Below are 111,952 nucleotides of genomic sequence, written 5' to 3'. Positions count from 1 at the left end.
CTCTTCCACGCCCGGCTTCTCACACGGGACGTCCAGCGGCCGCAGCGTGATGCGCTGATAACGTCGCCACGCCAGCCATCCGATCAGTGTCAAAGTGCTCGCCCCGAGGGCCAGCCATAACATGCGCCCGGACAACAGCGGCGAGAGCACGCCCGCCACCAGGCTGCACAAAATCAGGCTGGCGAATGCCTGCACCGACGACGCACCGCCGCGCTGGTGCGGAAAACGATCCAGCAACTGCAGCGTGAGCGTGGGGAACGCCAGCTGGATGCCGACGCCGTGGATGATCAAAGGCAACATCGACCACGGCACCCGGGGCTCGGGCAGGAACAACGCCAGGCCCATGTGGAGCACGCAGGCCGTCATCATCGACGCGTAGCCGAGATTCACCGTGTAGACCACGCTGCGCCGGCTGGCCAGCCGACCGGACATCCAGGCGCCACTGACCAGGCCGATCACCACGGGCATGAAGAGCCAGGGAAAGCCCTGCTCGGTCAGGTGCAGCAGGTCGCGGACGATATGCGGCGCCGAGGCGATATACAGAAACAGACCGGCGAAGTTCACCGAACACGAGACCAGCAACGGCCAGAACGGCTTATCGCGTCCGAACACCATGTATCCGGCCACCAGGGCCCGCGGCGCAAACCGCGTGCGCGCTTCCGGTGGATGGGTTTCGTCCAGCTTGGTGACCAGGGCGAACGCAATGAACAGCGTGAAGCCCATCAGCACCCAGAAGATCCCGTGCCAGCCGCCGAGGAACAGCAGCTGTGCGCCGACCATGGGCGCGATCACCGGCGCGATGCCAAAGATCATCATCACGCGGGACATCATCTGCTGTGCCGCTGCGCCTTCCAGGCTGTCGCGCACGATGGCGCGCCCCACGACCAGGCCAGCACCGGCGCACGCCCCCTGGATGGCGCGACAGGTCAGCAGCATCGTATAGGAGGTGGACATCGCCGCACCCGCCGACGCGAGCGCATAAACCAGCATGCCCGTCACGATCACCGGCTTGCGGCCGATGGCGTCGGAGATCGCGCCATGGAACAAGCTCATCACGGCATAAGTGAGCAGATACACGCTGATCATCTGCTGCAGGCCGGCCGCATCCACGCCAAAGGCCGCACCGATCAACGGGAACGCGGGGAATACGGCGTCGATCGAAAACGGACCGATCATGGATAGCCCCGCGAGCAGCCAGGGCAGGCTGCGCCGCACCGGACGGGGTTGGCTGGGCATAGGGACGCTGCGCTTGGGAGGGCGAGGGAACGCGAGTATAGCGGCGGTCACCGGCCCAAACCCGCCCCGCAAGTCACGGGAGCACGTTCCGCTCGCACGCCGACAGCCAACCCGCTAGCATCGGCCTGCGCGTCACCGACGCCAGGAGATGGCATACCTCCCGCCACCACGGCAAACCGCCTTCGGGCTGATGATGCCTGCACCACCGGCCTGGCCGGGGCGCAGGCGTGTGCCTGAATCCCACGGGCCCTTCCTTCTTCGATGGAGATTTCGCTCGTGGGCTATACCGGATTCATCCTCATTGGCATTGGCGGCGCCATGGGATGCTGGCTGCGCTGGGTGCTCGGCCTGCTCTTCAACCCGCTCTTTCCCACCCTGCCCCTGGGCACGCTCGCCGCCAACCTCGTCGGCGGCTTCCTGATGGGCTGCGTGCTGGGCATTTTCGATCACTACCAGACGCTCCCGGCCGAGCTTCGGCTGTTCATGGCGACAGGATTCCTGGGCGGCCTGACGACGTTCTCCACCTTCTCCGCCGAGGCCACGACGCTGCTGTTGCGCCAGCAGTACCTGTGGTTCGGCGGTCACGTCGCCGTCCACCTGATCGGATCGATTGCCTTGACCATCGCCGGCATCGCGTTGACGCGTGCCTTGCTGCACGCCTGAGGAAACCGCCATGACCCCACAACACGGTCAGCTGCTCAGCATCTATTGCCACGTACGCGCGCGCCACGACGGCGTCCTCGTCTACGAATGGTTGCTGGAACTTGCACGTCGCATGCACATCGGCGGCGGCTCCGCGTTCCGCGCCATCGCAGGATTCGGGCGACACCAGAAGCTGCGCGAAGAGCAGTTCTTTGACCTCGCCGACGACTTGCCGGTCAAGGTTGAATTCCTGGTCACCGACGAACTGGCGTCAGCCTTGCTCGACGCGATTCGCGCCGCGGGCGTCGACGTCGTGTATGCATCTGCAACGGCAAGCTTCGGGAGCACCAGTCAGAAAACTTGAGTTCTCTCCGGGTGATCCACGAGGGGCAAGCATGAGCCGGGATTCTCTGAAGCAACGCGCCACCGCACTGCTCGAACACGCCGGCATCCACATCGACGGCCATGCCGCCACCGACATGCGCGTACACGATGATCGCCTGTACGCGCGCGTCTTTGCCCATGGCTCGCTCGGCCTGGGCGAGGGCTACATGGAAGGCTGGTGGGATGCGGATGACCTGCCGGGCCTGTTTACCCTGCTGCTGTCATCGCATATCGATCGGGAACTGAAGACGCTCGACACCCTGCTGGCACATCTGAAGGCTCGCTTCGTCAATCTTCAGCGTGGCGACAACGCGTTCGAGATCGGCCGCACGCATTACGACCTGGGCAACGATCTGTTCCAGGCCATGCTGGGCAAGCGCCTCGTGTACTCCTGCGGTTACTGGGCCAACGCCGATAATGTGGATGACGCCCAGGTCGCCAAGCTCGATCTGATCTGCCGCAAACTTCGCCTGCTCCCCGGCCAGCGCGTGCTCGACATCGGTTGTGGCTGGGGCGAGGCGCTCAAGTACGCCGCAGAGAAATACGGCATCGAAGGTGTCGGCGTGACTGTCTCCCAGGAGCAGGCTGAGTACGCGCGGACGCTTTGCGCCGGCCTTCCCATCGAGATACGCCTGCAGGATTATCGCGACATCGATGACACCTTCGATGCCATTTTATCGATCGGCATGTTCGAACACGTCGGCGCACTCAACTACCGCACCTACTTCGAAACCGCCCGTCGCTGCCTTACCGACGATGGCCTGTTCGTTCTGCATTCGATCGGCAGCAACAGCGCCCCCTCGCGGCCGGACCCCTGGATCGAGAAGTACATCTTCCCCAACTCGATGATTCCTTCCGGCCAACAGGTCGCCGAGGCGATCCAGGACCTGTTCGTGATGGAGGACTGGCATAACTTCGGTGCCGACTACGACCGTACGCTGTTGGCGTGGCGAGCTAACTTTGACGCGGCGTGGCCGCAGTTGTCGGCCCGGTACGACGATGCCTTCCGGCGCATGTGGCAGTTCTATCTGTCGGTGTCCTCCGCGGTATTCCGCAGCCGCCGTGACCAGCTGTGGCAGCTGACGCTTAGCCCCCACGGCGTACCGGGTGGTTACCGCGTACCGCGCTAGCGGCGCCCTTGCCCGTTCGTTCGCGGCGCGTGATAGTGGAGCCTTGTCCTGGAGAGGGGAGCTCCCGTCATGAAGCGCTGGCTTGGTTGGTGTGCGGCAGTGGCCGCATTGGCTTTCGGCATGACGACAAGTGCCCAGGATGCCGCGCACGCGCCGGCATCGTCCTACTTTGACAACCAGGGCCGCGACGACGTCCTGAGCGGCGGCGTCAAGATGATCACCCTCGATACGCCCAAGGGAAAGTTCCGCGTCTGGACGAAACGCGTCGGCAACAACCCCAAACTCAAGTTGCTCCTGCTTCACGGCGGCCCGGGCGCGACGCACGAGTATTTCGAGGCATTCGACAGCTTCATGCCGGCGGCGGGCGTCGAGTACTACTACTACGACCAGCTCGGCTCGGCCTACAGCGACCAGCCCAAGGACACGTCCTTGTGGACGACGGAGCGCTACGTCGAGGAAGTCGAACAGGTGCGCAAGGCGCTCCACCTGGACAAGGACAATTTCTGCCTGCTTGGCCATTCCTGGGGCGGCATCCTCGCCATGGAGTACGCGCTCAAGTACCAGCAGAACCTGAAGTGCCTGATCATCTCCAACATGGTCGATTCGATTCCGGCTTACAACGCATACGCAACCAAGGTGCTGATCCCTTCGATGGATCCCAAACAGGTTGCCGAAGTGAAAAAGCTTGAAGCCACCGGCCATACGAGTGATCCCCGCTACATGGAAATCCTCGGCCCCATGCACTACGAAAAGCACGTATTGCGCATGCCCGAGGCGCAGTGGCCAGAGCCGGTGCAGCGTTCATTTGCCCATATCAACGAGCAGATCTACGTGCTCATGCAGGGGCCGAGCGAACTGGGCGCCAGCGGTCGCCTGGTGCAGTGGGACCGCAGCAAGGACCTTCACAAGATCACCGTCCCCACGCTGGTGATCGGCGCGCAGTTCGACACCATGGACCCGGCTTACATGGCGTCGATGGCGAAGAAACTGCCAAAGGGCCAGTTCCTGCTTTGTCCCAAGGGCAGTCACATGGCGATGTACGACGACCAGCAGACGTACTTCACCGGTCTGGTGAAGTTCCTGCATGGCGTCGAGGCCGGTACGCCGCCGGCACACTGATCAGCTGGAGCAGCGGGCAAGCCCGCACGCTGCGTATTCATGGAGAGCATTACGTTGAACGGTTTTCGTCGTGTCGTCGCAGCGGTCCTGCTGCTTGGCCTGCTGGTTTGCACGCCCGCCATCGCCCGCCCCGCCCTTTGGGTGGTTCGGGGTGACCTGGGGACGGTCTACCTGTTCGGCACCGTGCACCTGATGCCCAGCGATGCCAACTGGTCGTCACCGGAACTGGACAAGGCGCTGGAGGCGAGCCAGCGCCTGAGTATCGAGTTGATCGACGACGACGCGGCCAACATGCAGGCGCAAGTGCTGAAGTACGGTTTTAGCGCCGACGGAACCTTGTCGAGCAAGCTCAGCCTGCGTGACCGCGATCGCCTGGCCAAAGCCGCCGATGCCGCACGGGTCCCGGGTGGGATCGCTACGCTCGACCACATGCGCCCCTGGCTGGCTGCCGTGACACTGAGCATCGCTCCGCTGGTTCAGGCGGGCATGGATCCGGCTTTGGGCGTCGACCGAACCTTGCGCAAACGCATGGAGGCCGCAGGCAAGCCGGTCGACGGACTGGAAAGCGCAGAGCAACAGTTGAGCATGTTTGCGAATCTCTCCGAAACGCTTCAACTGGACTTCCTGCGACAGACCTTCGACGAAGTCGACCAGGGCCCGAAGAAACTGCGCGAACTCATCGATGCGTGGCGTCGCGGCGACGTGGATACCATCGCGAAGATTGAAGACGAGGACATTCGCGCCCTCAGCCCCGAGCTCTATGAGGCGCTGCTGGTCAACCGCAACAAGGCCTGGGCAAAGACGCTGGCCACCCGCCTGCACGAACCCGGCGTGTCGTTTGTTGCGGTAGGTGCAGGCCATCTCGCCGGCCCGGAAAGCGTGCAGAAGCAACTGGAGAAGCTCGGTTTCACTGTCCAGCGGCTTTGATCGGGTTGCCGGCGCACTGGCAGCCGCCCAACGCGGGCGACCGCCAGTGGGTGATGCCTACTCCGCCAGGCGCCAGGCCCGCTGATCCTCGGCCGGCGGCACATCCTTGCCACCGGGCGTATACGCCCACGCGTTGATGTTGCACCACGCGCCATGCGGGAAGGGCTTGCACTGCCACAACTTTCCGTCAACGCCTTCCACGATGTCGCCTGACTGATACTGGCCGATGCCTGCGGGCCACTTCGGATAGTCGCCGGGCGGCGTCACCGGGGGCTCGGGTTTCACCGGCGGCACGTCGTCGGAAAGGATCGACATGGACACGCTGCTGTCCTTGTCCTTCAGGAACACCTGGTTGGCCTGCACGTTGCGCGTGTCCAGATGGATGTCATCGCCGTGGCGTACGCCGACGCGAACCTGCTCGCCATGGATGCCGTTCAGTCGCGCACCGAGTTCGAGCGCCCAGCGATGGCTGGCTGCATTGTCCGGCGTCACGGCGATGCTTTCGGTTACCAGCTCCTTGCCGGACAGGCTGGGTCCGAGCACGCGGAACTGCACCGTCTCACCCGCTTTGGGTGCAAAGCCCTGGCCAAGGAAGTAGCCCCACTCGTGCCAGGGAAACGTCGGCACGGTACCGCCGCCTTCAAAGGTCACGTCGCTGCAGTTGTAGAACCCTTCGCCGGCCGGATCCTCGCGCTGCCAGCGGGTGTAGACCACGGCATCCCCCCTGCGCCCTGCCGGCACCGGCACGTCATAGACGTAGTACTTCTTGCCACCAATGGTTTCAGGCATCGGTGCCGATGCCTGATGGATCAGGTCCAGATCGTCCCAGCGCAAAGCACTTCGTGCGGCGGAGTAACCGGGGCGGCTCAGGTAGATCTCGACATACGACGGGTTGTGCGGGGCCGTGGCGAGCAACAGCATGCGGAACTTGCCGTTCTCCAGCGTGATCGGCGTCTTGTGCCACGCCGAACTGACGGCGTCGAGACCGGCTTTCTTCGCGTCTCCGGCCGAACACAACGCACCGTCCGGCACCTGGCGTCGCACCGCGAGCGGATTGCGATAGTCCTGGGTAAGGGCGGCCACTTCGTGATACTGCGTGAACGGGTAATTGCCCGAGCGCTGGAATGCTGCGCGGCAGGCGGCATTGGGCACGCCCGAACCGTCGGCGGGCCACCAGAAGCCGCCATCATTGAGGCATTGCAACTGGCGGGCGATGGGAAACTCGACCGCACCGTGGGCCTGGGCAGTACCTGCCACGGCAGCGAACAAACCCGCTGCCAATGCGGCGGACCCTGCGTGTTGGATTTTCACTTGATTGCCTTCCTGGGAAAGTGGCGGAAGCGACGTCAGTCGCGACAGGACAGACAGGTCGTCAGCGGCTTAGCCGACCGTTTTCCAGCAGCGCGGCGCCCAAAGCTTGCGGCGCACCCGTCCGTCTTTTCCATGTTCGCCAGCACGACTGCGCCGCAGGAATCGGAGCGATCTCAAAAGCGGGCAAGAACGCCACCCGTCCTGAATGGGTGGTCTGCGCATCCGGGTAACTCTCTCCCTTTCCAAACAAGTCTCGCGTCCGGCACGTCTTCCGTGAGACCGACCGCTGTCCCCCACCGCCCCAATCTGGCACCATCGTCCGGTTAAGCGCCCCTCCGGCGCCCGCCAAACTGACGTAACCGCATGAATCTGCAAGCCAATTACGAACAGATCCCGCTCAAGGAGTACGCCGAACGGGCGTACCTCGACTACTCCATGTACGTCGTGCTGGACCGTGCCCTGCCCTTCGTGGGCGACGGTCTCAAGCCCGTCCAGCGCCGCATCATCTACGCGATGAGCGAGCTGGGGCTGGCTGCCACGTCCAAGCCCAAGAAGTCCGCGCGCACCATCGGTGACGTGATCGGCAAATTCCATCCGCATGGCGATACCTCGTGCTACGAGGCCATGGTGCTGATGGCGCAGCCGTTTTCGTATCGCTATCCGCTGGTCGATGGCCAGGGCAACTTCGGTTCGCCGGACGACCCCAAGAGCTTCGCGGCGATGCGTTACACCGAGTCCAAGCTCAGCCCTATCGCCGAAGCGCTGCTGGGTGAGCTGGGCCAGGGCACGGTCGACTGGGTCGCCAACTTCGACGGCACGCTGGAAGAACCCAGCTGGCTGCCGGCGCGCGTGCCGCATGTGCTGCTCAATGGTTCGATGGGCATTGCCGTGGGCATGGCCACCGACATTCCGCCGCACAATCTTCGCGAAGTCAGCAGTGCCTGCATTCGCCTCCTCGACGACCCGGATGCCACCGTCGCCGACCTGTGCGAACACATCCAGGGTCCGGACTATCCGACCGAAGCGGAAATCATCACGCCACGCAAGGAGCTGCTGGCGATCTACCAGACCGGCAATGGTTCGCTGCGTGCCCGCGCCGTGTATCACGTCGACGACGGCAACATCGTCATCACCGCGCTGCCGCACCAGGTAAGCCCGTCGAAGATCCTCGAGCAGATCGCCGCGCAGATGCGCGCGAAGAAGCTGCCGATGGTCGAAGACCTGCGCGACGAGTCCGATCACGAAAACCCGATCCGCCTGGTGGTGGTGCCGCGTTCCAACCGCGTCGATGCGGCTGAAGTGATGCAGCACCTGTTCGCGACGACGGATCTCGAGAAGAGCTTCCGCGTCAACCTCAACATGATCGGCCTGGACGGTCGCCCGCAGGTCAAGGACCTCAAGCGCATCCTCTCCGAGTGGCTGAGCTTCCGTACCGCCACGGTCACGCGTCGCCTTGAACATCGTCTGGCCAAGGTCGAACGTCGCCTGCACCTGTTGGAAGGTCTGCGCATTGCCTACCTCAATCTCGATGAGGTGATCCGCATCGTCCGTACCGAAGACGAGCCCAGGCAAGTGCTGATGGCGCGCTTCAGGCTCAGCGAAGAGCAGACTGACTACATCCTCGAAACCAAGCTGCGCCAGTTGGCTCGCCTGGAAGAGATGAAGATCAATGCCGAGCGCGATCAGCTGGAAGAAGAGCGCGCACGCATCAATGTCCTGCTCAAGTCGCCGGCCAAGCTCAAGGGGCTGATCAAGGAAGAACTGCGCGCCGACGCCGCCAAGTACGGCGACGATCGCCGCTCGCCGCTGGTGCAGCGCGATGCCGCGCAGGCGCTCGACGAAAGCGCGCTGGTCGCCAGCGAGCCGGTCACCGTGGTGCTGAGCCAGAAGGGCTGGATCCGTGCTGCCAAGGGCCACGACGTCGATGCCGAAGGCCTCAACTATCGCGAAGGCGACAGCCTCCTCGCGGCGGTCAAGGCGCGTACGACGCAACAGGTCGCGGTCATCGACTCGACCGGCCGCAGTTACTCGACGCCCGCACACACGCTTCCGTCGGCCCGTGGCAACGGCGAGCCGCTCACCGGTCGCTTCAGCCCGCCGAGCGGCGCCAGCTTCGATGCACTGACCGCCGGCGACAACGACACGCGCCTGATCCTCGCCACCGACTTCGGCTACGGCTTCGTCACCCGCTTCGAAGCGCTGACGGGTCGCAACAAGGCCGGCAAGCAGATCATCAGCCTCTCCGACGGTGCACGCGTGCTCACGCCTCAGGTCAGCGCCGATCCGGCACGCGACCGCATCGTGGTCGTCACAACGGAAGGCCACCTGCTGATGTTCTCGGTCGCCGAATTGCCCGAACTCGACAAGGGCAAGGGCAACAAGCTGATCGAAATTCCGAAGGCCAAGCTTGGCTCCGGCGATGAGCGCGTCGCTGGCGTCGCCGTCGTCACCGAAGGCAAGGGTGAAGTGACGCTCTATGCCGGCCAGCGCAAGCTGACCCTGCGCTGGTCCGACCTGGTTGAATTCGGGGGCAATCGCGCCACGCGCGGTGGGGTGCTGCCGCGTGGCCTGCGCCGCGTTGAACGGATCGAAACGACAGCGTGACAACGCGCATCGAGCGGTGAACCCGGGGGCGTGGTTGCGACAAGCGATCACGCCCTTTCCTTATGCGGTTTCACCGGCGAATAACCTCCCGAATCACAAACCGTGAAATCATACGTGGAGCTCTCTTCGAGGCACCGCGATGCACGGCGAATACAAAATGCCCGGCGGAAAATTGGTGGTGGTGGACCTTGAGGTTCACGTCGGTCGCCTGCAGCAGGTGCAGGTGAGCGGTGACTTTTTCCTCGAGCCCGACACCGCCCTGGATGCCATCAATGCAGCGCTCGAAGGGCAACCGGCGAGCGCGGGCGAACAGGCATTGGCCATGACGATCCAGCAAGCCCTGGCGGCCGACGTGCTGATGTACGGCATCTCGCCCGAGGCCATCGCGGTCGCGGTGCGACGGGCCCTGCATCCGGAGGCCGCCGCATGATTCGCACGCACTGGAGCGATCACGACTGGCACCTGATCCACACCGAACCCCAAGCGCCATCGCTTCACATGGCACTGGATGAAGTGCTGACCGACGAGGTCGCATCGGGTCAGCGCCCACCCACGATCCGGGTGTGGGAATGGGCAACGTCAGCCGTAGTGATCGGTCGATTTCAATCCTTGCGCAATGAAGTGGACAGCCTCGCTGCCGAGCGTCACGGCATCACCGTCGTGCGGCGCATCAGCGGTGGCGGCGCCATGTTCATCGAGCCGGGCAACACCATTACCTATTCGATTTATGCACCGCTTTCGCTGGTCGAGGGGATGTCATTCCAGCAATCCTATGAGTTGATGGATGCCTGGGTCATCGACGCGCTGGGTGAGCTGGGCATACGCGCGTGGTATCAGCCGCTGAACGACATCACCTCCGCCGGCGGCAAGATCGCCGGCGCGGCGCAAGCGCGACGGGGCAATGCCGTCCTGCATCATGTGACGATGGCTTACGACATCGATGCCGGGAAAATGCTAGACGTGCTGCGCATTGGTCGCGAGAAGCTTTCGGACAAGGGCACCGCGAGCGCGGCCAAGCGCGTTGATCCCTTGCGCAGCCAGACCGGGCTTCCGCGCGATGCAATCATCCAGCGCATGATCGACGTCTTTCGTCGCCGCTATGGACTGAAGGACGATGCGCTGCGCTCTACCGAACTCGATCGTGCCGGTGAATTGGCACGGGCAAAATTCGCTACGGCCGCGTGGACGGGCGAAGTCGCATGAACGCGCAGGGAACTTGCAGTGCGCCATTGCGTCGAACCAGCATCACGTTGTGCACGTCCGCTGGCGCCAGCCGTTTCCGGACATGCTGCCCCGGAGTTTTCATGAACACCCTGCAACGCCTCGCCTTTCCCGCCCTGCTTCTCGTCATGGCGAGCACCCACGCGCAATCGACGACACCACTGAACCTTAAACTGCCGCCTGGCAGCGTGCCGGCGTCCACGAGTACCAGTGCCCCTGCCGTTACTGCGGTCGATGTGAAACCGGCCAACCCATCGACGACGACCCGCCCCAGTGCCGCGGCCGCCGCTCCCGTCCGGCCGGCCCCGGGCGTCTATTACGGCGACACAAGCGGCCGCACCCGCGCCGATTACGAGGCAGCGGCGCGCCAGGGTTGCGATGACGCCACTTACAACCAGCCCCAGATCCACGGCAGCGTTGGCATGGGCGTGCAGTCCGGCAGCCATTGGAACTCAGGCACGTACGGCATGGGCGAGGTCAACCTGAGCCAGCGGTTCGGAAGCTGCACCCATCCCACCGGCGGCGTGGGCATTTCGATCGGGACGACCCAGTTCCACGGCCGCTGAAGCCAGCTTCAGCCCACCGAAAGTTTTTGGAAAGCGACGCCCGCCAGACTTGGGTCACTGTCTCAAGATGCGCGTGACCCCATGTTTTCTGTCGTATTGTCTGCCGCCAAATCCTGCGTGAGTGCCCCATTGTGATCCAGAACGTCGAGTTCCGCTTCGAAGGCGGCCGTAGCGGCGTCCTGCTGATCCACGGCCTCACCGGCACGCCTGCCGAAATGCGCCTGGTCGGCAAGGGTCTCAACCGCGCAGGATTCAGCGTCTACGGCATGCAGCTGGCCGGCCACTGCGGCGACGCCGCCGACCTGCTCGCCACCCACTGGCAGGACTGGTACGCCAGCGTCGAGGCCGCTGCGCGCGAGTTCCGCAAGGAAGTCGACCAGCTGTTCGTTGCCGGTCTCTCGATGGGTGCGGTGCTGGCGCTGAAGCTGGCCGCCGATCACCCGGACTGGGTGCAGGGCGTGGGCGTTTACGGCGCCACGTTCAAGTACGACGGCTGGGCCACGCCCTGGTACGGCAAGTTCTCATTCCTGCTGCCGCTGATCGACAAGCTGGGCATCGGCAAAAAATGGATGGTCCACGAGGCAGAGCCTTATGGCCTGCGCGACGAGCGCATCCGCGCGCAGATCAGCTCGCTCATGCTTGGCGGCGATAGCGCCGCAGCTGGCCTGCCCGGCAATCCGTGGCCGTCGCTGGCGGAGATGTACAAGATGGCTGCCGTGGTTCGCCGCGACCTGCCCAAGGTCACCGCGCCCTGCCTGATCGCGCATGCCACCGAAGACGATATCGCCAGCATGGCCAACGCGCGCCTGGTCGAAAGCACGGTGTCCGGTCCCGTAGAAATGCTGTTGCTCGAAGACAGCTACCACATGATCACCATCGACCGTGAACGCCGCACCCTGATCGATCGCTCCGCCGATTTCTTCGGCCGGATCGCCCAGGCCTGCGAACCTGCTGCGCGCGAAGCGGCCTGAGGAGGCTCGGTGGGTCCGCTCGCGGTTTTCCTCTGGTTGCTCAACGTCACCCTCGACACCATCGGCCAGCTGGCCTTCAAGGCTGCGGCGGGCGACCCCGAGGCAGGTGACGGTATCGCACGCTGGAAATACATGGCCTCGCGTCCGTGGCTGTGGGTCGGCGTCATCTCGTATGCCGCCGAATTTCTGGTGTGGATCGCGTTCCTTTCGTTGGTCGATCTGTCCGAAGGCGTGCTGCTGGGCTCGATCAACATCGTGGTGATCATGATCGGCGGACGCATCCTGTTCCGCGAAAAGCTCACGCCCATGCGTGTCACAGGCATCCTGCTGGTGACGCTGGGCGTGGCGATTGTTGGCGTGGCAGGAGGAGGCTGATCGCATGAAGCGCTTTTACTTCTTCGGCTTCCTGATCCTCGTCGCCTTCGACACCGCCGTGCAGCTGGCCTTCAAATACGCCGGCAACCACGCCTTTCCGCCGGAGGCCAACTGGGCCTGGATCGTGCGCGTGTTCGGCCATCCGTGGATCTACATCGCGGTGATTGGCTATATCGGCAACTTTTTCACATGGATGACGCTACTCAAGCATGCACCGATCGGGCCCGCATTCGCGGTCACGCACCTGGAGGTGGTCAGCGTCATGTTGTTCTCCGTATGGCTGTTCAACGAACCGCTGACCTGGCCGCGCGTGGCCGGTGCGCTGGTGATCGTCGCCGGCATCGTCTGCCTGGCCTTCGCCGAGAGCGGCTCGCATCCGGAGCACGACGCCCCGACCGAAGCCAAGGGCGCCCTGGGTGTAGCCGCGGGAGACTGACGCCATGTCACGCGAGCTGCCGCCCACTGCCGGACTGCCGCTGCGCCTGAGTGACTGGCTTCCCGGCGCGAGCGGTTTCGACCGCGCACTGGCGACTTGGCTTGGCGTGGAGAGCGTGCAGCTCGAGTGCTCCGGGACGTCGGCGATGGTGATCGCCCTGCAGGCCATGCACCAACTGCGCCCGGATCGCGATGAAGTCATCGTGCCGGCATGGACGTGTCCGTTGGTGGCGCTGGCCATCCATCGCGCCGGCCTCACGATTCGCTTATGTGACCTGGCCCCCGATCATTTCGATATGGACGCCCAGCAGATCGCCTCGCTCGCCGGCGCCCAGACCCTGGCGATCGTGCCGACGCACCTGGGCGGCCGCCTCGCCGATGTCGATGCGGCACTGCATGTCGCCCGCGCCTGCGGCGCCTATGTCCTGGAAGATGCCGCGCAGGCACTGGGCGCCAGGCAATTCGGCCAGAGCGTCGGCCTTCGCGGCGATGCTGGCTTTTTCAGCCTCGCGGTCGGCAAGGGCCTGACCACCTTCGAAGGCGGCATCCTGGTGACGCGGGACGCGACGCTACGCCGGGCCTTCGCTGAAAACAGCCGCAAGCTGGCCCGGCCGAGCGCGCGCTGGACGCTGCAACGCGCGCTGGAACTCTTCGGCTACACGCTCGCCTATCGCCCGTCGCTGCTGTCGTGGTTCTACGGACGCCCCTTGCGCAAGGCGCTTGCCGCCGGCGATCCGGTCGCGGCTGTCGGTGACGATTTCGATATCGATATTCCCATGCACCCCCTGGGCCGCTGGCGGCAATCCGTCGGCGCGCATGCCCTCGCGCGCCTGTCTCCGTTCATGGAGACGACGCGCCAGCAAGCCTGGCGTCGACTTGCGTCCTTGCGCCCCCTGCCCGGCCTGACGGTTTTCAGCGACGCGCGTGGTAACGAAGGTGTCTGGCCGTTCCTGATGTTGCTGATGCCCAGCCAGGAGAAGCGCGACGCGGCGCTCAGGGATTTGTGGACCGCAGGCCTCGGTGTCAGCCGCCTCTTCATCCATGCCCTTCCAGACTATGGCTATCTGCGCGACATCGTTCCGTCGGCGGCACTCCCTCAGGCCCGCGACTTTGCTGCGCGCTCGCTGACGATTACTAACTCGCCCTGGCTGACAGACGAGGAGTTTGACCACATCCTCGCCACCTTGCAGCGCGTTCTGCGCGACGCCTGACCGCGCTCAGACGCTGCTTTGCGCAATGGCAGCGAGCAGCCGAGTGTTCAAGGCACGCTGTTGCGCCTGCCACGCATCCAGCTCAGCCTGCGGCACCGGTTCCTGCCCGTCCATGCCGCTGAGCAGGCGCTTCCACCAGGTGCGATAGTGATAGGCCGACACTTCACCATTGATGTCGCTGGCGATGATCTGTCCGCGCAGGGCGGCGATGATCGCCATGCCGTGACGCTCCTCGATACGCCCCTGGTCCCAGTTCGTGCGGGCGGTCGTTACGCTGAACGCGTCCTTGTCGATCGACAGGTAGGTCGGCTGCGGTGCCAGCTCGAGCTGGTCGACCATGGCACGGGTAAGCGAGTCAGGATCGTCGAAGCGCCTGAAGGCATGGGCAAGCCCGAGCTTGCGGGCCCAGCCCACATCGACATCCATCGACCAGTAGCTGAGCTTGCCGGCGCGCAAGGGTCGCAGGTAGTTCTCCCACGCATGCGCCGCCCCGATGTCGCCTGAAGTGATACCCACGACGTGCACATGCGTCACGTAAGGCAGCAAGGCCACCTTGCGCACCCAGGATCCGCAATGGATACCCAAGGGGAACCGCATGTTGTCGGGGTGATTGTCGAACACCACCAGCTGGAACGGCCCGCGCAGGCGCTGCCGCTTCACCAGCGGCCAGGTGAGATGGTGGTAGTCGCCCGAGCCCATCAGCACGGTGCCGTAATCGTCCTCGATCGACGCATCGAGATGGCGCTCCAGCCTCGCGAACGTGCGCAGCGTGCAGCCGAACCGGATGTCTTCCTGCCAGTCCGACAGGGGCAGGACGGTGGCGCCGGGAATGTCGCCGACCGAACCGTCGAAATCCAGAACCAGGGGATTACGCTTGATCATCGACGTTCGTCCCCCATTGGCTGTCGCTTTCGAACAGGTGGCCCAGTCGCCGCGCTACCGCACGCAGCAAGGGGTTGCGCAGATAAATGGCGTGGCGGGTCAAGGTGAATTTCGCACCCAGGTACGACTTGACCTGCGGATCGGTCCAGCCGGCGACGTAGTGCGTCAAGCCGCGCTCGCGCGCGTATTCAAGATTGCGGAACCAGCTGGTGAAGTACAGGTTCTGCTCGCGAGCCTGCGGGTAAGCGAAGCCAACGTATTTGTCGATCAGTTTTCCATCGACCACGAAACACAGGTTCCAGCCGATCATCTTGCTGTCGACGCGGTATACGAACACCACGCCGCCATGGCTCCCGTCGCGAAGGATCCTGACAAAGAATTCGCGACTGAGCTTGTCGAAATGGATCTCGCTCTGCGCGTAGACGTTTTCGTAGAGCGCGTAGTACGCATCGATGACCGCGTCGTCGGCGAAACGCGGATCACCGCAGTGGACCGTCTCCACCGTGACATCGTCGCGCTTGCGCAGCTTGCGGCGAATATCCTTGCGACGACCGGAGGAAAGCCGGGCCAGGTATTCATCTTCGCTGGCGAAATCGATCGGCACATAAGCCAGGGCCTGCCCTTCCAGCAGTACGTACCCCGCTTCCTGACAGGCATCGGCAAAGCGCGTCGACCAGGACCGTTCGGCCGGCGAAAGCAGGGGCGAGTCCTGCGGAATATCCTTGACGATCAACATGCGCTGTTCGCGCCCCAGTGCCTGGGCCAGGCGCCCCGGAAGCGCGGTGGCATCGGCATCGGCTGGAAACAGGGCGTACTCCGACACCGTGGTGCCGACGAAGGCCGTACGCCAGCGCAGCAGGCGCCCCCACCAGCGATAGCCGGGCGCACCCGTCACCTTCTGGCGGACCGCGGGCTCAGCCGTTGTCAGCAGGTCGAACGGCGCCACGAACGCCGGCGTCTGCGCGGCCTCCCGCACGCCGAACCCCACGGGAGGGTGCTCGACAAAGCCGGCGACGAGCGCATCGGGCTCGAGCTGATTCAAATACCGCACGCAGTGATTCCATCCAGCGCGAACGCGCCCGTCGGCCAAGGATACGACCCTCCGGGCCACTTCCACCTTTCGCGGTCGAATAAGGTTGGTGAAAGGCTCCCCGGTCAGGATGCGCTCCGACGCACCAGGCTTTCTGGACAACGCCCCCGCACTTCGTCAGGCTTTGCTCCATTCGGCCACGCGGCCGGCCCAGCCAGATGCCCTGGCGTCACCCACCGGGAACCAGCATGAGCAACGAACAGGTACAGCAGGCCACCTTCGACATCATCGCCAAGCAGGCGAAGATCGACATCGCCACCATCACGCCTGAGTCCACTCTCAAGGACCTCGGTGTTGCCTCGCTTGACGCCATCGAAGTCGTGTTCGACCTGGAAGAACATTTCGATATCCAGCTGCCGAATGAAGATGCCGACTTTGAAAACGGCACCATCGGCGATCTCATCAAGGCCATCGAGCGCCAGCTCGCGGCAAAGAACACTACCGGCTGAATTCATGCGTCGACTCGTCATTACCGGCATGGGCGCCATCAGCGCGCTCGGCCACGATGCGGCCTCTACCTGGAAGGGTATGGCCGAAGGCCGCAGCGGCATCGGCCCGATCCACCACATCCTGCCCGGGCAGCTGCGCAACGGCGGTATTGCGGCGGAAGTCGTGGATTTTGATCCGACCCAGCATTTCGACGAGTCGCGACTGAACCAGCTGGACGTGGTCAGCCAGTACGCGCTGGTCGCAGCGCGCGAAGCCATCGAACAATCCGGCATCACGTTCGAAGGTGAAACCGCCGCTCGCACAGCCGTGGTCGTGGGCACCGGCGTCGGTGGCGAGACCACCCGCGACGAGCAGTACGAAAAGCTCTACGGCGAACATGCCGGACGATTCCACCCGCTGGGCATCATCCGCATGATGATGAACGCCCCGGCCAGCCAGATCAGCATGGTCCACGGCATCACCGGGCCGGCCTTCGCCCTCGCCAGCGCCTGTTCGTCCTCCAACCATGCCTTCGCCCAGGCCGCGATGATGATTCGCAGCGGCCTGGTCGATGCCGCCGTGGTGGGCGGCACCGAGGCCTGCATCACCCTTGGCACGCTGCGCTCGTGGGAAGCGATGCGCGTCCTGGCACCGGACACCTGCCGCCCCTTCAGCAGCGGGCGTCGCGGCATCGTGCTTGGCGAAGGCGCCGGCATGTTCGTGGTGGAGGCGCTGGAGCACGCACAGGCGCGCGGCGCCACCATCCTCGCCGAACTGGCCGGCACCGGCATGAGTTCGGACGCGGGCGACATCGCGGCGCCTTCTGAAATCGGCGCCTCGGCAGCCGTTACCGCCGCGCTGCGCGACGCACGCATGGCACCGGAAGACGTCGACTACATTAACGCGCACGGCACGGGCACCGTCGCAAACGACAGCACCGAAACACGCACGATCCATCGCGTGTTCGGTGCGCATGCACGTGAGCTGGTGATCTCCTCCACCAAGCCGATGCACGGCCATGCGCTGGGCGCGGCCGGTGCACTGGAGCTGATCGCCGTGCTTGGCGCCATGCGCGAAGGCATCGTGCCGCCGACGCTGGGATATCTCGGCCCCGATCCGGCCTGCGATCTCGACTATGTCCCGAACGAGCCGCGCCGTGTGAAGGTGGATGCAGCGATCAGCAACTCGTTTGCGTTTGGCGGCCTGAATGCCGTGGTCGCGCTGCGCAAGTTCTGATGACACCTCCTGGCCCTCCTCCCGCCAGGAGGGTTAGTGCATGAGCGGCAGTAACTGTTCGCGACTCAACCGGGCGATCGGCGTATCGCCCGGAGCCGCCGGATCGACCCAGACCAGGCTCTCGATTTCCGCTTGCACGACGAAGGGGCCTTCGGCACGCACTTCGTAGACGTGTGCCGACACCGTCCATCCCGGCTCATTGGCTGCGGGTGCGCTGAACGTTCCCAGGCAGATCGCGCTGGATTCATCCATCGTGCAACCCAGTTCCTCGTGCAGCTCCCGCCGGAGCGTGTGCAGATCATCGCGATCGCCCGGATCCCGCTTGCCCCCGGGCTGCTGGTAAACCTGCGCACCACGCTTGCGCACGAGCAGCACATGCCCGCGCTCGTCACGGATCATCGCAGCGACGATATGGATCGTGCGATCGGTCACAGGCGGGTAAACGACCACGACTGCATGCGCCCATCCTTGTACGGCATCACGCCGTGGAACGGGCGCGGATCGCCGTCGAACACGAGCGGAAGGAAATGGCGATCACCCTCCCACATGGGTAGCTCCATCAGACGCGAGACATCCACCCATTCCAGCGTGCCTTCGTGGTTGGACTCCATCGGCGTGCCGCTGTAGCGATCGATGATGAAGATGAAACCCAGCCAGTCCTCGCCATGCTTGCCGAAACCGGGCCAGTTGAGCGTACCGCGCAGCTGCATCGACTCGCAGGTGATGCCGGCTTCCTCGAGGATTTCGCGTTGCATGCAGCTGGCAATGTCCTCGCCGGGCTCCATCTTGCCGCCCAGGCCGTTGTACTTGCCCAGGTGCAGATCATCGGGACGCGAGTTGCGATGGATCATGAGTACGCGCTGGCGATCGGGCGACAGCACGTAACCGAGGGTGGCGGTAATGGGGGTATAGGGCATGGTCGGCAAGGATACCAAAGCCGAGCATCGCCCCTCCCTGAACCGTCACGTCAGACAGGCTTGCACCCGGCCCTGAGCCCGGCGACCATCTAGCGATGCCTGCTCCTGCGCTCCCTCGCCCGCTTTCGCGCGGACTGTCTCTCTGCTGGCCCCTTCTGCTCGCCTTGCTGACCACCCTGGCCGGGTGTTCGCGCCAGGCGCAGGCCGTGGACAGCGACGAGCGCGTGTTCGAAGGCCAGACCTTCCGCGTGGTAAGCGTGGACCTCAAGCGCGAGCCGCTGTCGCTGCATTGGAAGGATCCCGAAGACGGCCAGCCCTACAACGACATCGAAACGCTCCGCCAATGGGGCCTGTCCCACGATCGCCGGCTGCTGTTTGCTGCCAATGCAGGCATCTATGATCGCCAGTTCGCGCCACTTGGCCTGTACGTTGAGGAAGGCAAGACCCTGGTGCCGCTGAACCTGTTCCGCGGCAACCCTGCCGCCGGCAACTTCTCCATCCAGCCCAACGGCGTCTTCGCGGTTTACGCGGACGGGCACGCCGCCGTGCGCACCAGCACCGACTACAAGGCTGATGCCAGGCCAGCCCAATGGGCCACGCAGTCGGGCCCCATGCTGGTGATCGACGGCAAGCTCAATGACTCCTTCGTCGATGACTCCGCCAGCCTGAAATGGCGCAGCGGCGTGTGTGCCGTGACGCCACACAAAGTGGTCTTCGCCGTCAGTGAGGCTCCGGTCAATTTCCATACCTTTGCACGCCTGTTCCGCGACGAACTGCACTGCCAGGATGCGCTGTACCTGGACGGTACGATTTCGCAGTTCTACGTCGACGGCCAGGGGTATGCCGGCGCCCCGACCTTCATGGTCAAACCCTACGCCGGCATGTTCGCGGTTTTCACCCAAAGCCGCCCCTGACCGCCACTTTGGCGACGGCCGTAACGGCGACGTGACTGCCGCCTCCGCTACACTGGGGCCTTTCCTACGCCAGAGGCCTACGGTTGATGACCACGCCCCGTCGCATACGCTGGCTGCGCTATCTGTTGTCAACCGTGTTGATCCTTCTGCTCGTCGCCTTCGGGGCGGTCTGGTACCTGGTCGCCGGTAGTCGCGCAAAGCTTGATGGCACGGTCACGGCCAAGGGTCTGAGCGACAGCGTCAGCGTGTCGCGCGATGCGCTCGGCACCGTCACCCTCCAGGGCAAGAACCGCGACGATCTCAGCTATGCGTTGGGCTATGTCCATGCGCAGGAACGTTTCTTCGGCATGGACCTGATGCGCCGTCTGCCAGCGGGCGAACTGTCGGAGCTGGTGGGTCCCAAGGCGCTGGATGTCGACATCAACCATCGCCGCCACCGCATGCGCGCAACCGCGGAAGCCGCCTTTGCGCAGCTCTCGGTGGAAGACAAGCGCTTGCTTGAACGCTATGCCGAGGGCGTCAACCAGGGGCTGGCGGATCTGCACGCCAAACCCTGGGAATACTTCCTGCTCCATACGCAGCCACGCCCGTGGAAACCGGAAGACACCTTCCTCGTGATCGCTGCGATGTATCTGGATCTCAACGGCGACGGCCAGAACCAGCGCGAACTGGCCATCAGCCAGCTGCGCTCCGTCCTGCCGCGCCAGGTGGCTGACTTCCTGCTATCCCCGGACCCCGACTGGGAGGCCCCCCTGAAGGGCGATCTCTCGCGACCGTCGGTCACGCCTTCGCAGGACGTACTCGACCTGCGCGAACATCCGAGCGCCCCGAGTGAACCGGAAAGCGCCAGTGCACTGGCACTCGCCATCCTCCCGGCCCTCGAAGAAGCGCGCCCGGGCAGCAACAACTTCGCCGTCGCCGGCAACCTGACCGAATCAGGCGCGGCCATCCTCGCCAACGACATGCACCTGAGCCTGCGCGTGCCGAACATCTGGTTCCGCACGCGCCTGCGCTATGAAGACCCCACTGCGCCGAACAACCAGCGCGACGCCAACGGCGTTACGCTGCCCGGCACGCCGGCGCTGGTGGTCGGCTCCAATGGCCAGGTGGCCTGGGGATTCACCAACAGCTACGGCGACTGGCTGGACTGGGTGCGCGTGCTGCGCGACCCGAACGATCCCGGCAAGTACAAGGTGCCCGAAGGCTGGGCAACGATGGAAAGCCACGACGAAGTCATCGCCATCAAAGACCGGCCGGCGCGCGTGCTGAAAGTGGAAACCACCCGCTGGGGTCCGATCATGGGCGCCGATGTCGACGGCACGCCGCTGGCCCTGTCCTGGATCGCTGATTCGCCCCGTGCATACAACCTTGGCGTGATGAAGCTTGAGCACGCACGCGACGTCTCCGGTGCTCTCGATCTTGCGCCGCAGATGGGCATGCCGCCGCAGAACCTGCTCGCCGCCGACATCGCCGGCCACATTGGCTGGACCGTCACCGGCAACAGCATCCCCTTGCGCTCCGGTTTCGATCCGCAGTTGCCCGCGGACTGGTCCCAAGCTGGCCAAGGCTGGATCGGCTGGGCGACACCCGATCAGTACCCGCGCATCGAAAATCCGGGCGACGGTCGACTGTGGACCGCAAACAACCGCACGGTCGATGGGGCTGAGCTCGCGCTTCTTGGCAACGGCGGATTCGATCTGGGTGCACGCGCGCAACAGATCCGCGATGGCCTGCGCACGCGCAATAGTTTCGGGCCAGGAAACCTCCTTGATATCCAGCTCGACAATCGCGCCCTTTTCCTGGGTCGCTGGCAGCGCCTGCTGCAGGACACGCTGGCCGGCACGCGCGATCCGGCGCTGGTCGAACTGCGACAACTCACCGATGCCTGGCGCAACCGCGCGGCCATCGACAGCGTTGACTACCGCCTCGTCCGCGCCTTCCGCAAGAAGGTCACTGCCGCCGTATTAGCGCCGTTCGTTGCACAGGTGCGCGTGACGCACAAAGACTTCCAGTGGCCGGCCATGAACAGCTCCGAGTCTGCCGTGTGGACGTTGGTGCGCGATCGACCGATGCATCTGCTGGACGCCCGCTATGCCGACTGGAACGCCCTGCTGGTCGATGCCGCGCGCCAGGTCGCGCAGGAGCTGGGCAAGGAACCCGGCGGCCTCGCCGCGCGGACCTGGGGCGAGGTGAATACAACGGGCATTCGCCACCCACTTTCAGGCGCCCTGCCCGGCCTGCTCGCGCGGGTGCTCGACATGCCTGACGAACCGATCCCGGGTGACCAGGACATGCCGCGCGTCGACAAACCGGGTTTCGGTGCCTCCGAACGCATGGACGTGATGCCCGGCCATGAAGCACAGAGCATCCTGCACATGCCCGGCGGCCAGAGTGACAATCCGCTATCGCCTTATTACGGCGCGGGCCACGAAGACTGGGTCAATGGTCGCCCAACCCCGCTGCTCCCCGGTCCGGATCAACACGTGATGACGCTGGAACCGGCGCGCCACTGACGGGCGCCGGCCATCAGGCGAGCAATCGCTCGCAGATCGCGTAGTAAAGCGCGGGCAGCTTTTCCAGGTCGGCGACGGCCACGCACTCGTCGACCTTGTGGATCGTCGCGTTGACCGGCCCGAGCTCCACGACTTCCGCACCCAGCGGCGCGATGAAGCGACCGTCCGACGTACCGCCGCCCGTGCTTTGCTCGGGCTCGACGCCGCACAGATCGCGACACACCTGCACCACCGTGCTGCGCAGCACGCCGCCCGACAGGCTGAGGAACGGCTCGCCCGAGAGATTCCACGCGAGATCGTAGTCAACACCGTGCCTGTCAAGCACGGCATGCACCCGTGCGCGCAGATCGTCGGCGCGGCTCGCGGTGCTGAAGCGGAAATTGATCAGGGCCTGCAAGGCGCCGGGAATGACATTGGTCGCCCCGGTTCCCGCGTGGATATTCGACACCTGGAACGACGTTGGCGGGAAATCCGCATTGCCTTCGTCCCAACGCTCCGCCGTCAACTCGGCAAGTGCGGGCGCAAGCGCATGAATCGGATTCTTCGCCTTCTCCGGATACGCGACATGTCCCTGCACCCCATGGACATCCAGCGTCCCCGACAGCGAACCGCGACGCCCCACGCGAATCAGATCGCCCAGGCGCGACTTCGACGAAGGCTCACCGACCACGCACCAGTCGATGCGCTCGCAGGTCTCCCGAAAATGCGCCGCCACGCGACGCACGCCATCAAGGTTGGTCGGCCCTTCCTCGTCGCTGGTCATCAGGAACCCGACGCGCCCCTTGTGCCCCGGATGGGCAAGGACAAACTGCTCCAGCGCCACCGCCATGGCGGCGACCGAGCCCTTCATGTCCGCGGCGCCACGTCCATAAAGCAGGCCATCGCGAATTTCCGGCTCGAACGGCGGGCTCCGCCAATCCGCCTCCGGCCCTGTCGGTACCACGTCGGTATGCCCCAGGAACACCAGCAGCGGGCCACCGTCGCCGTGCGTCGCCCAGAGATTGTCGACCTCGCCAAAGCGCAAGTGCTCAACCTTGAACCCCACTCGCCCAAGGCGCTCCCCAAGCATGGCCTGGCAGCCGGCATCGTCCGGGGTAACCGAGCGGCGACGGATCAGGTCGAGGGTGAGGTCGAGAACGGCGGACATGGGGAAACCCTGGAATGACTCAGGTCAAAGCATAGCAAGCGAATTAGCCAGCCATCACGCCACCCAGCGCATGCCCGACCAGATAGGTAATCGAGGCCGCAGCCGCGGTAATCACCAACTGCCGCATGATGGAGAAAACGATGCTTCGCCCGGTAAACAGGGAGGTGCTGATGCCGATCAGCGCCAGCCCGCATACGGTCGCGCCGATGCTGCCGAGCATGGCTTCCCGCCCACTGAGGAACAGATAGGGCACGACCGGGAACGTCGCGCCGAGCGCAAACATGCAGAACGACGAAATGGCCGCGCCATAGGCGGAGCCTCCGAGATCGGCAGGATCCACGCCGAGGTCTTCGCGCACCAACGTGTCGAGGGCCGCTCGCGGCGTCGTGCTGAGTTGCTGCGCCAGCAATCTTGCCGACTCGGCATCGACACCCTTTTCGCGATAGACGGTTTCAATGCTGCGCGCACCGTCTTCCGGCGCCACGGCCAGCCGCTCGGCACGTGCGGTGATCTGCGCCTGGTAGAACTCACGCGAACTGTTGACCGACAGCCATTCACCCAGCGCCATCGAACCCGCACCGGCCACCAGGCCGGCGAAGCCCGCCAGCAGCACGGCATGATCGTTGGTCGCGGCGCCGGCCATGCCCATTACGAGGCTGACGTTGGACACCAGGCCGTCGTTTGCGCCCAGCACCGCGGCGCGCAGGGTATTGCCACTGCCCGATCCGTGCCGACCCTCGCGGTGAATGGGCGGCGCGCCGAAATGGTTGCGCAGCTCTTTACGGTCTACCGAAGGCTCAACGTGATCCGCGTGCTCAAGGCGAACCACCGAGGGCATGACGAATTCGGTACCGAAGCGCGCCGCCAGCCAGACCAGTACGCGTACGCGTAGCCGCTCGCGAGGCGGCGGAATCGTCACCCCAAGCAGCGTCAGCTGGCTTTCCCAGAACTCGGCATTGTGTTGTTCGGCGCGCGCAATACGCTCGTAAGCGCGCTCCAGCCGATGGTCGTCAGCCAGTTCCGCCAGGCGGCTGTACAGCGCCGCGTTGTCGCGCTCGATGCGCAGGTTGGCCAGGTATCGCCGCACTTTGCGTCGCTGCTTCATGCATCGCCCTTTAGTCCAGTTCGGCGTCACGCTGCCCGAGGAAGATCAAAGCCAGCAGAAGCATCGCCACGAGACGGAAAGCCGTTTCAATGCCGTTCCACTGCGGCGACATCCACATGCCGAACCACTCGCCACCGACAGCGATAAAGCCGCCCAGCCAAAGCAGTATGCCCAGCGACAATCCAACCACCGCGAGTCCCTTTGCACGCTCGAACAATGCAGACGGATCCCGATGCCGTTGCCACATGCGCCACGCGCCCAGCGCGCATAGCAATGCGACGAGGCACTCCATCGCAATAATCAGCGCGTACGCCGTGTGATGCAGCACGGGCGAGGTGACAGCGCGATAGTGGATGGCGGACGTCGGGAAAATCGTGTCCATCTGCATCACGTGCTGGACAAACGCGAAGTTGGTGCCGTAATCGGTGAGATTGCCGAAGGCCACCAGGCTCGCTTGCAGGGCGAGCATGGCAACCACCAGGATCTTCGCGATTCGAAGCGGCATGGTCAGCGACCGAAGCGCTTCTTGAAGCCATTGTCGGTGAAGCCAACACTGATCTCGCCATCGGGCGTGACCAACACCGGACGACGCACCAGCGCCGGATACTCCTTCAGCAGCAGCGTCCACTCCGGATCGCTGCCCGGATCCTTGCGCTGCGGCAACAAATTGCGCCAGGTGGTGCTGGATTTGTTGACCAGCTTCTCCCACCCGCCGAGCTGCTTCGCCCAGGCTTTGAGCGTGTCGGCCGGCACCGGGTTGGCACGATAGTCGATGAACGTATGCGGCACCTCGAAGCGCGCCATCCAGTTGCGCGCTTTTTTGCAGGTATCGCAGTTGGACAATCCGTACAGCGTAGCTTGATCGCTCATGCGGCTCGCTCAGTCAGCGCTGCGCAGCAGCTCGTTGATGCCGGTCTTGCTGCGCGTCTTTTCATCGACCTGCTTGACGATGATCGCGGCATAGAGGCTGTGCGAACCATCCTTCGACGGCAGGCTGCCGGCGACCACGACACTACCGGCCGGCACGCGGCCGTAGCTCACTTCGCCTGTCGCGCGGTTGTAGATGCGCGTGGACTGGCCCAGGAACACGCCCATGCCAATCACGCTGCCCTTCTCCACCACCACCCCTTCGACCACTTCCGAGCGCGCGCCGATGAAGCAGTTGTCTTCGATGATGGTGGGATTGGCCTGCAGCGGCTCCAGGACGCCGCCAATGCCGACACCGCCCGACAGATGGACGCCCGCACCGATCTGCGCGCAGGAGCCAACCGTGGCCCAGGTATCGACCATGGTGCCTGCACCGACGAAGGCGCCGATATTGACGTAACTCGGCATCAGCACGGCATCCTTGGCGATGTGTGCACCACGGCGCACCAGCGCACCGGGTACCACGCGCGCGCCCAGGCCCTGCAATTCGGCATCGTTACCCGGCGCAAAGCGCAGCGGCACTTTGTCGAACGCCATGGCCGGACCGCCATCGACGACGCGGTTGCCGTTGATGCGGAAGTACAGCAGGACCGCTTTTTTCAGCCACTGGTTGACAGTCCAGCCACCCTGGCCGTCCGATTCGGCGACGCGGCGCTCACCCGTCTCCAGCAGTTCGATGACCTGACCGATGGCGGGGCGCAGGTGCGTGTCGATTTCGGCCTGGGTCAGGTCGTTGCGGCGGTCGAAGGCGTCGTTGATCAGGGTTTCGAGGCTTTGCATGTCGGTCCGAGCGGAGTCATTGAACAGGGTGAATGCTACTGGGATTGAGCGTGATTGGGGGTTGAAAAGCGACCTGCTGCGGATCGCAGACACACCGGGATCAAGCCTGGGCGCGTTTTCCGCTACCGAGCCGATCCAGCAGGGCATGCAGCAGGCGATCCTGCTGGGCCAGCCCCAGGGGGGCATTGCGCCGATCGGAGATCAGGAAAAAGTCTTCGACGCGTTCCCCGAAGGTGGCGATGCGTGCGTCATGCACGCGCACCTCGGCCTCGACCATCGCCTGCGAGACGGCGGCCAGCAGCCCCGGCCGGTCACTGCAAACCAGCGAAAGCCTGGTGCGATCGGCGGACGTCGCGAAGGCGATCTTCGGCACGGCCTGGAAATGCTTCAGATGCCGCGACATGTTCCGTCGCGACGGCTGGTGCGTGTGTCCTGGCTGGGACAGCGCGCGATGCAGGCGCAGCTTGAGTTCTTCGGCACGCTCAGGCGTCGCGGGCTGCTGACTTTCGGTATCAAGCAACAGGAACGTGTCCAGGGCCATGCCGTTTCGCGTATTGAAGATGCGCGCTTCCATGACCGAGAAATGCAGGCGATCGAGCATGGCCGTCACGGCCGCAAACAGGCCATCGCGGTCGGGGGTGTAGACAAAAAGTTCCGTCGTGCCCCGCACCGACAACGGATGCACTTCGATCAATGGCGTGGCGCCCTGGGCGCGCAGGATAGCCGCGGTCTGCCACGCCATTTGTTCGGGATGATGCCGCAGGAAGCTCTGCTCCGGAAAATCGTTCCATACATGCGTGACGACGGGTTCGCTGAAGCCTTCCTCGCGCAGCCTGGCCATCGCTTCGTCGCGACATTCCTGGATGCGCACGCTGGCGTCGCGCGGCAACTCGTCATCGCTGGCGAGCGCATAGCGCGTCGCTGTATACAGATCGGCCAGCAGGCGATCCTTCCATCCGTTCCACAGTTTCGGACTGGTGCCGATGATGTCGGCGATGGTGAGCATGTACAGGTGATCGAGGCGCTCGCGATTGCCGACGCTTTCGGCAAATCGCTGAACGACATCCGGGTCGGTGATGTCCTGGCGCTGCGCCGTCACGCTCATCAACAAGTGCCAGCGCACGAGCCAGGCGACCAGGTCCACGTCACTACCTGGCAAGCCGAGGCGCGCGCAGAAGGCGCGTGCATCCTCTTCGCCCAGCACGGAGTGGTCGCCACCGCGCCCCTTGGCGATGTCGTGGAAAAGTGCCGCCAGCAACATCAGTTCGGGCTTTTCCAGCGTGGGCCAGATACCGCAGGCCATGGGAAATTCCTGCCGTGCCGCCGGATCGGCAAAACGCGCGACATTGCGCAGCACACGCAAGGTGTGTTCATCCACGGTGTACGCATGAAACAAGTCGTATTGCATGCGCCCAAAGACCTTGCCGAACGCTGGCAGCACGGAAGCAAGCAGGCCATGGCGGTTCATGCGCCATAACGCTTCCACGGCCGGCGCGCCCAGGCGAAGCAGCTGCAGAAACGCCTGCAGCACTTCGGGCGTGTCGCCCAAGGTGGTTCCGTAATGCGCCGTGGCCTGGTGGATGCGACGCATCGTGTCGGCGGTGAAGCCTACGATGCCCGGTTCGCCCAGGCGCAAGATAAACACGTCAACCAGCGCCGACGGACGACGCATGAAAAGATCGGGGTCGCGCACGGCAAGGCGGCTGCCATAGCGCAGGAAGTCTTCGCCGACGGGCCGGGGCTCGCTCGGCGGCTCAAGCATCTCCTCGAAGCGCTCTGCAATCTGCACACCCAGCCGCTCAACCTGGCTGGCAGCACGGTAATAGCCCTGCATGAACTGCTCGACACCCAGGTTCTTCTCGTGCTCATCCTCGAAACCGAGGCGGGCAGCCAGGGCACGCTGGTAGTCGAACAGCAAGCGCTCTTCCGCACGCCCGGCCTCCAGGTGCAGGGCGTAGCGATATCGCCGCAACGTGGCCTCAGCCTCCTCCAGCGTGGACCGCTCAGCCGGATCAAGCAGGCCCTCGTGCTCCATGTCGTCGAAATCGTCGGCGTGTGCCAGGCGGTGACCGAGCCAGCGCAACGAATCGAGCGTGCGCAGGCCGCCCGGTCCATCCTTCACATTGGGCTCGAGGTTGTAGGCGGTGTCGTTATAGCGCGCGTGTCGCGCATCGCGTTCGGCCAGGCGCGCGGCGAGATAAGGCGCAGGCGGCCATAACGCGGGATCGTCGACGATCGAGGCAAGGGCGTCTTCCATCGCCGCGTCGCCCGCCAGGCGGCGCGCGTCGAGCAGACTGGTGAACACGCTGGCATCCTGCGCAGCCAGCGCCCTGCACTGCTCGACGTCACGCACCGCGTGACCCACCTTCAGGCCGATATCCCAGAGCGTCGCGAAGAACTGCTCGAGCGCACGCATGCGCGCGGCATCGCTGTGCTGCACGAGGGCCAGCAGATCGACGTCCGAACGGGGAAAGAGCAGGCCACGCCCGAATCCGCCAATGGCAAAGAGGGCAGCGCCCGTGACATCGCCCAGGCACGCCGTCCACACATGGACAACGACCCGCCCTACCGAATCGCCACGTCGACGCGCCAGCGCGCTGGCATCGGCGCCGTCACGGAACGCCGTGGCAAGCGCCCGGTCCATATCGTCGAGCAGCTGGCGCAATGCCCTGCGCGCCTCCGTCGACACGCCCGAGCGCGGCACCGCATTGGGTAGCCGGGGCAAGGGAGGAAGGACGGTGGGTTGGGTCATGGGACCGGCGCGCGGAGAGGAGATTCAGTGTGCCATGGTGGAGTGGCGGGCGCGCTGGCAGGGTGAATTCGCCCGCTGCGCGGGCTGTAAACGGTTAACGGTTAACGGAGAACAGCACGCTACCTGCGAAGCGTCGCACCAGCCGAAGCGCCCGCTCTTACCTGTTTACCGTTCACAGCCCGCGCAGCGGGCGGCCTCACAGCCCGCACAGCGGGCGAATTCACAGCGAGCGCCAGCGAGCGGCCTTACGCGTCAGGCCATGGCGTGAGGATCTCGAAGCCGTCCTTCGTCACCGCAATCGTGTGCTCCCACTGGGCCGAAAGCGAATGATCCTTCGTGACCACGGTCCAGCCATCGGGCAGCTGGCGGGTCTGCGGCTTGCCGGCGTTGATCATGGGCTCGACCGTGAAGGTCATGCCCTCTTTCAGCTCCAGGCCGGCACCGGGCTTGCCGTAGTGCAGCACCTGCGGCTCGTCATGGTAGACCTTGCCGATGCCGTGACCGCAGTACTCGCGCACCACCGTGAAGCCCGCCGCTTCGGCGTGCTTCTGGATCGCATGCCCCACATCACCCAGGGTGGCACCCGGGCGCACCGACTGGATGCCCAGCATCATGGCTTCGTGGGTGGTATCGACCAGGCGCCTGGCCAGGACCGACGGCGTGCCCACGAAGTACATGCGACTGGTGTCGCCGTGCCAGCCATCCTTGATGACGGTGACGTCGAGATTGATGATGTCGCCGTCCTTGAGAACCTTGGCGGGACTGGGGATGCCGTGGCAAATCACGTGGTTGACCGACGTGCACAGCGTCTTGGGAAAGCCGTTGTAGCCCACGTTGGCGGGCGTGGCCTTCTGGACGTTGACGATATGCTCGTAGGCGAGGCGGTCGAGGTCTTCGGTAGTGACGCCGGGCTTCACATGCTCCTTGAGCATGGCCAGCACTTCGGCGGCCAGCTTGCCGGCCACGCGCATGCCTTCGATATCTGCGGGGGATTTCAGGGTAACGGCCATAGTTCCACTCAAATGGCGTCGCAGACGCCGAAGCTCAATGGATGAGCTCGCCGGCTGCTTGCCGCTCAGCCGGGTGCCCGGCTATAATTTCGGAGTTTTGCAGGCTGGACAGGGCTTTGGATCAAGCGCCCCACCACCACCGCAAAGCGAAAAACGATTGTAACCGCGCTGCGATACGATCGCCCAAGTCCTTGATTGGACACATTAATCGCCACACACGTGTCGGCACCGTCTTCGGGGTGCTGCTGGCGGTCCTTCCTCGAAACGAGGCCGGGCCACGAGCGGTCGAAGCCGGGGATACGTGGAGGTCCCAACCCCCGGGCCACAAAAAAAGGCCCACGCAAGGAGTTACACCATGGCTCAAGTCACCATGCGCCAGATGCTCGAAGCTGGCGTGCATTTCGGTCACCAGACCCGCTACTGGAACCCGAAGATGGCCCCGTACATCTTTGGCGCCCGCGGCAAGATCCACATCATCAATCTGGAAAAGACCCTTCCGCTTTTCACCGACGCGATGAACTTCCTGTCGGCTGTCGCCCAGAAGCGTGGCACCGTGCTGTTCGTCGGCACCAAGCGCTCGGCTCGCGAAGCCCTGGCAGAAGAAGCCACCCGCGCCGGCATGCCGTTCGTCACCGCCCGTTGGCTCGGTGGCATGCTCACCAACTTCCGCACCGTCAAGCAGTCCGTGGCTCGCCTGAAGGAACTGGAAGCCGCTGAAACCGACGGCAGCTTCGACCGCCTGGTCAAGCACGAAGTCCTGGCCCGCCGCCGCGAGCGCGAGAAGCTCGAGAACTCGCTGGGCGGCATCAAGGACATGAACCGTCTGCCCGACGCCCTGTTCATCGTTGACATCGGTCACGAAGACATCGCCGTCCAGGAAGCCAAGAAGCTTGGCATCCCGGTGATCGCCGTGGTCGATACCAACTACAACCCGGAACTGGTCGATTACGCCATCCCGGGCAACGACGACGCCATCCGCGCCATCCAGCTGTACGCCCGTGCCGCTGCCGACTCGATCCTTGAAGGCAAGGCTGCCGCTCCGGCTGCTGCCCAGGGCGATGCCAACGAATTCGTCGAACTCGACGAAGAAGGCAACCCGGTCGCCAAGGAAGAGCGCAAGGCCGCTCCGCCGCGCCGCGACAACCGCGGTCCGGCCAAGAAGGGTGCCGGCGCCCCGCGCCGTGACGGTGGCCGTGGCCGCCGTGGCAACGACGAATCGGACGGCGAGTAAGCCTTCCCTGCCCCGGTCTTCGGACCGGGGCGTTTCAAAGATTTCGAGGAACCCTGATGACTGCCATTACCGCAAAACTGGTTAGCGAACTGCGCGAGCGTTCGGGCGCCGGCATGATGGATTGCAAGAAGGCGCTCGTTGAGAACAACGGCGACATCGAAGCCGCCATCGAGTACCTGCGCAAGACCGGCCTGGCCAAGGCCGACAAGAAGGCCGACCGCGTTGCAGCCGAAGGCCGCATCGCCACCGCGCAGGCCGGCGGCAACGCCGTGCTGGTCGAAGTGAACAGCGAAACCGACTTCGTCGCCAAGGCGCCGAACTTCGTGCAGTTCACCAACGAGATTGCCGAAGCCGTGCTGAAGTCCGGCGCAGCCGACATCGACGCCGCCAAGGCGGCTGCCTTCCCGGGCGCCGACAACGTCGAAGCGGCCGCCAAGGCCCAGACCGCCACCATCGGCGAGAAGATCGACGTCCGTCGCGTTGCCCAGATGTCGAATGATGGCCCGCTGGCCACCTATTCGCACGGTGGCAAGATCGGCGTGATCGTGGCGCTCAAGGGCGGCTCGGAAGAGCTGGCCAAGGGCATCGCCATGCACGTTGCCGCGATGAACCCTCCGTACGTGAAGGCTGAAGATGTTCCGGCTGACTTCGTGCAGAAGGAAAAGGACATCGCCCTGGCCGCCATGTCGGACAAGGAAAAGAACAAGCCTGCCGATATCCTGGAAAAGATCATCTCCGGCAAGATCAACAAGATCGTCTCGGAAGTGACCCTGGTCGGCCAGCCGTACGTGCTCGACACCAACGTGACCGTTGGCGACGCCCTGAAGAAGGAAGGCGCCGACGTGGTCTCCGTGGTCCGTCTGGCCGTGGGCGAAGGCATCGAGAAGGTGCAGGAAGACTATCTGGCTGAAGTCGCCAAGGCGATGCAGGTCTGATCGATTCCGATCACTGAAATACCAGGGAAGCCGCGGGAAACCGCGGCTTCTTTTTTTTGCCTCAATAGCCCCGGCGACCGAGGTCGCGGCGATGCTCGAAGCCCGTAACGTAGAACCCGAACGCACTGCGATAACCCGTCAGTTCCATCTCGACCTTGCGGTTCGGGTGGGCGAGATAATAGGCCTCGGGAATACACAGGTGAAAATACGTGTAGTCCCGGTCGACATGACCATAAGCTCGATAGCGACAACCATTGACGTTGGTCTCAGTGACGAACTGGACGATCGTTGACGCTGGCCGGCCAAAGACACGCGTTGCGGCAGCAGTCATGCCGCTGGTCAGGACATACCAGTAAAGGCCTGTACCCATGAGGGCCGCCAGCGGCGCGTACACCATCAGCGCCACCCGATCGCCGCTGAACTGTTCGTTGCGACCACTCAGATTAACCCAGACGAGCCAGGTCGCGGTCGCCACGCCGAGCACCACGCTTGGGTAAAGACCCAGGCTGCGGACCCACGGCTCGGGCTGGAAATCCACCCACAACCCGTACGCCAACCAGGCCAGCATAAAGGCCGCGAAAGCTATCGCCGTGACGCGCCCGACTGTCGGCCGCTCCGATCCGAACACCGCTCCGCGCCAGCCCATACCCCCTCCATGAATGGACCACCCTCTTCCCTGCCGGGCAACGCCGCATTGAAGCTTAACTGGCGCGTCACGTAACGCTACAATGCGCACGTTTTGCCACACACAATCCGGAGACCCCATGAGCAACCCGCATAAGTACCGTCGTATCCTGCTCAAACTCTCCGGCGAAGCACTGATGGGCGAAGCCGACTACGGCATCGACCCCAAGGTCATCGGCCGACTGGCCGACGAAATCATCGAGATCCAGAAGGCCGGCATCGAGATCGGCCTCGTCATCGGCGGCGGCAACATCTTCCGCGGCGCCGGCCTTGCGGCCGCAGGCATGGATCGCGTCACCGGCGATCACATGGGCATGCTCGCCACCGTCATGAACGCACTGGCGATGCAGGATGCCATCGAGCGTCGCGGCGGTTACGCACGCGTCATGAGCGCCATCCAGATCCACGACGTCGCCGAAGACTTCATCCGCCGCCGCGCCATCCGCCACATTGAAAAGGGTCGCATCGCCCTGTTCGCTGCCGGCACCGGCAACCCCTTCTTCACTACTGACTCGGCTGCCGCATTGCGTGCCGTGGAGATCGGCGCGGACCTGCTCCTGAAAGCGACCAAGGTCGATGGTGTTTACACCGCCGATCCGGCACGCCACGCCGATGCCACGCGCTACGACAAGCTCACTTACGACCAGGTCATCGAACGCAAGCTCGCCGTGATGGACACCGCCGCCATCGCACTGTGCCGCGACCACCACATGCCGATGCGCATTTACGACATGACGGTGCCGGGCAATCTCATGCGCATCATGCAGGGCGAAGCCATCGGCACGCTGGTAGCCGACGAGTGATAGCCACGGGATGCCCGGCATCCGGGCATCCCCCCGAACCAACGCGCACGGCATCACGGCCATGACCGCGAATGGCCCGCAAACCGCCCTGCGTGGCCACGGGGCCCCGTTACCCGCCCCCAACCCCCTGTTATACTTCCCCGCTTGCACGATGGAGGGGTGAATACCCATGCTCAACGACATCAAGAACGATGCCCAGACCCGCATGGGCAAGAGCATCGATGCTCTCAAGCACGACCTGACCCGCCTGCGCACGGGTCGCGCCAGCACCGCGCTGGTGGACAACATCCGCGTACCGGCCTGGGGCCAGGACATGCCGCTGAACCAGGTGGCGACCGTTGGGATCGGCGACGCGCGCTCGATCATCATCACACCCTTCGACAAGAGCCTCGTGGCAGCCGTCGAGAAGGCGATCCTGGGTTCGGACATCGGCATCACGCCGACCACCGCCGGCACCGTGATTCGCCTGAACATGCCGCCGCTTACCGAAGAGCGTCGCAAGGAACTGGCCAAGCATGTGGCGCATGAAGGCGAGAACGCCAAGATCGCCATCCGCAACATTCGTCGCGATGCCATCCAGCAGGTCAAGGATCTGCTCAAGGACAAGCAGATCACCGAAGACGACGAGCGCAAGGCCGAAGACGACATCCAGAAGGTCACCGACCGCTTCGTCAAGGACGTCGACGCCGTGGTCAAGGCCAAGGAAGAGGAGCTGATGGCGCTCTGAGCGCCATCGCCAACCACGCATGACCGAGGCCAGCGCTGCGCGCGTACCGCGCCACATCGCCATCGTGATGGACGGCAACGGTCGTTGGGCCAAGGCCCGCCATCGTCCGCGCAGTTTCGGCCACAACGCCGGCCGCAAGGCCGTGCGTGAAGTCATTGAAGGTTGCATGCGCCAGGGCGTGGAAGCACTCACGCTTTTTGCCTTCTCCAGCGAAAACTGGAACCGTCCGGAAGACGAAGTCGGCGCGCTGATGGAGCTGTTCATCCGCGCACTCGACAAGGAAGTCGACGAACTGCATGGGCACGGTGTGCGCATCCGTTTCGTCGGCGACCTGGCGGGCTTCGAGCAGGGGTTGCGCCAACGCATGAACCAGGCGATGACGCATACGGCCGGCAATGACAAGCTGCTGTTGAATGTCGCCGTGAACTACGGTGGCCGCTGGGACATCGTGCAGGCCGCCCGCAAGGCCGCCGAGTCGGTCGCGCGCGGAGAATTCCGTGCCGATGAAATCGATGAGAAGGTCCTCGGGCACTGGATGTGCCTGGCTGACCTGCCGCCTCTGGATCTGTTCATCCGGACGGGCGGTGAACTTCGCATCAGTAACTTCCTGTTGTGGCAGGCCGCCTACGCAGAGCTGTATTTCACCGATACCCTGTGGCCTGACTTCGACCAATCCAGCCTGGCGCTGGCCATCGAAGACTTCGCCCGTCGCGAGCGCCGTTTCGGTCGCACGGGTGACCAGGTCGCTCTAGCGAAGGCTTAAGCCCAAGGAACCGCATGCTGCTCCAGCGCACCATCACCGCCCTGCTGCTCGCGCCCCTGGCGATCCTGATGATCCTGTGGCCGCCGACGGGCGTGTTCGCACTGATTGGCGCGGCGGCTTTCCTGGCCGCCATGTGGGAATGGACCCGCCTCGCCGGACTCAAGGACTACGCAGTTCGTGGTGGCCTGCTGGCCCTGACGGCGGCCATCTTTGCCGGACTCTGGGTCATGCGCGGCAATGCGCTGTGGCCGATCCTGCTCGGGGTGGGCGTCGCCTGGTGGGCGGTCGTCTGCCTGTGGCTCCGCCATTTCGCCTTTGGCGCCGCGCCGACGCGTGAAAACCAGATGCTCAAGCTCGGCGCCGGCGCGCTGGTCATCATCCCGGCCTGGGTCGCCGCGCTGACCATCCATGGCAGCCAGCCCTACGGCCACTGGTGGATGTTCCTCGCCCTGGCCATCGTCTGGTGTGCCGATATCGGCGCTTACTTCAGCGGCCGCGCCTTTGGCCGCCGCAAGCTGGCCCCCACGATCAGCCCCGGCAAGACCTGGGCAGGCGTCTACGGTGCCTTCGTCGCTGGCGCCCTCTGCGCTGGCATCGGCGGCTGGCTGCTGGACGTGCGCGGTGGCGCCCTGGCGGGTCTGCTCGTGCTTTCCGCGGTTACCGTCGTGGCATCGATCATCGGCGATCTGCTCGAGAGCCTGATGAAGCGCCACGCCGCCGTAAAGGATTCGGGCAACCTCTTCCCGGGTCACGGCGGCCTGCTGGACCGCCTCGACAGCGTGTTCGCCGCCCTGCCCGTGTTCGCCGCCGGCAAGCTCCTGCTGGGCCTATGAGCGCGATGCGCCAGGTCGCCGTCCTCGGCGCCACCGGCTCCATCGGTGGCAGCACGCTCGACGTCATCGCGCGTCATCCCGACCGCTTTCGCGCTGCCATATTGACGGCCCATCGGCAGGTGGACGCCCTGGTAGCGCTGTGCATCACGCACCAGCCGGCCCTGGCGGTGATCGGGGATGCGGCGATGGAGGGCGAGCTGGCCCGCAAGCTGGCCGCCGCGGGAGTCAAGTGCGCCGTTGCGGCGGGCCACGATGCGATTACCGCGGCAGCCGCCAGCTCGATTTGCGATACCGTCGTCGCGGCCATCGTCGGCGCAGCCGGCCTGGATTCGACGCTGGCCGCCGCACGCGCCGGCAAGCGACTGCTGCTGGCGAACAAGGAATCCATCGTCATGGCCGGCCCGCTTTTGCTGGCAGCCGTGACGGAAGGCGGCGGCGACCTCATTCCGGTCGATTCCGAGCACAACGCCATTTTCCAGTGCCTGCCGGGTGGTCGCCCTGAACTGGCCCGCAGTGGCGTCCGGCGCCTGGTGCTGACCGCGTCAGGCGGCCCTTTCCGTGGACGCACCCGCGCCGAACTGGCCGGCGTGACGCCGGACCAGGCCTGCAAGCACCCCAAATGGTCGATGGGACGGAAGATTTCAGTCGACTCCGCCACGCTGATGAACAAGGGGCTGGAGGTCATCGAGGCCCATCACCTTTTCGGTGCCGGTGCCGACATCATCGATGTGCTGGTGCACCCCCAGAGCCTGGTGCACTCACTGGTGGAATACGTCGACGGCTCCGTGCTGGCGCAGCTGGGCAATCCCGACATGCGGACAGCCATCGCCCATGCGCTGGCGTGGCCGGAGCGCGTCCAGGCCGGCGTGCCGCCCCTGGATCTGGCCCAGCACGCCACGCTGCAGTTCGAAGCGCCGGATCTGCAGACGTTTCGCTGCCTCGCCCTCGCCTTTCAGGCATTGCGCGCCGGTGGCGATGCCCCGGCCATCCTCAATGCCGCCAATGAAGTGGCCGTCGAGGCATTTCTGGCCGGCGCCCTGCCCTTTCTTTCCATCGCAGACGTGGTTGAGAGTGTTCTTGCGGAACTGCCGGCTGAACCTGTGGTCGATGTCCGGACCCTCAATGAACGTGACCGGACGGCTCGCGAGTCCGCCCGGCGCATCCTCCGCAACGCCTGCTGACAAGCCTGATAAGCTTTAGTGATGAATTCCCTATTCGGTTCCGTGTTCTGGTTGCTGGTCACGCTTGGCGTGCTGGTTACCTTTCACGAATTTGGCCACTACTGGGTGGCTCGCAAATGCGGCGTCAAGGTGCTGCGGTTTTCGGTCGGCTTCGGCAAGGCGCTCTGGAAGCGCGTGGGCCGGGACGGCACCGAGTACCAGATCGCCGCGATCCCGCTGGGCGGCTACGTCAAGATGCTCGACGCCCGCGAAGGCGACGTGCCTTCGGAAGATCGTGCGCGCGAGTTCACCGGCAAGCCGGTCTGGCAGCGCATCGCCATCGTGGTAGCGGGTCCGGCGTTCAATCTGATCTTCACCGTCGTCGCCTTCTGGCTCATGTTCACCGTGGGCATGCCCGACTTTGCGCCGGTGGTCACGGCCACGCCGCACAGCATGGCGGCCGAGGCTGGCGTGCGGGAGGGTGACCGTATCCTCAGCATCGATGGCCGCAAGACGGATACGTCGAGCGACTCGTTTGATGCGCTGGCCAACGGGCTGCTCGCCCGCGAAACCATCGTCATGCAAGTCCGTGGCAAGGACGGCGCCGAGCGCTCCATCACTCTGCCTTTTGCCCAGCTGCCTGCGGGCGAAGATATTGGCCAGTATTTCAAGACCTTGGGACTGAAGTCGGCGCCCCGTCCCGCCCTGGCCAGCGTGGTTCAACCCGGCAAGCCGGCGTCACTGGCGGGTGTGCAGGTCGGCGACCGTCTGGTCAGCGTGAACGGCCAGGCCGTGGAAGATTTCGAGGATTTTGCCCGCCTTGTGGCCGGCGAATCGGCCAAGTCACCCCAGCTGAACCTGGTGGTTGAGCGCGACCACCGGCAGCTCAGCCTGTCCATGACCGCCGTGCAATCCAGCGAGGCAGGCCAGCCCAGCCGCTGGATGGTGGGCATCGGTGCGCCGGAGCCGGAGCAGGTCACGCGCCATTTCGGTCCTGTGGCCGCCATGGGCGAGTCGCTGCGCTATACCTGGGAAAACACCACGTCGATCTTCAACATGATCGCCAAGATGGTCACCGGGCAGGCCTCCACCAAGAACCTGTCGGGCGTGATCGGCATCGCCCAGGTGGCCAATGATTCGGCCAGCATGGGGCCGGTGTACTTCCTGAAGTTTCTTGCGCTGGTCTCGCTGAGCCTGGCCGTGCTGAACCTGTTGCCCATCCCTGTCTTGGACGGTGGGCACCTGCTGTATTACCTTATCGAGTTGGTCAAGGGCAGCCCGTTGAGCGAACGCGCGATGATGGCCGGGCAATATGTCGGCATCGTCCTGTTGTTCACCTTGATGGGGCTCGCGTTCTACAACGACATCCATCGCAATCTGCCCTTGTGACGTCAGCGTGCTGCGCCAGCGTCGGGAATCAAGCGGTCTGCTTTGGTGCGGTGGCGGCGCGCGTTGTCGCCTATCGCAGTGCCATGTGCGTTGAGTTGTCTTGCGCTTCGTCCATGATGGACGAAGCAACCTTTTCGAAGCCGGGTCGTACCCGGCTTCACGTATTGATCGGGGCGGCTTCGGCCGTCTCGGCGGAATAAACCCACGGAATCGACGATGAAGCGTCTCGCCGCCCTGATCCTCCTCGCCACACTGTCTGCCAAGGCGCTCGCCTTTGAGCCCTTCATCGTTTCCGATATCCGCATTGACGGCCTGAGCCGCATTTCGCAAGGTACGGTGCTCAACTATCTGCCGGTGAACAAGGGCGAACGCCTGACCACCGAACGTGCTCAGGCCGCCATTCGCGCCCTGTACAACACGAAGTTCTTCAGCGATGTCCAGGTCGACCGCGAAGGCGACATCATGGTGATCAAGGTGATCGAGCGTCCCTCGATCGCCAAGCTCGCCCTGCGCGGCAACAAGGACATCAAGGAAGAGGATCTGCGCAAGGGCCTGAAGGAAATCGGCCTGTCGGAAGGTGAAACCTTCGACCGCCTGTCCCTCGATCGCGTGCAGCAGGAACTGATCCGTCAGTACTACAACCGCGGCAAGTACAACGTGTCGGTGGACCCGCACGTGGTCAACCTCGATCGCAATCGCGTGTCCATCGACATCGAGATCCGCGAAGGCAAGGTTGCCAAGATCAAAGAGATCAACATCGTCGGCAACACGGCGTTCCTGGACAAGGACATCCGCAAGGATTTCGAATCCGACACGACGAACTGGATGTCCTGGTACTCCAAGGACGACCAGTACTCGCGTGAAAAGCTCTCCGGCGACCTGGAGAAGCTGCAGTCTTACTACATGGATCGCGGCTACGCCGATTTCGGCGTCGACTCCACCCAGGTCACCATCGCCCCCGACAAGCGCGCCATGTACATCTCGGCGAGCGTGAAGGAAGGCGAGATCTACACCGTTTCGGACATCCACCTGCTCGGTGAAATGGTCATCCCCGAGGAATCCATGCGCAAGCTGGTGTTCCAGAAGCAGGGTGAAACCTTCAACCGCAAGGCCATCGAAGCCAGTACGGATGCGATGAAGAGCATTCTGGCCAGCATTGGCTATGCCTTTGCCAAGGTCACGCCGGTTCCGAAGCTGGACAAGGAAAAGCGCACCGTCGACCTCACCCTGTTCATCGAGCCGGGCAAGCGCGTTTATGTGCGTCGCGTCGTCTTCCAGGGCAATACGCGCACCGAAGACGGCGTGCTGCGCCGTGAAATGCGCCAGCTCGAAGGCAGCTGGTACTCGCAGCCGGCCATCGACCGTTCGAAGATCCGCCTGCAGCATCTTGGCTACTTCAAGAAGGTCGATGTCGACAAGAAGCTCGTTCCGGGCACGGAAGACCAGGTCGATCTGACGGTGAAGGTGGAAGAACAGTCCGCCGGCAGCCTGATGTTCGGTGTCGGTTACTCGCAGTACTCGGGCATCATCCTGTCGGCCTCCGTGTCGCAGAACAACTTCCTGGGTACCGGTGACAGCTTCTCGGTGGCTGCACAGCGCAGTAACTACTCCACCAGCGTCAGCGCCACCTATTTCAACCCATACCTCACCGACAGCGGTATCGGTATCGGTTACCAGGCAGCGTTTACCAAGTCCGACTACGGCGACACCAACTCGGACTTCGTGAACTACACCAGCAGCAACAAGTCGTTCTCGGCGTTCCTCAACTTCCCGATCACCGACTTCGACAGCCTGCGTGCCGGCCTGGGCATCAGCAGTAACAAGATCAACCTGACCTACGACTACATCGACCCGACGACGGGCCAGCTGTATTCGAGTTCGGCGTCGCCGCAGCAGCTGATCGACTACCAGAACGCGATTGGTCACAAGACCATCCACACCTGGAATGGCAATCTGAGCTGGACGCACGACACGCGTAACGGCTACTGGGCACCGACCCGTGGTGGCCTGATGACGCTGTCGACCGACATCGCCCTGCCCGGCTCCACCGTGCAGTACTACAAGATCTTCGGTGAAGCGAACCATTACTGGCCGATCGGCGCCGGCTTCGTGCTGTACCTCGACGGCCAGGTCGGCTACGGCAAGACCTACGGCCAGACGTACGACTACGACGGCGGCACCAGCTACAAGAAGGGCGACCCGGTCGACTTCCCGTTCTGGGAGAACTACTACGCCGGTGGTGTACGCGACGTTCGCGGCTTCCAGGACAACACCCTGGGTCCGAAGCTCTGCGTGGGCACGAACCCCGACGGCACGCCCATCCAGCCGGTCAACGGCAAGTGCACGGGCGGTTACTACACCTACGCACAGCCCATCGGTGGCGCGTTCAAGGTGCTGGGTACCGCGCAGGTCTTCCTGCCGCTGCCGTTCCTGAAGGACGTGAACACGGCCCGCGTGTCGTGGTTCATGGACGTCGGTAACGTCTACCAGGACTACTCCAGCTTCAAGGCAAGCGAACTGCGCGCCTCGACCGGTCTCTCCCTGCAGTGGCAGGCGCCGATCGGCCCGCTGATCATCAACTTCGCCGTGCCGATCCGCTCGAAGGACGAGGATCGCCACTACGAGGAGCGCATCCAGTTCACCTTCGGCAGCCAGTTCTGACCGAATTGCCAGCGTGACCCCCAAGAAAGCGCGGCCTGGCCGCGCTTTCTTTTTCCCGTGGGCACGCAATCACGCACCAAAACCAGGCATGGGTCCTACAATGCCCCGTCACGACACGGAGTCCGCATGAGCACTTACCAATACACCGTGGCCGAGCTTGCCGAACGTTTCGGGCTTACCTTCCAGGGCGATGGCACCCGGATCATTGATGGGGTGGGAACGCTGGCAGGCGCCGGCCCCAGCCAGCTGAGCTTCCTCGCCAACAGCAAGTACGGGGCTCAACTCGCCGCCACGAAGGCCGGCGCCGTCGTGCTGCGAGAGGAAAACCTGGCCGATTGCGGTACCGCGGCACTGGTCGCCGGCGACCCATACGTGACCTACGCCAAGATCGCTGCCCTGTTCGAGCGACATCCCGCCTCGCCGGTTGGCATCCATGCCAGCGCGGTGGTGTCGGCAAGCGCCCGGATTTCACCCAGCGCCAGCATCGGCCCCTGCTGCGTGGTCGAAGACGATGCCGTGGTCGAAGACGGCGCGATCCTCGGGCCACACTGCATCATCGGTGCCGGTTGCGTCGTCGGTGCCCAGTCGCGCCTCGTCGCGCGTGTAACGCTGGTGACACGGGTTACCCTTGGCAAGCGTGTGCTGGTGCATCCGGGCGCGGTCATCGGCTCGGATGGCTTCGGCCTCGCCTTCGACCGCGATCACTGGATCAAGATGCCCCAGTTGGGAGGCGTACGTATCGGCGACGATTGCGAGATCGGTGCCAATACCACCATCGACCGTGGCGCTTTGGATGACACGGTGCTGGAAGATGACGTCCGCCTCGATAACCAGATCCAGATCGCGCACAACGTCTACGTCGGCGCGCATACGGCCATGGCCGGCTGTGCCGCCGTTGCCGGCAGCGCCAAAATCGGGCGCTACTGCATGATCGGCGGCAACGCCGGGGTGCTGGGGCATCTGGAACTGGCTGATCGCGTTACCATTACCGCCAAGAGCCTGGTCACGCACTCGATACGTGAACCGGGTGAGTATTCCTCGGGGGTTCCATTGCAGGACAATCGCCAATGGCGTCGCAATGCGGCCCGCTTCAAGCACCTGGATGAGTTCGTGCGCCGCCTGACGGCGCTTGAGAAGGACAGCAACAATGAGTGAGCAGACCGTGCCTTTCCACCTCCCCGTGAACGTGGAGCAGATCCAGCATCTGCTGCCGCATCGTTATCCCTTCCTGCTCGTGGACCGACTGATCGAGCTCGACCCGGACAAGCGTGCGGTCGGCCTCAAGAACGTCACGATCAACGAGCCGTTCTTCCAGGGCCACTTCCCCGGCCACCCGGTGATGCCGGGCGTGCTGATCGTCGAAGCCATGGCCCAGACGGCCGGCCTCCTCACCCAGATCAGCAGCCGCCTGAAGGGAAGCACCGGCAGCCCACTGTTCTACCTGGCCAAGGTCGACAACGCGCGCTTCAGCGCGATCGTCTCGCCGGGCGACCAGCTGCGCCTGGAAGTCTCGCTCAAGCGCCTGCTGCGCAGCATGGGCCTGTTCGAGGCACGCGCGCTGGTGGACGGCAAGGAAGTCGCCTCCTGCGAACTGATGTGCGCGGCGAGGTCTGAAAAATGATTCACCCCACCGCGCTCATCGATCCTTCCGCGAAAATTGGCAGCAACGTCAGCATCGGCGCCTACAGCGTCATCGGTGCCGACGTGGAAATCGGCGACGGCACCGTCATCGGTCCGCATGTGGTCATCGAAGGTCCGACGCGCATTGGTCGCGAGAACCGGATCAGCCAGTTCGCCTCCCTGGGTGGCGCGCCGCAGGACAAGAAGTTCACCGGTGAGCGCACCGAGCTGGTCATTGGCGACCGCAACCTCATTCGCGAGTTTGTGACGATCAATCGCGGCACGGGTGACGGTGGCAGCATCACAAGCATCGGCAACGACAACTGGCTGCTGGCCTACGTCCATGTCGCGCACGACTGCCACATCGGCAACAACACCGTGTTCTCCAATTACGCGGCCCTTGCCGGCCACGTGGACATTGGGGACCACGTGATCATGTCCGGGTTCTCCGGCGTGCATCAGTTCTGCAAGGTCGGTGCGCATGCCTTCATCGGCATGGGCTGCCTGGTCGGCTCGGACGTGCCGCCGTTCATCATGATGGCCAATGAACAGCGTGGTCGTCCTCGCGGCATCAACAGCGAAGGACTCAAGCGTCGCGGCTTCGACAGCACGCGGATCTCGGCCATCAAGCGCGCCTATCGGACGCTTTACATGGCAGGCCTCACGCAGGCCGACGCACGCGAGCAGCTGGAGTCGCAGGCGCAAGACAGCGATGACGTACGTTCGATGCTGGAGTTCCTCGATCGCAGCGAACGCGCGCTCGCGCGTTGATGCAGGAGGTAACCGGGAATGGGTCATAGCGATTCGGAAGACCATGCCGTACACGCGCCGGTAAGCCCGGCCCCCGTGCCGGCCGGCATCCAGGACACGCTCGCCTCATCCGGTCAGTCGGCCCCTACGATCGCCATCCTCGCAGGCGAGGACTCCGGCGATCAGCTGGGCGCGGACCTCATTGTCGCCTTGCGCCACCGGTATCCGCTCGCGCGCTTCGTGGGCATCGGCGGCGCGCGCATGAAGACCCAAGGCTTCGATTCCTGGTACGACATTCGCGAACTGTCGCTGTTCGGATTCGCCGAAGTCATCAGCCACCTGCCCCGCCTGTTGCGGCTGCGCAAGGAACTGGTCGCCCGGCTGATTCTTGAGCGCCCCGCGGTCGTCGTCGGCATCGATGCACCCGATTTCAACCTGGGCGTCGAACAACGCGTGCGCACGGCCGGACTGCGCACGGTGCATTACGTCAGCCCGTCGATCTGGGCCTGGCGCGAAAAACGTGCGGAAAAAATCGGCCGAAGCGCGGATCGGGTGCTGTGCCTGTTCCCGATGGAGCCGGACATCTACTCGCGTCACGGCGTCGATGCGCGCTTCGTCGGTCATCCGCTGGCTGATCGCTTCGCGCTGGTGTCCGATCGAATCGGCGCGCGCGACTTCCTGCAGTTACCGCAGAATGCGCCCGTGTTGGCGGTGCTCCCCGGCAGTCGGCCGTCCGAAGTCAATAAGCTCGGACGCATCTTCATCGAGGCGGCCAAAAAGGTCGCTGCGGATTTGCCGGGCCTGCGCATCGTCATCCCGGCGGCCAACGCCCAGGTGCATGCAACACTGACCGCGCTGCTCGGCGATACGCCAGGCAACGACGGTGCGCCGGTGTTGATCGACGGCCATGCGCACGAAGTCATGCTGGCCGCCGACGTCGTGCTGCTGGCGTCAGGTACGGCCACGCTGGAAGCTATGCTGGCCAAGCGCCCGATGGTCGTTGGCTACCGCGTGTCGCCGGTGAGTTATCGCATCGCCAAAGCATTCAACATGCTCAAGACCGATGTCTATGCGCTGCCGAACATCCTGGCGCGCGCCTGCGGCCTTGGCAAAGACACTATCCTCGTGCCGGAGTTGATGCAGGACGACTGCACGCCGGAAAAGCTGGCCGCGGCCACGCTGGCGCTCTTTCAGGACAGCCAGCGTCGCGGCGAAATCGTGGCCGCGTTCGAACAACTGCATCATGCCTTGCGCGGCGAACTCGAAGGCCAGGCTGGCGATCGTGCCGCAGCTGCCATTGTTGAGCTGATCGAGCGTCCGCATGGCTGAGCCGCGCTGGATTGCCGGCGTGGACGAAGCCGGCCGTGGCCCCCTCGCCGGCCCTGTTGTCGTTGCCGCCGTCATCCTGAATCCCCGCCGTTGCATCGCGGGCCTGGACGACTCGAAAAAACTCACCGAAGCGAAGCGCGAGGCGCTTTATCCGCAGATCATCGAGCACGCCGTCGCCTATAGCGTCGTCGTGATGAGTGTGCCGGACATCGATCGCCTGAACATTTTCCAGGCCACCATGGCAGGCATGTGCCAGGCCGTGGCGAACCTGATGCCCAACGCGCATGAAGCGCTGATCGACGGCAACTACGTGCCAAAGGCATTGCCTTGTGCCGGACGCGCCATCGTCGGCGGTGATGCGCTGGAGCCGTCCATCAGCGCGGCATCCATCCTTGCCAAAGTCACGCGTGATCGCATGATGTGCGCCATGGAAAGCAGCTATCCGGGCTATGGTTTCGCCACGCACAAGGGCTATGGCACGCCGGCGCACATGGAAGCCCTGCAGCGTTTGGGACCTTGCGACGAACATCGCCGCAGCTTTGCACCCGTACGCGTCCTGCTCGATCAAGGGCAGCTGTTCTGAGCAACAGCTGCGCCGGGCACCGTATCGTTCATCCCGAGACAGAATCGTCGTGACACCGTTGTCGGCATCCTGACGCCAGGCATGCGCAACGACTGAACGTCCACCCGACCGCTCCCGTTGTCTCACCGATGCATCAACAAGGCCAAAATCCCCTTGTTTTTCCCTTCCGGGCGCATGCCCTTTGACATGCGCCATCAAGTCGTCATCGGCATAGACTATGTTCCACAGCGGAACGCATGACCTATGGCATGGATGCGTTCCGGCACGGAACTTCATCGCTTCAGCCACCTCTATTCATCGGATGCCACGCGTTCGCTTCAACCCTTTTCAACGCGCCCGCATCCATTCGATAGAGCAACGCGAAGTTGGCTGAATGCATGTGCGACTACGGCCAATGCCAGGACGTCGCCACTTCGGAACACGCAGGGATGCCTGGTGCAACCTTCCGCGCGCGTAGCCGCCCCGGAACCACGCGGAACTTCTCAGCGGCGCGGCGCCGCAGGAGTCCAGCCATGATGCTTCCAGAACGCCCCATTGTCGTACCACCCACGGAGGGCCCGCCGGCCCCGCGTCCTCATGGCGCTGACACAGGCCAGGTCGTTTTCGGGATGCGAGCCTCGGCCGCGGCTGCGGATGGATCGGATCACACCGACTACGACCGGAACCCGCTGAAAGTCGCGGGCCTTGATCATTACCTTGATCTGCCCGGAGGGGTAGAGAGATTCAGGATTGGCGGTTGATCGTTTCGTGCGTCAACGGGAACGGGCGAACCGTGACAAGCCGCGACCGCACCGCCACTGAATCCGGTAGCGCGCGAGCCGAGGCTTGACGGGCGAAGGCCGGGTACGGCACTCCGCCGACGCGCCGCACTGACGTCACGCAGGCATGTGCGACTGGACCGTGCATCCAGTCGCACCGGGATGGATCAGCGGCCGCGCAGGCGGCTGTGACGATACCCGTAGCCGACGTAGATCAGCATGCCGATGGCGGTCCATCCTGCCAGCAACATCCAGTTGCCCCGGTTCATCTGCGCCAGCAGGAACAGGCACACCAGCACACCAAGGCTGCACACCACCGGCGCCGCCGGCACGCGGAATCCACGCGGGATCTCCGGATGCGTGCGACGCAGCACGAGGACACCCACGCAGACGGTGGCGAAGGCCAGCAAGGTACCCATCGACAACAGGTCGCCCAGCAGGCTGAGCGGGAACACCGCTGCCAGCACGCCACCGATGCAGCCAACCAGCAAGGTCGTGCGATGCGGGGTCTGGTGCTTCTCGTGCACCGCGCCAAAGAAGGTCGGCAACAGGCCATCGCCTGCCATCGTGTAGAGGATGCGCGCCAGGCCCAGGTGCATCACCAGGATCACCGAGGTCAGCCCCGCCACGGCACCCATCTGCGTCAGCAGCTTCAGCCAGGCCAGCGGCGGGTGCGCCGCCAGCGCGGTCGCCACCGGCTCGGCCGTGGCCAGCTCCGGATACGGCACCAGTCCGGTCAGCACGGCCGCCACGATGATGTAGAGCACCGTGCAGACGGCCAGCGAAATCAGGATGCCCAGCGGCACGTTCTTCTGTGGGTTACGGGTTTCCTGCGCCGCCGTAGCGACCGCGTCAAAGCCGATATAGGCGTAGAACACGCTCGTCGCCGCACGGAACACACCGGCCCAGCCGTAGTGGTCGCCACCCTGGTTTTCCGGCACGTACGGGTGCCACAGCGACGGATCGACGTATTGCATGCCCACCACCACGAAGAGCACCACCACCAGCACTTTCAGCGCCACGACCACGCTCGCGAACAGGGTCGACTGACGCGTGCCGCGATAGAGCAGCGCGGTAAGCGCGGCGACCACCAGCAGCGCCGGCAGGTTCATCAAGGCACCGGTCGCCTGCAGGCGACCGTCCTTGAAGCTCAGGGGGGCATTGGCGAGCGCGTCAGGCACGTGGATGCCAATCGAGTGCAGCAGGCCGACGCCGTAACCCGACCAGCCGACGGCCACCGACGACACTGCCAGCAGGTATTCCGCGACGACGTTCCAGCCGATAAACCAGGCCAGCAGTTCGCCAAAGGTCGCGTAGGCGTAAACGTAGGCACTGCCCGACACCGGCAGCATCGCGGCGAACTCCGCGTAGCTCAGGGCGGCGAGCGCCGCCGCAAGGCCGGCCAGGACGAACGAGATCGTCAGGGCGGGACCGGCGTGCTCGGCGGCGGCCTGGCCGGTGATGACGAAAATACCTGCGCCGATCACGGCACCGACGCCCAGCACGATCAGCTCCTTGAGTCCGAGCGTTCGTCGCAGCGAGTCATCCGATGTGAGGGAAGCCTCCACGGGCTTGACGGCGAACAACGAGCGGAGCAGGGACATCGACGGCGGCCTCGGTACTGGCGCGGGGGAACGGTCAACCATGCCAGTGCTTGGGTGCCATGACAACTAGCCATGGGGTACTTGTCGCGCCGTCGCAGGGGTGGCAGACACGCCCTGAAGACAGACAGTTCCGATAGCATCGTTGCCATCGCCGTACCGATCGGGTCTCAGGGGGCCCATCCCGTGCGCTTGCTCCTACTTGCCACCGCCCTCTTCGTGGTCCAGGCCTTGCTGGCCGGCCTGGGCGTGGACGCGCATGCACCGGCCCCGAGCTGGCTCTTCATGAGCGTCCAGGCCGTCACCGTGGCCGCCGTGCTGGTCTATCGCCGCAACGAGCCAAAGCCCTTCACGCCGATCTGGCTCTGGCTGACAGCCGCCACCGGCATGCAGCTGATCTGGGCCGGCACCAACGTGCTGGCGACTTACGTGGGCGACGCCGGGGACGTCATCGGACGCATCGCTGTGGTTTTTTCTGGCCTCTATATGCTCCCTTGCATGTACATCATCGCCAGCTCGTTCGACCGTCGCGAACCGCGCGTGGTTACCCTGGTCGATCTGGCCCTCTCCGCCCTGGTTGCCGCCCTGCTGGTCAGCCTGATCTTCAATCTGATGCCTGGCGGTCCGCACGCGTCGCCAACCAGCATCTTGGTGATCATCCAGCATGCCGATGCCATCGATTTTTCGCTGGCGGCCATGGCCACCCTGCGCATGTTCGGCACGCGCAGCCTGCACAAGCGCTTCTTCTATTTCGCCACGGCGACCTTCCTGTGGATCAATGCCGCGGCCGCCTGGGCCTACAACCGCCTTGAGCTGAGCGGTCTGCCGCCCTGGACCGGCCCCATGATCAGCGTGGCCTACGTCGCCCTGATCGTCGTTCTGGCCCGTCCGGTGCCCCTGTGGCTGAGCCGCTATCGCCCGGGCCGGCGCACTGTCCAGACGATCAACGCGTTCGCCCCGGTGGTGCTGGCCCTGGGAACGCTCCTGCTCGCCGTCAGCGTCTCCCGCTTCGATTTTGGCCTGGGCATGTTGGGTGCCGCCGCATCAGTGGTGCTCTACGCGATGCGTGTCGCTTTCATCCAGAGCCGCAGCCAGGACATGCAGCGCGCCGCCCAGCTGCGCAATCAGAACCTGCAACAGCAATTAGGACGCGACCCCCTCACCGGCATCGCCAACCGCGCCATGCTGGAGCCGCGCCTGCGCGACACCCTGCGTGAAGGCGCACCGCGAGGCACCTCGTGTTCGCTGCTCATGATCGATATCGACCTGTTCAAGCAGTTCAACGATTCACGTGGTCACCTCGCCGGCGATGAATGCCTGTGCCGCGTGGCGCACGTGCTGGCCGCGCAACCGCTGCCCAGGGACAGTCTGGTTGCCCGCTACGGCGGCGAAGAGTTCGCCGTCGTGCTGCCCGCAACCGATGCGACCGCAGCCCGCGCCATTGCCGAGCACCTGATCGACGCCATGGAGCGCCTGTGCATTCCCCATCCACAGAGTCCCACCGGCTACCTCACCATCAGCATCGGCCTGGCGACGGCACGCTGCCATCCGTCGACGGATCCAATGGAGCTGATCGAGGGCGCGGACCAGGCGCTGTATCGCGCCAAGCGTGAAGGCCGAAATCGTTGCGTGGCGGCCGGGAACGGCGCCGAAGCGACCGGGCCCAGTGGGCGTCCCAGCTCGCTTCCGGCAAATCATGCGTAAGTCAATCTTGTCCGTCGCCAGACCGCCAAGTAGCCTTCCCCTTCTGCTCCTTACGTTCCCGCGCGACGACCCGGCGATCTGCCCGGGCCCGGCCGCCCGGACGGAGCAGGCTCTGACACTCACCGCGTGAGTCTGCATGACCGTTCGCTTCGCCCATCTCCACCTGCACAGCGAGTATTCGCTGGTCGACTCGACCATCCGCATCAAGGGACTGGTCGATGCCTGCGTGCGCAACGGCATCCCCGCCGTCGCGCTCACGGACGAGACCAACATGTTCGCGCTGGTGAAGTTCTACAAGGCGTGCAGCGCGGCGGGCATCAAGCCGATCGGTGGTTGCGACATCTGGGTGAGCATGCCCGATGACCCGCGCCCATCCCGCGTCACGCTGCTGATCCAGGACCACGAGGGCTACCTCAATCTCTCGCGCCTGATCTCGCGCACCTGGCGCGACGGCCAGCACAGCGGTCGCCCGCTGGTGGATGCCGCGTGGCTGACGCCCGAAGCGACCTCCGGCCTGATCGCGTTGCTCGGCCGCGACAGCGAGACCGCGCGCATCGCCGTCAACCAGGGCGTGGATTCGGCGGCTGGACGCCTGCGCGCCTTCGCGCAGCAGTTTCACGATCGTCTGTACCTCGAACTCACGCGCACTGGTCGCGACGGCGAGGAACACTGGAATGCCGCCGCGCTGTCACTCGCCGCGCAGATGGACCTTCCGGTCATCGCCAGCAACGACGTGCGCTTTCTCAAGCAGGACAACTTCGAAGCGCACGAAGCGCGCGTGTGCATCAACCAGGGCCGTGTACTGGGCGATCCGAAGCGGCCACGTGATTACACCGACCAGCAGTACCTCAAGTCGCCCGAGCAGATGGCGGAGCTGTTCGCCGACGTGCCCGAGGCACTGGAGAACACGGTCGAACTGGCCAAACGCTGCACGCTGGAACTGAACTTCGGCACGTATTACCTGCCCGATTTCCCGGTACCGGAAGGCCACGACCTGGCCAGTTACATCCGCGAGCTTTCCCGCGACGGCCTGCGCGAGCGCCTGGAGTTTGCCGGTGTCGCTCCCGGCCGCACGCGCGAGGAATACGAAACGCGCCTGGAACGCGAGCTGGACGTCATCATCGAGATGGGGTTCCCCGGCTACTTCCTGATCGTGGCGGACTTCATCAACTGGGGTAAGCAGAACGGCATTCCCGTCGGCCCCGGCCGTGGTTCGGGTGCGGGTTCGCTCGTCGCCTGGGTGCTGAAGATCACCGACCTGGATCCGATCCAGTTCGACCTGCTGTTCGAGCGATTCCTCAATCCCGAACGCGTGTCGATGCCCGACTTCGACATCGACTTCTGCATGGATCGCCGCGACGAGGTGATCGACTACGTCGCGCGCAAATACGGCCGCGACCACGTCAGCCAGATCATCACCTACGGCTCCATGGCGGCGAAGGCCGTGCTGCGCGACTCCGGTCGCGTGCTGGGCATGGGTTACAACGCGGTCGATCGCATCGCCAAGCTCATTCCGCCACGCCCGCTCGACCTGACGCTGCAATGCGCGCTCGGTCGCTCGGAGAAGGCGAAGAAAGAGCCCGACCGCATCGTCAAGGAATTCTGCGACCTCTATGAGCAGGACGAGGAAGCGCGCACGCTGATCGACCTGGCGCTGAGCCTTGAGAGCCTCACGCGCGGCGTCGGCAAGCACGCCGGTGGCGTGGTCATCGGCCCCAAGCCGCTCACGGAGTTCGCCCCGCTGTACTGCGAACCGGGCGGCGGCGGCGTGGTGACGCAGTACGACAAGGATGACGTCGAAGCCGTCGGCCTGGTGAAGTTCGACTTCCTCGGCCTGCGTACGCTGACCATCATCGACTGGGCGGTGAAGGCGATCAACGCGCGTCGGGAAACGACAGGCGAAGCGCCGCTCGACATCGCCGCGATTGCCACCGACGATCCCGCCGCTTACGAGTTGCTCAAGCGCGCCCAGACCGTCGCGGTATTCCAGCTCGAATCCTCCGGCATGCAGCGCATGTTGAAGGACGCCAAACCGGACCGTTTCGAGGACATCATCGCGCTGGTGGCGTTGTATCGCCCCGGCCCGATGGACCTGATTCCCAGCTTCGTGGCACGTAAGCACGGCCGCGAAGAAGTGGAGTATCCCGATCCGCGCGTCGAACCGATCCTGAAAGAGACCTACGGCATCATGGTCTATCAGGAGCAGGTGATGCAGATGGCGCAGATCGTGGGCGGTTACTCGCTCGGCGGCGCCGATTTGCTACGTCGTGCGATGGGTAAGAAAAAGGCCGAGGAGATGGTCAAGCACCGCGCGATGTTCCGCGAAGGTGCGGCCAAGGACGGTCTCTCGGGCGAAAAAGCCGACCAGATCTTCGACTTGATGGAGAAGTTCGCCGGCTACGGCTTCAACAAGTCGCACGCGGCCGCCTACGCGCTGGTGTCGTATCACACGGCCTGGCTGAAAGCGCACTACCCTGCCGAGTTCATGGCCGCGACGATTTCGTCGGACATGGACAACACCGACAAGGCGGTGACCTTCATCGACGAGGCGAAGGCCATTGGCCTCACCGTGTTGCCGCCGGACGTCAACGCCTCGGAGTTCATGTTCGTCGCGGTGGAGCCAAAGGTCATCCGCTATGGCCTGGGCGCCATCAAGGGCGTCGGCCAGGGTGCGTGCGAAGCCATCGCCGACGAGCATCGTCGTGGTGGCGATTACAAAGATCTCGCCGATTTCTGTCGCCGCGTCGACTCGACCAAGCTCAATCGCCGCGTGCTCGAAGCACTGATCCTTTCCGGCTCGCTCGACGCGCTCGCACCCAATCGCGCCAGCCTGATGGCGCAGTTGCCCCACGCCATGAAGGCGGCGGAGCAGCACCTGCGCGACAAGCAGAGCGGCCAGAACGACATGTTCGGCGCCATGATGGGCGCCGCCGCGCCGGTGGTGCACGTCGACCTGCCCACCGTCGCCGACTGGCCGCTGGAGCAGAAGCTTCAGGGCGAACGCGACACGCTGGGGCACTACCTGTCCGGCCATCCCACCGACCCCTGGCGCGAAGAGCTGGCGCAGCTGTCCACCTGCCCGCTCGGCGAAATCGTTGATCGCTACCAGCCACCGAAACCGCGCAAGGGCGACGAGGACAACCGCTTCCGACGCGGCCCGGATACGCCCTGGGTGGTAGCCGGCATGGTGACGGCGATCCGCAAGCGCGGCGAAAGCGATGCGTTTGTACGCCTGGAAGACGGCACCGGCATCATCGAGGTCAGCTTCTTCGGCGAGTTGTACCAGCAGGTCGCGCCGCTCCTGGCGCGCGATGAACTGCTGGTGGTCGAAGGCGGCCTGCGCATCGACGAATTCTCCGGCGGCGGTTTCGCCGTGCGTGCCCGCGCCGCCTATACGCTGGGTGACGCATGCCGGCGCTTCGCCCGTGTGCTGCACCTGAAATTGAACGGCGTGGACCCGGGCTTCGTCGGCCAGTTGCGCGACACCCTGGCCGGCTACCGAAATGGCAGGGCGTCCGTGGTTCTGCACGGCTATCACAATCGCAACGCGCAGGCCGATCTGGAGCTGGGCGACGAGTGGCGCGTGGAGGCGATTCCCGAGCTGCTCAGGGCCGTTCGTGGCCTGCCAGGGGTGGTCGCGGCGAAGTTGCGGATCGTGAAAGGCCAGGATTGACCGTCGATCGGTTAAGAAACGGCAAGCCGCCGCTGCGAAACTGGCGGCCTGCACAGAGCGGACTTTTCACTTACTTCTCACTTCCGGCTTCTCAGAGACCTACCCCATACGCCCCCGTTCTCCCGTTTTTTCCTATCCCGGTATACTGCGCCGCTTCCGTGTCCCGAATAGCACCGAATGAACCCTAACTTCCTCGATTTCGAACAACCCATCGCCGAACTGGACGCGAAGATCGAAGAGCTTCGCCATGCCAGTCATGGGCAGGCGTTCAACATCGACGAGGAAGTGGGGCGCCTGCGGGAAAAGCTGAAGATCAAGACCGCCGATATCTTCCGCAACCTCAGCTCCTGGCAGATCACCCAGCTGTCGCGCCACCCCGGCCGCCCCTACACGCTCGATTACATCGGCGTGATGTGCGAGGAGTTCCACGAACTGGCAGGTGATCGCGCCTACGCTGACGACGCCGCCATCGTGGGCGGCATTGGCCGCATCAACGGCCGTTCCGTGGTCATCATCGGCCACCAGAAGGCCCGCGATACCAAGGGCAAGGTGCGTCGCAACTTCGGCATGCCGCGTCCGGAGGGCTACCGCAAGGCGCTGCGCCTGATGAAGCTGGCCGAGCGTTTCAAGCTGCCGTTGCTGACCCTCATCGATACCCCTGGCGCCTACCCGGGCGTGGGTGCCGAAGAGCGTGGCCAGAGCGAGGCGATTGCCCGCAACCTGCTGGAAATGGCCGATCTGCGCGTGCCGATCGTCTGCACGGTGATCGGCGAAGGCGGCTCCGGCGGCGCGCTGGCCATCGGCGTGGGCGACCGCACGGTCATGCTGCAGTATTCCACCTACTCGGTGATCTCGCCCGAAGGCTGCGCGTCCATCCTGTGGAAGAGCGCCGAGAAGGCCAAGGACGCTGCCGAGGCCCTGGGCCTGACGGCTCCTCGCCTGCTGGAACTGGGACTGGTCGACAAGGTGATCCGCGAGCCACTCGGCGGCGCGCACCGCAACCCGCACTCCATGGCCGTTCGCCTGAAGGCCGTCCTGCTCAACCAGCTGGACGAACTCGAGGCCCTGCCGGTCGACACCCTGCTGGAGCAGCGCTACAAGCGACTACGCAGCTACGGCGCCTATACCGAATGACTCCAAGCCGGCCCCAGGGCCGGCTTTTTCGTTCGGGGCCTCGCTGGCGATGCCAGCCCGTCACGCTCATGGCGCTATGATCCACACCGCCCACTCGCCGGAGGCGTCATGGCCAACGACAGCATCAAGCTTGCCGTCCTGATCGACGCGGACAACGCCCAGCCCTCGATCGCCGAACCGTTGCTGGCCGAAGTCGCCAAATACGGCACCGCACATGTGAAGCGCGCCTATGGCGACTGGACCAGTACGCACCTCAAGGGCTGGAAGGAACAGCTGCTCAAGCAGTCGATCCAGCCGATCCAGCAGTTCGGCTACACCAGCGGCAAGAACGCCACCGATTCGGCGATGATCATCGATGCGATGGACCTGCTCTATTCCGGCCGCTTCGATGGCTTCTGCATCGTGTCCAGCGACAGCGATTTCACGCGTCTGGCGGCGCGCATTCGTGAGTCGGGCCTGATCGTGTACGGCTTTGGCGAACGCAAAACGCCTGATCCGTTCGTTGCGGCGTGCGACAAGTTCGTCTACACCGATATCCTCGATCCCAAGCCCGATGAAGAGCGGCCTCTCAAGCCGCGCACGGCAGCGTTGCTGAAACAGGACACGGAACTGGTGAACCTGCTTCGCAACGCGGTGGATGCCGCTTCGGACGATGACGGCTGGGCGGGGCTGGGCGGCGTCGGCTCCATCATCACCAAGCAGCGCCCCAACTTTGATGCGCGCAGTTATGGTTACAACAAGCTGAGCGAGCTGATCACGGCCACGACCCTGTTCGACGTGGAACGCCGCAGCCCCGGTGACGGGCGCCCCAAGGTGATCTACATCCGCAACAAAAAGACCCGGAAAAACGAGCCCAGTGAGCAAGCCTGATCCGTTGACCGCGACCATTGTTGCGGCATTGCGAGACAAGCCTGAAGGTCCATTGTGCATTGGCTTCAGCGGGGGCCCTGACTCCACTGCCCTGCTGCACGCACTCGCATCGCTGCCGCAGGCGCGCGCACGTCATGTGCGCGCCATCCATGTCGATCACGGCATCCATCCCGATAGCGCTCATTGGGCCGAACGTGCGCGCCAGTTCTGCTCGATGCTCGAAGTGCCGTGCACCGTGTTGAAGGTCCACGTTCAACCGTCCGGCGAGGGCCTGGAGGCCGCCGCGCGACACGCAAGGTATGACGCCATCGCCCAACGGCTCAGTGACGGCGAGTGGCTGGTGCTGGGACATCATCGCGATGATCAGGCTGAAACCGTGCTGATGAAACTGCTGCGCGGCGCCGGACCGGAAGGGCTTGGCGGCATGCGTGCGACGCGTGCGCTGGGAAACGGCGCGCTCTGGCGCCCATTACTCCACACGCCACGCGCGATGTTGCGCGAGTACGTCGCGCGACACGATCTGCCGAGCATCCACGATCCGTCGAACGACGACACGCGCCTGTCGCGCAACCTGCTGCGCCAGCAAGTGATCCCCGCGTTGCTGACGCAGTGGCCACACGCGATCGAATCGATCCTGCACAGCGCCACGCTGTGCCGCGAGGCCACCGACGCGCTGAAAGTCCAGTGGCTGGAAGCCTTTGCCGACATCCACGATGCATCCACGCAGAGTATCGACGCGGCGGCCTGGCTCGCACTTCCCCCCGGCCTGCGACATCCGCTGCTCGATCACTGGCTGCATGAGCGCGGATTGCGCGCGCCGACATCGGCGCAGCGCCAGCAGATCGAACGCCAGGCACGCGACGCGGCACCGGGCACGCGGCCTTTGATCCACTGGAGCGGCGTCGACCTTTATGTCTGGAAGGGGCGCCTGTGGGCACGTCGCCCGCCCCTGCCGTTCGACGCGGACTGGAGCACCCACTGGCGGGGCGAGCCGCTGACCCTTCCCGATGGCAGTCAGTTGTCACGCCAGGGCCTCCCGATGCCGGCCACCCTGACGGTGCGTTTCCGCCAGGGTGGCGAGCGGATCAAGCCCATGGGTGACGCGCATACTCGCGAACTGCGGGACCTCTTCCAGCGACACGCGATCCCACCCTGGGAGCGGCCCGCCATCCCCCTGCTGTTCGAAGGTGACGCGCTGGTGGCCGTGGGCGACCTTTGGCTCAACGAGCGCGGCCACGCATTGCTGCGGGGCGACGGCGCCATCTTCTTCTGGACGCGCGGGCATTGAGAACCGGACGATGTCGGCAACGGCCATTTCAACCGGCGTCTCAGCTTAGTTCGGATTGATTCCGAACGTTCCCTGAGTTAGCTTTGCGGGCCATGGCCAAGCCCGCTCCCGCCCCCGCTGATACCGCGCCCGCCGCTGATTTCGAACACTCGCTGGACGAACTCGAGCAGCTCGTCGCGCGCATGGAAGGCGGCGACCTCAGCCTCGATGAATCCCTCGCTTCCTTCGAGCGTGGTATCGGCCTCTATCGGCATTGCCAGCAGGCGCTGGAAAGCGCTGAGCTGAGGGTCCGGCTCCTCCTCGACCCCGAAGCCCCCGATAGCGCAGAACCGTTTGAACCCGAACTCTAAGTCCGCCGGCTTCCAACTTGGGCCCGCCCTGCAAGCGCTGATCGTTCGCGCGGATCAGGCGCTGGCGAAAGCCCTCCCGTCCGAAGACCGCTCGCCTGTTGAACTGCACCGCGCCATGCGTTACGCCGTGCTCGGCGGTGGCAAGCGCCTGCGTCCCCTGTTGGTGTATGCCGCGGCCCACGCCCTCGGCCACGATGGCAGCTCTCTCGATGCCCCCGCCTGCGCCGTGGAGATCATCCATGCGTATTCGCTGGTGCACGACGACCTGCCGGCGATGGATGACGATGACATGCGTCGCGGTCGCCCGACCTGCCACATCGTCTTCGGCGAAGCGATGGCGATTCTCGCCGGCGACGCACTGCAGGCCCTTGCGTTCGAACTGCTCGCCGATGGCGTGGACAGCGCTCGCGGTATCGACATGCTTCGCGTGCTCGGCCGCGCTTGTGGCGCCGAAGGCATGGCGGGCGGCCAGGCGCTCGATCTTGCTGCCGTCGGTCGCAAGCTGAGCCTGACCGAGCTTGAGCACATGCATGCCTGCAAGACCGGCGCACTGATCCGTGCCTCGGTGGCCATGGGCGCACTGGCCAGTGGAGCGGATCCGACGACGCTCGATGCGCTGGATCGTTATGCCCATGCCGTGGGCCTGGCTTTCCAGGTCCGCGACGACATTCTCGATGTGGAAGGCGAATCGGACGTCATCGGCAAGACGGCCGGCAAAGACGCGGCCGCCGACAAACCGACGTTTCCCTCGATCATCGGACTCGATGCGTCTCGCGCACGCCTGTCCGAGCTGACGCACATCGCGCTCGAGGCCATCGCGCCGCTCGGCGCGCGCACGGAACTGCTCGTCGAACTGGCTCACTACGCGGCCGAACGCCAGCACTGAACCCGACTCGCACGCGCACAAAAAAAGCGGCCCGAGGGCCGCTTTTTTTGTGCATCGAGGATCGCTTACTTGATCAGGCGCAGGCAGAACGGATAGCGATACTTCTCGCCCTCGTTCGCCTTGATCGCACCGATGATCACCAGCACCAGCCAGGCAATGCCAATCACGATGCCCGCCGGGATCGTCAGCAATGCGCCAATACCCAGCGTGGCCACGGTCAGCACCAGCAGAACCACGCCAATGATGGCCAGCGTGATGTTGAAATTGAGTGCTTCCTTGGCCTGGTCGTCAACGAAGGGCAAGGTGTCCTTCTTCCACAACCAGATCACCAGCGGACCGATGAAGCAGGCCACGCCAAACCAGTGCCCGGAAACCAACACGCCGATCAAGGCAGACAGGTGCGCCAGCAAGGCCCATTGACGCTCTTCATGCGTCGGACCCTCGGTGGACGGCGTCGAGGGCTCGGACGGGGGCGGTACGACGGACTCGGGTGGAACGCTCATGCGTGTCTCCTGGTCGTGCGGAGGTGTCGTGGACGATGCTAGCAAGAGCTGCGCGCCCGGCCAACGGGACTTTTGGCGGCCCGGCCCGGACCCATCGCTGGCTTACTCGCCGGCGATGGTCATCCGGTCCACCAGAATCGAGCCCGTCAGCACGTGGGAACGCGGGTCCACGTCGGTACCGACGGCCAGGATGCCGTTGAACATGTCGCGCAGGTTCGCGGCGATGGTGATCTCCTCCACCGGGAAGGCGATCTTGCCGTTCTCTACCCAGAAACCGGCGGCGCCGCGCGAGTAATCGCCGGTGATGGTGTTGACGCCCTGCCCCATGACTTCGGTCACCAGCAGGCCGGTACCAAGGCGGGCCAGCATGCCTTCGAAATCATCCTTGCCGCCGTCGACGGCACCCGCCTCGATCAGCAGATTGTGGATGCCGCCAGCGTTGCCCGTCGACTCCAGGCCCATCTTGCGGGCGGAATAGCTGCCAAGGATGTAGCGCGCCAGGACGCCGTTCTCGACCAGTGCGCTGTCACGCGTGGCCACACCCTCGGCATCAAAGGCGCCCGAGGCCTGGCCACGCATGATGAAGGGGCGCTCGACGATGTTCATCCAGCCGGGCATCACGGGCTTGCCGGCATGATCGAGCAGGAAGCTGGCACGACGGTACAGCGCACCACCGCTGACAGCGCCTACCAGATGCCCGATCAGGCCGCGCGCGATTTCCGGCGCGAACAGTACGGGTGCGTGCCGCGTGGAGAGCCGGCGCGCGTCCAGTCGCGACAGGGTGCGTTCGGCGGCCTTGTCACCCAGCGCCTGGGCCGTCATGAAATCCGTGGCGCTGCGGACGCTGTCGTACCAGTAGTCCCGCTGCATGCCTTCGTCATCGCCGGCGATCAGCGAAAGCGAAAGCGAATGGCGCGTGCCGCGCTCCCGACCGATGAATCCGTGGGAGTTGGCGTAGACCGACACGCTCTCGCCCATCTGGACGCCAGCGCCGTCGGAATTGGTAATGCCGGCATGCGCGCGTCCCGCCGCCTCGATCTGCTGGCCCAGGGCAATGGCCTCCTCGGTATCGAGGGCCCACGGGTGCCACAGATCCAGATCGGGCATTTCCCTGGCCATGCGAGCAGGGTCGGCGAGACCGGCGGCCGGGTCTTCCTCGGTGTAGCGGGCGATCGCACAGGCCTGCTCAAGGGTGGCCTGGATCGAATCCGGATTCAGGTCGGCGGTGCTGGCCGAGCCCTTGCGCTGGCCGAAATAGACGGTCAGGCCGAATCCGCGGTCACGGGTGTGTTCGACGGTCTCCACCTCACCCAGCCGCACGTTCACGTTCAGGCCCGTATCGATGCTGGCGGCCACCTCGGCCTGGCTGGCGCCGGCGGCCCGGGCCCGGCGAATGACGTCTTCGGCCAGTTCCGCGAGGCGGTCGAGTTCCTGAGGGCTGCGATCGGCGACGAGAGAGGTACGGCTCACGTGGGCTTCCTGGGGCTGGGGCGGGTAGAATACGCGACCCTTGCCGCGCAACTTCCCATATGGGGTTGTCGCGGCCCAATGCAAAGCTTCTCGCCGCGGAGATCGCGCCATGGTGCCGGAGAACGGCCTCTATCGTCACTACAAGGGCCAGCCCTATCGGGTGCTGGGCACCGCTCGTCACAGCGAATCCATGGAGCTTCTGGTCGTGTACCAGGCGCTGTATGGCGAATTCGGACTGTGGGTGCGCCCGGCAGCGATGTTTTGCGAAACCGTTGAAGTCAATGGCGAGGCCGTGCCGCGCTTTGCCCTCGAACAGGCCGAACCCGGCATTGTGGCGGCCGTGCCGTCACTGGATGGAATCCGCTCGTGAAACGTACTTACACCGACAATCCCGACCACGATTACGGCCCGACGCGCACGCAGCAGCGTCGTGATGCGCTGGCCGTGCTCGAATTGGCCGTCCAGCTGATCGAACTCCCCCCCAGCCGCCTCGCAAAACTGGAGCTGCCAGAGGACGTGGTGCGCGAAATCGCCAATACGCGCAAGATCACCTCGCATATCGCGCGCAAGCGCCAGCTGGGATTCCTTGCCAAGGTCATGCGCCGCCATGAGAGCGACGTGTTCGACAATGTGCGTGCCGCACTGGGCGAAAATCGCGAACGCCAGCGCCAGGAAACCGCCGCCATGCATCGCCTCGAAGCGATGCGCGACCGCCTGATCGGCGAGGACGAAACCGCGCTGCAGGAACTGATCGCCAGGCACCCGGATATCGATCGCCAGCACCTGCGCTCGCTTATCCGCCAGGCACGCAGCGAGCGCGAGGCGAACAAGCCGCCCCGCGCGTATCGCGAGATATTCCAGTTGCTCAAGGACCTGGCTGCATCAGACGCCTGAAGGTCGGCGCCTATTCGTCGAGCAGGCGTCTCACCACCAGGTCTTCAAGGTCACCCAGGGTGACCGACCTGGCGGCGCCATCGACGTCAATCGTCACCGGCAGATGACCCTCGATCTCCTGCAGCGCATACAGAAATTCGAGCGAGTCAACATTCAGGTCCTCCTGCAAGCGTGCCGCCGGCGACAGTTCGTCGGACTCACGACCGGCCACCCGGGCGACGATCGCCCGCACGCAGCGCCGGATGTCATCCGGATGCCGCCCGGCCCATGCAAGGTCACTCAAGAGGGCGTCCGGTCGATCTTCTGTTGCGCCGCCTTCAGCAATTGCTCGATCGACTCCTGCAGCAGGCGAAGCGCGGCATCGTAAAGCTGATAATCGCGCGAAAACCGATCCAGCAGGACGCGATTGATGTTCTGGAGAATGTCCTGCCGCGACTCCATGCCACTCTTCCAGCCCTGGTATTTGGCTGAGTTCCATTTGACGTAGTCGAGACGCTTCCCGTCCTTGTCCTTTTCCAGCTCACCCTCCTTGGGCAAGGAGTCAAGGACATTTTGCAGCGGCCCAAGCTTGATCCTGACAACCCACTTTCCATCCTTGTCTTTGACGGCTTCAAGACCATCGATGCCAAGACGATTCAGGAATTTCTTGGCGGCTTCTTCGGAAGGAAAAGAGGCCAGGGCTTTGTCCTTGAACTTCCTGATCAGGTCCTCGATCGCCTTGCGCGCCTTTTCCGGTTTGAAGCGCACGAAGTTGGCATCGTCGGGATCGCCCGACACAGCCTCCGACAGCATGGCCAGGATCGCCTGCAACTCGGCATAGAACTTTCCATATTCGCTGCTGGCATCCTTGATCGGATCAAGCATGTTTTTTCGCGTGTCGCCCACACGGTCAAGCAGCTCATCGATCAGCGACTTCCGATCAGGCTCCGATCCGGACCCGGGATCATCCTGCCCGGATTCTGGCGCACGCCCCAGCGGCGCCATCCTGTCCCTGAGATCGCCCAGCCTGCGGTGCAGTTGCGCACCCAGTGGGTCGAACTCCCGTCGCCGGGCCTCCTCCGCTTCGCCTTCATGCGCGACGCCCCGGACCCACGGACCAAACCAGATGTCCATCTGGCGGGAAAGGGCTCCGAGATCGGGAATATCGGTGACGGGAAACGTCCCGGCATCCGGCTCGCTTTCTTGCGACCTTGCCTGAGCCTGATGCAACGGGCGCGCCACGAAACCGTCCATCGATTGAATGCCACTCTTCACTATCGCATTACCTCCGTGTCGTTCGCGCCCGATCTACGCCGGTCGCGTGAACTGTCGGGTCGATTCCAATTGCAGGTCCATGATGGATTTCAGCAGCATGTAGAGATCCTTGAGGAGATCCAGCGAGCTTCGAACCTTTTCCGTGTCCTGCCCACCGGCCTGCTCGGCCAGCCGCTGCGCCATATCAAACCGCTGCGCCTCGCTCTCTTCCTCCGACGCGCCCACAGCAATGGTCGAACCCAAGGCAGCACCCAATGGGGTTGCGCTCATCGTGGCCATGCCATGCGTCGTGAGTTTCTGCGCGCTTGCCCGCACGGCTTCGGCCTGAGCCTCATCCAGCGCGCCGCATTGGCGCAGCTTGCCGTGCCCTTTGATCTGCATGGCGGCGCCACCAAAGCTGATCCCGGTCGTTACCGCACCCTGAGCAAACGCCTCGAAGACGCGAACGATCGCCGCGTTGATCCGCGCCTTGCGCTGGGCTTCGTTGGCGTCGACCTGCAGATCGCGCATGGTGTCGGCCAACTCACGATAACGGGCCGCATCGCGAAGTTTGATTTCGCGCCACATGCTGAGAAGCATGAAAAGAAGATCGTTCTCCTTTGGCGGTGCATCCGGGTGCTCGCCAGGCGAGCCGAACCGTTCGCCCTGTAAACCCGACGCATCCTCCAACGAAGGATCCAGCGACCGCAGTGCTCCCTGGCATGCCTGGTGGATCCTGCCGAGCCACGCATCCGCAGCATCCTTGTCACCGTGCTCGCTTACCGCACCCAGTTCCCTGACCAGCGCCGACAGCGGCATGCCATCGTGGGGCTTGCGAAGCTCGGGCCAGTCGCCGTTCATGGCGCGCGGCACGCCCTCCACCCTGATCCACGCCGCGGCGATCATGGCTGGCGTCAGCTCGGGCGAGCGGTTTCCTTGCGTGAGCGGTTGACCCTGGTTGGGTTTGCCGGCGACCGCCGGGCCCATGTGCGCACTATCGATTCGTAACATGGTTTGGCACCTTGCTTAGTCAGGCCGTTCGCATTTCTGACATATCCCGGGAGGCGCGCAGCACCCGCTTGCCCAGATCGTGCAGGTCACGCTGGACGTCTTCCAGTTGGCTCTGCTGTTTCTCGAACCAATCCATTGCGCGCGAAAGCAGTTGGCGAACAAGCTCGTTCTCCATCATGTTCTGGGTGATAGCCGCTTCAAGCTTGGCGATGTCCAGACGCTTCACAGCGACATCGACACCTAAGCCGAACTGAACCGCCTGGCCTGCTGACAACGCAACGGACGCTGCCGTCCCTGCATAGCCGGCGGCTTTGGCCGCTGTCGCCGAAGATATGCCTGTCATGCGAGAAAGGCCCTGCCCCATCCATTTCAGACTGTCCTTACCCATCTGCGTGCCCAGCTTCCAGGACGCCTTGGTCAGATCGTTGGCAAGGCGGCCAAACATCTTTCCCGCCATGTCCATGATCTTGGGAAGCAGCCGACTGGCCGCTGCCTTGCCCACCAGCACCGCCGCCAGCACAAGGACAACCACCATGATGGCGGCCAGGGTCGCACCAATAGCCTGGCCGATCCTTTCCGCGTCCGGCACGCCGAACTCTTTCAGCAGGTCACCCACCGCTTTACCGATGACCTCCACCAGCGGTTTGAGCACGTGCTCCATCAAGGGCTTCATGATCTCGCCGAGCAGGCTCTTGCCGCTGACTTCGTCAGCAACTGCCACCGCAAGCATGGACGCCGCAAGGATCACGCTGGCGAACCCCGTAAACGGCGCCGCGATCAACGACACTGCCGTTACCAGCCAGGCAACCACCTTGCCAATGCAACCCATCACGCGCTCTCGGTCGCGGGCTTCCTGCATCTTCTTCGACATCTCTTCCGATCGCTTGCTGCAGTCGGCGATCAGCGCCTCGAGTCGCTGCTGCTCGCGCTTCATATCCGCCCGCGATGCGTTCGACATGACTTTGGCGATGATGTCGCTGAACATGGCTTGCAGCTCTTTCAGGCGCGCCATGATGTCCTCTTCAAGCGCCTCCGGCGGACGTTGCAACGGGCCACTTTCATGCCGCACGGCGTCGGAAAGCGCATCGACGTCCTTTGCCGCATGCTCGGCCTTGTCTACCCCGTCCTGCAGCCGCTTGAGAGCAACATCCAGCGATTGCGTGGCCTGTCCGGCGTCGCGGCGCGCGGCCGCTAGGGCACCTTCCAGTTCGGCACGCTTCGGATCATCGGGCGACAGACCCTGTAGCAGATCTTTCAGGCGTCCCACTTCACGGGACAAGCGATTCGCTTCGTCAGCCGCTGCCTGCACCGCCTTGCCACGACGGGTGAGCTCATCCAGGGCGTCTCGATACGCATCCGACGCTCCGCGAAACTTCGACGACAGTTGATCAAGCACGCCCTGACGAGTCTTTTGCCGATCCAGCCATATCAAAAGGTCACCACGCAACTTGGCGCCCCGGGCACCGTCCACCACACCGCTGAACTCGCCCATCAGTTCGCGCAGCCTGGCCAGCGCATCCTCGTGGGCGCCTTCCGTGCTGGACGCCGTGCCTGCGGCCGGCTTTCGCAGCACCGGATATCCGGCATGGCCATCGACTTCGCTCCGACCGCTCGCCTGCACACCCATCGCGTGCGCAAGCTGCTGCATCTGATCATCACTTGCCTTGCCAAATGATCGTGCCACGTCGACATGCCTTGCATGGATGCTCGACGGGTGACGATGCACCGAATGCACCCTGATGTCATTCATGACTGCCCCTCTCCCTGTTCCTTCCCTGAAAGCATGGATTTGATGGCATCAAGGTACGTCGTCGACTGGGCCTTCAGTTCATCGTTCGATGACTGTCGCACCACCATCTCGAATGCCTCGCTCGCTGCGTGAATCTTCTTCAGTGCAACGTGGCATTGCCCGATGTGAAAGAGTGCCCGGTAATCGTCCGGGCCAAGACTGAAGGCCAGGGAGTAGAGATCGATGGCCTTGCGGTAGTTTTTCTTCAGGTGATAGACGGCAGCGAGACCCAGCGCGTACTCGCTGTTGTAGAAGTCATACAGGCAGAGAAATCGAAAGAATCGTTCCGCCTCGTCCAGTTGCCCATCGCGGTAAAAGCGATACGCATACGCGTACACGCCTTCCATGGCTTCGTCGGAGATTCCGCAGGCATCCTTGAGCGTTCCACCCGCCATGACCGCCTCGGCCAGGGACTCGACGAGATGCTCATCGTTCAATTGCGTTTCGGCATTCGGTTGCATGAGCCATCACATATCGCCGTACGCGGCGTTTCCAGTGAATCCATTGTGATAAACCGCTTTCCAACTCGCTTTCGAAATACAGCCAAGCCACGAAACGCACGCGCGTGCGCAGCGCAACAGCGGCTACGGAATCCTCTCGGCACCCGCACGTTCAACGTCTTCCAGCCAGCGCAGCAGACGCAGCACCGGCTCCAGCTCTTCCAGTGGCACGAACTGGTAGCGACGCGAACTTGCGTAAAGGCGCCGGGCAAGGCGCACATCCCGGATGACGGGCACTCCGACTTCTTCGGCATAGGCAATCACCGCGCGCGCCTTGTCGCCCCGCTCACGAACCGACACGAAAGGAATCTCCGCAAGTTCACGGTTGAGCCAGATACCCACGGCGATGTGTGTCGGATTGGCGAGGACAGCGGAGGATCCGCGCACGTCCGATTTGATCTGGGCGCTCAACTCCGCCGCCATTTCGCGGCGACGCTGCTTGATTTCAGGCTTTCCGTCGTTCTCCTCGTGCTCCTTGCGAATTTCATGCTTATCCATTCGCATGCTTCGTATGAACATCACATAGTCAATAACGCCTGCCAGGATAGCCACCGGCAGCACGACCATTAACGTGACGAGCGCTGCGCCTGCGCTCACTCCCAGCCAGCCTTCGCCCAGCGATGCCGTATGGCGCAGGCTCAGGACATTGCGCAGCGTGTCGCGCATGAGCCAGCTGGCCACCGCAATGAACAGCACCAGGTAGAGCACCGAGCGCAGCAGATCCTTGAGCACCTGCATCGAAACAAGCCGCTTCGCGCCCTGCACGGGATTGAGTTTCGACAGGTCGAGCGTTGTCCGCTCGGTAGCCAGTATCCCCCGGCTCTCAATCAACGAAAGCCAGGTCGTCGCTACAGTGCACGCCAGCCATGGCGGCCCGATGGCACGGGCGCCGGCCATCGCGCACATCACCAGGAATTCATCGATTGCCACGTTGAACTGCCGGTCCACCAGCCAGGCGTAGATGCGTCCGATCGGCTCGATATCCGTGAAAAGCGTGATCGACAAGGCGCCGACAAACATCGACGTCCATGCGGCCAAGTCCCGGCTGTGGTGAACACGCCCCTTGCGCGCCTCCTTGAGCAGCCTGCGCGGCGTCGGCTTTTCCGTCTTCAAGGCGGGCGTATATCCAGAAGATCAAAGGCCGAATGCTCGCGCCACAGGCTTATCGACATTTCCTCAAGAGAGGTCATGACGTAAACCAGCAGCACCGCGAAAGCCACCACCGTCTTGGCGGCAAGCGCGACCGAGAACGCATTCATCTGCTGCGCAAACCGCGAAAGCATGCCCAGCAGCACCTCGACCAGGAAAAGCATGGCAATGACAGGCGCTGCCAACTTGACGGCCGCGGCGAGAACCGTGCCGGCATAGGTCGTCAACCCCGGCATGGACGCACGAAATGCGCCATCCATCCCCATCACCAAGAAGCTGGCACGAAGCGCCTCCAGCACGGTGGCAATGCCACCTCCCGCCAGGAAGACGGCGACTGAGAACCACTGCAACAAACTCGCCGATTCCGTGGCCTCCGCGCCCGAGGTAGGGTCCAGCGTGCTGCCAATGTTGGCACCACGCTGGTTATTAACAACGGCACCGAAGCCGTGGAACACCTGGAAAGGCAACCCCAGAGCAAGCCCGAGCGCGGTTCCCACCAGGCCCTCGCGCAAACCCGCCCACACCATCCCCGTGAGATCCAGTGGCGCCGACAGCGGCTCGAGTGCCGGCCACAAACCCATGACGCACCAGAGGGCAACGGTCGACCTGACCACCTTGGATGCCATCGCGCCCGTGCCGAAGCAAGGCAGCCACGCGAAACACGCCAACACCCGAATCATGGCAAGCGCCGCCAGCTGCCAGTGGTGACCGGCCAGGTCCAACGTCCCTGCAAGCATCAGGCGGAATGAAACGCCAGAGTCATCAGGTACTCCGTGTACTGACGCAACTGAATCGCGTACCAATGCGACGTCAAGGTCAGCGTGATCGACACCGATATCAGCTTGATGCCGAATGGCAGCGTCTGCTCCTGAATCTGCGTCACCGTCTGGACCAGGCCAACGAGAATTCCGATCACCGTCGCCACCGCCACCGGCACGGCGGAGAGAATCAACACGAGATACATCGTGCGCTGACCGACCTCGGTGAGCTGATCCACGTCAGTGCCCTCCACCGGACAGATACGGCTCGATGAGACCCTTGGATATCAGCGTCCAACCATCCAGGGCCACGAACAGCACAAGCTTGATGGGCGCGGAAATGGTGACCGGACTCATCATCATCATGCCGAGGGACAGCAGGATGCCCGACACAACAAGATCGACCACGACGAAGGGGAGATACAGGTAAAAGCCGATAAGAAAGGCCGCCTTGAGCTCCGAGAGCGCATACGCGGGAAGCAACTCGAAGAGACCGGGCTCCTCCCACGAACCAGGCTCGGATGCATCCGGCTCACTCGCTCGCAACTGAGCGAAGTACCTCACCAGATCCGCATCGGCATGCCTGGCCAGGTAGGCGCGGTAGCTGCCACTCCCCTCATTCAGCAAGGCGATCACGTCCTGCGGATGGTCCAGGGGTTCGCTGTGGTTCGCGAACGCATCGGCGACATCGGCGATGACAGGCTGCATGACGTAGGCGGCCAGCATGAGCGCCAGCGCATTGATGACGACATTGGACGGCACCTGCTGCAGCCCCAGTCCGTTGCGCAGAAGCGTGAAAACGACGGTGAACTTGAGAAAACACGTGCCCGTCGCTACCAGGAACGGAAGCAACGACATGCCCGCGAGCACAAGCACCTTGGCAAGGGAATCGTCCATGCACTCAGCGCAGTCGGCTTCGGTGGATCTGCACGGCAAGTCGATCTCCGACCTGCACCAGCTCGCCATGGGCCATGCACCGTCCGTTGACCACCAGCTCGACGTCACAATGCACGTCCTGTGGCAACACGATGGATGCGCCCTCGCCCCACCCCGCCAACTCCTCCAGCGTATAGGCTTTGCGACACAGGACGACCGATACGTCCACGGGCAGGTCTTTCAGCTCAACCATCTCATTCAGCGGGATGTCCGGTAGCGCTACCGTCCCGACGGTCTGGGCAGACGTTTCAATGGTCACGATATGTTCCTGCAGTGAGTAACGGAATACGGGGGTGCCTTCGACATAGGCCGTGTACGTCAGGGATTGGCACAACAACACGTCACCCACGCGCATGCGCTCGAGGAGTCGCGCCGACACGCGGAGCCGTGCCAGCTCCCACGTGACCTCCAGTGGCAGGGAGCGTCCGATGCGCAAGGGAAGGCTCGCCGGCTGGAGCCAATCGAGGCGATCGATCCACACATCCCCGGCCACGCTGTTGATGCGCAGGACGTCCATGGCGTCTGACGCCGGCGCCCGTTCGACATAGTCAAGGCGCGGCTGCGCTGCGCCCCCAAGCGCAAGGCAGAGGCGATGGGTGTCGGCGCCAAGCAAATCGCGAGCATCCTCAACCGACAGGGCATCCCATGCGATATCCGCCAGTGAGGGCCACAGGAACGCCGCCCAGTCCGCAAGTCGTATCCATGCCGTTGCGCGACCGGACGACGAGTGAAGCCGACATCGCACGTACCAAACGGCGGGATCCAGTTCGTCCCAGCAAGCGCAGACACCGGCTGCCCTGGCGCGCTCCAACGCGCGCTGACGCTCGAGCATGGCGGTGTCGATCCGCCGCAGGCCAGGCATCGTCCAGGTCATTGCGAGAACGATCCCGATCGACCTTGCTTGCGCCCGCCGCGAGCACCGGCGGATGTCGCGGTCACCGTGACGTGCTCGGGACCATCGAATCGTGCATGGGCAAGGAGGGCTCGCCGCATGCGATCGGTGTGGGGTTGCAGCAACCAGGCTGCGCTGGCAGCCATCCATTGCGCCGACAAGGAGTGATCCGCACCCCAGCTTCGAAAGACCACGCTCAGATCGACGTCGTTGACGGGCTGCACCGGGACCACTTCGGCGGGCGCCGTCCCGCGGACGAGCGCGCCGGGATGAGGCATGGAGGTCGCGCGCGTGGCGAGCGCGGCGCCCGCGTCGCGAAGCTGCGCCACCGCACTGGCGGCGGCCACGCCCGCGAGTGGGTTCATCCCGTGAACGGCAGAGGGAGCATCGCCGGACACCCTCGGATCCGCCACGCTGTCCCGGCGGGGATTGGTATCCATGTCACCCGCAACAGCAAGCTCACCATTGTCGCCAGCGCTTTCATCGCGTGCCGGCGCTTCCGCACCGGCGCCCTCTGTCGAGGTCCCGACCCCGCGCCACAGGGAAGTGTCAGACGACCTTTCGTCCGCTCCCAAGGCCACCACTTCCCTGGCCTGGCCGGGCACCCAATGCCATGCAGATCCATGGGGATCGTGCTCGCTGCGCTTGCGCTTCTTCGCCTCGCTACCCTCTTGCCCACGCGCCCGATCCACCTGTTCGAGCATCCGCTCCATCAGGGATCGCGATGCGCTCCCGGACGCCACCGGCGTGGACCAGGAAGTCCCCCATGACGCATCTAGTACCCGGGGGTTTGACATGTGTACTCCTCCTCCGAAAGCATTTCGTCGATGGCTTCGTCGCGTCGCCTTTTCCGCCGATGGATCCGCGCCACCACCTGCATCAGCTTGTCGCGGCGGCGAATCGCCAGCCGGGACATGTCTCGCTGTTCCCTAGCCGCGGCTTCACATCGCTCGATGTCACTTTCCAGCGACTCAACCTCGAGCTGAATTTCGTTGAGATGGGCCCGTCCCATCGCCTGAAGCCGGAGGCGACCAAACAAATCCTCACGCGTCAGTCCCTCGCCGAGCAGCGGATGACCTTCACCCTCCAGGAGCCGCGCCGACTCCCGGCAGGCGACCACTTGTTCGTGGTGCAAGGCTGCATCCATGTCGGCCGCCATGGCTTTGCCACGGGCTCGCTCATGCCTGCCCGATTGCAGATGACACAGCCGTCCGAGAAGGTCAGCGGACTGCGGCATACAAATCCATCAGGGCCTCCTGCAATGAGGCTCCCTCCGTGGAACGCTGCTGCAAGAACGCTTCCATGGCCGACTCCCGTTCGACCGCCGCGTCCTGGATCGCGTTCTGCCCTGCGACGTATTCACCGACATCACGAAGCACCTGCATCTCGGCCAGTACCGCCAGAAGATGCCGAAAGCGCCTTGCGGCCATCTGGTGCTGAGGATCCGTCACCGCGGAGAACAGTCGACTTTGACTGCGAAGTACATCGATGGCGGGATAGTGACCCTTGCCCGCCAGCGAACTCGACAGATAGATGTGACCATCCAGGAGCGACTTCACTTCCTCACCAATAGGATCGGCCAGTGCTTCGTCTTCGAGCAGCACGGTGTAAAAGGCCGTGATGCTTCCTCCGGCAACGGCACCGGGACGTTCCAGCAAACCCGGCAATGCATCGAATACCGATGCAGGGAATCCGCGCCGGGCGGGAGGTTCGCCCGATGCCAATGCCATGTCGCGCAAGGCACGCGCGTAGCGCGTCATCGAATCAACGAGCAACAGTACTTTGTTGCCCCGGTCACGAAAGTACTCGGCCACGGTCGTCGCCAGCAGCGCGGCCTGGCATCGAAGCGCGGAGGCGCAGTCGGACGTTGCGTGCACTATCACCACCCTGCCCGCCTGCGGTGACTGGCGAAGGCGCTCCACCGCATCGGAAAGTTCACGACCGCGCTCGCCAATGAGCGCCAGCACGATGACGTCACACTCGACGTAGTCGAGCATCATTTCCAGTAGCGAAGTCTTGCCGCAGCCCGCCGGCGCGAAGATACCCATGCGTTGTCCTTCACCACAGGCCAACAAGCCGTCAATGGCACGAATGCCAGTATGAAACAGGCGACCTATGGGAGTTCGGCATCGGTAGTCCGCAGGAGGCGACTTAAGCGTCCGGACCTGGGATAAGCCGAACCCGTCAACCGCGTCGGTGAGGCGCGCGGTCTCCTTCCCCATCGCGTCGTAGACCCCACCGAGCATCGAGGGATGCAGGCTGCACTCCATGAATCGCCCGGTGGGCATGACGATGGTGCGCGAGGACAGTCCCTGAGACTCTCCCAGCACGGCGACCGAGGCGCTTTCGCCATCGATGGATGTCACGATGCCACGCAAGGCTGCCGACTCACCCGGCGTTTCCAAGAGCTCGCAGATTTCTCCCAGACGGAGACCATCGAGCAACACACGCAAGGTGCCGGACCGCAAGACGTGAGGCCGCGCTCCGACACGAGCCAGCAGCGAGGGAAGCTTCACTCAGGCAGGTCCTTCATTTGCCTCACGCGGCCGTGAAAGGTCCCGATGGCATCCGCGAAAGCCTCGGCGCTTTGGGTAGCCTCCGTGGCAACGACGCCGCCCACCCATACAGAATCCACTTCCGAACGAAGCGTCAAAGCACCGCACAGCATGAAAGGTGCCGGCTCCGCCAACTGAGCCGGCAGACGCTCGGCGCGCATACCGAGCGCGTCCATGCCCTCGCTGCAAAGGAGGTTCCAGAACCACGTCATCTCGCCGTCGGGAACAACCACCAGATCGCCGATATCGACAAAATTGATGGATATGGGCGAATGGGCATCGAACGAGAATTGGGCGGCGTCGCAGCCAAGCAGCCCAAGCGCATCGGATAGCAGGGTTTTCAAATCGTTCATAACGTCCTCAATACATCGATGGAAACGGTGTCGGAGACTTCGCCAAACGAGATCACGCCGACATGGGGCAAGCGGCCCTCGATGAACCGCTTGAAGAAGCGACGAATGTCGACCGCCGTCAGGATCACCGCATCGGGACAGTGCAAGGTGACTTCGCCAATGCAGAGCTCGGCACGATCGAGGAGATCATTGGCGGCCGCGGGGTCGAGATTGAGGAATGAGCCGCCCTGGGCCTGACGAATGCCCGACCGAATCTGATCTTCGACGCTGCCCGACAGAACAATGGCCTTGATGCGGCCATCGATGCCGACGCGATCGGAGATATACCGGGCAAGCGCGCACCGGACATGTTCAGCGAGCATGATCACGTCCTTCTCGCGTTGCGCCCATTGCGCCAGCGCCTCGAGAATCACTTTCATGTTGCGCACCGACACGTCTTCACGGAGCAAGCGCTGAAGCACGTCGGCCAGGCGCTGCACCGGAAGATGGCGATAGGTCTCTTTGACGAGTTCCGGATACCGCCCTTCCAGGCGATCCATCATCTGCTTGGCTTCCTGTATGCCAAACAGCTCGCTGATGTTCCGACGAATCGCAATGCCCACAAGCTCGACCAGCACGTCAATATCGGCTCGACCGCGAAGACCCATATCGTCCCATCGCGCGACATCGTCCTGCGCCAGCCAGTAGCTGCGTCCGCCCCGACCATCGGGAAGCTCCATGGCATCACCCGGCAGCAGGGCATGGGGCACGTCACCACGCATCTGCGTGCGACCTGCCACGATGTGACCGCGCGCTGCCGCCACCTCGTTCACCCGGACCTCAACCGATGTCCCGTCACCGTCGGACTCGCGCGCAACGAGCGGCGGCAGCGGAATGCCGAGTTGAAAGAAGCATGCCTCCTGACACCGCTGCAGCCAGCCCTGCTCCTCCCACGCGCGCATCAGCTCTCCCGGGAGGTTGACCTGCAGCGGAAGGGTTTCCGACACGAGTCGCCCCTGATCGAACGATGCTTTCCCGGATGCCGACACCGCACCCGCGGCTTCGCCATCGCCGTGGCGCCGCAGCCTGCGCCGGCGCATGACAACAATGCCGGCCAGCCCACACGCGAGCGCAACGAACACGGCCAAGGGGAACCCCGGCAACATCCCAAGCAGCAGGACGAGCACAGCGGAAACCAAGAGCACCAGGTCACTCGCGAACAGCTCGGCGATGATGCCCGCACCGAGATTTCGCTGATCGCCACCAACGCGTGTCACGATGAAACCGGCACTGATACAGATGAGAAGCGCGGGGATCTGCGCCACCAGGCCGTCGCCGATGGTCAGGAGGGTGAAGGTATGCAGCGCGTCACCGAAGGTCATGCCGTGCTGCAAGGTGCCTACGGCGATGCCACCGAAGAAGTTGACGAGAAGAATGACCACCCCGGCAATGGCGTCTCCCTTGACGAACTTCATGGCACCGTCGAACGAGCCGAACAGCTGACTCTCCCGTTCCACTTCCTTGCGGCGCCGCTGGGCTTCTTCGCTGTTGATGGACTCCGCGCGCAGATCGGCATCGATGGCCATCTGCTTGCCAGGCATGCCGTCGAGCGAAAATCGGGCCGTCACCTCACCCACGCGCTCCGCACCCTTCGTAATGACGATGAACTGCACGATCGTCACGATGGAAAACACCACGAAGCCCACGACCAGGTTGTCCGCAATGACGAACTCTCCGAAGGCCTGGATGACATGGCCCGCATCGGCATCGACCAGGATCAGCCGGCTCGTGCTGACAGACAAGGCCAGTCGCATCAACGTGGTGAAAAGGAGCACCGACGGAAAAGTCGAAAAGTTGAGCAATCGTTCGACGTAGAACGAGCTCAGGAAGATAACGATGGCAATGGCCATGTTGAGCGCGATAAGCCCGTCCACAAGCCAGGTCGGCAACGGCATGACGAGCATCGCAATGACGGCTGCCATGAGCACGACCAGCGTGAGCTCCGGACGGTGGAACCAGGGAGCGACGGTTGCACTTGCCTCTGCGCTCATCGCACCCTCAACACCGACAGGGGGCGCGCGGCTATCTCGGCGGATACCGCCTGCTCGGCCAGTTCGTCCAGGGCCGCGAACGTCGCGGCGTATTCATCCTGCCCATGCCACATGGCGGGCGACAGCTGACTCAGGGCGCGGCGCATCGACTGCACGAGAATGCATCGCTCCTCGATCGTCGGTGGCGGAACGGCCTTCGCGCACGTCGCATGGAGGAGCGTCCGTAGTTTTTCCGCATCGCGGACGACGGAGAACATGGCCAGCAACCACGTCGGTTTGTCCACGCGAAGTCGCGCCATGATGTCCTGGCGCCAGCCGCTTGAGAGCAGGCGAAGATCTGCCGAGCGAAGCGATCCGAGGCGCACGATGTAGCGAAGTGCGTTCCCAAACTCGAGGCGGGAACAGCTCGGATCAAGGGCATAGATGTCGGCGACCAGGGCGCGCTCGATGAAATCAAGTACGGAATGCCTGGCCTCGAAACCGTACTGCTCCATCCAAAGCTCATACTGCGAGATGGGCACAAGATCCATGCCGAGGAAATCGCGGTAGCTTTCCCGAAGGGCCTTTGCATCCAGGCCGGTTCGATGAGCGACAAGCTTCGCCTTGGCACTCGCATTGGCACCGGCCCGGGCGTCCCGAAGGGATTGGGCGCCCTCACCTTCCAGTGCGGCCCGCAGCGTCGCCAGCACCTCCTCCAGGCATTCGCGTTCCTCACGCGAGAGGTCACGGAACCGCCGCCATTGCCCCAGCACCAACAGGGCATCCCCGGCATCGGGAAACCGGGTCCTGAGCAGAGCCAGTACCTGCTGTGCGGAACCGCCACCGCGAAGGCAGGCGTGCAGCTCCTCAAATCGCTGCAGGCTGTCGTCCTCGAGCAGGGCATCGGTCCATTCGGACGGCGCGTCACTTTCGACTTCACCACTCGCCCTGTCCCTTCGCCGCTGACGAAGCACCGTCAACAGCGCCGTGGCGTCATCACCGAGGTCCAGCGCAACGGAGAGTGCGTCCTGATCCGCGCGCAGCGGCTCGTCTACCGGGGCGGGTACGTCGACGCGGTCCGACTCCCGGGCTTTGCCCCGGGTGCGTGCCAGCCGCGATCCATCGACAAGCGGGATGACCGTGGAGGGAATTTTCACGGTGACGCACCTCGCTCGCCGCTGGCATCCAGACGCGTCGCCGCCTCACGAAGCGATCGCCCAACGCCCGGTCCGTAAGTCGACTCCAGCGTCGCCGCGCCCTCGCCGTCACCGTCCGCCAGCACGCGCGGCTGGATGAGAAAGACACGCACGGACGCATGACGGTCACTCCGCCTGGACCTGAAAAGCCAGCCAAGAAGCGGCACGCGTGACAGGCCTGGCATCGCACTTCGACTCGCCTCGGACGAGGTGCGCGCGTAGCCACCGATCAAAAGGCTCAGATCGCGCGGCACTCGCGCGACCGTATCGATTTGCGTGCGCGCCACCATGGGCAGGCTGTCCACGCCCTGCGGCCGGCTGTTGTCGATAGCGCCGTCTTCAACGGCCACGTTAAGTTCGACGTCGCGCTGATTGGAAACGCGGGACACCACGCTCACCATCGTGCCGAACGTTACGCTGTCCAGCTGTGCGTTTCTTTCGCCCACCAGGCGCGTGTAGAACGTCGTGCTGCTGTCGAACAACGCCGGCGTGTTTTCCTGAGTAAGCACCACCGGTTGCGAGACGATGGAAGCGTGACCCTTCTTGGCAAGCGCGGCGATCGAGGCAAGGAACTGCTGCCCATCCAGCGTCGAGGTAAGCGCCCCGGGGTTGAGCTGTACGCCCAGACGGTTGCCGAACCTGGACTGGCCCGACCACTCGATACCCAGCGCATCCAGATCGCTTCGCCGCAAATCCACGATCCACAGCGACAGCTCGACTTGCCGACGGGGTTGATCGAGCTGCCTGACGAGTTCACGTACCCGTTGTATCTGCCCGGTCGTCCCCCGGACGATCAGATTGTTTCCAGGCTCATGGGAAACGATCAGGGGCCCCGCCGCTTTCGCGGGGACGACCGTCGACGCGTCGTCCTCCACCGGTGCCTCAACCGCGTCGCCCGTGGCGTGCATCAGCGATTGCACCACCTGCGCCATGCCTGGCACCTGGGTACTCGCGCCACGCTGGGTGAACGTCCGGGTCGCGGCGAACGAATGCCTGAGCGCAATGACTTCCAGGTGATCGGACGTCAGGCTGGCTTCCGGATGCACGCGATCGAGCTGCGAGGCCATCTCCGATATCAGGTGGACATAGATCGGCGGCGCCGCCACATGAAATACGCCGTCGGAAGCACCGCGAAGGGGATACCGGGGATCGAACAGGCCGGCCTGGTCGAGGAAGGCTTCAATCGTGTCGATCGACGTATGCGCGAGCCGACCCACGTGGTGCTGGAGTTCGCTTGCATCGTAGACGTGCAGCGTTTTCCCGTCGCTGTACCAGATCAAGCCCGCCTCGGCGGCGAGTCGATCCAACAAGCCACGCGCGTCGTCGAGCTTAAAGTGTCCGGCGATGCGTTTCCGGCGCGCCTTATCACTCATGGATACACCTTGCCGAAGCTTGCTTCCGATCGACTGCAGCAATTGACTGGCACTGCCGTCCCGGACGACCACGCCTTCACCGGTCGCCAGCCCGGACGCGGCGGCGGCGGCGGCGCCGTCTTGTGCCTGGATGGCGCCCGTGAAACATCCGAACCACAGGATGGCCATGCAGAAGTGGGGCTTCCTCACTTTGCTTCCTTCCAGTTCACGCAGGATCGATACAGTTCGGTCGGTGATTTGCCAAACAAACTGCGGACTTCCGAAGAAAAGTGCGCTGCGGACGAATAGCCATGGTCGGCCGCCACGGTCGTGAACGGCTCATTGCCCAGGCCATATTCGAGCAACGAGCGAGCGGCCCTGAGCAATCTCAGCTGCCCTTTCAGCGACTGACCCAGTACCTGTCGACACTTGCGGCGAAAGTGCGTCGGCGACAATCCATAACGTTCGCTCAGGCGAGAAGCCTTGATCGACGGCTCCTGCGCCAGCAGGAACCGGACCAAGCGATAGGCCTCCGTCCTCCGAAGGACGCCATACACTTGCGACCGGGTGGCGCAGACACGCGTGAAACCGCTGACCATCCACCGGGTGGCTTCGCCACGGTCCTCCAGCGCCAGGTGCGTAGCTTCCGTGATGGAGCACGTCTGGGCCGCGTTTCCATGAAGTGATATCCCACGCGCGTCGTCGTGAAACGCGAGCAGCTTGGTCAACGCCAACATATCCACGTCACGCAGCTCGAAGGGGCGACTGGAAAGGACCGCCATCGGCACGTGCGAGTAAACCAGCAGCCGGCGTGTCGTCCAGACGAGTTGCCGGTGGGCGTCGACTTGCGACGAGTGAAGTCGCACGACGCCTCGCGCGGATTTCGTGGCCGACATGAGCACCCACTGACCGCGCCCAACACTCAACGTAAACAGCTCGTCCTGGTTCGCGCCCACGGGATGCCAGGGGCGCAAGGGCCGTGAGTCGCCAGCTTCGTCCTTGATGGAACGCAGGGAACCGATCGTGCAGTCCGGGCTCATGCATCGTTCTCCGACTTGTAGAATCCGCTACCCGAAAACACCTCCCGTATGAGCTGGGCGACCAGCATCCAACCGAAGTTGGCCTGGCCACCATCGACATGCCCAGGTGGCGAGTCGGGCGGCGGGCTGGCCGTCGTTGAAGGCTTCGCGCTATCGCTGCGTTCGGACAGGCGCTCATGCAGCGGCACCGGTGCACCCGCGGGCACGTTCCAGCCATCTCCGTGGCGGATCCCATCCATCGTTACGGTCATGTTTTCACCCATCGCTGGCGCTTCTCCCATTGCTTCCAGGCAGCATTCGTCGTGCTGCGTGCCCACTGCGCGGCAAGCTCGCGAATCGACTCACGGAGGGACTCCTCGACAAGGTTCTCTTCGACGTCCTTGCAGGCAGCCGCCTTCAGCGTGAACTCGATGACGAACGTCCCGGCGTCGAGCACGCAGGGCCCCTCATCGCGACACTGAAGGCGAAGCCGTTCGAGCCCCGGTGCAGTGCACAGCTGGGCAGCCCAGGCTTGCTGGGGCGGCGGAACGCGCAGTACCGGCCAGACCGCCGAGTTCTCACAGGCCTGCCGGCAAAGGCGTTCGATCAACCAGGCTTCCGCGCCGGACTCTTCAAGCGCCTCGCACACGGCCGCCTTGGCTCGCGTCACGGCCGAATGAATCCAGGCGTCTTCACAGGCGCGCATTCGCGCCAATGCATCCGAGGCACCCAGCACGGCCATCGCGCATCCGTCGCCATACCCCTGCAATGCAGCCTCCTCCTTAATGCGCAGTGCATCGGCACGGGCATCCTGGACCGTTCGCGATGCTCGCTTTCGCGCCTCGGACTCCAGACGCTCGAGACATCGGGCCGCAGTCACGGAATCGGCGCGGATCAGCACGGCCTCTTCGGCCAGCCGGAGCGCTCGCTCAGGCAGTTTTTGCAGCATGGCGCGAAGCGCTCCACAGGCCGGCGGCATCGCACGTTGTCCAGGGCAAACCCCGGCCCGGATCGGCAAATCGCAACGCCAGTCGATCGCCCAGCCATGCGGGGAGTTTCCCGGCGAGGGCATGCATGCGCTGCCGCCCCAATGCACCCACAGCCTCCACGACAGGGCCACCACCGATCGTGTGCGTGGCGCCTGCTGCCGGCAGGCAGCCCAGCAGGAAAGCGCGTGCATCGCGATCCAGCGTGACCCAGTGCCTATGCGCGAGAAGATGTGGTCGCGCCACGAAGCAGCCCAGAAGAAACGCCATGCGATCGAGACGCTCCCACGCGGCGGTCATCATGTCGACCAGTGGTCGCTGATCAGGACCGACGGGCGCTGGCATGGCCAAGTGGTGTTTGCGAATCAGATATCGATTGACTCCCATGCGCTGCCCCGAGGTCATCGCGAGTGTCGACCATGGATGACAGTAGGTCGCGGGATTCCAAAGCCATGGGTGTCTAGCCATCGTGCTTACCTGAGCACTCATCTCATGCCTTCCTTCGCCACCGCCGCGCGGCCGAGCGCACGCGGCGCCGCGAGGCCAGAACGACGCCGATGGCCACGAGCGCAGCTCCGCCACCCCATCCCAACCAACTCGCACGCGAAGGCGTTGCATGCCGGCCCGAACTCGCAGCGACGCGGGCGGCCGGTGTGGGCGTCACGATCACTGAGATGTTTTCGTACGCCACCTGACCGAAACTGTTGCGAAGGAAGCGCTTGATGGAGGCGATCAGTACATCCTCGTTGACGCCCGGCTGGGTGACCGCGAGTACTGATAAATGGGTCGGAGCGGCCGTCGTGCGATTCGGCGGCGCGTCGGTGACGTCATAGTTGACGTGCACCCGTGCCGACACAACGCCATCGATCAACGACACGCTTTCCTCAAGCCGCTGCTCGATGGCCGAGTACAACCTGGCGCGCTCGGCCTGCGGCGTACTCACCAGGGCGTCGGCGGCAAACGAACGGTCGACATGGCGGCGCGGCGGAGCAGGCACCTGCCGCAGACGAACAATCTCCACGGCGGCCGGAAGATCAGCGCGTTCGACCTGCACGGCGTATCCCTGCTTGCCAGCGCGAATCTTCTCCGCCGGGATGTGGCTTTCCAGAAGTACCGCCAGCACCTCGTTGGCCTGCCGTTCGTCGAGGTCTTCCAGCAGGGATACGCCATGACAGCCGGCCAGCAAAGGCATGACGCAGAAACAGGCCCACCGATACGCGAAACGATTCATGACTTGAGCAGCGATTCGACGGACTTCACGACATGACTCGCTACGGCAGTCTGGAAGTTGAGCTCCAGCCCGTGCCGCGCCAGTGCGGTCTGCGCCCGTATCAAGGATTGCGGATGGTCCGCGGCGTCGACAGCGTGGAAGAACGCCGACGCGGACTGCCCTGTCGCCGTGATCGCCCCGGCCAGCGCATGCATCATCCGCTCATCCAACGACTGGCTTGCAGGCTCAACCGGAAAAGCCCCCGTCACCGCGGGCGACGTATGGATAACTGCGTTCATAGTGTTCCTCCCATGGTTCCTGCCTGACGTCAGGCGAGTCGATTGATGGCCTGGCGCTGGTTGTTGACGTAGGACTCCACGGTTTTCGACTGCGTGGAATGGAACAAGGTGTAAGCGGAAAGCGCGACCTGATACGCGCTTAGCGTCTTGGGATCGGTCGCATCGATCTTTTGCTGCGCCTCGATGAGTCGCTGGTAGAGATCGGTCAACTTGCCGTCGAATGACGCACTGGTTCGCTCAAGAAACGATTGGGCGGGGGCAAGTGGTGATGGGGCATTGATCGGCGAAGTCATGGTCTTTCCTTGCGTGGAAGCGGCTTACAGCGAGGCATCCCGTGGCATGAAACTCAACGAGCTGTCGGTCATCTGAGTCAGCATGTCGGGCCGGTAACGAAAGTTGGTTGAAGGCAGGACAGCGTCCTGCATACGCACATGGACAATGACCCTGCGCGCACCCCAGTTACGCTCGAACTCCAGGGCGGACGATCGAAGCGCATTGAGCTGCATGTCCGTCAGACTTCCGTCGTTAACCACGCCCCAGGTTGCGCCTCGACGCACGACGCCGGGACGGATTCCCAACGCGACAAAGCTGCGCTTCGCCGCTTCGATCAATGCGTCGTCAGTAATCATGCTCACGGTGACATCCGTGGCAAATGGCATGGCGTCCAGAATCAGTTGCCGCGCCGACGGATGATCGTTGCCCTGAGCTTCACCGCCGGAGAGCACCAGTTCGGGAACCGCGGGGTTATCCATGCGAAGGGTGACGATGGGATAACCGGAACGCTCGAGCTTTGCCTCAATCCGGTGGCGTTCGACATCAAGACCAACCCACGTGAGATAGCGTCCAGGCGCGACACGCGTCCACTCTCGCTGGATGGCCGCGATGTGATCCGTCGATGCAACCACGCCGTACTCGAAGCCATCACGACCACGTAGCAAGGTCATGCCGGGAAGCACCGGCTGCGCATGTCCTGGCGAACTCCGTCGAAGCTCCCGATCGCCGGCGGCACTCCAGCCGATCAACGCCAGTCCGAAGACGCAAAGAACCAGGCCGGGCAGGCAGCGCCGCACACCTCGCGCGCGGTAACGGCGCGATGGTGGCGCAATGGATGTCACGGCCGCATCACCCTGGAATGCGATGACCTCGTTGGACCATGTCTCGTTGTCATGCCTGAAGGCGACGCTCACATCGCGCAGGCGAACGACGACATTGGTCGAAGCAACTTGCAGCGACTGGCTTAGCTCACCCGCCTCAACCTGCCCCACTTCGATGCTGCCGTTTTCGAGCACCCTGATCATGAGAGTCGATGCAAGGCGCGTGTCGGGCACGTAGTACGTGTTGTCTGCGCGGGCGATGGTCTGGGCGACATCGTCATCGATGACGTGCGACATTGGACCAAAGACGAAGACCGCATCACCCTCGGTCAGACTGTACTCGGCTCCGAACATCGAACCCGAGAGCAGCTTCAACTTTATCGCTCGATCCATCGCCACCCTCGCTGGCTGAATGCCACGTGCGAGTTAGGTTCCGCTCCCTCATGGAGTCAGTAAATACGATAGTTCCGAATTGGATGTGTCGATCATCAAGCGCTCATGATCTCGACTTGTTCGCGAGGAAAACTCAATCCAGGAGGAGATCAATCAGTTCGATAACGCTGCCATGAGAGGGACATCCAAGCAAACACCGACGCGCGTTTGGCTATCCAAATGAAACTGGACGACATGGATACAAAAAGCAAAAGGCCGCGTGGCGATGCTCACGCGGCCTTCCCATGCTCGGCTCTCGCGACGCGCGTCGCACGCCGGGTGCAACTACATGCCCGTGCCGCCCACCGTCATGCCGTCGACCCGCAAGGTGGGCTGACCCACACCCACGGGAACGCTCTGCCCATCCTTGCCGCAGACACCCACACCTTCATCGAGCGCGAGGTCGTTACCGATCATGCTGACACGCGTCAGCACCTCGGGACCGGCACCAATGAGCGTGGCTCCCTTCACGGGCGCGGTGATCTTTCCGTCTTCGATCAGATAGGCCTCGGATGCGGAGAAGACGAACTTGCCGTTGGTGATGTCAACCTGGCCACCGCCAAAGTTGACGGCAAACAAACCGCGCTTGACCGAGCCGATGATCTCCTGCGGATCGCGCTGGCCAGCCAGCATGTAGGTGTTGGTCATGCGCGGCATCGGCAACTGTGCAAAGGATTCGCGACGACCATTACCCGTCGGCGCCATGCCCATGAGGCGCGCATTGAGCTTGTCCTGCATGTAGCCCTTGAGGATGCCATCTTCGATCAACGTCGTGCATGCGGTGGGCGTGCCTTCGTCATCGATATTGAGCGAACCGCGCCGGCCCTGCAGCGTGCCGTCATCCACCACGGTTACGCCAGGCGCGGCCACGCGCTGGCCGATGCGACCGGCAAATGCCGAGCTACCCTTGCGATTGAAATCACCTTCGAGTCCATGGCCGATCGCTTCGTGCAGCAATACGCCGGGCCAGCCCGGGCCCAACACGACCGTCATCATGCCCGCCGGAGCATCCACGGCCTCGAGGTTCACCAGCGCCTGGCGCACGGCTTCGTCGGCAAATGCCATGGCGCGGCCGTTCTCGATCAGCTCGCGGTAGCCATAGCGACCGCCGCCGCCCGCATGGCCTTGCTCGCGCCGCCCGTTTTGCTCAGCGATGACCTGGACGTTCAGGCGCACCAGCGGGCGCACATCGGCCGCCAGCGTGCCATCGGATCCGGCGATCAGCACGGTGTCCACCGTCGAGGCGATGCTGACGATCACCTGCTTGACGCGCGGATCGCGCGCGCGCGCGTATGCATCGACTTCCCTCAACAGGGCGATTTTGTCTTCGTTGGGCAGGCTTTCGACCGGATCGATGGCGGGATAGAGCTGGCGTCCCTGGGTGACGGCCAAAGGTCGGCCGTGGCCGTTACCGCCCTGTGCGATCGCGCGCGCCGCGCGCGAGGCGTCCAGGAGTTGCGGCAGAACGATTTCGTCGGAGTAGGCGAAGCCGGTTTTTTCGCCCGAGATGGCGCGCACACCCACGCCCTGCTCGATGGAGTGGCTGCCGTCCTTGACGATGCCCTCTTCCAGCACCCAGGACTCACTGCGCGAATGCTGGAAATACAAGTCGGCCGCGTCGATGGAAGGCCCCATCAACTGGTTGAACACGCGGTCGAGGTCGGTGGAAGCCAGGCCACCCGGCGCCAGGAGTCGGCGCTCGGCCTGCACGATGAGGGAATCCATGGAAATCGCCATGCAATGGGAGTTTGAAGTGTTTATGTGGGGGCGTGAAGCCGCCCTTTAAAGCATACCCGGGCGTCAGCGGCCCGCGCTGGATGCAGGCGCGGGCGCGGCGGGTGTTGCCGGGGGCGTCGGCACCGCGCCGGCTTTCGCCGGCCCGGCACTGCGCTTTTCGATCAGTGTATAGACGGGCTTGTCCCACGTACCGGTGATCCGGTAACGGGCACTGGCCGCATGATTGAGTCCGCGCCCGAGGATGCCCTGGGCCACGAAACCCGCCGCAGCACCAATCGGACCACCAACGACGCCACCGACGATAGGCAGGCTGTTGCCGACATGGGGGACGACCAGCACCTGCTGGTCGTAATCCTTGGCACGAAGGCCGGTGCGACCGGTCACGGAGATATCCGCGGCCGGCCCGCGGATCTGGAGATTCTTGGTGGAGGCATCGCCATCGTTCAGTTCGAAGTCGCCGGTGATGGCATCGAAGGCCAGTCCCTTGCCGAAGACGTCACCAAAATCCAGGGTGAGTCGGCGCGGCAGCTCGATCACCGAAATGAGGCCAAACAATCGACCCACGCCCGGAGCGACTTCCGGAATGCTGCCATCCGTCACCTGGATACCCAGCTTGCCATTCATGCTGGCCAGCTCCATCGCCGACGGCGCGCCAGGCCATGTCGCATCGAGGTTCGCGCGCGTCTTGCCACCATTGAACAGTCCGGAAAAACCAAAGGCACCAAGCATGTCGCCAAGATTCTCTGCGGCGAAGTCGATGCGCATATGCGTATGGCTGTTGGTGTCCGTGCCTTCCCAGTCGCCACTGCCGTTGATCTGCACGCTATGCGACAAGGCGCGCAGCTGATCGACATGCATGCCGCGATCCGTCGGCCAGGTCTCCAGTCGCGCCTCACCCAGTTTCGACACGCCAAAACGCAGATCGGCCACCCAGACATGGAACGGCGGCAAGGACGACGGCGTGACCCCGGTATTGGCCGGATCAGGCAGCGGCGCGCCTTCGGACTTCGGCTTCTCCGGCGTGTTGTCCCTGGGCCAGTACAGGCGATCCAGGCGAGCGGTGACGCCACGCTTGCGCAAGTCGTTGCTGGGCACGCTGAAGTTGCCCGCGATTTCGCTGCTGTCCACGTCGACGCTCAGGGCATCGCTTCCGGGCGTCGCCTGGATGCGCATGGACGGGAAGCTATGGCCAAAGACCATGGCCTGGTCGGCATTGACGTCGATGCTCTCCAGACCCGGGCCGTCACCCGTGGCGCCGGCCACCGAGTACTGGACCCATCCGGTGACGTCCAGCACGGCCGGCTTGCCGCGCACGCGGATGCCTTTGTCCGGCACGGTGTCAGGCATGCGGTTGCCGAACGCAAACGTCGCGGCCAGCGGATGGCTGTTGCCTTCGGGCAAACGCAGGCGACCGCGAACGACCTGGCCGATCGAAACCTGAAGATCGCTTCCGGCAACCGGAAGGTTCATTGCGACGCGTAGCGGCAGGGTTTCATCGGCGGACTTTTTCAGCGGCACCGGGAAATCCAGGCTCATGCCGGTCATGGGCGACTCGATCGTGAGCAACTGCGAAGCGTTGGCAACCGACGGCGGATGCACGATGTCGAAACCGATGGTGAATTCGCTGCGCCCGCCAGCGATCGGCTTGAGCCAGTCAAGCTCAGGATAGCCCTGCACAAGTTCGTTCATCGCGTACTTGCCGGTCAGGCGTGTCGACAGCACCGTGTCGGGATTGCCTGTCGCACCGGCGATAGCGATATCGAGCCTGGACGGCTGGCCGCGAAAACCCGCATCGAGCGGCCCGCCGTGGAAGCCATGCTGATCAAACGTCGCCGGACCACGGATCTTGTCGAGCTTCAGGTTCCAGTCCGGCGCATTGAGATCGGCGTCTTTCAGCTGCGCGGTACCGGTAAGCGTGAAGTCCTTCGCTTCCTTCAGCGGCAACAGCAGATGGAAACCGAACGAAGTCGATCCACCCAGGCTCATCTTGGACAGGATGTCCGCCTGATGGCTGGCGATCGGACTCTTGCGCAGGAATTCCATGACGTTGGGACCATTGCCCGCGCCGGACACCGTCAGGTCCAGCTCGGAGTTACCGAAATCGGCAATGGTCGCCGAGGCCTTGTCCGCCTTGATGCCCAGTGACTGCCCGCCGCTGGCCTCAACCAACATGCTGTTGTCGATGAAGTTGGCGACCAGGTTGACGCCTTCCGCGCGCGGCCAGTCCTTGCCGTAATCGAGGGTGAGATCGCTGATCTGGGCGCGTGCTTCAAAGCGGCCCTCGTTGTGATGGAAAGGCCAGTCGGCCAGATCGCCGCGAACCACGACATCACCACGATCGATGTTGCCCGATACGAGCGCGCGATCGAGCCATTCAATCGCCGAGGGCGCCATCGAATCGATGGGCCAGAACAACTTGGCGGCGTTGACGTCAGCGTGATTGACCGTGGCATACAAATCGAGGAACGGCTTGCCGCCGCCGTCGTGCAGCGCCATTTCGCCGCGCGCCTCGACCTCGAAACCTTCGCCGTGCAATTGCAGCGCGTCCAGGCCCATGTGCAAATCGCCATCGGCGTGCCAGAACGCGACATTGCCGGCGAGCCTCGACAGATTGAACGGCTGGCGGAACGTGTGCGGAAAACGCAGAACCGTCGACTGTGCAGGCAACTCGAGTACAGCGGCCTGTTGATCACCCCGAACTTCGCCGTCCAGGCGATCCAGGCCCGGCAACTTGCCCACCGGATCGATGCCCAGCGCGGCAAAGCCCATGTCGACGGACGTCAGCCCGCCGGCCTTGCTCCACTGCATCGAAGCGTGACTGATCTTGCCCCGCGGCTTGCCCGCACCCAGCCATTCGGCCAGGGAGGGCGACATGTCCGGCTTCAGCGCCAGCCAGGGGACCAGCGGTGCCAGCTGCAGATCACGCGCGGCCACCGCGACGCTGGCGTCATCACTGCCAAGGTGACGGGCATCCACCGCGAGGGCGCTGCCGTCGTCGGCGAGCCACTTGATGCCGAAAACATCATCGCCTTTGCGGATCTCCGACAGGCCATGCAGCCCCGGCACCATCGCGCGATGGCCATCAGGGCCCACCAGCGAGAGGTTGTTGAGATCGAAACGCGTCAGGTTGCGGACCACCCGTCCATGGCGCCAGTCCAGCCACGACGCCACGTTACCTTGCCCGCGCTCGATGGTGTAACCGGCCATGTCGACGCCGGCCGTCAAGGCACGGAGATCGATCTGATCGCCAGCGAGCCAGACGCGGCCGTCGCTGCCGTCTTCACTGAAACTACCCGCACCACGAATCTGTCCCGGCGCACCGGCACGCTCCAGGATCGCACCGACGCGCACGCGCCCGCCCTGGCGACTCATGCGCAACTGTTTTGCGTTGAGTGTGTAGTGCTTGCCGACGCGCTCGTCCGCGATCTCCACGCGCAGGTCGTAAAGCCAGAGCTCCGCCGACAACCGCCCGAAGGAAGGCGCCTGACGATCTTCACCACCCGCCACGCCGATGCCGTTGACGTGCCATACGCCATCGGCAGCGCGACTGAGATCGAGTTGCAGCCCACGGGCGCGAAGGTTGAGCAGGTGACGCGACGGCATCAGCCAGCCGCCCAGGTCGAGCTTGAGTTCGGTTTCCGGAATGCGGAGCGGTGCACCGCCATCGACGGGGCTGACCGTCACGTCGCGCATGACCAGCAGCGGACCGGACGGCTGCCAGCGACCTTCGAGCGACGCAAACGTCACCGGCTGGTGGAGCTGCTGGCTGAGCTGCCGCGCGACCCATTCCGGATGACGCGCCAGCGACGGCAACAGCAACTGGATCAGCCCAGCCAGCACCGCCAGCGTAATGACGGCAACACCGGCGACCCAGCCAAGCAGGCGGGCGACCCGATGGGCCCGTTGGCGCCAGATCGCGTTCACCGGCGATCCGGCGCAGCGAAACGACCGCCCTGCCCGCAAGGCTCGAACCGGGCGTCAACCAAGTTCTTGCGATGCGACGGCGTGGACGGAGAACGGCGAGCGGGATGTGACCTGGCCGCGCGGGCTAGACGAAAGGCGGGGACGCCCTCTTCGCCGCGCGACGCATCACAAGAGAACGACATCGAACTGTTCCTGCGAATAATGCTCTTCAGCCTGAAAGCGTATGCTTTTGGAGATGAACTCTTCCAGTTCGGCCACGGCGGCCGACTCTTCCTCCAGGATGCGGCTGACCACCTTGGTGCTTGCCATCACCAGCAGCTTTTCGGCGTTGAACTGGCGGACCGCCCGGGTGATCTCGCGGAAGATCTCATAGGTGACGGTTTCGGCCGTCTTCACGGTGCCGCGGCCGCTGCAGGCCGGGCACGGCTCGCATAGCTGGCGCTCCAGGCTTTCGGTGGTGCGCTTGCGCGTCATCTCCACCAGGCCCAGGGCCGACATGGGGTACACCGTCGTCTTGGCGTGATCGCGCTGCAGGCCCTTTTCCAGCATGCGCAGCACCTGACGGCGATGCTCCTCGTCGGTCATGTCGATGAAATCGATGATGATGATGCCGCCGAGGTTACGCAGACGCAGCTGGCGTGCCGCCGCCTGAGCCGCCTCCAGATTGGTGCGATAGACCGTTTCCTCGAGGTTGCGCGTGCCAAGGTAACCGCCGGTGTTGACGTCAATCGTGGTCATGGCCTCGGTCTGGTCGACGATGAGGTAGCCACCCGACTTCAGCGGGACTTCCTTGCGCAAGGCGCGCTGGATTTCGTCTTCCACGCCGTACAGATCGAAGATCGGACGCTCGCCGGAATAGTGTTCAACGCGGTCGTCCAGACTGGGCATGAACTTGTGCACGAACTTGACGACCTTGTCGTAGGTTTCGCGCGAATCGACACGGACCTTCTCGATATCGTCGTTGAGCATGTCGCGCAGGCTGCGCAGTGGCAGCGACAGCTCCTCGTACACGCGCTCGCCGACCTTGGACCGGGCGATGTTTTCCTGCACCACGCGCCATACCTTGCCCAGGTAGGTCACGTCGAAAGCGAGCGATTCGGCTGTCGCCTCCTCCGCGTTGGTGCGCACGATGTAGCCCAGCGGGTTTTCGCCGATGAGCGAGGTCATCACTTCCTTCAGGCGGACGCGTTCGGCTTCATCCTCGATGCGCGCGGAAATGCCCAGCGTGCGCGCATGCGGCAGCAGCACCAGGTATCGCGAAGGGATGGAAAGATGCGTGGACAGACGCGCACCCTTGGTGCCGATCGGGTCCTTGACTACCTGCACCACGATTTCCTGGCCTTCATGGACCAGTTCACTGATCGAGGGCGTATGGCCGCTGCCGGCCACGGCGACGTCCACGCCTTCGACCGCCGCCGGCGCGGGCGGCCGGACGATATCCGAGGCGTGCAGAAACGCCGCGCGCTCCAGGCCGATGTCGACGAACACCGCCTGCATGCCCGGCATCACGCGCTGGACGCGCCCCTTGTACACATTGCCAACATAACCACGACGGGAAGTGCGCTCGACATGCACCTCTTGCAGCATGCCGTTTTCGACCACGCCCACGCGGGTTTCGCGCGGGGTCACGTTGATCAGGATTTCTTCACTCACCGAACACTCCCCTCACCAGCACTCTTTATAGCGGCTGCCGGAGCGGGCGTCGATGCGCCAGCACACACCTTCGACCTGCTCCGTTAAGCTGCGCCCTGAGACGGCGACTGCGCGCTGTCACGGAGGCGCCATGAAATTGCTGCTGGTGGAGGATTCGGAACGCCTGCGCCAGACCCTCAGGCATGGCCTGGCGGCGGCAGGGTTTACGGTGGATACCGCCCAGGATGGCCTGGAGGCCAAGCAGTTCCTTGAAAGCTACGCCTACGAGCTGGTCGTACTCGACCTCATGCTGCCCAAGATGGATGGCATTGCTGTACTGCGCAGTTTGCCAACGGCGGGCCTGCGACCCAGGGTGCTGGTGTTGTCGGCGCGTGACCAGGTCGCCGACCGGATCGAAGCCCTGAACGCGGGCGCGGACGATTACCTCACCAAGCCTTTCTCCTTCGACGAGATCGTGGCGCGCCTGCACGCCCTGGCGCGTCGCCCACAGCAAGCCCAGGCCGTGGCAATCGCCCACGGCGCGCTGACCTGGGATCCGCTCTCGCACGGTGCGACGGTCAATCGACAGCCGCTCCCGCTGACGCCACGCGAATTCGCCGTGCTTGGACTGTTGCTGCGACATCGGGGTCGTACGTTCTCGCGCCAGGAGATTCTTGAGCGCACCGCGGGCAGCGACTCCGACGTGTCCGATCGCAGCGTCGAAGTGCTGGTCTTCGGCCTGCGCCGCAAGCTTGATACCGCCGGCCTCCAGGGCCTGATCGAAACCCGACGCGGCGCCGGCTATCTGATTCCATGAAGCGAGGGGCGCTCTCCACCAGCATCACGCTGCTGGTGTTGATCACCAGCCTGCTGCTGCTCGGCGGCGGGTCGCTGCTGATGGATGCGCGCATCGACAGTCGCCTCGAAGAGCGCTATCGCGAAACGCTGCTGGCGCAGGCGCGTGCTGCCGCGACGGTGATCGAACTGGAGAGCGAGGTTCCACAGGCGCATGGCCTGTTGCGCCCCCTTGGCGAATTGTTTGGCGGCCATGGTCGCATCTACTACGAGCTGCGCTGCAAGAGCCAACCGATCGTGCGCAGCTACCCCGCCCCGCCGCTCATTCCAGGCGATTGGCCCGACAATGTCAGTACCGAACCGAAGTTCAGCGAACTGATGCATGAAGGCCGCCCGCTCGGTTCCGTGATCTTCGCGTTTCAGGGTGCCATTAACGAATCAAGCACGCTCAGTGCACGCCCCTTCGTGCCGGTTCGCGCGGGCGATGCGACGCACGATTGCCAGTTGCTGTTCCAGCAGGATCGACGGCAGTTCGACGACTTGCTGCTCGACATCGACTGGATCCTCGTCATCAGCCCCTTGCTCGCCTTGTTCATCGCTTTCATCGCCGTGCCGCTGATCATTCGCCGCGGCATGCGACCGATGGCTCAGCTCGTCCAGTCGATGGATCGCATTGGCCCTTCCGCACCGGGACAACGACTGGCGCCCACCGGCCTGTCCGAACTGGATCCGCTGGTCGTTCGGTTCAATCAGGTGCTTGAGCGCATGGATGATGGATTGGCACGGGAACGACAGTTTGCCAGCGGCCTCGCGCACGAAACCCGTACGCGCCTGGCGGAGTTGCGCACGCTGACCGAAGTGGAGCTGCGCTATCCCACCGGTCGCAGCATGCATCAGTTGCTGTCGGAAATCGGCGTCATAAGTGGTGAACTCGAGGCGACGGTAACGGCGCTGCTGATGCTCACGCGCCTGCAAGCGGGCATGGATCTGCCACAGCCGCAGCGACTGGACCTGGCCGAATGGCTGGAGCGGCTGGTGCAACGGCACCGCGTCCAACGGGATGGCGCGTCCGTTGTCTACGATCTGCAGGTCGCCGATGCCCCTGTCCTGCATACCGATCCTGCCCTGCTCGAGCTGGTGATCGGCAATCTCATTGGCAACGCTTTCGCCTACGCGCCGAAAGGCGACAGGGTTCTCCTGCGCGCCGACCGCATGGGATTCCACATCGAGAATGCCGCGCCCAACCTCAACGGGGGCGACATGCCGCATCTGGGCCAACGCTTCTGGCGCAAACAGACGGAGCAAGGTGGTCACGCTGGCCTGGGGCTAGCCCTCGCGATGGCGGCGGCACAAGTGCTGGGCATGCCGCTCGAACTTTCGCTATCGCCCGAACACCGGTTGCACGCAAACCTCGCCTGGCATGGCACGCGCGTCCACTGAATCAACGCACGTCCTGCCGGACGTCCTCGCGCCGGATCTGCGGGTGGTGTTCTGCGGCACGGCGCCAGGCACGCGCTCTGCGGTTGAACAGGCTTACTACGCCCATCCCGGCAATCAATTCTGGCCGGCGCTGCATGCGGCGGGCCTGACGCCAAGGCTGTTCGCGCCCGCTGAATTCCGCGGGCTACTTTCGCTGGGGCTGGGTTTGACCGATGTAGCCAAGCACCACTCGGGTAACGACGATGCGCTCCCGCGTGACGCCTTCGACGCCGATGCACTGCGCAGCAAAGTCGTCCGCTATGCACCACGGGTGCTGGCGTTCACCAGCAAGGCGGCAGCGCGGGCGGTGCTGGGACGCGTTGATGCTTATGGCGAGCAAGCGGAGCGCCTTGGCGCGACGCGCATCGTCGTCCTGCCTTCGCCGTCGGGTCAGGCGCGTGGCCACTGGTCGATGGAACCATGGATGGCGCTGGGCGCGCTGGTCAGAACGATGCGGGATTAGGCGTCACCGAATCGCGACGCCCAGCCCCGTGCCAGAAGATCAATCGACAGGCGTGTGCCGGTACTTGATCACGTCCCGTTCCATGACATGCGGCGACTTGTTGCCCCAGGCCTGACGGATGTAGGTCACGACGGCCGCGACGTCCGCATCATTCAACTGCTGCGCGAACGGTGGCATGGAGTACGGACGCGCATTGCCCGCCGTCGCGGGAGCAAAGCCGCCAAGCAGGACGACGCGAATGGCATTGATGCCCGTCGGTTCATTGACGGACGCATTGCCGTTGAGCGGCGGATAGACCCCCGCGACACCATTGCCGTCCTTGCCGTGGCAGTCGGCGCACCGTTCTGCGTAAACGTTGGCGCCCTGCTTGATCATCGTGCTCACGTCGAGCGGCGACTTCGGCGCCTCGACCAGGGGCCGCGCCGGCAGCGATTGCAGATAAGTGGCGATAGCCTGCAGGTCGTCGTCGGTCATGTGCTGCGTGCTTTGAGCCACCACTTCGGCCATGGGACCGAACGCCGTGCCCTTGGCGGACTGGCCGGTCTTGAGCAGGTCGACAATGTCCTTCGTGGTCCAGCCATCGAGACCGCCGTTGGCCTGCGTGCTCAGATCCGGTGCGTACCAGTTCTGCATCGGAATCTGGCCACCGGACAACGGCTGGTCGCTGCGCATGCCGCCAAACGAGTCACGCGCAATATGGCACTCGTTGCAGTGGCCGAGGCCCTGGACCAGGTACGCGCCGCGATTCCACGCCGGTGACTTGCTGTTGTCCGGCTGGTATTCGCCTTCTTTGAAGTACAACGCGCGCCACGCCTTGAGACTGTTGCGCACGTTGTAGGGGAAGGCCAGGCCCAGCGGCCTGGCTTCCTGCGCAACCGGCGCAAGGGATTGCAGGTAAGCGAAGATCGCAAGCGCATCGTCGCGCGTGACCTTGGTGTACGACGTGTACGAGAACGCCGGATAGAGGAACTCGCCCTGCTTGCCCACGCCCGAGTGCAGCGCGCGATAGAACTCGGCAAAACTCCAGTTGCCAAGCCCGGTGGCCTTGTCGGGCGTCAGGTTTGGCGCGGGAATATCACCAAAGGGCGTGCCGACCACGCGACCACCCGCAAAACGCACACCGCCTTGTGCCGTATGGCACGCCGCGCAATCGCCCACGGTGGTGAGGTACTGGCCTTTGGCGATGAGTGCCGGGTCCTTGAGTGCCTCGGCAGTTTCCTTGCCCGGTTCAACGGGCGTGAGCTTTTCACCGCCGCGCAAGAACCACATCGCGACGACGGCGACGAGAGCCACGACAACCGCCGTAGCGATCAAACCCATCTTGGGCGACTTCATGCGCCATTCCCCTTGCTGTCGCCGAGCACACCGCAATGGAGCGGCGGCGTGATGGTGCCTTCCGCTTGCGCGTGCATGTCGCCGGGCAGCTCGCGTCCGGCCAACCAGGCGGACACCGCACTGATATCCGATTCACTGAGGCGATTGGCGACTTCCGCCATGCAGTCGGGCGCGACTGTCGCACGCGTCTTCGTGCGCCACGAACCGAGCTGCGAGCTGAGATAGTCGTACGGCAGGCCGACCAGCCCAGGTACGTTTGGCTGTACGCCGGTGAGCTGGGTGCCGTGGCAGGCGACACAGGCAGGTATCTGCCGCGCGGCATCGCCGTGCAGGGCCAGTTCCTCACCGCGCTTGAGCGCATCGGCGGACGTGCGCGGGACGGGCGAACGTTGGTAAGGGACTTCCTGGGCCGCGAAATACTGGGCGATCTCCTGCATGTACGCAGGGCTCAGATGGCGGACCGTGTACTCCATCGGGCCGTACTTGCGCAGGCCGTCCTGGAAGTCCTGTAGCTGCCGGGCAAGGTAGCCTGCGGGCTTGCCGGCAAGGCGCGGAAAGAAACCACTGTCCGGCGTGCCCTCACCGTGCGCACCATGGCATGCCGTGCACGATGCAATGCGCTGCTGGATGGTATCGGGGACATGGGGAGCGGCATCCTGCGCGGTGGCAGTACCCACCAGGGCGGCGGCGAACCACAGGAGGGCGGCGAACACACGCCGGGCCTGGCACTGCTGGGCTGTCGTATTCATCGCACGATTATATGCGCCGACCTGCATCACGCCCGCGTGGAAGCCGCTAAGCTGGCGCTTCGCGACATCATGTCGCAGATGCCAGGAGACCGTCGTGAACCGTACGTCGTTGTCGATTGCCCTGCTTTGCGCCAGCGTCCTGGCAAGCTTTGCTTCAGCCGCCCAAACAGCCCGGCCCGAACTGGCCTGGGCCGGCATTGCCGATCTTCAGCAGCAAATGCAGGGCGGCCAACTGACCAGCGTCAAGCTGACCCAGGCCTTCATCGATCGTGTGCACGCCATCGACCAGCAAGGGCCCAGCTTGCACTCGATCCTTGAAGTGAACCCGGACGCCTTGAAGATTGCCGCCGAGGTCGACCGCCAACCGCATGGCGGTGCTTTGCGTGGCATCCCGATCCTGCTCAAGGACAACATTGACACCGGTGATCGCATGCTCACGACGGCCGGCTCGCTTGCGCTGATGGAAGCACCCGCGCCGCAGGATGCCGGGCTGGTGAAGCGGCTTCGCGAGAGCGGCGCCGTCATCCTGGGCAAGACCAATCTGAGTGAATGGGCCAACATGCGCTCCAACCATGCCAGCAGTGGCTGGAGCGGCCGGGGTGGCCAGACGCGCAATCCCTACGTGCTTGATCGCAACCCATGTGGCTCAAGTGCGGGTTCCGGAGCTGCCGTGGCAGCGGGTCTTGCCACCGTAGCCATCGGCTCGGAAACGGATGGCTCGATCATCTGCCCCGCCGCCGCCAACGGCATTGTCGGCATCAAGCCAACGGTGGGCCTGGTCAGTCGCAGCGGCATCATCCCGATCAGTCATAACCAGGACACGGCGGGCCCGATGGCACGCAACGTCGCCGACGCGGCCATCGTGCTGAACGTGATTGCCGGCAGCGATCCGCGCGACCCGGCGACCGCGGAAGCGGATCGCCGCAAGTCCGACTACACCAAGGCGCTCGACCCGAATGGTTTGCGAGGCAAGCGCATCGGCGTGGTGCGCCAGTTGGCCTGCGCTGAACCCAATGCCGACCGCGTGCTCGAAGCGTCCATCACGTTGATGAAGGCCCAGGGGGCCATCATCGTCGACCCGGTGGAGATTCCCCACCTGAAGGAATTGGGCGATCCGGAATTCACGGTTCTGCTATATGACCTCAAGCACGACATGAACGCGTATTTGGCGACCCGACCGGCATCGAAGAACAAGTCTCTCGCCGATCTGATTGCGTTCAACAAGCGCGAAGCGAAGCGCGAGATGCCGTGGTTTGGCCAGGAGTTGTTCGAACAGGCACAGGCCAAGGGGCCGCTGACGTCGGACGAGTACGTGAAGGCGCAGGCGAAGGCGAAACGACTGGCGGGCCCCGAGGGCATCGACGTGGCACTGTCGAGCAACCACCTGGACGCGCTGCTCGCTCCGTCCTGGGGCCCGACGTTCGTCACCGATCCGGTGCTGGGCGATCATGTCGTTAGCGGAGATCCCACCGTGGGTGGCGCCTCGCAGCCGGCGGCGGTGGCGGGCTATCCGTCCATCACGGTGCCTGCAGGCTTTGCGCATGACCTGCCGGTCGGCATCGTGTTCTTTGGCGCCAAGTGGAGTGAGCCGACGCTCATCGCCATCGCCTACGGATTTGAGCAGCACGCCAAGGCCTGGCAGCCGCCGAAGTTCCTGGAGACGGTGGGCGGCAAGCCGGTGGCTCCGGGCGTGCCCTGACTTCAGCCATGGCCGGCACGACGGCAAACGGACGTCCAAACGTCCGTTTGCCGCCTGGGTCAACCGAGGCTACCCGTTGACTTGCGCACGATCAGCATCGCCAGTTCCAGCGACTGCTCATAGTTCAGACGCGGATCGACCATCGACTTGTACGCGCGATCGAGATCGGCCTCGCTGAGATCCCGGGCTCCACCCATGCACTCAGTCACGTCCTCGCCCGTAAGCTCCAGGTGGACGCCACCCAGACGGGTGCCGGCAGCCGCGTGGATATCGAAAGCCTGGTCAAGCTCGCCTCGAATGCTGTCGAAACGACGCGTCTTGTAGCCGTTCGACGTGCTTTCCGTGTTGCCATGCATGGGGTCGGCCACCCAGAGTACGCGCCGACCTTCGCGCTTCACTGCATCGAGCAGGGGCGGTAGCGACTTGGCGATCTGCGCATTACCCATGCGGTGGATCAAGGTCAGGCGGCCGGGCTCGTCATCGGGATTAAGGGCTTCGATCAACGGCAACAGCTGCTCCGCCGTCACCGACGGCCCTACCTTCACGGCCACCGGATTGCGAATGCCACGGAAGTATTCGACGTGGGCGCCATCGAGTGCCGCCGTGCGCATGCCGATCCACGGGAAGTGCGTGGAGAGATTGAACCACCCCTTATGGCGCGGCACCTGTCGCGTGAGCGCCTCTTCGTAGTGCAGTAGCAGCGCTTCGTGCGAGGTGAAGAAATCCACGCGCGTGAACCCGGCAATCGGGCCCGCCAGCGTTTCCATGAACCGCAGCGAGTCGCCGATGCCGTTCACCATGCGGCGATACTCCGAAGCGAGCGGCGAATGCTCGACCCAGGCCAGGTCCCAGTATTCCGGATGATGCAGGTCGGCGAAGCCACCATCGATCAGTGCGCGCACAAAGTTCATGGTCAACGCCGAGTGGGCGTGGGCCTGGATCAGGCGCTGCGGATCGGGGCGTCGGGCCTCGGCGGTGAACTCCGGCCCGTTGACAACGTCCCCGCGAAAACTCGGCAAGGTCACTCCGCCGCGCGTTTCGGTATCGGTCGAGCGCGGTTTGGCGTACTGGCCGGCAAATCGCCCGACGCGAAGCACCGGCTTGCGAAGGCCATGCACCAACACCAGGCTCATCTGCAGCAGCACTTTGAGACGGTTCGAGATGACCGGGCTGGTGCAGTCCGCGAAGCTTTCCGCGCAGTCACCACCCTGAAGGAGGAAACGCTGGCCCTCCTGGGCTTCGGCCAGCGACTGCTTGAGCGCCAGGACCTCCCAGGACGTCACCAGCGGCGGCAGCTGGGCGAGCTGGCCAGTGGCCTCTGCCAGTTCAGCGGCGTCCTCATACTGAGGCTGCTGTAAGGCGACGCGCTGCTGCCAGGAACCAGGGTTCCAGCCGGCCACGGGTGAGAATGTCGAGGACAAGGAGTTCATACGCGCATCATGCGCCGGATGGATCGTCGATGACATGGGAAATCAGGCCTTGCGACCAGCCGCGGCACGCACGGCCAAAGCGAGCAGAAGCACGTACCAGACAAGCGTCCAGGCCGGCATGGGGACACCCAGAATGGGTTCGAGCTTCGCGCACTCACCGGACCCGGTGAAGACCATCTTGAGCATCTTGGCGAAGGGGAATGCGTCCATCATGTAGCCCAGATCCGGGCCGCACATCGGCACCTGATCGGCGGGCAGACTCTGCAGCCATAGATGGCGCGCTGCCGTGGCCATACCTCCGACCGCGCCCACGAAAACACCCGCCGCGTAAACCCATCGGCCACCGCTTGTAGGGCCATGGATGGCACCCGCAAGGAAGAACACAGCCATCACCATGAAGGCGATGCGCTGGAAGATACATAAGGGGCACGGAATCATGTGCAGCCAATGCTCGGCGTACAGCGCGAAGCTGAGCAGGCCCACGCAGACGAGGAAGCCAACGAGATAGCTGACGCGGAAGGACCAACGGAGTGGGTTCATGGAGGTGTGCTGCGTTGCGGAATGGAAACATTAACCGCAAGGCGACCGTTGTGTCAGTAATGTAAGGGGTCGCGGTGCGGGACAGGCCGGCTCAGGAATGACGGAAGGCAAGAGTCGGGTGCGAACTGGACCGGGTCGCATGGGGGTAAGTTCCTTCCACCCAGGCGTTGCACCTCGAATGGCCAGGGCGCTTCAGGGTCGCGACCGAGGGACCTGGAGGCACATGCGCCGGACCGTCGAGCGCACGCCTGATTGCCGATCCCCTCATTCGCGGCCCATGCAACCCTCATCGCGCCGCCGTCCGCCAAATGCGACGCAAACAAAAACCCCGGTGAGTTGCCTCACCGGGGTTCGTGTTCTTCAAAGAAGAAAGCCTTGCTTACTCGGCGTCGACAGCTTCGACGGCACGCGGACGGTCAACCAGCTCCACGTAGGCCATCGGGGCGTTGTCACCCGGGCGGAAGCCGCACTTCAGGATGCGCAGGTAGCCGCCGGGACGTTCGCGGTAACGCGGGCCCAGCTCGACGAACAGCTTACCAACGGCCTGCTTGTCGCGCAGGCGCGAGAAAGCGAGACGACGATTGGCAACGCCATCGGTCTTGGCCAAGGTGATGAGCGGCTCGGCGACGCGACGGAGTTCCTTCGCCTTCGGCAAGGTGGTGCGGATCAGCTCGTGCTTGATCAGCGACGAGGCCATATTGCGGAACATGGCTTCGCGATGGCTGCTCGTGCGGTTGAGCTTGCGACCGGATTTCTGGTGGCGCATGACAATATCTCTCTATGTCTGTTGTTATGAAAAGTCAGGCAGAACGCCTGGCTTCCCGCGGTTACCCGCTATTGAAGCCCTTGGTAAAACGGGCTCTTATTGAGAAGACCGGTCACGTTTGACCGTCTTGGGCACCTGACCAGGGCACGAAACGCGCCCTGGCAGGGCCTAAACGCGGCGATCAGAGGCGATCGCCAAATCTTGCATTAACCCAGCTGCATGCCGTGCGAGAGGCCCGGCGGCGGCCAGTTTTCCAGCTTCATGCCCAGGGCCAGACCGCGGCCACCCAGCACATCCTTGATTTCGGTCAGGGACTTCTTGCCGAGGTTCGGGGTCTTGAGCAGCTCCACTTCGGTCTTCTGAACCAGATCGCCGATGTAATAGATGCTCTCGGCCTTGAGGCAGTTCGCGGAGCGAACGGTGAGCTCGAGGTCGTCGATCGGACGGAGCAGCAGCGGATCGAAACCGCCCTTCTCCGCCTTGTCCGTGGCGCTCTCGCGACGCGAGAAGTCACCGAAGACAGACAGCTGGTCGTTGAGGATTTCCGCGGCCTTGCGAACCGCGTCTTCCGCACCGATGGTGCCGTTGGTCTCGATGTCCAGCACGAGCTTGTCGAGGTTGGTGCGCTGCTCAACACGAGCGGCGTCCACTTCGTAAGCCACGCGCAGCACCGGCGCGAACGAGGCATCCAGCTGCAGGCGGCCAATCGGGCGAGCTTCCTCGTCCGGATGCTGGCGAGCGCTTGCCGGCTGGTAACCCACGCCGCGACGCACCTTGAGGCGCATGTTGAGCGCGATGTCCTTGGTCAGGTGGCAGATCACATGCTCGGGGTTGATGATTTCCACCGAGTGGTCGACGGTGATATCACCGGCGGTGACCACACCCTTGCCCTTCTTGGACAGGGTCAGGGTGACTTCGTCACCCGTATGCTGACGAATCGCAACGTCCTTGAGGTTCAGCAGGACTTCGATCACGTCCTCCTGCAAACCTTCGAGGGTGGTGTACTCATGGAGTACACCATCAATCTCGACCTCGACGATGGCGCTGCCGGGGATCGAAGAGAGCAGCACGCGACGCAGCGCGTTGCCCAGGGTATGGCCAAAGCCACGCTCGAGCGGCTCCACCACCACCTTGGCGCGGTTGGCTCCGAGCTGCTCGACGCTGAGGCCGCGAGGCCGCAGCACGCTAGTTGACGAAACTGCCATGCAGGGCTCCAGTTGATTACTTCGAATAAAGCTCGACGATCAGGCTTTCGTTGATGTCGGACGGCAGATCGCCGCGATCCGGCACCTGCTTGAACGTGCCTTCGAACTTCTTGGAGTCGACTTCCACCCACTGCGGACGGAGGTCCATGGTGTCGAACACGGTCGCGGCTTCCTGGACGCGCAGCTGGGTACGAGCGCGCTCGGTCAGAGCGATCACGTCACCGGTGCGAACCTGGTACGAAGGGATATTCACCTTCTTGCCGTTGACCAGCACAGCCTTGTGGCTGACGAGCTGGCGAGCCTGGGCGCGGGTGACCGCAAAACCCATGCGATAAACGACGTTGTCCAGGCGGCTTTCCAGCAGGCGCAGCAGGTTTTCACCCGTGTTGCCCTTCAGGGTCGAAGCCTTGGAATAGTAGTTGCTGAACTGACGCTCAAGCACACCATAGATGCGCTTGACCTTCTGCTTTTCGCGCAGCTGAAGGGCGTAGTCCGACATGCGGGCGCGCTTGTTGGCGCCGTGCTGGCCGGGCTTGTTTTCCAGCTTGCACTTCGAATCGATAGCGCGAGCCGGGCTCTTCAGACTGAGGTCCGAACCCTCACGACGCGCGAGTTTGCAGGTAGCTCCACGATAACGTGCCATGGTCTGTGCTCCTTACACTCGACGCTTCTTGGGGGGACGGCAGCCGTTATGCGGAATCGGCGTGACGTCAATGATGTTCAGGACCTTGTAACCGAGAGCGTTCAGCGAACGCACGGCCGACTCGCGGCCCGGGCCGGGGCCCTTGATGCGCACTTCAACGGTCTTCACGCCGTAGTCACCTGCAGCGCGGCCGGCCTTCTCAGCGGCAACCTGGGCGGCGAACGGGGTGGACTTGCGCGAACCGCGGAAACCCGCGCCGCCGGCAGTAGCCCACGACAGAGCGTTGCCCTGGCGATCGGTGATCGTGACGATGGTGTTGTTGAAGGAGGCCTGCACATGAGCCACGGCATCCGTGACAACGCGCTTGATCTTCTTCTTGGTCTTAACAGGCTTAGCCATGTTTGATATCCGTTACTTCTTGATCGCGCGACGCGGACCCTTACGGGTGCGTGCGTTGGTACGCGTGCGCTGGCCGCGCACCGGCAAACCACGGCGGTGACGGAGACCGCGGTAGCAACCCAGATCCATCAGACGCTTGATGGCCATACCGACTTCACGGCGCAGGTCGCCTTCGACGACGTACTTGCCGATCTCGTGGCGGAGTTTCTCCACCTCACCCTCACTGAGGGACTTGATTTGCGTGGTCGAAACCACGCCAGCGTCCGCGCAGACCTTCTTGGCCCGGCTGCGGCCGATACCATAAATGCTCTGCAGGCCAACCCACACATGCTTGTGGACCGGCAAATTGACACCCGCGATGCGCGCCATGATGTACTTTCTCCGATGCGTTTCGTGCGCGGTAAACGCGCAATTCTAACCTTAATTAACCGAACAGGAAAGCCCTGCGGCACCTCGTGCCGCCACTCTCCGATTTTGACCCCTCTCCGACGCCCCAGCAGCCTCAGTTGCGGCGGAGATTGGCCTTCTTGAGCAGACTTTCATATTGGTGACTGACCAGGTGTGCTTGCACCTGAGCCGTAAAGTCCATCACCACGACCACCACGATCAGCAGAGAGGTGCCGCCGAAGTAGAACGGTACATGCCAAGCCTTCTGCATAAAGGACGGAACCAGGCAGACCAGCACCAGGTACAGCGCGCCGACACCGGTAAGACGGGTCATGACGCTGTCGATGTAGTCAGCCGTGGACCGACCTGGACGGATACCCGGAATCAGGGCGCCCGAACGCTTCAGGTTATCGGCCGTTTCCTGGGAGTTGAACACGATCGCCGTATAGAAGAAGGCGAAAGTGATCACCAGGACTGCAAAAACGATGTCATACAGGGGCTCGCCCGGCGTCAGTGCCTGAGTCAGCTCCTGCAACCAACGGGACTGGTGGCCAGCACTGAACCAAGTCGCCGCCGTCGCCGGGAACATCAGCAGGCTCGAGGCAAAGATCGGGGGGATCACGCCGGCCATGTTGATCTTCAACGGAAGATGCGAGGTCTGGTTCATGTAAGCCCGCTGGCCGCCCGAGCGGCGAGCGTAATTCACGGTGATGCGACGCTGCGCACGCTCCATGAACACCACAAACGCAGTTACCAGCAGGATCAGCACCACCACCATGATCATCTTGATCACGCTGAGTTCGCCGTTGCTGGCCATGGTCAGCGTGTGCGCCACCGCGCCAGGCAGACCCGCCACGATGCCGGCGAAGATCAACAGCGAGATACCGTTACCGATACCGCGCTCGGTGATCTGCTCACCCAGCCACATCAGGAACATCGTGCCAGCCGTCAGGCCGACGATCGACGCCATGATGAAGCCCATGCCCGGGGTATAAACCACCGGAGCACCACCCGCGGCGACCTGCTTCTGCAGCGCAACGGCGATGCCGAAGGCCTGGAAAGCAGCCAGACCGACCGTGCCAAATCGGGTGTAAGTGGTCATCTTGCGACGACCCGCCTCACCTTCCTTACGCAGCTGCTGCAGGCTGGGAATGACGGCGCCCATCATCTGCACCACGATGGATGCAGAGATATAGGGCACCACACCCAGGGCGAACACCGAGAAGCGAGCCAGGGAGCCGCCCGAGAACATGTTGAACATGTTCATCAGACCGCCACCCTGTTCGATCAGGCTGGTCATCGCCTCCGGGTTCACACCCGGCACTGGGATGAAGGAACCGAGACGGAAGACGATCAACGCACCAATCACGAAGAAGATGCGCTGACGCAGTTCCGTCAGCTTGCCGAGCGATCCGAGCGATGGGCCCTGGGCTGCCGCCACGTGATTACTCCACGCTGCCGCCGGCAGCTTCGATCGCTGCCTTGGCGCCGGCCGTAGCCAGCACGCCCGACAGCTTCACGGCGCGGCCGATTTCACCCTTGGCGACAACCTTCACCTTCTTGGCGCGGCTGTCGATCAGGCCTGCCTGATGCAGGACGATCGGGTCGATCACGTCAGCCTTCAGCGAGGCCAGCTGATACAGGAACACTTCCTGGCTCTCAGCCTTCTTCAGCGAGCGGAAGCCCACCTTGGGGAGGCGACGCTGCAGCGGCATCTGACCGCCTTCGAAACCAAACTTGTGGGTACCGCCCGCGCGAGCGTGCTGACCCTTGTGACCGCGACCGGCGGTCTTGCCGAGGCCCGAACCAATACCGCGACCGACGCGAAGGCGGGTCTTGCGGGCACCGGCGGCCGGCTTGATGTCATTAAGACGCATGTTGCTTACTCCTCGACCCGGACCAGGTAATAGACCGTGTTGATCAGGCCACGCACCTGCGGGCTGTCCTTCAGTTCACGGACATCATTGAGCTTGCTCAGGCCGAGCGCCTTGACGCTCAGGCGATGACGGCTCTGCACACCGCGCAGGCCCTTGACCAGGCGGACGCGGACGGTCTTTTCGTTATTAGCCATTGCCCAGCACCTCTTCAATGGTCTTGCCGCGCTTGGCAGCGATCTGCTTCGGCGAAGCGACAGCCTGCAGGCCCTTGATGGTGGCGCGAACCAGGTTGATCGGGTTGCGCGAACCGACGGCCTTGGCCAGCACGTTCTTCACGCCGACCACCTCGAGGACGGCGCGCATGGCACCACCAGCGATCACGCCGGTACCTTCGGAAGCGGGCTGCATGAACACGCGGGCGGCGCCGTGATTGGCCTTGATGGCGTACCACAGGGTGCCATTGTTAAGGTCGATGCTCACCATGTTGCGGCGGGCGCGCTCCATGGCCTTGGAGATGGCAACCGGCACTTCACGCGCCTTGCCGTAACCAAAGCCAACGCGGCCTTCGCCGTCACCGACGACGGTCAGTGCGGTGAAGCTCATCTGGCGGCCACCCTTGACGGTCTTGGCCACGCGGTTGACGGCGATCAGCTTTTCGAGCAGGCCGTCTGAATTTTCGCGATCGGTAGAAGACATGTTCTTTTCCGTATGCCCGAACCATCCGGGACTTTTACTTGCGGCGTTGCCGCTTGGAGTTGTTTTTAAGAGAGGGTGAAGAAGCCAGAAAGCAAATTCGCCGCCCCACCCCTCTTACGTACTGCAATTAGAACTTCAGGCCAGCTTCGCGGGCGGCATCGGCGAGAGCCTTGATGCGACCGTGATAGCGGAAACCCGAACGATCGAAAGCGACAACCTCGACGCCAGCGGCCTTGGCGCGCTCGGCAACAGCCTTGCCGACAGCAGCGGCAGCTTCGAGGTTCTTGGTGCCCTTGAGGCCTTCGGCAATCGACTTCTGGACGGTCGAGGCAGCTGCCACAACGTTCTTGCCCGAAGCGTCGAAAACCTGAGCGTAGAGGTGCTGACCGGTGCGATGCACCGACAGGCGGGCCACAGCCAGCTTGCGGATGTGGGCGCGGGTCGACTTGGCGCGACGCAGGCGGGATTCGTTCTTGTTCATCGTGTTCTCTCCAGGAAGCGGATAGGCACGCGCTTTTCAGCGCATTAGGCCTTCTTGGCTTCCTTCAGGGTGATCTTCTCGCCGGAGTAGCGCACGCCCTTGCCCTTGTAGGGTTCCGGCGGACGGTAGCCACGGATCTTGGCGGCAACCTGGCCCACAACCTGCTTGTCCGAACCCTTGATGAGGATTTCGGTCTGGGTCGGGGTTTCGAGGGTGATGCCTTCCGGGGCGTCGAACACGACCGGATGGGAGAAGCCCAGGCTGAGGTTCAGCGACTTGCCGGCCATCGAAGCGCGGTAACCCACGCCGACGAGCTCAAGCTTGCGCTCATAACCGTCGGAAACGCCCTTGACCATGTTGGCCAGCAGCGCGCGAGCGGTGCCACCAAACTTGTGATCGGCGCCTTCGGCCAGCTGGATCGAGGCGATACCGTTGTCGACCGAGACCGCAACGCCCGGGAGGACGTGGGTCGACAGCGAACCCTTCGGGCCCTTGACCGTGATGGTCTGGCCTTCGGTCTTCAGCTCGACGCCCTTCGGCAGGGAAATATCTTTCTTGGCAACGCGGGACATCGTCGGCTCCTTATGCCACTTGGCCGATGACTTCGCCGCCCAGACCCTTGGAACGGGCCTGCGCGTCGGTCAGCAGACCGGCGGAAGTCGAGATGATCGAGATACCCAGGCCACCCAGGACCTTCGGCAGCTCGTCCTTGCCGCGGTAGACGCGGAGGCCGGAACGGCTGACACGGGCAATGCTTTCGATAGCCGGACGGCCTTCGAAATACTTGAGCTTGATCTCGAGCACCGGCTTGCCTTCCTGGGAGGAAGTCTTGGCGTCGAGGATATAGCCCTCGTTCTTGAGAAGGTTGGCGATGGCCACCTTCAGCTTCGACGACGGCATGCTTACGGCCTGCTTGCCCGTGAGCTGGGCGTTGCGGATGCGCGTAAACAGATCGGCGATGGGATCAGTCATGCTCATGAAAACATCCTTCAGAGTGCACCGATATCCGATAAAACCGGAAATCTTTTGAGTTGTGAACCGGCCGAATCGACCAGTCTGCAGTACGCAGACCATCGACTATAGCAGGTTTCTTCCGGCTAAGCGAATACCGACGCGTTGGTCGCGTCAAACGGGGGCGGATCGCCCTTCCCCGCAGGACAAACCCCGGCCAGGCCGGGGTCGTCTGTTTCTTACCAGCTGGCCTTGCGCAGACCCGGCACGTCACCACGCATGGTGGCTTCGCGCAGCTTGTTGCGGCCGAGGCCGAACTTGCTGTACACGGCGCGCGGACGGCCGGTCAGGACGCAACGGGTGCGCTGACGGGTCGGGCTCGCATCGCGCGGGAGCTTCTGCAGCTTGGTCTGGGCTTCCATCTTCTCGTCATACGAGGCGGTGGCGCTCAGCACAATCGCCTTCAGTTCGGCGCGCTTGGCGGCGTACTTCTTGGCGAGCTTGGTCCGCTTGAGATCGCGGTTGATCATCGAGGTCTTTGCCATGATTTCTCTCGCGACTCTCAGTTACGGAACGGGAAGCTGAATGCTTCCAGCAGTGCCTTGGCTTCATCGTCGGTCTTGGCCGTCGTGGTGATGGAGATATCCATACCGCGCATGGCGTCGACTGCGTCGAAGTCGATTTCCGGGAAAATGATCTGTTCCTTGATGCCGAAGTTGTAGTTACCACGGCCATCGAAAGCACGACCCGAAACACCACGGAAGTCGCGCGTACGCGGCAGCGAGATGTTGATCAGGCGATCCAGGAATTCCCACATCTGGGCACGGCGCAGGGTGACCTTGCAGCCGATCGGCCAGCCATCACGGATCTTGAACGAGGCGACGGAAACGCGCGCCTTGGTCTGGATCGGCTTCTGACCGGAGATCTTGGCCATGTCGGCCACGGCGTTCTCGAGCACTTTCTTGTTGCCCGCAGCTTCGCCCACGCCCATGTTCAGCGTGATCTTCGTGATGCGGGGGACCTGCATCACATTCTGGTAGCCGAAGCGCTCGGTGAGCTTCTTCACTACCTCGTCTTTGTAAAACTTTTCAAGGCGCGTCATGACTTGTGTTCCTTACGCGTCCACGACCTCGCCCGAAGAACGGTACACGCGGACCTTGCGCCCATCTTCGAGCGTCTTGGTGCCAACGCGTTCACCCTTGTTCGTGGCGGGGTTGAACAGCTGCACATTGGAGAGATGGATCGAAGCTTCACGCTCGACGATGCCGCCAGCCTGGTTGGCCTGGGGGTTCGGCTTGGTGTGACGCTTGACCAGGTTCACGTTGGAGACGAAAACGCGATCGCCCTCAACACGCAGCACGTCGCCGCGCTGACCCTTGTTCTTGCCGGTGATCACGATGACCTGATCACCCTTGCGGATACGGTTCATGGTCTTGTCTCCGCTCAGAGCACTTCGGGCGCGAGCGAGACGATCTTCATGAACTTCTCGCTGCGCAGCTCGCGGGTGACCGGCCCGAAAATACGGGTGCCGATCGGCTCGAGCTTGTTGTTGAGGAGGACCGCTGCGTTACCGTCGAAACGGATCAGCGAGCCATCGGGACGGCGCACACCCTTGGCGGTACGAACCACCACGGCGTTGTACACCTCACCCTTCTTCACCTTACCGCGGGGGATGGCATCCTTCACGGTGACCTTGATCACGTCACCGATCCCGGCGTAACGACGCTTGGAGCCGCCGAGCACCTTGATGCACATCAGTTCCTTCGCGCCGCTGTTATCCGCTGCGGAAAGCGTGCTTTGCATCTGAATCATGTCTGCACCCTCCCTTAGACGTTAGCGCGCGTGACGATTTCGACCACGCGGTGATGCTTGGTCTTGGACAGCGGACGGCACTCCGCGATGCGGACCAGATCACCCTCGTTTGCACCGAGGTCGTCCTGGGCGTGCAGCTTGGTCGAACGGCGGATGATCTTGCCCAGCAGGCCGTGCTGCACCTGGCGCTCGATCAGGACCGTAACCGTCTTGTCCATCTTGTTGCTAATGACGCGGCCTTCGAGAGTGCGCGTCTGCTTTTGGTTGTCGCTCATATCAGCCGTCCTTACTTCTTGCCGCCGAGCACGAACTTCGTGCGGGCGATGTCGCGCCGAACGCGGCGCAGCTGGTGCGGCTGGTTGAGCTGGCCGGTGCCCTTCTGCATGCGCAGGTTGAACTGCTCCTTGCGCAGGTCCAGCAGGTGCTGCTTCAGCTCGTCGGCCGATTTGTTGATCAGATCTTTCATGGCCATCACATCACCGCCCGGGAAACGAACTGGGTCTGCACCGACAGCTTGGCAGCGGCCAGGCGGAACGCCTCGCGTGCCGTCGCTTCGTCGACACCTTCGATTTCATAAAGCATGCGACCCGGCTGGATCGGAGCGACCCAGTACTCGACGCCGCCCTTACCGGCACCCATTCGGACTTCGATCGGCTTCTTGGTGATCGGCTTGTCCGGGAACACGCGGATCCAGAGCTTGCCGCCACGCTTCACGAAACGGGTGATGCAACGACGTGCTGCTTCGATCTGACGGGCCGTCAGCGCACCATGCGTGGTGGCCTTGAGACCGAACTCACCGAAGCTCACGAGGTTGGAGCTGAAAGCCAGGCCGTCATTACGACCCTTGAATTGCTTACGGAATTTGGTTCGCTTGGGTTGCAACATGGCAACTCTCCTTACTTCGCCGTCCGCTCGCGGCGGCCTTCACCGCCCTCGCGACGCGATTCACGACGACCCTCGCCACCTTCGCGGCGCGGCTGCGAAGCTTCTTCCTTCGCTTCCTGGCCGATCTGCGACAGATCGAAGATTTCGCCCTTATAGATCCACACCTTGATGCCAATGACACCGTAGGTGGTGTGGGCTTCGGCCGTGCCGTAGTCGATGTCCGCACGCAGGGTGTGCAGCGGCACGCGACCTTCGCGGCTCCACTCGGAACGGGCGATTTCTGCGCCGTTCAAACGACCGGAAACGTTGATCTTGATGCCGAGTGCACCCAGACGCATCGCATTGCCGACCGCACGCTTCATAGCGCGGCGGAACATGATGCGGCGCTCGAGCTGCTGAGCGATCGACTCGGCCACCAGGGTGGCGTCGAGTTCGGGCTTGCGCACTTCGCTCACGTTGATGTGCGCCGGAACGCCCATCAGCTGGCTGACTTCCTTACGCAGCTTCTCGATGTCCTCACCCTTCTTGCCGATCACAACGCCCGGACGGGCGGTGTGAATCGTCACGCGTGCGGTCTTGGCCGGACGCTCGATCTGGATCTTCGAGATGCCGGCAGCGGCCAGCTTCTTGCGCAGCATTTCGCGAACCTTGAGATCGGCAGCGAGGTACTGAGCATATTCGCCCTTATTGGCGTACCACTTCGAGTTCCAGTCCTTGGCAATGCCGAGGCGGATACCGGTGGGATGAACTTTATGACCCATCGTCTATATCCCCAGTCAGTTGCCAACGACCACAGTGATGTGGCTCGTGCGCTTCAGGATGCGAGAACCGCGGCCTTTGGCGCGGGCGTACATACGCTTCATCGCCGGACCTTCGTCAACGAAGATGCGTGCGACCTTCAGCTCGTCGACGTCAGCGCCGAGGTTGTTCTCGGCGTTGGCGACGGCCGACAGCAGCACCTTGCGAACAATGTGCGCGGCCTTCTTGTTGGTGAACTGGAGCACGTCGCTGGCGCGGCCCACGGGGAGACCGCGGACCAGGTCAGCCACCAGGCGTGCCTTCTGCGCCGAGATGCGGGCGCTGCGCAGGATCGCTTTGGCTTCAGTGCTCATCACTTGCCCTTCTTATCGCCGCCATGGCCCTTGAAAGTGCGGGTCACCGCGAACTCGCCGAGCTTGTGCCCGACCATGTTCTCGTTGACGAGCACCGGCACGTGCTGGCGACCGTTGTGGATGGCGATGGTCAATCCCACCATTTCCGGCAGGATCATCGAGCGACGCGACCAGGTTTTGATCGGACGCTTGTTGTTAGTGGAAACCGCAGCTTCCACCTTCTTGACGAGGTGAAGGTCGACAAACGGACCTTTCTTCAAAGAACGCGGCATGTCGGTTTCCTGTTACTTGCGACGACGCACGATGAACTGCTGCGTGCGCTTGTTGTTACGGGTCTTGTAACCCTTGGTCGGCGTGCCCCACGGGCTGACCGGATGACGGCCGCCGGAGGTACGGCCTTCACCACCGCCGTGCGGATGGTCGACCGGGTTCATCGCCACACCGCGAACGGTCGGACGAATACCCTGCCAACGCTTGGCGCCAGCCTTGCCCAGCTTCTTGAGGCTGTGCTCGCTGTTGCCAACTTCGCCGATGGTGGCGCGGCAGTCGACCGGCACGCGGCGCATTTCGCCGGAGCGGAGACGCAGCGTGGCGTAACCGGATTCACGAGCAACCAGCTGCACGGAGGCGCCGGCGCTGCGAGCGATCTGAGCGCCCTTGCCGGGCTTCATCTCGATGCAGTGAATGGTCGAGCCGACCGGGATGTTGCGCAGCGGCAGGCTGTTACCGGCCTTGATCGGCGCGTCGTGACCCGACACCAGACGGTCACCGGCCACCACGCCCTTCGGGGCGATGATGTAGCGGCGCTCGCCATCGGCGTAGCACAGCAGCGCGATGTGCGCGGTGCGGTTCGGATCGTATTCGATGCGCTCGACCTTGGCGGCAATGCCTTCCTTGTCGCGCTTGAAGTCGATGATGCGATATTGCTGCTTGTGACCACCGCCACGGTGACGCGTGGTGATGCGGCCGAAATGGTTGCGGCCACCGGTCTTGTTCTGCGACTCGGTCAACGCCGCGTACGGCGCGCCCTTGTGCAGACCCGGGGTACGCACGCTCACCGCATCGCGGCGTCCGGCGGAGGTCGGCTTGTGAGTGATCAGTGCCATCTCAATTCAACTCCTGGCTCAGGCCTTGGCCGCCACATCGATGGTCTGACCATCGGCGAGGCGCACATAGGCCTTGCGCTTGCCCTGGCGGTTGCCAGCGCGGAAACGGAAGGACTTGACCTTGCCCTTGGCGTTGACGAGGTTCACCTGCTCGACTTTGACGTCGAACATCTGTTCCACCGCAGCGCGGACATCGGCCTTGGTTGCCTCGGGGGCGACCACGAAAACGTACTGGTTGCCCTCTGCAAGGCGGGCTGCCTTTTCAGAGATATGCGGCGCGCGCAGCGTATTCAGGATGCGTTCGTTGCTCATGCCAGCCACTCCTCGATCTTCTTCACCGCATCGACGGTCATGACGATGTGGTCCGAACCGACCAGGCTAACCGGGTTCAGCGCCAGCACGTCCACAACGTGGATGTACGGGATGTTGCGCGCAGCCAGGAAAGTGGCTTCGTTGGCGTCTTCCGACACCAGCAGCACGCGACCGGAAACCTGCAGTTCGGCCAGCTTGGCAACCATCGACTTGGTCTTCGGGGTGTCGATGCCGAAGCTCTCGACGACCTTGAGGCGACCCTGGCGATTGAGCTCCGAAAGAATGGAGCGCAGTGCCACGCGATAGGCCTTACGGTTGACCTTCTGCTCGTAACTACGGGGCTTCGCCGCGAACGTGACACCACCGCCGACAAAGATCGGGGCACGGTAGTCGCCGTGACGGGCGCCGCCGCCCTTCTGCTTCTTAAACTTCTTGGTGGTACCCGACAGCTCACCGCGCGACAACTGCGCCTTGGTACCGGCGCGACCGCCGGCCTGGTAAGCGACGACCACCTGATGGATCAGGGCCTGCTTGAACTCACCGCCGAACACTTCGTCCGACACGTTGAGCGGCTTGGCGCCAATGACATTCAATTCCATGGCGGCTCTCCTCAACCCTTGGTGGTCGGACGGATCACGACGTCGCCACCGGTAGCACCGGGGACTGCGCCCTTGACCGCGATCAGATGACGCTCGGCGTCGACCTTGACCACTTCCAGACCCTGCTGCGTGCGGTTCACCGCACCCATGTGGCCGGACATCTTCTTGCCAGGGAACACACGACCCGGGGTCTGACGCTGACCGATAGAACCCGGTGCGCGATGCGACAGCGAGTTACCGTGGGTGGCGTCACCCATCGTGAAGTTGTGGCGCTTGATGGTGCCCTGAAAGCCCTTACCCTTCGACACGCCGGCGACGTCAACGATCTGACCCACCTGGAACACGTCGTCAGCCTTGATCTCGGCGCCCACGCTGTACTTGCCGAGATCTTCGGCAGACACGCGGAACTCCCACAGACCACGACCCGGCTCAACCTTGGCCTTGGCGTAATGACCCTTCAGCGGCTGGGTCAGCAGGCTGGCGCGCTTGACGCCCGCCGCGACCTGCACAGCGCTGTAGCCATCGTTATCTTCGGTCTTCAGCTGCGTCACCCGATTCGGAGTCGCTTCAATCAGCGTCACCGGAATCGAACGACCATCTTCAGTGAAGACTCGGCTCATGCCGCATTTGCGGCCAACCAGTCCGATACTCATCTTCGTATCCTGTTTATCGCTCAACCGAGCTTGATCTGAACATCGACGCCAGCGGCGAGATCAAGCTTCATGAGCGCGTCCACGGTCTTGTCGTTGGGGTCAACGATATCGAGCACACGCTTGTGAGTACGGGTTTCGTACTGGTCGCGGGCATCTTTGTCGACGTGCGGCGACACCAGAATGGTGTAGCGCTCGATCTTGGTCGGGAGCGGAATCGGGCCGAGAACCGTAGCGCCAGTGCGCTTGGCCGTCTCGACGATTTCGCTGGCCGAACGGTCGATCAGACGATGATCGAACGCCTTGAGCCGAATGCGAATCTTTTGGTTCGCCATTACCGTGTCCTGTTATCTAAAGAACGATTCTTGTGATTCGAGGTGGCTTCTCACCGCCTCGCACAACCCAATACAACTACTTGGTACTACCAGGCGTCGCACTTTGCAGGATGCACCCGCTCCGATTGACCCCTAAAAGACCGGGCAGGCCGATGTACTCGGCCTGCCCAGACAAAAAAGTATAAATTGCGCAAATGCAAAGATCAACAGAGCCTTACGCCCTGTCGCTGTTTGCATTCCCGCACATCCTTGTATGCGAACTCGAAGTGCCATCCGTGCACCTCATTTCGCTGTCTGGTTGCCCGCCTTTCTAAGCGTGCAACAGGGATAACTTGTCAAGTGTAACCGGCCCGCAATCAAAAAGGAAGCACCCCGGAACAAATATTTGGGCTGATTCAGAAACTTGCTGCATGCCAGCTGCGAACTGAGCGCCTGTGAGCCACAACGGGCCGCCACCGGAAAACCATCGGCAGGACGACGCACCACCCTGATCTCACCAGGCTGGCATGGACTGCGGGGCTTTCGAAACGACAAAGGGCGGGAGATTGCTCTCCCGCCCTTTGATTATCCTCGAGTAATGGCGCCGTTACCGGCGAACGATTACTTGATGATCTTGGCAACCACGCCGGCGCCGACGGTACGGCCACCTTCGCGGATCGCGAAGCGCAGGCCTTCGTCCATGGCGATCGGATGGATCAGGGTGACCACCATCTTGATGTTGTCACCCGGCATCACCATCTCGACGCC

At 63.7% G+C, this 111,952-nt stretch carries 121 protein-coding genes and 1 riboswitch (1 of these 122 cut by a window edge); of the genes, 44 read left to right on the top strand and 77 right to left on the bottom strand.

The features are described from left to right. Window positions 1-1,236: the 5' portion of a multidrug effflux MFS transporter gene (locus EYV96_RS00600; RefSeq protein ID WP_131149600.1), read on the bottom strand. The gene continues 33 nt to the left of window position 1, outside the view; 1,236 of the gene's 1,269 nt are visible here — the first part of the coding sequence; its start codon is at window positions 1,234-1,236; its stop codon lies beyond the left edge, outside the window. Between the two features lie 135 nt (window positions 1,237-1,371). Continuing rightward, window positions 1,372-1,443, top strand: a riboswitch (Fluoride riboswitch). 69 nt (window positions 1,444-1,512) lie between these two features. Here EYV96_RS00600 and crcB point away from each other — a divergent pair. From crcB to EYV96_RS00575, 5 genes are all read left to right on the top strand, one after another. Continuing rightward, complete coding sequence (gene crcB / locus EYV96_RS00595; protein WP_131149599.1) at window positions 1,513-1,899, top strand: fluoride efflux transporter CrcB; 387 nt, start codon at window positions 1,513-1,515, stop codon at window positions 1,897-1,899. Window positions 1,900-1,909: 10 nt separating this feature from the next. Beyond that, window positions 1,910-2,242, top strand: coding sequence for a DUF190 domain-containing protein (locus EYV96_RS00590; RefSeq protein ID WP_131149598.1), 333 nt, complete (start codon window positions 1,910-1,912; stop codon window positions 2,240-2,242). Between the two features lie 31 nt (window positions 2,243-2,273). Then, complete coding sequence (cfa, locus tag EYV96_RS00585; protein ID WP_131149597.1) at window positions 2,274-3,392, top strand: cyclopropane fatty acyl phospholipid synthase; 1,119 nt, start codon at window positions 2,274-2,276, stop codon at window positions 3,390-3,392. Between the two features lie 69 nt (window positions 3,393-3,461). Next, the gene (locus EYV96_RS00580; RefSeq protein ID WP_205746055.1) at window positions 3,462-4,511 is read left to right on the top strand and encodes a proline iminopeptidase-family hydrolase; all 1,050 of its coding nucleotides are present in this window, start codon (window positions 3,462-3,464) and stop codon (window positions 4,509-4,511) included. Between the two features lie 54 nt (window positions 4,512-4,565). Then, window positions 4,566-5,438, top strand: a complete 873-nt coding sequence (locus EYV96_RS00575; RefSeq protein ID WP_240732299.1) for a TraB/GumN family protein — start codon at window positions 4,566-4,568, stop codon at window positions 5,436-5,438. 57 nt (window positions 5,439-5,495) lie between these two features. Here the strand turns inward: EYV96_RS00575 and EYV96_RS00570 are convergent, their stop codons facing one another. Continuing rightward, on the bottom strand, window positions 5,496-6,749 hold the full coding sequence (locus EYV96_RS00570; protein WP_165488543.1) for a lytic polysaccharide monooxygenase: 1,254 nt from the start codon (window positions 6,747-6,749) through the stop codon (window positions 5,496-5,498). A gap of 363 nt (window positions 6,750-7,112) precedes the next feature. Here EYV96_RS00570 and parC point away from each other — a divergent pair, with 363 nt between their 5' ends. The 8 genes from parC (at window position 7,113) to EYV96_RS00530 (ending at window position 14,132) form a co-directional block, all read left to right on the top strand. Then, window positions 7,113-9,353, top strand: a complete 2,241-nt coding sequence (parC, locus tag EYV96_RS00565; RefSeq protein ID WP_131149594.1) for a DNA topoisomerase IV subunit A — start codon at window positions 7,113-7,115, stop codon at window positions 9,351-9,353. 139 nt (window positions 9,354-9,492) lie between these two features. Further along, window positions 9,493-9,783: a lipoate-protein ligase small subunit gene (gene lplB / locus EYV96_RS00560; RefSeq protein WP_131149593.1), complete on the top strand. Its 291-nt coding sequence runs from the start codon at window positions 9,493-9,495 to the stop codon at window positions 9,781-9,783. Then, a complete protein-coding gene (locus EYV96_RS00555; RefSeq protein WP_131149592.1) occupies window positions 9,780-10,556 on the top strand; it encodes a lipoate--protein ligase family protein in 777 nt (258 codons plus the stop codon). The genes lplB and EYV96_RS00555 overlap by 4 nt, the downstream gene beginning before the upstream one ends. Window positions 10,557-10,657: 101 nt before the next feature. Further along, entirely contained in the window at window positions 10,658-11,140 is a 483-nt protein-coding gene (locus tag EYV96_RS00550) for a hypothetical protein (protein WP_131149591.1), read from the top strand. 131 nt (window positions 11,141-11,271) lie between these two features. Further along, window positions 11,272-12,111 carry an alpha/beta hydrolase gene (locus EYV96_RS00545; RefSeq protein ID WP_131149590.1) on the top strand — a complete coding sequence of 280 codons (840 nt, stop codon included), beginning with the start codon at window positions 11,272-11,274 and terminating at the stop codon, window positions 12,109-12,111. A 9-nt stretch (window positions 12,112-12,120) separates the two neighbouring features. Continuing rightward, window positions 12,121-12,486 carry an EamA family transporter gene (locus tag EYV96_RS00540; RefSeq protein ID WP_131149589.1) on the top strand — a complete coding sequence of 122 codons (366 nt, stop codon included), beginning with the start codon at window positions 12,121-12,123 and terminating at the stop codon, window positions 12,484-12,486. A 4-nt stretch (window positions 12,487-12,490) separates the two neighbouring features. Then, the gene (locus tag EYV96_RS00535) at window positions 12,491-12,922 is read left to right on the top strand and encodes a DMT family transporter (protein WP_131149588.1); all 432 of its coding nucleotides are present in this window, start codon (window positions 12,491-12,493) and stop codon (window positions 12,920-12,922) included. A gap of 4 nt (window positions 12,923-12,926) precedes the next feature. Further along, the gene (locus EYV96_RS00530; protein WP_131149587.1) at window positions 12,927-14,132 is read left to right on the top strand and encodes a DegT/DnrJ/EryC1/StrS family aminotransferase; all 1,206 of its coding nucleotides are present in this window, start codon (window positions 12,927-12,929) and stop codon (window positions 14,130-14,132) included. Window positions 14,133-14,138: 6 nt separating this feature from the next. On the opposite strand, the gene EYV96_RS00525 is transcribed toward EYV96_RS00530, so the two are convergent. Both EYV96_RS00525 and EYV96_RS00520 read right to left on the bottom strand, forming a co-directional pair. Beyond that, window positions 14,139-15,014 carry an arginase family protein gene (locus EYV96_RS00525; RefSeq protein WP_131149586.1) on the bottom strand — a complete coding sequence of 292 codons (876 nt, stop codon included), beginning with the start codon at window positions 15,012-15,014 and terminating at the stop codon, window positions 14,139-14,141. Beyond that, window positions 15,001-16,065 carry a GNAT family N-acetyltransferase gene (locus EYV96_RS00520; RefSeq protein ID WP_131149585.1) on the bottom strand — a complete coding sequence of 355 codons (1,065 nt, stop codon included), beginning with the start codon at window positions 16,063-16,065 and terminating at the stop codon, window positions 15,001-15,003. The genes EYV96_RS00525 and EYV96_RS00520 overlap by 14 nt, the downstream gene beginning before the upstream one ends. 227 nt (window positions 16,066-16,292) lie before the next feature. Between EYV96_RS00520 and EYV96_RS00515 the strand changes: the two genes are divergently transcribed. Together EYV96_RS00515 and EYV96_RS00510 are read left to right on the top strand one after the other, a co-directional pair. After that, entirely contained in the window at window positions 16,293-16,553 is a 261-nt protein-coding gene (locus tag EYV96_RS00515) for an acyl carrier protein (protein WP_131149584.1), read from the top strand. Window positions 16,554-16,557: 4 nt separating this feature from the next. After that, a complete protein-coding gene (locus EYV96_RS00510) occupies window positions 16,558-17,769 on the top strand; it encodes a beta-ketoacyl-[acyl-carrier-protein] synthase family protein (protein ID WP_131149583.1) in 1,212 nt (403 codons plus the stop codon). A 33-nt stretch (window positions 17,770-17,802) separates the two neighbouring features. Here the strand turns inward: EYV96_RS00510 and EYV96_RS00505 are convergent, their stop codons facing one another. Together EYV96_RS00505 and EYV96_RS00500 are read right to left on the bottom strand one after the other, a co-directional pair. After that, a complete protein-coding gene (locus EYV96_RS00505; protein WP_165488542.1) occupies window positions 17,803-18,201 on the bottom strand; it encodes an NUDIX hydrolase in 399 nt (132 codons plus the stop codon). Further along, window positions 18,198-18,686 carry an NUDIX hydrolase gene (locus EYV96_RS00500; RefSeq protein WP_131149582.1) on the bottom strand — a complete coding sequence of 163 codons (489 nt, stop codon included), beginning with the start codon at window positions 18,684-18,686 and terminating at the stop codon, window positions 18,198-18,200. The genes EYV96_RS00505 and EYV96_RS00500 overlap by 4 nt, the downstream gene beginning before the upstream one ends. Before the next feature lie 95 nt (window positions 18,687-18,781). On the opposite strand from EYV96_RS00500, the gene EYV96_RS00495 reads away from it, so the two are divergent. Both EYV96_RS00495 and EYV96_RS00490 read left to right on the top strand, forming a co-directional pair. Further along, on the top strand, window positions 18,782-19,600 hold the full coding sequence (locus tag EYV96_RS00495; RefSeq protein ID WP_131149581.1) for a phosphodiester glycosidase family protein: 819 nt from the start codon (window positions 18,782-18,784) through the stop codon (window positions 19,598-19,600). Window positions 19,601-19,686: 86 nt separating this feature from the next. Beyond that, complete coding sequence (locus tag EYV96_RS00490) at window positions 19,687-22,113, top strand: penicillin acylase family protein (RefSeq protein WP_131149580.1); 2,427 nt, start codon at window positions 19,687-19,689, stop codon at window positions 22,111-22,113. A gap of 13 nt (window positions 22,114-22,126) precedes the next feature. Here EYV96_RS00490 and dapE read toward each other — a convergent pair whose 3' ends face one another. The 7 genes from dapE to map all read right to left on the bottom strand — a co-directional run bounded on the left by dapE (window position 22,127) and on the right by map (window position 29,834). Beyond that, the gene (dapE, locus tag EYV96_RS00485) at window positions 22,127-23,260 is read right to left on the bottom strand and encodes a succinyl-diaminopimelate desuccinylase (RefSeq protein ID WP_131149579.1); all 1,134 of its coding nucleotides are present in this window, start codon (window positions 23,258-23,260) and stop codon (window positions 22,127-22,129) included. Window positions 23,261-23,303: 43 nt separating this feature from the next. Next, window positions 23,304-24,365, bottom strand: a complete 1,062-nt coding sequence (locus tag EYV96_RS00480; protein ID WP_131149578.1) for a VIT1/CCC1 transporter family protein — start codon at window positions 24,363-24,365, stop codon at window positions 23,304-23,306. 10 nt (window positions 24,366-24,375) lie between these two features. Further along, the gene (locus EYV96_RS00475) at window positions 24,376-24,870 is read right to left on the bottom strand and encodes a DUF2165 family protein (RefSeq protein WP_131149577.1); all 495 of its coding nucleotides are present in this window, start codon (window positions 24,868-24,870) and stop codon (window positions 24,376-24,378) included. 2 nt (window positions 24,871-24,872) lie between these two features. Next, window positions 24,873-25,235, bottom strand: a complete 363-nt coding sequence (locus EYV96_RS00470) for a Spx/MgsR family RNA polymerase-binding regulatory protein (RefSeq protein WP_131149576.1) — start codon at window positions 25,233-25,235, stop codon at window positions 24,873-24,875. A gap of 9 nt (window positions 25,236-25,244) precedes the next feature. After that, window positions 25,245-26,072 carry a 2,3,4,5-tetrahydropyridine-2,6-dicarboxylate N-succinyltransferase gene (gene dapD / locus EYV96_RS00465; RefSeq protein WP_131149575.1) on the bottom strand — a complete coding sequence of 276 codons (828 nt, stop codon included), beginning with the start codon at window positions 26,070-26,072 and terminating at the stop codon, window positions 25,245-25,247. Between the two features lie 100 nt (window positions 26,073-26,172). Continuing rightward, window positions 26,173-28,824 carry a [protein-PII] uridylyltransferase gene (glnD, locus tag EYV96_RS00460; protein ID WP_131149574.1) on the bottom strand — a complete coding sequence of 884 codons (2,652 nt, stop codon included), beginning with the start codon at window positions 28,822-28,824 and terminating at the stop codon, window positions 26,173-26,175. 245 nt (window positions 28,825-29,069) lie between these two features. After that, window positions 29,070-29,834, bottom strand: a complete 765-nt coding sequence (gene map, locus EYV96_RS00455; protein ID WP_131149573.1) for a type I methionyl aminopeptidase — start codon at window positions 29,832-29,834, stop codon at window positions 29,070-29,072. Between the two features lie 355 nt (window positions 29,835-30,189). Here map and rpsB point away from each other — a divergent pair, with 355 nt between their 5' ends. Both rpsB and tsf read left to right on the top strand, forming a co-directional pair. Next, complete coding sequence (gene rpsB, locus EYV96_RS00450; protein WP_131149572.1) at window positions 30,190-31,065, top strand: 30S ribosomal protein S2; 876 nt, start codon at window positions 30,190-30,192, stop codon at window positions 31,063-31,065. 56 nt (window positions 31,066-31,121) lie between these two features. Then, on the top strand, window positions 31,122-32,000 hold the full coding sequence (tsf, locus tag EYV96_RS00445; RefSeq protein ID WP_131149571.1) for a translation elongation factor Ts: 879 nt from the start codon (window positions 31,122-31,124) through the stop codon (window positions 31,998-32,000). A gap of 61 nt (window positions 32,001-32,061) precedes the next feature. On the opposite strand, the gene EYV96_RS00440 is transcribed toward tsf, so the two are convergent. Further along, window positions 32,062-32,646, bottom strand: a complete 585-nt coding sequence (locus EYV96_RS00440) for a hypothetical protein (RefSeq protein WP_131149570.1) — start codon at window positions 32,644-32,646, stop codon at window positions 32,062-32,064. Window positions 32,647-32,764: 118 nt separating this feature from the next. Here EYV96_RS00440 and pyrH point away from each other — a divergent pair, with 118 nt between their 5' ends. The 12 genes from pyrH to rnhB all read left to right on the top strand — a co-directional run bounded on the left by pyrH (window position 32,765) and on the right by rnhB (window position 45,302). Then, a complete protein-coding gene (gene pyrH / locus EYV96_RS00435; RefSeq protein WP_131149569.1) occupies window positions 32,765-33,487 on the top strand; it encodes a UMP kinase in 723 nt (240 codons plus the stop codon). A gap of 169 nt (window positions 33,488-33,656) precedes the next feature. Then, window positions 33,657-34,214: a ribosome recycling factor gene (frr, locus tag EYV96_RS00430; protein ID WP_131149568.1), complete on the top strand. Its 558-nt coding sequence runs from the start codon at window positions 33,657-33,659 to the stop codon at window positions 34,212-34,214. 19 nt (window positions 34,215-34,233) lie between these two features. After that, window positions 34,234-34,977 (top strand): polyprenyl diphosphate synthase, encoded by a 744-nt coding sequence (gene uppS / locus EYV96_RS00425; protein WP_131149567.1) that lies wholly within the window; start codon window positions 34,234-34,236, stop codon window positions 34,975-34,977. Between the two features lie 14 nt (window positions 34,978-34,991). After that, window positions 34,992-35,810: a phosphatidate cytidylyltransferase gene (locus EYV96_RS00420; RefSeq protein ID WP_131149566.1), complete on the top strand. Its 819-nt coding sequence runs from the start codon at window positions 34,992-34,994 to the stop codon at window positions 35,808-35,810. 5 nt (window positions 35,811-35,815) lie between these two features. Then, the gene (locus EYV96_RS00415; RefSeq protein ID WP_131151426.1) at window positions 35,816-36,991 is read left to right on the top strand and encodes a 1-deoxy-D-xylulose-5-phosphate reductoisomerase; all 1,176 of its coding nucleotides are present in this window, start codon (window positions 35,816-35,818) and stop codon (window positions 36,989-36,991) included. A gap of 21 nt (window positions 36,992-37,012) precedes the next feature. Continuing rightward, window positions 37,013-38,359, top strand: a complete 1,347-nt coding sequence (rseP, locus tag EYV96_RS00410; protein ID WP_131149565.1) for an RIP metalloprotease RseP — start codon at window positions 37,013-37,015, stop codon at window positions 38,357-38,359. A gap of 216 nt (window positions 38,360-38,575) precedes the next feature. Then, entirely contained in the window at window positions 38,576-41,020 is a 2,445-nt protein-coding gene (gene bamA / locus EYV96_RS00405; RefSeq protein WP_131149564.1) for an outer membrane protein assembly factor BamA, read from the top strand. A gap of 126 nt (window positions 41,021-41,146) precedes the next feature. After that, window positions 41,147-42,175, top strand: coding sequence for a UDP-3-O-(3-hydroxymyristoyl)glucosamine N-acyltransferase (gene lpxD / locus EYV96_RS00400; protein ID WP_131149563.1), 1,029 nt, complete (start codon window positions 41,147-41,149; stop codon window positions 42,173-42,175). After that, complete coding sequence (fabZ, locus tag EYV96_RS00395) at window positions 42,168-42,641, top strand: 3-hydroxyacyl-ACP dehydratase FabZ (RefSeq protein ID WP_131149562.1); 474 nt, start codon at window positions 42,168-42,170, stop codon at window positions 42,639-42,641. Before lpxD ends, fabZ begins: the two co-directional genes overlap by 8 nt. Further along, on the top strand, window positions 42,638-43,411 hold the full coding sequence (lpxA, locus tag EYV96_RS00390) for an acyl-ACP--UDP-N-acetylglucosamine O-acyltransferase (RefSeq protein ID WP_131149561.1): 774 nt from the start codon (window positions 42,638-42,640) through the stop codon (window positions 43,409-43,411). Before fabZ ends, lpxA begins: the two co-directional genes overlap by 4 nt. A gap of 18 nt (window positions 43,412-43,429) precedes the next feature. Next, window positions 43,430-44,719, top strand: a complete 1,290-nt coding sequence (gene lpxB, locus EYV96_RS00385; protein WP_131149560.1) for a lipid-A-disaccharide synthase — start codon at window positions 43,430-43,432, stop codon at window positions 44,717-44,719. After that, the gene (gene rnhB, locus EYV96_RS00380) at window positions 44,712-45,302 is read left to right on the top strand and encodes a ribonuclease HII (protein ID WP_131149559.1); all 591 of its coding nucleotides are present in this window, start codon (window positions 44,712-44,714) and stop codon (window positions 45,300-45,302) included. Before lpxB ends, rnhB begins: the two co-directional genes overlap by 8 nt. Before the next feature lie 925 nt (window positions 45,303-46,227). Here the strand turns inward: rnhB and EYV96_RS00375 are convergent. Beyond that, window positions 46,228-47,658 (bottom strand): amino acid permease, encoded by a 1,431-nt coding sequence (locus tag EYV96_RS00375; protein ID WP_425478726.1) that lies wholly within the window; start codon window positions 47,656-47,658, stop codon window positions 46,228-46,230. Window positions 47,659-47,847: 189 nt separating this feature from the next. On the opposite strand from EYV96_RS00375, the gene EYV96_RS00370 reads away from it, so the two are divergent. The 7 genes from EYV96_RS00370 (at window position 47,848) to EYV96_RS00340 (ending at window position 57,566) form a co-directional block, all read left to right on the top strand. Continuing rightward, window positions 47,848-49,365 (top strand): GGDEF domain-containing protein, encoded by a 1,518-nt coding sequence (locus EYV96_RS00370; protein ID WP_165488541.1) that lies wholly within the window; start codon window positions 47,848-47,850, stop codon window positions 49,363-49,365. A gap of 136 nt (window positions 49,366-49,501) precedes the next feature. Then, window positions 49,502-53,038, top strand: coding sequence for a DNA polymerase III subunit alpha (gene dnaE / locus EYV96_RS00365; RefSeq protein ID WP_131149556.1), 3,537 nt, complete (start codon window positions 49,502-49,504; stop codon window positions 53,036-53,038). Window positions 53,039-53,215: 177 nt separating this feature from the next. Continuing rightward, window positions 53,216-54,172 (top strand): acetyl-CoA carboxylase carboxyltransferase subunit alpha, encoded by a 957-nt coding sequence (locus EYV96_RS00360; protein ID WP_131149555.1) that lies wholly within the window; start codon window positions 53,216-53,218, stop codon window positions 54,170-54,172. Window positions 54,173-54,280: 108 nt separating this feature from the next. Continuing rightward, window positions 54,281-55,042 carry an NYN domain-containing protein gene (locus tag EYV96_RS00355; protein ID WP_131149554.1) on the top strand — a complete coding sequence of 254 codons (762 nt, stop codon included), beginning with the start codon at window positions 54,281-54,283 and terminating at the stop codon, window positions 55,040-55,042. Then, window positions 55,029-56,330: a tRNA lysidine(34) synthetase TilS gene (gene tilS, locus EYV96_RS00350; protein ID WP_240732298.1), complete on the top strand. Its 1,302-nt coding sequence runs from the start codon at window positions 55,029-55,031 to the stop codon at window positions 56,328-56,330. The genes EYV96_RS00355 and tilS overlap by 14 nt, the downstream gene beginning before the upstream one ends. 92 nt (window positions 56,331-56,422) lie before the next feature. Then, complete coding sequence (locus EYV96_RS00345; protein WP_131149553.1) at window positions 56,423-56,680, top strand: exodeoxyribonuclease VII small subunit; 258 nt, start codon at window positions 56,423-56,425, stop codon at window positions 56,678-56,680. Beyond that, window positions 56,664-57,566 (top strand): polyprenyl synthetase family protein, encoded by a 903-nt coding sequence (locus tag EYV96_RS00340; RefSeq protein ID WP_131149552.1) that lies wholly within the window; start codon window positions 56,664-56,666, stop codon window positions 57,564-57,566. The genes EYV96_RS00345 and EYV96_RS00340 overlap by 17 nt, the downstream gene beginning before the upstream one ends. Window positions 57,567-57,631: 65 nt before the next feature. Here the strand turns inward: EYV96_RS00340 and EYV96_RS00335 are convergent, their stop codons facing one another. Next, the gene (locus tag EYV96_RS00335) at window positions 57,632-58,069 is read right to left on the bottom strand and encodes a DUF4870 domain-containing protein (protein ID WP_131149551.1); all 438 of its coding nucleotides are present in this window, start codon (window positions 58,067-58,069) and stop codon (window positions 57,632-57,634) included. 102 nt (window positions 58,070-58,171) lie between these two features. Further along, window positions 58,172-59,539 (bottom strand): metalloprotease PmbA, encoded by a 1,368-nt coding sequence (pmbA, locus tag EYV96_RS00330; RefSeq protein WP_240732297.1) that lies wholly within the window; start codon window positions 59,537-59,539, stop codon window positions 58,172-58,174. A gap of 109 nt (window positions 59,540-59,648) precedes the next feature. Here pmbA and EYV96_RS00325 point away from each other — a divergent pair, with 109 nt between their 5' ends. After that, window positions 59,649-59,909, top strand: a complete 261-nt coding sequence (locus EYV96_RS00325) for a DUF1653 domain-containing protein (RefSeq protein WP_131149549.1) — start codon at window positions 59,649-59,651, stop codon at window positions 59,907-59,909. Continuing rightward, entirely contained in the window at window positions 59,906-60,433 is a 528-nt protein-coding gene (gene yjgA, locus EYV96_RS00320; protein WP_131149548.1) for a ribosome biogenesis factor YjgA, read from the top strand. Before EYV96_RS00325 ends, yjgA begins: the two co-directional genes overlap by 4 nt. A 10-nt stretch (window positions 60,434-60,443) precedes the next feature. On the opposite strand, the gene EYV96_RS18675 is transcribed toward yjgA, so the two are convergent. The 28 genes from EYV96_RS18675 to rng all read right to left on the bottom strand — a co-directional run bounded on the left by EYV96_RS18675 (window position 60,444) and on the right by rng (window position 88,520). Then, the gene (locus tag EYV96_RS18675) at window positions 60,444-60,716 is read right to left on the bottom strand and encodes an acyl carrier protein (RefSeq protein WP_165488540.1); all 273 of its coding nucleotides are present in this window, start codon (window positions 60,714-60,716) and stop codon (window positions 60,444-60,446) included. Beyond that, window positions 60,713-61,666, bottom strand: coding sequence for an IpaD/SipD/SspD family type III secretion system needle tip protein (locus EYV96_RS00310; protein ID WP_131149546.1), 954 nt, complete (start codon window positions 61,664-61,666; stop codon window positions 60,713-60,715). Before EYV96_RS00310 ends, EYV96_RS18675 begins: the two co-directional genes overlap by 4 nt. Window positions 61,667-61,720: 54 nt before the next feature. Next, window positions 61,721-62,653: a hypothetical protein gene (locus EYV96_RS00305; RefSeq protein ID WP_131149545.1), complete on the bottom strand. Its 933-nt coding sequence runs from the start codon at window positions 62,651-62,653 to the stop codon at window positions 61,721-61,723. A gap of 43 nt (window positions 62,654-62,696) precedes the next feature. Then, window positions 62,697-64,325 (bottom strand): type III secretion system translocon subunit SseC family protein, encoded by a 1,629-nt coding sequence (gene sctE, locus EYV96_RS00300; protein ID WP_165488539.1) that lies wholly within the window; start codon window positions 64,323-64,325, stop codon window positions 62,697-62,699. Between the two features lie 98 nt (window positions 64,326-64,423). After that, window positions 64,424-64,927 carry a SycD/LcrH family type III secretion system chaperone gene (locus EYV96_RS00295; protein ID WP_131149543.1) on the bottom strand — a complete coding sequence of 168 codons (504 nt, stop codon included), beginning with the start codon at window positions 64,925-64,927 and terminating at the stop codon, window positions 64,424-64,426. Between the two features lie 123 nt (window positions 64,928-65,050). After that, on the bottom strand, window positions 65,051-66,079 hold the full coding sequence (locus EYV96_RS00290) for an EscU/YscU/HrcU family type III secretion system export apparatus switch protein (protein WP_131149542.1): 1,029 nt from the start codon (window positions 66,077-66,079) through the stop codon (window positions 65,051-65,053). Next, on the bottom strand, window positions 66,076-66,852 hold the full coding sequence (gene sctT / locus EYV96_RS00285) for a type III secretion system export apparatus subunit SctT (protein ID WP_131149541.1): 777 nt from the start codon (window positions 66,850-66,852) through the stop codon (window positions 66,076-66,078). The genes EYV96_RS00290 and sctT overlap by 4 nt, the downstream gene beginning before the upstream one ends. Continuing rightward, window positions 66,852-67,112 (bottom strand): type III secretion system export apparatus subunit SctS, encoded by a 261-nt coding sequence (gene sctS / locus EYV96_RS00280; RefSeq protein WP_131149540.1) that lies wholly within the window; start codon window positions 67,110-67,112, stop codon window positions 66,852-66,854. Before sctS ends, sctT begins: the two co-directional genes overlap by 1 nt. 1 nt (window position 67,113) lies before the next feature. Beyond that, window positions 67,114-67,770, bottom strand: a complete 657-nt coding sequence (locus EYV96_RS00275) for an EscR/YscR/HrcR family type III secretion system export apparatus protein (protein ID WP_131149539.1) — start codon at window positions 67,768-67,770, stop codon at window positions 67,114-67,116. A 4-nt stretch (window positions 67,771-67,774) separates the two neighbouring features. Continuing rightward, window positions 67,775-68,683: a FliM/FliN family flagellar motor switch protein gene (locus tag EYV96_RS00270; protein WP_165488538.1), complete on the bottom strand. Its 909-nt coding sequence runs from the start codon at window positions 68,681-68,683 to the stop codon at window positions 67,775-67,777. Continuing rightward, entirely contained in the window at window positions 68,680-69,414 is a 735-nt protein-coding gene (locus EYV96_RS18670; protein ID WP_165488537.1) for a hypothetical protein, read from the bottom strand. Before EYV96_RS18670 ends, EYV96_RS00270 begins: the two co-directional genes overlap by 4 nt. A 62-nt stretch (window positions 69,415-69,476) precedes the next feature. Further along, window positions 69,477-69,860: a hypothetical protein gene (locus EYV96_RS00265; protein WP_131406534.1), complete on the bottom strand. Its 384-nt coding sequence runs from the start codon at window positions 69,858-69,860 to the stop codon at window positions 69,477-69,479. A 61-nt stretch (window positions 69,861-69,921) separates the two neighbouring features. Next, window positions 69,922-71,217 (bottom strand): FliI/YscN family ATPase, encoded by a 1,296-nt coding sequence (locus EYV96_RS00260; protein ID WP_131149536.1) that lies wholly within the window; start codon window positions 71,215-71,217, stop codon window positions 69,922-69,924. Then, entirely contained in the window at window positions 71,214-71,609 is a 396-nt protein-coding gene (locus tag EYV96_RS00255) for a type III secretion system chaperone family protein (protein ID WP_131149535.1), read from the bottom strand. The genes EYV96_RS00260 and EYV96_RS00255 overlap by 4 nt, the downstream gene beginning before the upstream one ends. Next, a complete protein-coding gene (locus tag EYV96_RS00250) occupies window positions 71,606-73,639 on the bottom strand; it encodes an EscV/YscV/HrcV family type III secretion system export apparatus protein (RefSeq protein ID WP_131149534.1) in 2,034 nt (677 codons plus the stop codon). Before EYV96_RS00250 ends, EYV96_RS00255 begins: the two co-directional genes overlap by 4 nt. Next, a complete protein-coding gene (sctW, locus tag EYV96_RS00245; RefSeq protein ID WP_131149533.1) occupies window positions 73,636-74,775 on the bottom strand; it encodes a type III secretion system gatekeeper subunit SctW in 1,140 nt (379 codons plus the stop codon). The genes EYV96_RS00250 and sctW overlap by 4 nt, the downstream gene beginning before the upstream one ends. Beyond that, window positions 74,772-76,376 carry a type III secretion system outer membrane ring subunit SctC gene (gene sctC / locus EYV96_RS00240; protein ID WP_131149532.1) on the bottom strand — a complete coding sequence of 535 codons (1,605 nt, stop codon included), beginning with the start codon at window positions 76,374-76,376 and terminating at the stop codon, window positions 74,772-74,774. The genes sctW and sctC overlap by 4 nt, the downstream gene beginning before the upstream one ends. After that, the gene (locus EYV96_RS00235; protein WP_131149531.1) at window positions 76,373-77,206 is read right to left on the bottom strand and encodes a helix-turn-helix domain-containing protein; all 834 of its coding nucleotides are present in this window, start codon (window positions 77,204-77,206) and stop codon (window positions 76,373-76,375) included. The genes sctC and EYV96_RS00235 overlap by 4 nt, the downstream gene beginning before the upstream one ends. Beyond that, window positions 77,203-77,457 carry a hypothetical protein gene (locus tag EYV96_RS00230; RefSeq protein WP_131149530.1) on the bottom strand — a complete coding sequence of 85 codons (255 nt, stop codon included), beginning with the start codon at window positions 77,455-77,457 and terminating at the stop codon, window positions 77,203-77,205. The genes EYV96_RS00235 and EYV96_RS00230 overlap by 4 nt, the downstream gene beginning before the upstream one ends. Continuing rightward, window positions 77,454-78,134, bottom strand: coding sequence for a hypothetical protein (locus EYV96_RS00225; protein WP_131149529.1), 681 nt, complete (start codon window positions 78,132-78,134; stop codon window positions 77,454-77,456). The genes EYV96_RS00230 and EYV96_RS00225 overlap by 4 nt, the downstream gene beginning before the upstream one ends. After that, entirely contained in the window at window positions 78,115-78,639 is a 525-nt protein-coding gene (locus EYV96_RS00220; protein ID WP_165488536.1) for a hypothetical protein, read from the bottom strand. Before EYV96_RS00220 ends, EYV96_RS00225 begins: the two co-directional genes overlap by 20 nt. 22 nt (window positions 78,640-78,661) lie before the next feature. After that, window positions 78,662-79,402, bottom strand: coding sequence for a type III secretion system inner membrane ring lipoprotein SctJ (gene sctJ, locus EYV96_RS00215; RefSeq protein ID WP_131149527.1), 741 nt, complete (start codon window positions 79,400-79,402; stop codon window positions 78,662-78,664). Beyond that, window positions 79,399-79,680 (bottom strand): hypothetical protein, encoded by a 282-nt coding sequence (locus EYV96_RS00210; protein ID WP_131149526.1) that lies wholly within the window; start codon window positions 79,678-79,680, stop codon window positions 79,399-79,401. The genes sctJ and EYV96_RS00210 overlap by 4 nt, the downstream gene beginning before the upstream one ends. A gap of 29 nt (window positions 79,681-79,709) precedes the next feature. Next, window positions 79,710-79,973 (bottom strand): EscF/YscF/HrpA family type III secretion system needle major subunit, encoded by a 264-nt coding sequence (locus EYV96_RS00205; protein ID WP_131149525.1) that lies wholly within the window; start codon window positions 79,971-79,973, stop codon window positions 79,710-79,712. Window positions 79,974-79,997: 24 nt separating this feature from the next. Continuing rightward, on the bottom strand, window positions 79,998-81,167 hold the full coding sequence (locus EYV96_RS00200; RefSeq protein ID WP_131149524.1) for a PrgH/EprH family type III secretion apparatus protein: 1,170 nt from the start codon (window positions 81,165-81,167) through the stop codon (window positions 79,998-80,000). Between the two features lie 324 nt (window positions 81,168-81,491). After that, a complete protein-coding gene (gene tldD / locus EYV96_RS00195) occupies window positions 81,492-82,931 on the bottom strand; it encodes a metalloprotease TldD (protein ID WP_131149523.1) in 1,440 nt (479 codons plus the stop codon). Between the two features lie 75 nt (window positions 82,932-83,006). After that, the gene (locus tag EYV96_RS00190) at window positions 83,007-86,867 is read right to left on the bottom strand and encodes a YhdP family protein (RefSeq protein ID WP_131149522.1); all 3,861 of its coding nucleotides are present in this window, start codon (window positions 86,865-86,867) and stop codon (window positions 83,007-83,009) included. 165 nt (window positions 86,868-87,032) lie between these two features. Then, window positions 87,033-88,520 carry a ribonuclease G gene (rng, locus tag EYV96_RS00185; RefSeq protein WP_131149521.1) on the bottom strand — a complete coding sequence of 496 codons (1,488 nt, stop codon included), beginning with the start codon at window positions 88,518-88,520 and terminating at the stop codon, window positions 87,033-87,035. A gap of 130 nt (window positions 88,521-88,650) precedes the next feature. On the opposite strand from rng, the gene EYV96_RS00180 reads away from it, so the two are divergent. From EYV96_RS00180 to EYV96_RS00170, 3 genes are read left to right on the top strand one after another with little or no spacing between them, the layout of a single operon-like run. Next, window positions 88,651-89,316, top strand: coding sequence for a response regulator transcription factor (locus tag EYV96_RS00180; RefSeq protein ID WP_131149520.1), 666 nt, complete (start codon window positions 88,651-88,653; stop codon window positions 89,314-89,316). Continuing rightward, the gene (locus tag EYV96_RS00175) at window positions 89,313-90,734 is read left to right on the top strand and encodes an ATP-binding protein (RefSeq protein ID WP_131149519.1); all 1,422 of its coding nucleotides are present in this window, start codon (window positions 89,313-89,315) and stop codon (window positions 90,732-90,734) included. The genes EYV96_RS00180 and EYV96_RS00175 overlap by 4 nt, the downstream gene beginning before the upstream one ends. Next, entirely contained in the window at window positions 90,715-91,236 is a 522-nt protein-coding gene (locus EYV96_RS00170; RefSeq protein WP_131149518.1) for a mismatch-specific DNA-glycosylase, read from the top strand. The genes EYV96_RS00175 and EYV96_RS00170 overlap by 20 nt, the downstream gene beginning before the upstream one ends. Before the next feature lie 39 nt (window positions 91,237-91,275). Here EYV96_RS00170 and EYV96_RS00165 read toward each other — a convergent pair whose 3' ends face one another. After that, window positions 91,276-92,571, bottom strand: a complete 1,296-nt coding sequence (locus EYV96_RS00165; protein ID WP_131149517.1) for a cytochrome c — start codon at window positions 92,569-92,571, stop codon at window positions 91,276-91,278. Next, entirely contained in the window at window positions 92,568-93,320 is a 753-nt protein-coding gene (locus EYV96_RS00160; RefSeq protein ID WP_131149516.1) for a c-type cytochrome, read from the bottom strand. The genes EYV96_RS00165 and EYV96_RS00160 overlap by 4 nt, the downstream gene beginning before the upstream one ends. 94 nt (window positions 93,321-93,414) lie before the next feature. Between EYV96_RS00160 and EYV96_RS00155 the strand changes: the two genes are divergently transcribed. Further along, window positions 93,415-95,019 (top strand): amidase, encoded by a 1,605-nt coding sequence (locus EYV96_RS00155; RefSeq protein WP_131149515.1) that lies wholly within the window; start codon window positions 93,415-93,417, stop codon window positions 95,017-95,019. 59 nt (window positions 95,020-95,078) lie between these two features. Here the strand turns inward: EYV96_RS00155 and EYV96_RS00150 are convergent, their stop codons facing one another. The 30 genes from EYV96_RS00150 to EYV96_RS00005 form a co-directional block, all read right to left on the bottom strand. Further along, window positions 95,079-96,449 carry a class II 3-deoxy-7-phosphoheptulonate synthase gene (locus EYV96_RS00150; protein WP_131149514.1) on the bottom strand — a complete coding sequence of 457 codons (1,371 nt, stop codon included), beginning with the start codon at window positions 96,447-96,449 and terminating at the stop codon, window positions 95,079-95,081. 42 nt (window positions 96,450-96,491) lie between these two features. Continuing rightward, window positions 96,492-96,989 (bottom strand): disulfide bond formation protein B, encoded by a 498-nt coding sequence (locus EYV96_RS00145; protein ID WP_131149513.1) that lies wholly within the window; start codon window positions 96,987-96,989, stop codon window positions 96,492-96,494. A gap of 379 nt (window positions 96,990-97,368) precedes the next feature. Next, on the bottom strand, window positions 97,369-97,755 hold the full coding sequence (gene rplQ, locus EYV96_RS00140; protein ID WP_131149512.1) for a 50S ribosomal protein L17: 387 nt from the start codon (window positions 97,753-97,755) through the stop codon (window positions 97,369-97,371). 206 nt (window positions 97,756-97,961) lie between these two features. Further along, window positions 97,962-98,960: a DNA-directed RNA polymerase subunit alpha gene (locus EYV96_RS00135; RefSeq protein WP_131149511.1), complete on the bottom strand. Its 999-nt coding sequence runs from the start codon at window positions 98,958-98,960 to the stop codon at window positions 97,962-97,964. A gap of 16 nt (window positions 98,961-98,976) precedes the next feature. Then, window positions 98,977-99,603, bottom strand: coding sequence for a 30S ribosomal protein S4 (rpsD, locus tag EYV96_RS00130; protein WP_131149510.1), 627 nt, complete (start codon window positions 99,601-99,603; stop codon window positions 98,977-98,979). 12 nt (window positions 99,604-99,615) lie between these two features. Continuing rightward, window positions 99,616-100,002 carry a 30S ribosomal protein S11 gene (gene rpsK / locus EYV96_RS00125; RefSeq protein ID WP_007513384.1) on the bottom strand — a complete coding sequence of 129 codons (387 nt, stop codon included), beginning with the start codon at window positions 100,000-100,002 and terminating at the stop codon, window positions 99,616-99,618. Window positions 100,003-100,014: 12 nt separating this feature from the next. Further along, window positions 100,015-100,371 (bottom strand): 30S ribosomal protein S13, encoded by a 357-nt coding sequence (gene rpsM / locus EYV96_RS00120; RefSeq protein WP_131149509.1) that lies wholly within the window; start codon window positions 100,369-100,371, stop codon window positions 100,015-100,017. Between the two features lie 133 nt (window positions 100,372-100,504). Continuing rightward, window positions 100,505-101,830: a preprotein translocase subunit SecY gene (gene secY, locus EYV96_RS00115; RefSeq protein WP_131149508.1), complete on the bottom strand. Its 1,326-nt coding sequence runs from the start codon at window positions 101,828-101,830 to the stop codon at window positions 100,505-100,507. A gap of 4 nt (window positions 101,831-101,834) precedes the next feature. Next, window positions 101,835-102,266, bottom strand: a complete 432-nt coding sequence (gene rplO, locus EYV96_RS00110) for a 50S ribosomal protein L15 (RefSeq protein ID WP_131149507.1) — start codon at window positions 102,264-102,266, stop codon at window positions 101,835-101,837. Window positions 102,267-102,271: 5 nt separating this feature from the next. Further along, window positions 102,272-102,460, bottom strand: coding sequence for a 50S ribosomal protein L30 (gene rpmD, locus EYV96_RS00105; protein WP_090454260.1), 189 nt, complete (start codon window positions 102,458-102,460; stop codon window positions 102,272-102,274). Then, window positions 102,453-102,962 (bottom strand): 30S ribosomal protein S5, encoded by a 510-nt coding sequence (gene rpsE / locus EYV96_RS00100; protein ID WP_131149506.1) that lies wholly within the window; start codon window positions 102,960-102,962, stop codon window positions 102,453-102,455. Before rpsE ends, rpmD begins: the two co-directional genes overlap by 8 nt. Window positions 102,963-103,089: 127 nt before the next feature. Beyond that, window positions 103,090-103,443, bottom strand: coding sequence for a 50S ribosomal protein L18 (gene rplR / locus EYV96_RS00095; protein WP_131149505.1), 354 nt, complete (start codon window positions 103,441-103,443; stop codon window positions 103,090-103,092). Between the two features lie 44 nt (window positions 103,444-103,487). Further along, entirely contained in the window at window positions 103,488-104,015 is a 528-nt protein-coding gene (gene rplF / locus EYV96_RS00090) for a 50S ribosomal protein L6 (protein WP_131149504.1), read from the bottom strand. A 10-nt stretch (window positions 104,016-104,025) separates the two neighbouring features. Next, window positions 104,026-104,421 carry a 30S ribosomal protein S8 gene (rpsH, locus tag EYV96_RS00085; RefSeq protein ID WP_131149503.1) on the bottom strand — a complete coding sequence of 132 codons (396 nt, stop codon included), beginning with the start codon at window positions 104,419-104,421 and terminating at the stop codon, window positions 104,026-104,028. Between the two features lie 212 nt (window positions 104,422-104,633). Further along, entirely contained in the window at window positions 104,634-104,939 is a 306-nt protein-coding gene (gene rpsN / locus EYV96_RS00080; RefSeq protein ID WP_131149502.1) for a 30S ribosomal protein S14, read from the bottom strand. A gap of 17 nt (window positions 104,940-104,956) precedes the next feature. After that, the gene (gene rplE / locus EYV96_RS00075) at window positions 104,957-105,496 is read right to left on the bottom strand and encodes a 50S ribosomal protein L5 (RefSeq protein WP_131149501.1); all 540 of its coding nucleotides are present in this window, start codon (window positions 105,494-105,496) and stop codon (window positions 104,957-104,959) included. 12 nt (window positions 105,497-105,508) lie between these two features. After that, entirely contained in the window at window positions 105,509-105,823 is a 315-nt protein-coding gene (gene rplX / locus EYV96_RS00070; protein ID WP_131149500.1) for a 50S ribosomal protein L24, read from the bottom strand. Between the two features lie 14 nt (window positions 105,824-105,837). Beyond that, window positions 105,838-106,206, bottom strand: a complete 369-nt coding sequence (gene rplN / locus EYV96_RS00065; protein ID WP_114845475.1) for a 50S ribosomal protein L14 — start codon at window positions 106,204-106,206, stop codon at window positions 105,838-105,840. 14 nt (window positions 106,207-106,220) lie between these two features. Further along, the gene (gene rpsQ, locus EYV96_RS00060; protein WP_131149499.1) at window positions 106,221-106,481 is read right to left on the bottom strand and encodes a 30S ribosomal protein S17; all 261 of its coding nucleotides are present in this window, start codon (window positions 106,479-106,481) and stop codon (window positions 106,221-106,223) included. Between the two features lie 11 nt (window positions 106,482-106,492). Further along, window positions 106,493-106,678: a 50S ribosomal protein L29 gene (rpmC, locus tag EYV96_RS00055; protein WP_131149498.1), complete on the bottom strand. Its 186-nt coding sequence runs from the start codon at window positions 106,676-106,678 to the stop codon at window positions 106,493-106,495. After that, a complete protein-coding gene (rplP, locus tag EYV96_RS00050; RefSeq protein WP_131149497.1) occupies window positions 106,678-107,091 on the bottom strand; it encodes a 50S ribosomal protein L16 in 414 nt (137 codons plus the stop codon). The genes rpmC and rplP overlap by 1 nt, the downstream gene beginning before the upstream one ends. Before the next feature lie 11 nt (window positions 107,092-107,102). Next, window positions 107,103-107,852 carry a 30S ribosomal protein S3 gene (gene rpsC / locus EYV96_RS00045; protein WP_131149496.1) on the bottom strand — a complete coding sequence of 250 codons (750 nt, stop codon included), beginning with the start codon at window positions 107,850-107,852 and terminating at the stop codon, window positions 107,103-107,105. 15 nt (window positions 107,853-107,867) lie between these two features. Further along, window positions 107,868-108,203, bottom strand: coding sequence for a 50S ribosomal protein L22 (gene rplV / locus EYV96_RS00040; protein WP_131149495.1), 336 nt, complete (start codon window positions 108,201-108,203; stop codon window positions 107,868-107,870). After that, window positions 108,203-108,475 (bottom strand): 30S ribosomal protein S19, encoded by a 273-nt coding sequence (rpsS, locus tag EYV96_RS00035; RefSeq protein ID WP_026635835.1) that lies wholly within the window; start codon window positions 108,473-108,475, stop codon window positions 108,203-108,205. Before rpsS ends, rplV begins: the two co-directional genes overlap by 1 nt. 12 nt (window positions 108,476-108,487) lie before the next feature. Continuing rightward, complete coding sequence (gene rplB / locus EYV96_RS00030; protein ID WP_131149494.1) at window positions 108,488-109,309, bottom strand: 50S ribosomal protein L2; 822 nt, start codon at window positions 109,307-109,309, stop codon at window positions 108,488-108,490. Between the two features lie 18 nt (window positions 109,310-109,327). After that, the gene (rplW, locus tag EYV96_RS00025; RefSeq protein WP_131149493.1) at window positions 109,328-109,621 is read right to left on the bottom strand and encodes a 50S ribosomal protein L23; all 294 of its coding nucleotides are present in this window, start codon (window positions 109,619-109,621) and stop codon (window positions 109,328-109,330) included. Further along, window positions 109,618-110,220, bottom strand: a complete 603-nt coding sequence (gene rplD / locus EYV96_RS00020) for a 50S ribosomal protein L4 (protein WP_131149492.1) — start codon at window positions 110,218-110,220, stop codon at window positions 109,618-109,620. Before rplD ends, rplW begins: the two co-directional genes overlap by 4 nt. A gap of 11 nt (window positions 110,221-110,231) precedes the next feature. After that, a complete protein-coding gene (gene rplC, locus EYV96_RS00015) occupies window positions 110,232-110,873 on the bottom strand; it encodes a 50S ribosomal protein L3 (RefSeq protein ID WP_131149491.1) in 642 nt (213 codons plus the stop codon). Window positions 110,874-110,893: 20 nt separating this feature from the next. Further along, on the bottom strand, window positions 110,894-111,205 hold the full coding sequence (gene rpsJ / locus EYV96_RS00010; RefSeq protein ID WP_014402136.1) for a 30S ribosomal protein S10: 312 nt from the start codon (window positions 111,203-111,205) through the stop codon (window positions 110,894-110,896). Between the two features lie 600 nt (window positions 111,206-111,805). Next, on the bottom strand, window positions 111,806-111,952 hold a 147-nt coding region (locus tag EYV96_RS00005), incomplete at its 5' end, for an EF-Tu C-terminal domain-related protein (protein WP_484488892.1).

Origin of the sequence: Dyella terrae (assembly GCF_004322705.1) — a bacterium.
Lineage (GTDB): Bacteria > Pseudomonadota > Gammaproteobacteria > Xanthomonadales > Rhodanobacteraceae > Dyella_D > Dyella_D terrae.
This window is presented reverse-complemented; position numbering and strand designations above follow the sequence as displayed.

Bases quoted from the DNA above. Each gene is read 5' to 3' on its own strand.
- EYV96_RS00420 (WP_131149566.1), top strand. From the start codon at position 34,992: ATGCTGCTCCAGCGCACCATCACCGCCCTGCTGCTCGCGCCCCTGGCG.
- rseP (WP_131149565.1), top strand. From the start codon at position 37,013: ATGAATTCCCTATTCGGTTCCGTGTTCTGGTTGCTGGTCACGCTTGGC.
- rpsK (WP_007513384.1), bottom strand. From the start codon at position 100,002: ATGGCTAAGCCTGTTAAGACCAAGAAGAAGATCAAGCGCGTTGTCACG.
- rpsS (WP_026635835.1), bottom strand. From the start codon at position 108,475: ATGCCGCGTTCTTTGAAGAAAGGTCCGTTTGTCGACCTTCACCTCGTC.
- EYV96_RS00250 (WP_131149534.1), bottom strand. From the start codon at position 73,639: ATGAGCGCAGAGGCAAGTGCAACCGTCGCTCCCTGGTTCCACCGTCCG.
- EYV96_RS00295 (WP_131149543.1), bottom strand. From the start codon at position 64,927: ATGCAACCGAATGCCGAAACGCAATTGAACGATGAGCATCTCGTCGAG.
- sctT (WP_131149541.1), bottom strand. From the start codon at position 66,852: ATGCTTGCAGGGACGTTGGACCTGGCCGGTCACCACTGGCAGCTGGCG.
- EYV96_RS00160 (WP_131149516.1), bottom strand. From the start codon at position 93,320: ATGAATACGACAGCCCAGCAGTGCCAGGCCCGGCGTGTGTTCGCCGCC.
- EYV96_RS00325 (WP_131149549.1), top strand. From the start codon at position 59,649: ATGGTGCCGGAGAACGGCCTCTATCGTCACTACAAGGGCCAGCCCTAT.
- EYV96_RS00515 (WP_131149584.1), top strand. From the start codon at position 16,293: ATGAGCAACGAACAGGTACAGCAGGCCACCTTCGACATCATCGCCAAG.
- rpsC (WP_131149496.1), bottom strand. From the start codon at position 107,852: ATGGGTCATAAAGTTCATCCCACCGGTATCCGCCTCGGCATTGCCAAG.
- EYV96_RS00230 (WP_131149530.1), bottom strand. From the start codon at position 77,457: ATGACCGTAACGATGGATGGGATCCGCCACGGAGATGGCTGGAACGTG.
- rplO (WP_131149507.1), bottom strand. From the start codon at position 102,266: ATGCGTCTTAATGACATCAAGCCGGCCGCCGGTGCCCGCAAGACCCGC.
- rpsD (WP_131149510.1), bottom strand. From the start codon at position 99,603: ATGGCACGTTATCGTGGAGCTACCTGCAAACTCGCGCGTCGTGAGGGT.
- bamA (WP_131149564.1), top strand. From the start codon at position 38,576: ATGAAGCGTCTCGCCGCCCTGATCCTCCTCGCCACACTGTCTGCCAAG.
- fabZ (WP_131149562.1), top strand. From the start codon at position 42,168: ATGAGTGAGCAGACCGTGCCTTTCCACCTCCCCGTGAACGTGGAGCAG.
- rpsH (WP_131149503.1), bottom strand. From the start codon at position 104,421: ATGAGCATGACTGATCCCATCGCCGATCTGTTTACGCGCATCCGCAAC.
- EYV96_RS00310 (WP_131149546.1), bottom strand. From the start codon at position 61,666: ATGGACGGTTTCGTGGCGCGCCCGTTGCATCAGGCTCAGGCAAGGTCG.
- rpsJ (WP_014402136.1), bottom strand. From the start codon at position 111,205: ATGGCGAACCAAAAGATTCGCATTCGGCTCAAGGCGTTCGATCATCGT.
- EYV96_RS00550 (WP_131149591.1), top strand. From the start codon at position 10,658: ATGAACACCCTGCAACGCCTCGCCTTTCCCGCCCTGCTTCTCGTCATG.
- EYV96_RS00200 (WP_131149524.1), bottom strand. From the start codon at position 81,167: ATGGATCGAGCGATAAAGTTGAAGCTGCTCTCGGGTTCGATGTTCGGA.
- rplF (WP_131149504.1), bottom strand. From the start codon at position 104,015: ATGTCCCGCGTTGCCAAGAAAGATATTTCCCTGCCGAAGGGCGTCGAG.
- EYV96_RS00580 (WP_205746055.1), top strand. From the start codon at position 3,462: ATGAAGCGCTGGCTTGGTTGGTGTGCGGCAGTGGCCGCATTGGCTTTC.
- rplX (WP_131149500.1), bottom strand. From the start codon at position 105,823: ATGAACCGTATCCGCAAGGGTGATCAGGTCATCGTGATCACCGGCAAG.
- EYV96_RS00335 (WP_131149551.1), bottom strand. From the start codon at position 58,069: ATGAGCGTTCCACCCGAGTCCGTCGTACCGCCCCCGTCCGAGCCCTCG.
- dnaE (WP_131149556.1), top strand. From the start codon at position 49,502: ATGACCGTTCGCTTCGCCCATCTCCACCTGCACAGCGAGTATTCGCTG.
- rpsE (WP_131149506.1), bottom strand. From the start codon at position 102,962: ATGTCTTCTACCGATCGCGAAAATTCAGACGGCCTGCTCGAAAAGCTG.
- sctJ (WP_131149527.1), bottom strand. From the start codon at position 79,402: ATGAATCGTTTCGCGTATCGGTGGGCCTGTTTCTGCGTCATGCCTTTG.
- rpsQ (WP_131149499.1), bottom strand. From the start codon at position 106,481: ATGAGCGACAACCAAAAGCAGACGCGCACTCTCGAAGGCCGCGTCATT.
- rplR (WP_131149505.1), bottom strand. From the start codon at position 103,443: ATGAACAAGAACGAATCCCGCCTGCGTCGCGCCAAGTCGACCCGCGCC.
- rplD (WP_131149492.1), bottom strand. From the start codon at position 110,220: ATGGAATTGAATGTCATTGGCGCCAAGCCGCTCAACGTGTCGGACGAA.
- lplB (WP_131149593.1), top strand. From the start codon at position 9,493: ATGCACGGCGAATACAAAATGCCCGGCGGAAAATTGGTGGTGGTGGAC.
- dapE (WP_131149579.1), bottom strand. From the start codon at position 23,260: ATGTCCGCCGTTCTCGACCTCACCCTCGACCTGATCCGTCGCCGCTCG.
- lpxA (WP_131149561.1), top strand. From the start codon at position 42,638: ATGATTCACCCCACCGCGCTCATCGATCCTTCCGCGAAAATTGGCAGC.
- EYV96_RS00490 (WP_131149580.1), top strand. From the start codon at position 19,687: ATGACCACGCCCCGTCGCATACGCTGGCTGCGCTATCTGTTGTCAACC.
- EYV96_RS00525 (WP_131149586.1), bottom strand. From the start codon at position 15,014: ATGATCAAGCGTAATCCCCTGGTTCTGGATTTCGACGGTTCGGTCGGC.
- pyrH (WP_131149569.1), top strand. From the start codon at position 32,765: ATGAGCAACCCGCATAAGTACCGTCGTATCCTGCTCAAACTCTCCGGC.
- EYV96_RS00345 (WP_131149553.1), top strand. From the start codon at position 56,423: ATGGCCAAGCCCGCTCCCGCCCCCGCTGATACCGCGCCCGCCGCTGAT.
- EYV96_RS00275 (WP_131149539.1), bottom strand. From the start codon at position 67,770: ATGGACGATTCCCTTGCCAAGGTGCTTGTGCTCGCGGGCATGTCGTTG.
- rplP (WP_131149497.1), bottom strand. From the start codon at position 107,091: ATGTTGCAACCCAAGCGAACCAAATTCCGTAAGCAATTCAAGGGTCGT.
- EYV96_RS00590 (WP_131149598.1), top strand. From the start codon at position 1,910: ATGACCCCACAACACGGTCAGCTGCTCAGCATCTATTGCCACGTACGC.
- rplQ (WP_131149512.1), bottom strand. From the start codon at position 97,755: ATGCGCCACCAGAAATCCGGTCGCAAGCTCAACCGCACGAGCAGCCAT.
- rplE (WP_131149501.1), bottom strand. From the start codon at position 105,496: ATGACGCGCCTTGAAAAGTTTTACAAAGACGAGGTAGTGAAGAAGCTC.
- EYV96_RS00500 (WP_131149582.1), bottom strand. From the start codon at position 18,686: ATGCCCTATACCCCCATTACCGCCACCCTCGGTTACGTGCTGTCGCCC.
- cfa (WP_131149597.1), top strand. From the start codon at position 2,274: ATGAGCCGGGATTCTCTGAAGCAACGCGCCACCGCACTGCTCGAACAC.
- EYV96_RS00495 (WP_131149581.1), top strand. From the start codon at position 18,782: ATGCCTGCTCCTGCGCTCCCTCGCCCGCTTTCGCGCGGACTGTCTCTC.
- EYV96_RS00170 (WP_131149518.1), top strand. From the start codon at position 90,715: ATGGCACGCGCGTCCACTGAATCAACGCACGTCCTGCCGGACGTCCTC.
- dapD (WP_131149575.1), bottom strand. From the start codon at position 26,072: ATGCAAAGCCTCGAAACCCTGATCAACGACGCCTTCGACCGCCGCAAC.
- EYV96_RS00265 (WP_131406534.1), bottom strand. From the start codon at position 69,860: ATGGCGGCCGACATGGATGCAGCCTTGCACCACGAACAAGTGGTCGCC.
- EYV96_RS00440 (WP_131149570.1), bottom strand. From the start codon at position 32,646: ATGGGCTGGCGCGGAGCGGTGTTCGGATCGGAGCGGCCGACAGTCGGG.
- uppS (WP_131149567.1), top strand. From the start codon at position 34,234: ATGACCGAGGCCAGCGCTGCGCGCGTACCGCGCCACATCGCCATCGTG.
- EYV96_RS00270 (WP_165488538.1), bottom strand. From the start codon at position 68,683: ATGACCTGGACGATGCCTGGCCTGCGGCGGATCGACACCGCCATGCTC.
- EYV96_RS00535 (WP_131149588.1), top strand. From the start codon at position 12,491: ATGAAGCGCTTTTACTTCTTCGGCTTCCTGATCCTCGTCGCCTTCGAC.
- tsf (WP_131149571.1), top strand. From the start codon at position 31,122: ATGACTGCCATTACCGCAAAACTGGTTAGCGAACTGCGCGAGCGTTCG.
- EYV96_RS00135 (WP_131149511.1), bottom strand. From the start codon at position 98,960: ATGGCAGTTTCGTCAACTAGCGTGCTGCGGCCTCGCGGCCTCAGCGTC.
- EYV96_RS00355 (WP_131149554.1), top strand. From the start codon at position 54,281: ATGGCCAACGACAGCATCAAGCTTGCCGTCCTGATCGACGCGGACAAC.
- EYV96_RS00220 (WP_165488536.1), bottom strand. From the start codon at position 78,639: ATGGCTAGACACCCATGGCTTTGGAATCCCGCGACCTACTGTCATCCA.
- lpxB (WP_131149560.1), top strand. From the start codon at position 43,430: ATGGGTCATAGCGATTCGGAAGACCATGCCGTACACGCGCCGGTAAGC.
- lpxD (WP_131149563.1), top strand. From the start codon at position 41,147: ATGAGCACTTACCAATACACCGTGGCCGAGCTTGCCGAACGTTTCGGG.
- EYV96_RS00360 (WP_131149555.1), top strand. From the start codon at position 53,216: ATGAACCCTAACTTCCTCGATTTCGAACAACCCATCGCCGAACTGGAC.
- EYV96_RS00415 (WP_131151426.1), top strand. From the start codon at position 35,816: ATGCGCCAGGTCGCCGTCCTCGGCGCCACCGGCTCCATCGGTGGCAGC.
- rplN (WP_114845475.1), bottom strand. From the start codon at position 106,206: ATGATTCAGATGCAAAGCACGCTTTCCGCAGCGGATAACAGCGGCGCG.
- rplV (WP_131149495.1), bottom strand. From the start codon at position 108,203: ATGAGCACTGAAGCCAAAGCGATCCTGCGCAGCGCCCGCATCTCGGCG.
- rnhB (WP_131149559.1), top strand. From the start codon at position 44,712: ATGGCTGAGCCGCGCTGGATTGCCGGCGTGGACGAAGCCGGCCGTGGC.
- EYV96_RS00305 (WP_131149545.1), bottom strand. From the start codon at position 62,653: ATGGGCCCGGCGGTCGCCGGCAAACCCAACCAGGGTCAACCGCTCACG.
- parC (WP_131149594.1), top strand. From the start codon at position 7,113: ATGAATCTGCAAGCCAATTACGAACAGATCCCGCTCAAGGAGTACGCC.
- glnD (WP_131149574.1), bottom strand. From the start codon at position 28,824: ATGACCCAACCCACCGTCCTTCCTCCCTTGCCCCGGCTACCCAATGCG.
- EYV96_RS00165 (WP_131149517.1), bottom strand. From the start codon at position 92,571: ATGAAGTCGCCCAAGATGGGTTTGATCGCTACGGCGGTTGTCGTGGCT.
- EYV96_RS00255 (WP_131149535.1), bottom strand. From the start codon at position 71,609: ATGAACGATTTGAAAACCCTGCTATCCGATGCGCTTGGGCTGCTTGGC.
- EYV96_RS00150 (WP_131149514.1), bottom strand. From the start codon at position 96,449: ATGAACTCCTTGTCCTCGACATTCTCACCCGTGGCCGGCTGGAACCCT.
- EYV96_RS00480 (WP_131149578.1), bottom strand. From the start codon at position 24,365: ATGAAGCAGCGACGCAAAGTGCGGCGATACCTGGCCAACCTGCGCATC.
- rplC (WP_131149491.1), bottom strand. From the start codon at position 110,873: ATGAGTATCGGACTGGTTGGCCGCAAATGCGGCATGAGCCGAGTCTTC.
- EYV96_RS00205 (WP_131149525.1), bottom strand. From the start codon at position 79,973: ATGACTTCGCCGATCAATGCCCCATCACCACTTGCCCCCGCCCAATCG.
- EYV96_RS00530 (WP_131149587.1), top strand. From the start codon at position 12,927: ATGTCACGCGAGCTGCCGCCCACTGCCGGACTGCCGCTGCGCCTGAGT.
- rpmC (WP_131149498.1), bottom strand. From the start codon at position 106,678: ATGGCCATGAAAGATCTGATCAACAAATCGGCCGACGAGCTGAAGCAG.
- rpsB (WP_131149572.1), top strand. From the start codon at position 30,190: ATGGCTCAAGTCACCATGCGCCAGATGCTCGAAGCTGGCGTGCATTTC.
- EYV96_RS00475 (WP_131149577.1), bottom strand. From the start codon at position 24,870: ATGCCGCTTCGAATCGCGAAGATCCTGGTGGTTGCCATGCTCGCCCTG.
- EYV96_RS00175 (WP_131149519.1), top strand. From the start codon at position 89,313: ATGAAGCGAGGGGCGCTCTCCACCAGCATCACGCTGCTGGTGTTGATC.
- EYV96_RS00180 (WP_131149520.1), top strand. From the start codon at position 88,651: ATGAAATTGCTGCTGGTGGAGGATTCGGAACGCCTGCGCCAGACCCTC.
- EYV96_RS00235 (WP_131149531.1), bottom strand. From the start codon at position 77,206: ATGAGCCCGGACTGCACGATCGGTTCCCTGCGTTCCATCAAGGACGAA.
- EYV96_RS18670 (WP_165488537.1), bottom strand. From the start codon at position 69,414: ATGGAGCGGATGCTCGAACAGGTGGATCGGGCGCGTGGGCAAGAGGGT.
- EYV96_RS00210 (WP_131149526.1), bottom strand. From the start codon at position 79,680: ATGAACGCAGTTATCCATACGTCGCCCGCGGTGACGGGGGCTTTTCCG.
- rpsM (WP_131149509.1), bottom strand. From the start codon at position 100,371: ATGGCGCGCATCGCGGGTGTCAATTTGCCGGTCCACAAGCATGTGTGG.
- map (WP_131149573.1), bottom strand. From the start codon at position 29,834: ATGGCCGTTACCCTGAAATCCCCCGCAGATATCGAAGGCATGCGCGTG.
- rpmD (WP_090454260.1), bottom strand. From the start codon at position 102,460: ATGGCTAATAACGAAAAGACCGTCCGCGTCCGCCTGGTCAAGGGCCTG.
- EYV96_RS00470 (WP_131149576.1), bottom strand. From the start codon at position 25,235: ATGAGCGATCAAGCTACGCTGTACGGATTGTCCAACTGCGATACCTGC.
- rplW (WP_131149493.1), bottom strand. From the start codon at position 109,621: ATGAGCAACGAACGCATCCTGAATACGCTGCGCGCGCCGCATATCTCT.
- frr (WP_131149568.1), top strand. From the start codon at position 33,657: ATGCTCAACGACATCAAGAACGATGCCCAGACCCGCATGGGCAAGAGC.
- tldD (WP_131149523.1), bottom strand. From the start codon at position 82,931: ATGGATTCCCTCATCGTGCAGGCCGAGCGCCGACTCCTGGCGCCGGGT.
- EYV96_RS00225 (WP_131149529.1), bottom strand. From the start codon at position 78,134: ATGCTGCAAAAACTGCCTGAGCGAGCGCTCCGGCTGGCCGAAGAGGCC.
- EYV96_RS00510 (WP_131149583.1), top strand. From the start codon at position 16,558: ATGCGTCGACTCGTCATTACCGGCATGGGCGCCATCAGCGCGCTCGGC.
- sctE (WP_165488539.1), bottom strand. From the start codon at position 64,325: ATGCAGCAGCTTGCGCACGCGATGGGTGTGCAGGCGAGCGGTCGGAGC.
- EYV96_RS00145 (WP_131149513.1), bottom strand. From the start codon at position 96,989: ATGAACCCACTCCGTTGGTCCTTCCGCGTCAGCTATCTCGTTGGCTTC.
- EYV96_RS00555 (WP_131149592.1), top strand. From the start codon at position 9,780: ATGATTCGCACGCACTGGAGCGATCACGACTGGCACCTGATCCACACC.
- rplB (WP_131149494.1), bottom strand. From the start codon at position 109,309: ATGGCACTGATCACTCACAAGCCGACCTCCGCCGGACGCCGCGATGCG.
- rpsN (WP_131149502.1), bottom strand. From the start codon at position 104,939: ATGGCAAAGACCTCGATGATCAACCGCGATCTCAAGCGGACCAAGCTC.